Here is a 115,343-nt window from a genome sequence, read left to right as displayed (position 1 = left end):
GACCAGCCGCGACACGAGAAGCGTTGACCGCCGAGCGGAGGAGCAGCTGCCTCCCCGCAGCAGCTGATCCCAGCGGGCGCCCCCGAAGCCCGTCCCCTCGGGATTTCTTTTCGAGCGCTTACCTTCGGAGGCCGACGGATTCTCTTGGAACTTCAGGGGCCGGCGGATCCCCCAGGGGCTCCGGAAAGCCAACCCGGCTGGAAGGGGTTCGTGGGGTCGGTGGGTGAAGGTCGGGGCTGGGGCCAGGAGACGTCGGGACCTTCATCGTCGAGGAGCGGTAGGAGCTCGCTCCTGAGCCGCTGGAAGGAGTCCCACACCACCTGCGGAGTGTCTCGGTTTCTACGCGTGTCCCGGAGCACGGTCTGAACCATCGTGGCCAGCTTCAACCGCGGATGCGGACCCAGGTGCGGTGGCCAGGACCGCAGATCCTCCAGGGCCTGGCGCAGGACGGTGATCACCACCTGGTCCGGTTCGGTACGTGCCAGGAGCCGTGAGTAGCTGCTCAGTCGGTCGGCGGCCAGCTCGGCGGGGAGCTGGTCGACCGCTTCCAGCCTCAGTCGCAGTACCTCGTGGGTCTCCACCCACGACTTCTGGTCGTCGTCCGAGTACCAGGTGCCCAGGTCGTCGGAGACGTACTGCAGGTACGGGGTGAGGAGGAGAGCCAGCCGGGAGGCGGTCCCGTTGGCGCGCATAGAGGTGGACCTGAGCAGGCGGGAGACCACCGTCCCGTAGGGGACCTCCACCTCATAGGGGTTGAGGGTGGCGGGATCGCCGGGGGAGTCCGCGCGCAGTTCGAAGCCCACGCACTCACCGACGTTGACCGGTTCGCCTCGGTCGCGGCTGAGCACGCTGTAGGGCTGTTCGCCCTTCCAGTAGCCGATGTGACGCATCCGCATGAAGTCGATGATCCCGAACCACTGGGTGGCGGACAGCGCCCGCCACAGCGACACCGTCCGCCGCCACCCGTGCCAGGGGTCACCGGTGTCGGGGTACATGCTCTCCAGCGGGACGGGCTCCTCGCTCACCAACACCAAGAGAGTGATCAGGTTCGCGGTGTACCGGGCCTCTCGCGAGGTGACGGGTAGCCGCACCGGCTCGTACTCGGCGAAGGAGCGGTTCGACGCGGGGAAGGGCGCCTCCTGGAAGAGCTCCAACAGGAGCTCCCAGAACTCCTCGCGCAGCCCGGGCTCCTCTGCCAGCCGCCGTTCCAACAGCTCCTCCAGGAAGGCCACCACCTTGTCCCGGCCGGCGTAGGCGGCGAAGGACGCCAGGGCGTACAGCTCACCGTCGTCCAGGTGCAGAGCCCGGCTCCGGCGTCGGGACACCCGGGCTCGGTCGTCGACCAGTTCTTCCAGAGCCGCGACCACCATGCGGGCCACCAGGTACTCGCCGAAGGTGGCGTGCAGGAACTCGAAGGCGCTGTTGGTGCCCTCCGCGGTCTTGGAACGGGCTTCATGTACGAAGAAGAACCGGCCCAGTACCTGGTGCGCCGGAGCGATCTGGCCGTGCAGGTCGGGTTGGTTCGGGGTCTCGGCCGCTTCGGGCATCAGGACGGCCAGATCAAGGTCCAGCTCCTCGGCGCGCACGCTCTGACGCCCCCGGGCGAACATCGCCATGGCGGCCACCTCCAGGCGGCGCAGTTCGTCCTCGATCGCCCGGTCCAGATCCCGTCCACCGAGGTTGGGCCGGTGTTTGTCGACCTCACGACGGGCGAACATCGTCAGCAAGCGCTCGTACAGATCCCCGTGCGACAGGGTGTCGGATGCCTTGAGCAGAGCGTTGGCGTGGGCGTCGTAGATCAGCAGCATGAGGAGGAGCAGCGGCTGTTCGGCGAGATCCCGGTATCGGATCACCGCCTCCGGAGTGAGCGGGCTCAGTCCGGAGGAACTGAACGCGCTGGTGTTGGCCCGGTTCCAGACCCGGAGCATCTGTTCGATCTGGCCATCGTCGAAGGGCTCCAACCGGATGACCGTCGTTCCCAAAGGGAACCGGGTCCGTCCCGCCACCAGGGTTCGGCTGGTGACGATCACCGCCACCGGCTGACCCATGTTCTCCTGCTTCTCCTGGAACTCCTGAACCCGTTCCAGGTAGTCGGAGCGATCCACTCCGGTGGCCTGGAGGAGTTCGTCGAAACCGTCCAGGATGATCACCGGCAGGGCCCCGTCGGATTCGTCGGACAGCTCACGCCAGGACATGGAGGTGTGCAGGTCGGCGGCGAGGCCTTCCTCGATCTGGGCGTGGAGCGGGGCGTTGGGGCTGACCGCCCGCAGTTCCACCCGGATGGGAAGGAAGTCCTCCGCAGGCAACTGGGCAGCGAGCATCTCGGTGAACTTGGACTTGCCCGCGCCCGGATGTCCGAGGACGACCACGGGCCTCTGAGTGGCCACAGGGTGGGTGAGGAGGGACGCGACGAACGGCTGGAGATCGTTCTGGACCTGCCGTGGTTCCCACCAGTCGTCCCTTGAGGGGAGGTCGTGGGAACCGTCGACGTAGGCGATCCGCCCGCGTGGGGGTATGTACGCATCACGCAGGGAAGGCAGGGTGAGCCCGGCCGGGACGTCGTCCGAGCGCAGCACCGGGCGGCTCAGAACCGCCTGATAGGAGGCGGCGAGCTCCTGCCTGCGACGGGTGACCGCGCGGCCCGAGCCGAGCTTCGACAGTTCCTTGTGCAGCCCGGCCAGGCCGGTACCGATCTCCTGCCGCGTCCTCGTGTGTTCCTGTACGTGCATCCACAGCCCGAACTCGGGCATCTCCGAGCCCAGCCGCAGCAGGGCGTCGTCGAGCCCTCGGCGGGCGAGTGAGGGGACGAGGTCGTAGAGCTTGCCCAGGACCGTGTACTTCTGCGGGGTGAGACCGTGCCGCTCCGCGACTGCCAGCCCCAGCACGAACTCGACGAAGGTGTCGGTCAGGACGAAGAAGGGGGTCTCGTCATGCGTTCCCAGGGAATCCGCGGGAACGTTCAACCTGAGGGTGGGCGAGAGCTGGCCGACGGAATCCAGTTCCTTGCCGAAGATCGAGAACTGCTCGTCGGCGGTGATCTCCAGGTCCGCCAGGGTGAAGGGCGCCTCCACCTCCTTCAGTGACTCCTCGACCGCTTCGAAGAAGGTCGTGATCACCAGGATCTTGTAGGCCGCCTCGATCTTCTCCGTCCTCGACAGCCGGCTCTCGCCCCGGAGTTTGCCGCCGAGCCCTTCCAGGGCCTTGCGGCCCTTGTTCACCAAAGCACCCCGGACCCCGAACACGTCGGGTACTCCCACCAGCCCCAATCCGCCGTCGGCCACCTTCTCCGCGAGGTCCAGGACTTCGGAGTCGTTCTTGCCGAGGATCTTCAGGGCGTCGCTGTAGGTGAGCCGTTTCGCCATCGGGTCAGGGCCTCTTCCACGTCGGGGGGCGGAAACGCGATCGGACCCGGCACCGGGGGAGATGCCGAGTCCGCACGTCAGAAGGGGTTGTGGGGGTTGAGATGTCCTACGGCAGCTGCCAGTTCACCGGTTCGGCGCCCTGCTCCCGCAGCATCTCGTTGGTCCTGCTGAACGGCTTCGAGCCGAAGAACCCGTTGCGGGCCGAGAGCGGGCTCGGGTGCGCGGACTCCACGCACGGGATGCCCGGCATCATCGGCCGCAGGTTGCGGGCGTCGCGGCCCCACAGGATGGCGACGAGCGGCTGGTCGCGCTCGGCCAGCGCCCGGATGGCCTGTTCGGTGACGGCCTCCCAGCCCTTGCCCCGGTGCGAACCGGCGTTGCCCGGGGCCACCGTCAGCACCCTGTTGAGCAGCAGCACACCCTGATCCGTCCACGGCGTGAGGTCGCCGTTGGAGGGCATCGGGGCATCGATGTCCTCGCTCATCTCCTTGAAGATGTTGCGCAGGCTCGCGGGCAGCCGAACGCCCGGAGCCACCGAGAAGCTCAGCCCGACGGCGTTGCCGGGGGTCGGGTAGGGGTCCTGGCCCACGATGAGCACACGCACGTCGTCGAAGGGCTGCTGGAAGGCGCGCAGGACGTGGTCCCCCGCGGGCAGGTAGGTGCGTCCTTCGGCGACCTCCTGGCGGAGGAAGTCACCCATAGCGGCGATCTGCGGGGCGACCGGCTCCAACGCCTTCGCCCAGCCGCTGTCCATGATCTCGTTCAGGTCCCTGTTCGACATGGCCAGAACACTAGCGCCAGACAGCGACAACCAAGTCCCCTTCGGGCGTCTGACCGCTCAGGGTTTGAGGCGGGCCTGCCATCGGTGCAGGTGGGAGCGGATGCTGCGGGTTCGATTGGCGTTCTCTCCATGGAGGCGGACGTGGTGGGCCAGCAGCGCCTCGTAGTGGCGGACAGCCGCCTCCGGGCGGCCGGAGTGGCCCAGGTAGGCGGCCTTCCCCTCGGCCTGCACAGGGCGCCGGAGTACAGCCGCTGCGGTTACTGTGTTCCCTGTGCCACAGGCACCCTGAACCCCCCGAGCCCCCGTGTGGAATGAGTGTCAGAGCCGTGAGCCTGAATCTCTACGTTGGTCCGGACTCCCAGCCGGACAAGTACCGCTTGGTCCGATCCGTGGGGCGTGGTGGGGAGGCCACGCTCTACCTGGCTGAGGTGAGCCTGGCGGGACAGACCGAACCCGTCGTGGTGAAGGTCCTCAACTCCGACGTCACCTCCACCGACGAGCAGTTCGCCGAACTCAGCGCGAAGTGGGGTGAGCAGGCCGAACTCCTCCGTTTCATCAACCGGATCGGGGTGGTGGGTGTCCGCGAGCACTTCGAAGGCGCTCCCGAGCACCCTGCCGGGGGCACGGCCGAGGGAGACGACCGGGCCCTGTACCTGGTGATGAACTACGTCGAGGGTCTGGACCTGCGCGACTGGCGGGCCGAGAACGTGGTGGAGGGTCCGCGCGGTCAGCGCGAAGTGCTCCGCTACCTCGAGCAGGTCGCCCAGGTGCTGGACATGCTGCACTCCGGGCGGGCCACCCCGTCCAAGCGGGTGGTGGTGCACGGGGACCTGTCGCCCGGCAACGTGATGATCAGCGACGAGGGTCAGGCCACCCTGGTGGACTTCGGGCTGAGCCGGATCGCCGCCCGGCACATGACCGCGCGCCCCTGGTTCACACCGGGGTACGCGGCCCCGGAGATCTTCAACGGCGAGTACTCGCCCGCCACCGACCGGTACGCCTTCGGTGCCATCGCGTACTTCGCCCTGACCGGTGAGGACCCGCCGCCCGCCCCGGAACAGCTGCGGGAGAGGCTGGGTGCGCTGCCGCTGGTGGCCCAGGCGGGGGAGGCACAGCGCGAACTCGTCATGAGCATGTTCTCCGCGGAGCCCTCGGAACGCCCTGAGTCCTCGGACTGGGTCCGGGCCCTGCGCTCCCTCGCGACCTCGGTGCCCTGGACCGGCCCGAGCTCCGAACCCGTGGGACCGGAACCCTCCGGCCCGGATGACGCCCTGGCGGCCGCCGCCGCGATGAGCCCCGCTCCGCCCCAGGGAGAGCGCTTCTCCGGGCCGCCCCCGGTCGGCGAACCCGCTCCGGAATCCGCTCCGGAGCCCGAGGGCCCGGAACCCGAGATCCCGGAACCCGCCCCGGAACCCGAGAACCCGGTCGAGGAGATGTCCAAGCGTCCCGTCGGCGGGATGCGGGGCGCACCCACCGTGCAGCCTCCGGCCCCGGAGGAACCTCCCCGGCCCGCGCCCCAGCCCTCGAATACCCAGCCTCCGAACACCCCGCCCCGGAACACCCCGCCGCGCGGTGGCCCCGTACCCGGGCGCCCGCCCGCGGGCCCGCCTCCGAACCGCCTCGCGGGTCCGCCCCCGAACGCGTACAGCGGTCCGCCTCCCGGAGGCCCACCGCTCAGCGCCCCCATGCCCGGCGCCCCCATGCCCGGCGCCCCCATGCCCGGCGCCCCCATGCCCGGCGGCCCGGTGCCCGGTGCGCCCATGCACAGCGGTCCCGTCCCTGGCGCGCGCCACGCCACCGGAGCCTTCACCGCGTCCCAGGCCGCCCCGCCGCCCACCACCGTCAGCACGGGCGCGCCCCAGCGCAAGTCGCGCAAGCCCCTGGTGGCGGGGCTGGCGCTCTTCGCGGTCGTGTTCATGATCCTCGGCGCCGCGGGCACCTACGTGGTCATGGACCGGGTCGTCCCCGCCCTCACCGGCTCCGACGACGGTGTGGAGCTCGCCGACGCCGGGGCCTCCCCCGAGCCCTCACCGACCCCTGCCCCCGTCGAAGCCACCGAGGGCGAGGGCCCGACGGAGTCCGATGCCTCGGCCGATCCGTCCGAGAACTCCGAAGACGGCCTCGGGCCGGGGGAGCGCCTGCTCACCGAGATGGAACCGGTCGACACCGGTGACGGTATCTGGGAGCCCGAACGCGCCGAGATCAACGGCGAGGTCTACAACCGGGTGCTGTTGGCAGCCGACGGTGACTGCCGTACGTGTTCGGCGAAGTGGGCCGAGTACGACCTCAGCCGTTCCTGGGACACCTTCACTGCGACCCTGGGGTTGGACGACAACTCCAAGTCCGGTGAGAGTGTCACCTTCACGGTCCGGACCGATGGTGAGTCCGCTTCCACGGAGACACTCACGCTGGGGGAGACGGTTGACATCGAGGTGAACGTCACCGACGTGCTCCGCCTGCGCCTGGAGATCGAGACGGAGGGCGGAGGCGACATCTATCCCGTCTGGGCCGATCCGACCCTGAGCGGGGACTGAGCGGGGACCCGCCGGCCCCGGACACGGCGAACGCCCTCGCGCACCGGCGCGGGGGCGTTCGTGGTTCGTGGGGGTGCTGTGAGGGAGGGTTACTCCGCGCGCCAGCCGCCCTGGCGGTCGGCCAGGTTCAGCGCCGTGGTCACCAGCGGCACGTGGCTGAAGGCCTGGGGGAAGTTCCCGACCTGCCTGCCCGCGTGCGGGTCCCACTCCTCGGCGAGCAGTCCGACGTCGTTGCGCAGTGACAGCAGCCGTTCGAACAGCTCCCTGGCCTCCTCGTGACGGCCGATGGAGAGCAGGGCGTTGGCCATCCAGAAGCTGCACGCCAGGAAGGCGCCCTCGTCGCCGGGCAGCTGGTCGGCGGAGTTCTCCAGGTCGGTGCGGTAGCGCAGCACGAACCCGTCCACCATCAGGTCCTCACGGACCGCCTCGATGGTGCCGACCACCCGCGGGTCGTCGTAGGGGAGGAAGCCGACCTCGGGGATGAGCAGCAGGGCGGCGTCCAGTTCCTTGCTGCCGTAGTACTGGGTGAAGGTGTTGCGCTGGGGGTCGTAGCCGTACTCGCACACCTCGGCGTGGATGGTGTCGCGCAGGGCCCTCCACCGCTCGATGGGACCCTCCTTGCCGAACTCCTCGATGCTGCGCACGGCGCGGTCGGCGGCCACCCACGCCATCACCTTGGAGTGCACGAAGTGCTGCCGGGGGCCGCGCACCTCCCACAGGCCCTCGTCGGGCTCGTCCCAGCACCATTCCAGGTAGTTCACGAGCGACCGCTGGAGCCCCCACAGGTAGTCGCTGCCCCGGATGTCCGAGCGCCGGGCCAGGTGCAGCACGTCCATGACCTCGCCGTACACGTCGAGCTGGTACTGGCCCACCGCGGCGTTGCCGACCCGGACCGGGCTCGATCCCTCGTACCCCGGCAGCCAGTCGGCCTCCCACTCGGTGAGGCGGCGTTCGCCGCGGATGCCGTACATGATCTGCATCAGCTGGGGTTCACCGGCGACGGCGCGGACCAGCCACTCGCGCCAGGCCACGGCCTCGTCCTTGTACCCGGAGCGGATCAGCGCCTCCAGGGTGATGGTGGCGTCGCGCAGCCAGCAGTAGCGGTAGTCCCAGTTGCGGACCCCGCCGATCTCCTCGGGCAGGGAGGTGGTGGGGGCGGCCACGATCCCGCCGGTGGGTCGGTAGGTGAGGCCCTTCAGCGTGATGAGGGAGCGCACGACCGCCTCGCGGTAGGGGCCGTCGTAGGTGCACTGGCCTACCCACTTCTCCCAGAACCGTTCGGTGCGGGAGAGGGCCTTCTCGGCGTCCAGGTGGTCGGACTCCTCCGCCTGGGAGGGGTGCCAGGTCATCACGAACGGCATGCGCTGGCCCGCGGTGACGGTGAAGGTGGCGTCGTGGGTGAAGTTGTGGCCCTTGAGGTGGACGGGGGTGCTCAGCCAGATCGCCTCGGGTCCGGCGATGGCGACCAGTTCGGAGCCGGCGCGGTGCATCCACGGGACGACGTGGCCGTAGTCGAACCGGATGCGCATGGTGGTGCTCATGTTCACCGTGCCGCTGAGCCCTTCCACGATCCGCACGATGTGCGGGGCTCCGCCGCGGGGCGGCATGAAGTCGATGACCCGGACGGACCCGGTCCCGGTGTCCCACTCCTGTTCCAGGATGAGGGTCTCGCCCCGGTAGTGGCGCCGGTCGGCCCGGGGCTCGCCGTCGGCGGGGCGCAGGGTCCAGCTGCCGTTCTGCTCGTCGCCGAGGATCGCGGCGAAGCAGGCCGAGGAGTCGAAGTCGGGAAGACACGCCCAGTCGATGGAACCGTCGCGCCCGACCAGCGCGGCAGTCTGCATGTCGCCGATCATTGCGTAGTCTTCAATCCAGCCGGGCACGCGGCTCACCCCCAACACGTCGTCATGGTCAGTGCGATAGCGCGAGTCACCCCGTCGGCACGGGGTGCGTCGCCTCATCGCGAACCGCCGCGCGCACGCCCGTGTGCGCGCCCCGTCGGGGTCTGCAACCCGACCCGCCTCCAGGTCGGGGCGCTGTTCGGGTCATGCTCTCCCCAAGACCGTCCACCGCTGCCTCCACCCGGTTATGTGCCCAGGTGCGGGCAGGCGAAAAGGACGGTTGTGGAAAGTACCCGAACCCGGCTCTTTACCGTTCACCGCGGTCTCCATCTTCCATGTTCGACGCGGACCTGGCTACCCGCGAGTGCACGTGCATATGGTCGTGCGAGGAGATATGTCAGGGAATGGGTGCCTTTCTCCGGGGAGAAGTTATGACGTGGTGATCAACCGGCGGTGTCGGGGAGCCGACAGGACGCCTAACGGCCCGACAGGGTAGGGCTTTCCGGTGTTTCCTCGGGCATCCGCATCATCGGCAGGAACACCTGGGCCAGGGGCCCGATCGCCACCATGAACACCACGGTCCCCACCCCCACGGTCCCGCCGAGGAGGAACCCGGACAGGGCCACGGTCACCTCGATGAGGGTGCGGGCCAGCCGGATCGACAGCCCGCGCGCGGCCAGCCCGGTCATCAGGCCGTCCCGCGGCCCGGGGCCCAGCCCCACCCCGATGTAACACCCGGTCGCGACCGCGCACACCAGGACACCCGACACCAGCAACAGCACCCTCAGCGGCAGGAAGTCGGTGGCGGGCAGCAGCCACAGGGACAGGTCCACGGACATGCCGACCACGACGACGTTGCTGAGCGTGCCCAGTCCGGCCTTCTGGCGCAGGGGGATCCACAGCAGGATCAGCATCGCGCCGACGAGCACGCTCCACGTGCCGATCGACAGCCCGGTCTGGAGGGACAGACCCTGGTGCAGCACGTCCCAGGGCATCGCCCCGAGGTCGGAGCGGATGAGCAGTGCCCCGCTGAGCCCGTACATGTACAGGCCGGCGTAGAGCTGGGTGAGGCGGCGCAGTCGGGGACGCGGCAGGACCGGAGTGATCAGCAACCGTCGCGCCAGGGCGGCGGCACGGCTCCGGGGTTGTTCGGACAAGGACGACCTCTTCGTTTTTTCGCATGCTGAAGCATCGGATGATCGGGTGGCTCGCGCGAGAAGGTGGCCGTCCGCGGAGGGGGCCACATCGGTATGGTGGCCCATACGGTGCCGGGATTGAAGAGCCAATTCCGGCAACTGGCCTGTTTTGTCCCCCTGATGAGGTGAGTTCCCATGGCGAGGCAGCGGACCGACCGCCCCGGCACCGGCGGCGGCACCCGGAGAATCAACGGTCGACTGCTCGCCCGGCTGATCGGCGAGGCCCCGGTCGAGCGCCCCTACTACCTGGCCATCGCCCGCGCCGTGAGCGGACTGGTCCTGGACGGCCGCGTCCCCACGCACACGCGGCTCCCGGCCGAGCGCGACCTCGCCACCGCCCTGGGGGTGAGCCGCAACACCGTCACCGCCGCCTACGCCTGGCTGCGCGACAACAGCTTCCTCGACAGCCGCCAGGGCGCGGGCAGCTGGACGGTCCTGCCCGACTCCGGTACCCGGGGGCCCGCCCCGTTCGTCCCCGCGGCCGAACAGATCGACCTCGGCGTCGCCGCGCCGCCGGCGGTCGACGGGCTGCGCGAGGCCTCCTTCCACGCCTCGGAACAGCTGGCCGCGCACGTGGGCGGGATGGGCTACTACCCCTACGGCCTGCCCGAACTCCGCCACGCCATCGCCCGGCGCTACGTCGAGCGCGGGCTGCCCACCACCCCCGAGCAGATCTTCGTCACCAGCGGCGCCCAGCAGGGCGTCACCCTGGCCATGGACCTGCTGGTCCAGCAGGGCGACGAGGTCCTGCTGGAGTCGCCCACCTACCCGCACGGTCTGGACGCGGCCCGCCGCAACGGGGCCCGGATCCGCACCACCGGGGTGACCCCGCAGGGCTGGGACATGGAGTACCTGGTGGACGCCTTCCGCCAGCGCAGGCCCTCCGTGGCGTACATGATCCCGGACTTCCAGAACCCGACCGGCGCGCTCATGGACGACGACGAACGCCGGATCCTGGTCCGTGAGGCCCGCCGGGCCGGGACCCACCTGATCATCGACGAGTCCGGCGCCGAGCTGGCCATCGACTCGGGCGACCTGCCCGCGCCGGCGGCCGCGTACGACACGGACGGGCGGGTACTGACCGTGGGCTCGGTGGCCAAGCTGTTCTGGGGCGGCCTGCGGGTGGGCTGGGTGCGCGCCACCCCGCCGATGGTCACCCGGATCATGGCGATCCGCCAGCGCTTCGACCTGGCCGGTTCGGTGCACGACCAGCTCACCGCCACCCACCTGCTCGCCGACGTGCTGCGGATCCGGGCCGAGCGCAGCCGCCAGCTGCGCCGCAACCGCGACGCACTCCTGGCCGCCCTGCGCGAGCGGCTGCCCGACTGGCGCCCCAGCGTGCCCGGCGGCGGTCTGGTGATGTGGGCGGCACTGCCCCATCCGGTCGCCACGTCGCTGGCCGAGGCCGCGGTCCGGCACGGGGTGCATCCGGCGGCCGGGCCGGTGTTCGGCGCGGACGGCACCCTGGAGCGGTATCTGCGCCTGGCCTACACCCGGCCGCCGGACGTGCTGGCCGACGCGGTGGAGCGGTTGGCGGCGGCCTACGCCGAGACCCTGGCCCACCCCTCGCAGCCGCGCGGCCAGCTCTACGTCTGAGGGCCCGGCTCAGGGGGAGCCGGGCCCGCCACAGCTGTGCCTGCTAGAGAGAGAAACGCCGGGCGAAGCGGACGACCTCGGCGAGGACCTCGTCGCGGTTGGTCTCGTTGAACACCTCGTGCCGGGCGCCGGGGAAGATTCGCACGGTGACGTCCTCGCCCGCCACCGCCTCGATGCCGGCCTTCGTGTCCGTGACCGGGACCAGCCGGTCCTCGTGGCCGTGCACCCACAGCAGGGGCAGGGAGCCGAGGCTGCCCGCGGTGTTGCCCCGCTCCAGTTCGGTGAGCAGCGCGTTCACCGTGGGGCGCTTGAAGGGGCCGTGCCAGACCAGTTCGTCGGCCACGTAGGCCTCGCCGACCGCCGGGTCGCGGGAGAGGGTGGAGGGGTCGATGGGGGCGTCCGGGATCTCCTCGGCGGCGGCGATCTCCTCGAGTGCCGTCCACCGGCCCAGGACCGGACCGGACAGCACCAGGGCCTGCGCCGAACCCGGGTACACCTGGGCGTAGCGGGTGGCGATCAGGCCGCCCATGGAGTGGCCGACCAGCACCAGGGGCAGGGAGCGGTAGGCGGTGCGGGCCTGGGTGACGACCCGGTGCACGTCCTCGACGACCCCGGCGTAGTCGTCGATGAGGACACGGTCCCCGGAGGAGCGTCCGTGGCCCCGGTGGTCGGCCCCGTAGACCACCGCTCCGGCGGCGCACAGGTCCTGGGCGACCTGCTCGTAGCGGCCGAGGTGCTCGCCGTAGCCGTGCACCAGCACCGCCAGCCAGGTCGGTTCGCCCTCGGTGGGAGCCCAGGCCCGTGCCGCCAGTTTCCCGGACCCGTCGGGCCCTCCGGCCAGACCCCACTCACGTGTGCTGATCACCGTGTCCTGCCTCCTCGCCACCGCTGCCGTCTGCGACGATCGGACGACCGCCGCCGGAGTGGTCACCCTAGAACATCCGCGGGGAGGCGCCCGCGGGCATCGTCCGTGTAACGATCGGCGGCGCGGGTTTGGGTCAAAGGCCAGACATGACGGTGTTCCCTCGTACGGGACGACGAAATATACCAAAAGGTGTGATTCAGACTACTGGCCGTGAAACTGGATCTTCTACCCTTAAGAGTGGGTATCCCTCGGGTAAGCGCAATTTTGTGTACTGCCTACCCGGCAATTCAGACTGAGAGGAGGATGACGCTCGTGCTGGCCGACTCCTATGGCCGCGTGGCGACAGACCTACGCGTGTCGCTCACCGATCGCTGCAACCTCAGATGTACCTACTGCATGCCACCGGAGGGGTTGGAGTGGCTCCCCAAACCGGAGCTGCTCACCGACGACGAACTCCTTCGCCTGATCCGCATCGGAACCACCCGCCTCGGCATCACCGAGATCCGCTTCACCGGCGGTGAGCCCCTGCTCCGGCGGGGCCTGCCGAACATCGTCGCCGGGAGCACCGCTCTGGCTCCCCGCCCGCACACCGCCCTGACCACGAACGGGATCGGGCTCGCCCGGATGGCGCCCGCCCTGGCCCAGGCCGGGCTGGACCGGGTCAACGTCTCCCTCGACACCCTCGACCCCGTCGTGTTCGAGAAGCTCGCCCGCCGCCGCCGCCTCGACGACGTCCTGGAGGGCATGGCCGCCGCCGCGGACGCCGGCCTCACCCCGGTCAAGGTCAACGCCGTGCTCATGCGCGACATCAACGACCACGAGGCCGCCGACCTCCTCCGCTTCTGCGTGGAACACGGGTACGAGCTCCGCTTCATCGAGCAGATGCCCCTCGACGCCCAGCACGGCTGGCGCCGCGACACCATGATCACCGCCGACGAGATCCTCGGCCGGCTCGAGGCCGAGTTCGACCTCGACCCCGCCGACGCCGACACCCGCGGCAGCGCACCCGCCGAACTCTTCCACCTGCGCGGCCGGACCTTCCCCAACGGTGAGCCCGCGACCGTCGGGGTCATCGGCTCGGTCACCCGCCCGTTCTGCGGGGCCTGCGACCGGGTCCGGCTCACCGCCGACGGCCAGATCCGCAACTGCCTCTTCGCCCGCGAGGAGTCCGACCTGCGCACACCCCTGCGCGAGGGTGCCACCGACGACGAGATCGCCGACCGCTGGCGGGCCGCCGTCATGAGCAAGCTGCCCGGCCACGGCATCAACGACCCGAGCTTCCTCCAGCCCGCCCGCCCGATGTCCGCCATCGGCGGCTGAGCGGAAATCCGGTTGCCGCACCCCCCTGCCCTCTGACTTGATGTTCCGGGGCACAGACACCACAGACACGGTCGTGTGCCCCGGGGCTCGAAAGAAACGGGAGGTGCCCCCATGTCCTACACCGAAGTACCCGGCGAGCGCGTGCCGATCCGGATGTGGGCCGACCCCGCACAGGTCGAGTCCGCAGCCATGGACCAGCTCCGCAACGTCACCCGCATGCCCTGGACGCACGGGCTGGCCGTCATGCCCGACGTCCACTACGGCAAGGGCGCCACGGTCGGCTCCGTGATCGCGATGCGCGACGCCGTCAGCCCGGCGGCGGTCGGCGTCGACATCGGCTGCGGCATGACCGCGGTGCGCACCGGCCTGAGCGCCAACCGGCTGCCCGACGACCTCGGCCGCCTGCGTTCGGCGCTGGAGGCCGCGGTACCGGTCGGTTTCCACGCCCACGACGAACCCGTCGACCCCGCCCGCGTCCCCGGCCTGCGCAGCACCGGCTGGGACGGCTTCTGGGACGCCTTCGGGGAACTCGCCCCCGCCGTGCACCCCCGCAGCGAGCGCGCCCGTCGCCAGATGGGCACCCTGGGCGGCGGCAACCACTTCCTCGAGGTGTGCCTGGACGACGACGGCGCCGTCTGGCTCGTCCTGCACTCGGGGTCCCGCAACATCGGCAAGGAGCTGGCCGACCACCACATCACCCAGGCGCAGGCGCTGCCGCACAACCAGGACCTGCCCGACCGCGACCTCGCGGTGTTCCTCACCGGGACCCCGGAGATGGACGCCTACCGGCGCGACCTGTTCTGGGCCCAGGACTACGCCCGCCGCAACCGGGACATCATGATGGGCCTGGCCTGCCGGGTCCTGGCCGAGCAAGTCCCCGGGACCACGTTCGAGCAGCGGATCTCCTGCCACCACAACTACGTGGCCGAGGAGACCTACGACGGCGTGGACGTGCTGGTCACCCGCAAGGGCGCGATCCGCGCCGGTTCGGGTGAGTTCGGGGTCATCCCCGGCAGCATGGCGACCGGGACCTACATCGTGAAGGGCCTGGGCAACCCCGCCTCCTTCAACTCCGCCTCGCACGGCGCCGGACGCCGGATGAGCCGGAACAAGGCGCGCAAGACCTTCACCGAGGCCGACCTGGTCGAGCAGACCAAGGGCGTGGAGTGCCGCAAGGACCGGGGTGTCGTGGACGAGATCCCCGCCGCCTACAAGGACCTGGAGTCGGTGATCGAGGCCCAGACCGACCTGGTCGAGGTGGTCGCCCACCTGCGCCAGGTGGTGTGCGTCAAGGGCTGACATGCTGGGGGCATGACCTCGAACCTGGACGCGGTGGTGCTGGCCGGGGGATCGGCGACCCGCATGGGCGGCGCCGACAAACCCGGCCTCACCGTCGCCGGACGCACCCTGCTGGAACGTGTGGTGCACGCCGTGCTGGCGCACACCCCCGAAGCGGACGTGACGGTGGTCGGCCCCCGGCGCGACCACCCGCACGCCCGTTACGTCCGTGAGGACCCGCCCGGCGGCGGTCCCGTCCCGGCGCTGCGGGCAGGGCTGCCGCACGTGCGGGCCCCCTGGGTCGCGCTGCTCGCAGCTGACCTGCCCCACCTGGACCCCGAGCACGTCCGCGCGCTGCTGGCGGCTGCCGGCGGTGGCGGCGACGGAGCCGAGTCCGCGGGGGCGGTCCTCGTGGACGCCTCGGGCCGCGAGCAGTGGCTCACCGGGGTCTGGCGCACCGACACCCTGCGCGGCGCCCTCGCAGCCTACGAGGGGCGTTCGCTGTACCGGCTGCTCGGCCCGCTGAACCCCGTCCACGTGCCGCTCACCGGCGTCCCCGGCGACTTCGACGTGGACACCCCCGAGGCCCTGGAGCGCGTCCGCGCCGACCTCGGACGCGCCGCCCCCGGCTCAGGGGACTGACCGGCCTTCGCGCGCCTTCAGGGACGACCGGGTCGTCGGGGCCCGCGCGGTCGGCGCCCACCTGAACCCGTTCCGCCTCGCTCCCGCGCGCACGTGAGGGCCCCAAAACCCCTTGCGGGCGCTCTCCCGCCCCAGCCAGGGTGAGCGGCATGCCCCAGAACACCCCCGAACCCGAAACCGGAGCGGCCCGCCGCCTCCTCGCCGAGATCGCGCCCCTCTCCGGCCCCGAGCGCATGCGGCACCTGGCCCGCTACGCCCGGACCCACCGGGACAGCCCTCTGCTGGCCGAGACCGCGGCCGGACTGGACGCCCTGGGCCGGTCCGCGTTCGGCGCGCACCTGGCGCTGGCCGCGCGCGACACCGGCCTCGTGACCGGTTACCTCACCGGTCCCGACCAGGACCTGCGCCGCTCCGTGCTGCGCCGCTCCCACGTGCTGCCCCTGCCGGACCGGGCCCTCGAGGAGCTCCTGGACGACGCGCCCCACCGGCTGCGCCGCGCCCTCTACGCCTTCCTGTGCCGCGGCCGCCGCGAGGCGCTCGCCGACCGGCTCCTGCCCGTCGTGCTCGAACGCCACGGCGAGGCCGAGGCCTCGATGCTGCTGCCCGCCTGTTCCACACCCGTCGTCGACGAGCACCTGGACGGCCTGGCCCACAGGATCCGGGCCTGGAGCCGTCTCGTGCGCCGCCACCCCGGACCGGTGCTGGTGCGCCTGGAACGCGAACTGGACAGCTCTCCCAGCCGCGCCCTCATCTGGGACGAGCCCTGGCGTGCGGCCGCCGAGGGGGTGTCCAAGCACGCCCCCGAACTCCTGCTGCCGTTCCTGCGCGGGCGCTCCGAACCCGAGAGCCCCTACCCGCCCTACGCCGAGGCCCGGAGGCTCCTGCACCTCCGCGGCGACGAGCTCCACTACCCGGGCCGCTACCCCGCCCTCACACACGGACGCCGCGACATCCGCGGTCTGCTCAAGGCCATGGACGACGCCGCTCCCCGAGCCCTCGCCGTGCTGCGGGCCATGCGCTACGCCGACCGCACCCCGCTCATCGACCGCTTCGTCGCCGAAGGCGGCGGGGAGAAGGCCGCCCTGCTGCCCTACCTGGGTCTGCTGCCGGCCGACCGCGCGGAGTCCGAGGCGCGCCGCGTCCTGGCCTACCTGGAGCGGTTCCGGGCCGCCAATCCCGACCACGCCGACCACCGGGACCTGGAGGCCGGAGCCCACCTGCCCTTCGCCGAGGCCGAACCCCGACTGACCAGGGCCGCCGGGGACCCTGACCCGGAGCGCCGCGAGCACGCCCTCTACTGGCTCGTCACGGCCGCCGGCCGCGACGGGGCCGACACCCTGGCCCGCGTGCTCGGCTCCACGCTGACCCGCTCCGCGGCCGACCGCTGCCACGTGCGGGTCTCCCTGCCCCTGGCCCTGGGCAACCTCTCCCCGCGCCTGCTCGTCCCCGGGACCGTGCCCGACCTGCACCGCCTGCTCGACGACAACATCGCCGCGCCCGACCTCGACGCCGCGACCGCCGCCGTCCTGCGCCACCTGGCACTCCACCTGCTGCACCACCCCGAGGCACAGGAACGCGAGGACCTCGCCGACTGGGCGCTCACCGCCCTCACCCGCCTCGTCGAGCGCTTCGGCGGGCAGGTGCTCGAGCGCTACTGGGTCAGCGTGTACACGCAGTGGCACCGGCGGCCCGCACTCGAACAGAACCGGACCCTGGCCGCGGCGCTCGACCGCGACCGCGCCCGCGCGCTGTACGTCCGGCTCGCCCCGTTCCTGGACCGCGGACGCGCCCGGGGCTCCCACCAGTCCACCGTCTCCCTGGCCGGCGCCCTGGGTCGGCACCTGTACGCCGTGCCCGACCTCCTCGACCGCGCGCTGCGCGAGGTGGTCCTCGCGGACCCGGCCACCTCCAACGCGCACGAGGCGGCCCGGCTGTACCTGCGCGGATCCCGTCCCGACGAACGGGCCGAGGAGCTGTTCCGCGCCGCACCGGCCACCGCCCTGATCACCCCGGTCTGGGAACGCCTGGCCCGCAGGCGGCCCGCCGTGGTTCCCGAGGTACTGGCGGCGGTCGCGCCCCTGGGCGCGGCCGGGGGCCGGCTGCCCCGCCGGTTCGTCCCGTTCCACCGGGGCCTGACCGGGACCTGGCTGGCGGCCGAACACGACAGCGCGGCCGGCTACCTGTGGGACGCGGCCGCCGACCGCGCCAACGGGAATCCCGTGCGCGCCGAGGCGCTGCGGGGCATGAGCGTTCTGTCCGGCGGCCTGGACCTCCTGCTGCCCTGGCTCCACGAAGACGACGCCTGGCTGCGTGAGACCGCGCTGGTCCAGCTCTCCGACACCGACCACCCCGAACGCGCGCTCGGTGTGCTGCTGGAGCACGCCGCCGAGGGCACCTCCTCCCGGGCGGTCGTTGCGGTGCTCGGCTCCTGCGCCCGACGCGTGGCCCCCTCCGTGCTGCTGACGGCTCTGGGCGGGGTCCTGACCGCGCGGGGCAAGGTCACCGTGCACAGGGCCGCCGCCCGGATCCTGGGCCAGGTGCGCCCGCCCGGCGCGGTGGAGCTCCTCCTCGACCTGCTCGACCGGGACGACCAGCACCGCGACCTGCGCGCCGCCGTGCTGGAGGCGCTCATGGCCGCCTGTGACCACCCGGCGGTCCTGCGCGCCCTGGAAGAACGCCGGACCTCCTTCGCCGCCCCCGCGGCCAGGGCCGCCCTGCTGGCCCACCCCCCGCTGGACGTGCGCCCTGACCTGCGCGCCCGGGTGGCCCGGTTCATGCTGTCCCTGCCCGAGAGCGGGGACCCCGCCGTCGACGGGAACCTGGACGTGTGCCGCCGGATCGCGGACTGGGCGCGGTGGGACGGGGAACTGGCCGAAGGCCTCGTCGCGGACCTGCGCGACCTCACCCTGTCCGACGACCGTGTGCTGCACACCTTCGAAGGGCTGCTCCGGGAGCAGCGTTACCGGGACCGGCTCCCCGAGGTGGTGGCCGAGCTGGCGGACCTGTGCCCCGCCGCGGGCCAGGACGTCCCCCTGCGCCGGCCGGAGGAGGACCGCGCGCCCTCCCTGCCGCGGAGGGCGGTGCGTCTCGCGCGGATGCTCGTCCACCAGCTCAGGTTCCGGGACGACGTGGAGGAGCCCGTGCCCGGCCTGGACCGGGCCGTGGAACGGCTGGCCGCGCACCCGGGTCTGCGTGAGGAGGCGCTGGACCTGCGCCGAGCCGACCTGCCCGTCCTCACCCGGAACCGGGACCGGGCCCTGTGCGCGGACAGGTTCGGTGCCCGGGTCTCGGCCTGGGCCGCACTGGCCGCCCGCTACCCCGAGGAGAGGGCGGCCGCACCTGGGACGGTGGTCTCGACCGTCGTCCAGGGCAGGGTCTCCTTCGGGGCGGGCCCCCTCCACCTCTCGGTGCTGCTGCGACACCTCACGGATCTGGCCCTGCGCGACGCCACCCCGGTCGGCCGCCTGGTCGGGCTGGTCGCCGTCGGTCTGGCCGAGCAGGAGGGAGAGCGCCGGGGCTGGACCGGACCCTGGGCGGGGCTGGTCGCGGATCTGGGGCAGTCGCCCCACGAGGAGGTCCGTATCGCCGCCTGGCGCGCCGCGTCCCTGTAGCCGTTCCGCCCGGCGGACCCGCCGGGCGGGCCGGGGCGGACCCCGCTGACCTGCGGGGCTTGCCCCGGCCCTGGGGAGTGGGCCATCATGTCCGCCATGACGATCAGGAAGGGCGGATCCCGCCCGGGCCGTTGAGCCCCACCGCGCCGACGTTCAGGTCGGCCGCCGAACTCCTCGTTTCCCTTCAGGGCCTGAGCCACCCCGCGCGCACGCACGCGCTGACCGCCTACGCCCGCCCGTCGCCCGCCACCACCCTCAACGGACGCACTGACGCGCGCAGTCCCTCTTGCCCGTCGCCCGCCACCACCCTCAGCGGACACGCTGACGCGCGCAGTCCCTCCCACACCGCGCTACCACACCTGGCCGTGATCCTGCGCGGCCTGGCCGACGCCGGCCACCACCGCGACGCCCTGCACGTGGCGATCGTGGCCCGTGACCACGGCACCATCGCCGGATACCTCTCCGGACCCGACCCCGAACTTCGCGGGGCCGCCCTGCGCGCCGTACGCACCCTGCCCCTCCCGGACACGATCGTCACCCCGCTGCTGGACGACGCTCCGGCCGCACTGCGCCGGGCCCTGTACCGAACGCTCTTCCAGGGGCGCCGTTCCGCGCTCGCCGACACCCTGCTCCCGCGGGTCCGCCGGGAGTACGGCGACAGCGAGGCCGCCGCCCTGCTGCCCGCCTGCACATCCGACACCGTCGCACGCCACCTGCCCGCCCTGGACCACGCGTTCCGGTCCTGGCGCCGCCTGGCCCGCCGCCACCCCGACCTCCTGGCCGACCACCTGGCCGAGCGCGTCACCGACCGGTTCACCCGCTCCCCCTGGCGCCGCGCACTGGAGGCGCTCGACCCGCTCCGCCCGGCCCGGGTGGCGGAGATCATCGGTACCGAAGGGCTCAGGGGATACCCGCACGCCCGCAGGGCGGCCGATCCCGACAGTTTCCGCTCCGCCCATCCGGACCTGCCCGCGGGCCGCCGCCTGGACCGGGAACTGCGCCGTGCGATGCGGATCCGCCCCGGGACCGCCCGGTGCGTGCTGCGCTCGATGCCACGGGAGGAGGCCGCCGCCTTCCTGGAGCGGACCGTCGAGCAATGGAACAGCTCCCGCAGCCCCGAGGCCCTGCTGCCCTACCTGGAGCTGCTGCCCCGCGACCGGTCCGCCGAACTGGCCCGTGAGGCCCTGGCCGAGCTCGCGGTCTTCCAGCGCACCAGCGGCCGGTTCGGGGACCCCGACCTGGACCTCGACGCCATCGCCCACCTGCCCTACACCGAGGCGGCCGGGCCGCTCGCCGAGGCCGCTTCCAGCGGTGATCCCGAACGCCGGGCTCGGGGCCTGGCCCGGCTGCTGGCGGTGACCGTCCGCACCGGTGACCCGGAACTGCTGGCCACGGTCCTCACCGAGCGGGTCCAGCGCCACCGGGCCGACCGCGATCCGGTCCGCCGGGCCCTCCTGGCCGCCCTGGCCGCTCTCGACCCCAACCTGCTCGTGCCCTCCCTCCCGCTCCTGCAGCGGCTGACGGAGGACACCGTCCAGGCCCGCGACACCTCCGCGGCCACCCGCGAAGCCCTGCGGCACCTGGCCGCCCGCTTCCTGCGCCACCCGGACACCCGTGTCCACGAACCCTCGGTGCGCTGGGGCGTCGAGGTCTACCGGAGGCTGGTCGAACGGTTCGGCGCCGACGGACTGGGAGACCCGGACCGGGCCCGGCACAACGCGCCCTGGTGGGCGCACCGGCGGCGGGCCAGGCTGCCCTGGTGGGCGGGCGACGAGCACGGCCGGCACCGCCACGGCCCCGAACCCCGCCTGTACCAGGTCCTGCCGCCCGGCGCGGAGGACGTCCTCTTCGGCGGCCTGAGCGGTTTCCTGGCCGGGGCGCGGCGCCGGGGCGTCCACGAGCCCGCGGTCGCGCTGGCCGCCGAACTCGGCCGCCGCGGCCGCCACCTCAGCGCGCTCGACAGCCACCTGCGGGCCGCCGTGCGGGCCGATCCCGACTCCGACACCGCCGCCCGCGCCGCCGCCCTCCACCTGGCCGGTCCCGACCGGGAACGGCGGGCGCTGAGCCTGTTCGAGGAGGATCCGGGCACCGCCCGCGTCCCCCGGGTCTGGGAGCTCCTGACCCGCCGCCACCCGTCGTCGGTGGCGCTGCGCGCCCTGGAGGCCGGGGCAGGGGAGAACGCCCCGGTGTGGGTGCCCCGCGTCAGCCCGGCCCTGGTCCGGGGCTGGCCGGCCGAATCGCGTGACCGCCTCCGCGCGCACCTGCTCTCCCTCGTCGGGCGGTCCTCACTGACGGCCGACGACCGCGAGGCCGCCCTGCGGTCCCTGAGCGCGCTGCCCGGCGCCCACGTCCACCTCGCCGCCCACCTGGACGACGGGGAGATCGTCCTGCGGGAGGCGGCCGTGTCGGCGCTCGGCCGCTGCGACCGCCCCGAACTGGCGCTGGAGCTGATCATCGCGCACTCCGGCGGGCCCCAGTCACGGGCCGCCGGAGCGGCACTGTCCCGCTGCGCCGAGCGGGCCCGCCCCTCCGAGCTCGGTCCGCTCCTGGCCCGCGTACTGGAAGGGGCGGGCAAGGTCACCGTCCGCCGGACCGCGGCCCGCCTCCTGGCCCGGCACCGCCCGCCCGGCGCGGTCGCCGCCCTCGCGCGGATCCTGCGCCGTGCGGACGAGCACCGCGACGTCCTCGCGGCGGTGGCGGGTGCGCTCCTGTGCAGCACGGACGACCCCGTGGCCAGACAGGCACTGGCCGAACGGGTCCCGGACTTCGCCGAGGAGGAGATCCAGTTCGCCCTGCTGGGCGTCGATCCCGAACAGCTGCCGCCCGCCGTGCGCGGGGAGGCGGCCGACATCGTCGCGACCCTGCCGGTGCCCCGCCGGTCCCACTGGCGGATGGACGGCTGGTGGGCCCGCTGGTCCGTGTGGGGTTCGGAGACGGTCGACGACGTCGTCGACGCGGTCTGCGATCTCGATCAGTCCGGTGACCGCGCTCTGGCCACCTTCCGGCAGGTCATCGCGCGCGGGCAGGGCCGTGACCGCATCGCCGAGCTCCTCGAGCGCCTCCTGGTCCGGCTGCCCGGACCCGGGCGGGATCTCCCGGTTCGGGACCGGAGGCCGGGGACGGAGGACAGCGGCCACCGCCGGGCGAAGAACGCCCTCCACCGGATGAGGGAGGTGGTCCTCCTGGTCGAGGCCCTGCCGGACACGTCCACCGGGCGCGAGCTCGCCCGGGAACAGACGGACCGCGCCCTGGCCCTGCTCGCCGCCCGCCCCGAACTCCTGGACAGCGCGCTCAGTCTCCTGGGCGCCGACCTGGACCGGACGGTCAGCGCGACCGAGGCCGATCCCGGGGCCGAGGTACTGGTGGACCGCCTGCTTCTGGCCGCCCGGCTGCTCGCCGCACGGCCCCACAGCGGGGTGGGACGGCCGTCCGAGATCGTCGGCCCGCTGTGGTCGGTCTACGGGAGTTCGAGTGTCGAGACGGAGACCGCGGCGGAGGTGGCCCGCCGCCTGTTCGCGGAGGCCGAGGCCGACCCCGGCCCGGTCGGCCTCCACACGGGGAGGCTCGGGCTGGCCCTGGTCGAGAACGCGCTCCGGGGCAGCAACTGGGCGCATCCCTGGCCGGGTCTCCTCGCCGAGGCCGGACGGAGCCGCCACGAGGAGATCAGGCTGTCCGCCTGGAGCACCGCCATGGAGTGAGGGGAGCGGTGACCGGTGCCTGCGCGCCCGGGCCCGCTCCCGACCGGCCCCGGAGGCCGTCCGCTAGCCCTTGAACTCGGCCATGGGGACGGTCTCGCGGAGGAAGCCGCGCAGGCCCAGGAAGTTGGCGAGGTACTCGCGGTGCTCGTCGCAGGCCACCCAGACCTTCCGCCGGTCGGGGGTGTGCAGCTTGGGGTTGTTCCACACGAGTGCCCAGTCGGCGGCGGCCTTGCAGCCCTTCCGCGAGCAGTGCGTGTCCGGTGCGGTATTACCCAATGCAGATCCCCAGGAGACAAAGCGGATTCGGTGGTCAAGCCCCGGCCACGATCGGGTATTCACACCGACCGGGGGAGGACAAAAGGCGACGCCGGGTGGTTACGGGGGCAAACCACCCGGCGTCGCACGCGATGTTTCGACGGGGGCTCGAAACATCGTCCCGCGCTTCGACGGGGGACCGAAGCGCTAGACCTAATGTACACCGCCGCCCCCCGGGGTACGTCAAGAGTCAGTTACGACGTTGTCTCGGGAGAGTCCCGCCGGGGGAGGGTCCTAAGTCCCAGGTCAGGACTAATCTGACACTTCGGCTTCTCTTCTGTCCCTGCATTCACTGTCGGGACACCCGCATCCACGGTCAAGCGCGTCTCAACCGGGACCAAAGTCCTCAGAAAGAATCGGCAAAGTGCACCGATCGGTTCTCCGGAAAGGTTCATGGGGGAAATCCCGGGACCCGTGTGACTCACGGAGATTGCGGGGAGGCAGGGGAAGGGGGTCGGGTTCGCGCGGCCTCCGCCACCGACTACGCAGGGGGTCCCACCCATGACCGACCACACCTACCGCGTGACGGAGATCGTCGGCACCTCGACGGAGGGTGTCGACCAGGCCATCCGCAACGGCATCCAACGGGCCTCGGCCACGCTGCGCGGGCTCGACTGGTTCGAGGTCACCCAGGTCCGCGGGCACATCGAGGACGGGAACGTCGCCCACTTCCAGGTGGGGCTCAAGGTCGGCTTCCGACTGGACGACTGACCACCGGACGCACCGGCACCGCGACGGGCCCGGACCGCTGTCGGTCCGGGCCCGTCGCGTCAGGAGGGGCGCCCCGGTCTCAGGCGTCGTCGCCGGGGTCCGGTCCGCGCAGTACGTCCACGTGCACGTGGTCCAGGTGGCGCAGGATCTCGTTGTCGGGGTCGGCCTCGTAGTGGCGCCAGCCCATCGACGGGTAGCGGGTGCTCCAGATCTTGTCGTCGAAGATGATCACGTCGATCTGGTAGTCGGGGGCGTGCGCGATCAGCCAGTGCGCCATCAGCCACCCCTCGCGGCGGTTGTCCTCGTCGACCGGCCGGTAGAAGATGTCGAGCGCGCGGCCCTCGTAGTGCGCCGAACCCTCGCCGTGGCCGGTGTCGTAGCCGCCGGGCACGTACCCGCCGATGCTGGTGTCGGCGAAGTGCTCCTCGATGCCCGCCTTCATGGCCTCGGTACGCGGGGTCATGCCCGAGGGCAGCTCCTCCTCGAACTCGACCTCCTCGCCCGAGTAGCGGCAGCTCATGGACGGCCCCGCGTCGTCCTCGGGGCCGTGGACGAGGGCGTCCATGACCTCGTCGGGGATGTCGTCGACGTCGGGTTGTTCGATCGGGGCGTCATCGCCCTGGGCGATCACGGCGGCCGCGGTACTGGCCCGTCTGGCCTGCTCGCGGTCGAGCTTGACCTGCTCGTCCCCGGTCCACACCGCGCACTCCGGCCCCCATGGTGTGGAGACGGGGAAGATCCGCTCCTGGTTCTCCGCCACCCAACGGGCACCCAGTACGCCGACCACGGCCAGGACGGCCAGGATCGCCACGGACAGGATGAGCCCGTGCCATCGGCGGTGCACCCCGGCGGGCCCGGTGGATCTGTGTGTCATGGACTCTGCCCCTCCACGCCGGGGACGGGCGGCCGCGCCGCCGTGGACGTCCCGGACGCCAGTGTCTGTAGGCCCCCTCGCGGGAGGCTCCGTCTATTGGACACAACGGACTTAACTCTCATTCCCGACTGTGGTCGGGATCAAGCCGGCTCGTGACCGCCGAAACGGTCGGCGGATCCGCTCACAGCACCGACCAGAGGACGAAGACACCGCCCAGGACCAGCGTCAGAGCCCAGATCCGGTCCATCGTCACGCCCTTCCAGCGCAGCGCGTGCACTCCGAGGAAGTCGTAGGCGATCAACGCCGCGACCCCGGCGGCCGCGAGCATCGCCAGGGTGTGCACTCCGGTGGCGGCCAACCCGAGCAGGGTGGCGTCCCACAGGCTCCACACCGCTCCGGCCGCTTCCGAGGCCTCCGTCCCCGAGGCCTCCACGGACTCCGCCGCCACGCCCTGGCCCGCCTGCCCCCCGTGCCCCTCGTGGCCGTCGTCGACGTGCGTGTGCTGGAGCCGGCCGGCCAGGACCGGCATCAGCATCAGTCCGGCGCCGTGCGCCGAGGACATCAGGAAGGACCAGGCCGTCAGCTGCCACAGGGGCAGGCGCACCTCGCGCCAGTGGAAGTGCCGCCGCGACAGCAGCATCACCAGTCCCACGAGGACGATCACGCCGCCGCCGAGCACGGGGAAGAGGACCGAGGCGGTGGCCGAACCCGTGACGGTGATCGCCACCGCCGCCACCGCGACGCTCACCGCGTGCCCCGCGGCGATCGCGGGCAGCGCCCGCAGGACCTGGCGGCGGCCGCCCTCCTGCAGGCCCCTGCTGACGGCGAGCAACCACCCCATGCCGGGGTGTAGCCCATGGAAGGCGCCCAAGGCGACGAGACTCCAGAGCTGAGCTGTGGTCACCGCGCCAGCGTCACACGCCCGATCGGGGGCGGCAACGGTCCGCGGGCAGCTGACCGACACCGGTCACCCGGGGGCTCCGGGGTTTCCCGGAACCCCCAGGGGGTGTCGCCGCCGAGAGGGCGGTTACGGGCAGATGGTGCCGAGGTCGGTGGCCTCGGAGCCGACCTGGCGGCCCGGGTCGGCGGGGGAGGGCTCGTCCAGACCGGTGTAGCGCTGCCACTCGGTCCGCTCGTCCTCCTCCATCTCCTCCCACTCCTCCGGGGTCAGGTCCTCGTTCACCTCGGAGTCGTCGCCGGACGGCGAAGAGGACGGGGAGGCGGACGGGTCGTCGGGGCGGGCGCCGTCCTCGTCGCCCTGCTCGGCGCCGGCGCTGATCGCCTCCGCCACCAGTTCCTTGATCTCGGCCCAGTCCGGGTTGCCGGTGGACACCTGCGGCGGGGACAGCTGGAGCGCGCTCATGTCACCGTGGTCGGTGAGCTGGTCGGCCAGTTCGATGAAGGCGGGCACCTTCGACTGCGGGATGTCGGTGGTCAGCGTCCGCTTGGTGGCCCCGGCCAGCTGCCGGTAGCTGGTCAGGACGGTGGTCGGGTCGACCTGCTCCGCGACGTACTTGACCAGGCAGCCCTGGCGGCCCATCCGACCGTAGTCGTCGGAGCCGACCCGGGAGCGGCCGTACCAGAGCGCCTCGTGGCCGTCCAGGCGCTGCAGGCCGGGCTCCAGCACCCCGCCGTGCACCCCGTACGGGATGGGCTCCTCGATGCGCACCTGCACGCCGCCGACGGCGTCGATCAGGTCCCGGAAGCCCCTCATGTCGACCATCGCGTAGTACTCGACGTCCAGGCCGAGGTTGTACCCGATCACCTTCTTGAGGGTGTCGGCCGCCGGATCGGCGGCGATCGGGTTGAGCGCCAGTTCGTCGGGCTCCTCGGCGACGGTCTGGTAGACGTCGTTGAGCAGCAGGTCGAAGCCGTACGGCTCCGGGTAGCGCTCGGCGAGCGTGCTGTCCTCGGGGAAGTGCACGTTCTCCAGGTTGCGCGGAAGCCCCACCAGCACCGCGTCGCCGGTCTCCGTGTCCAGGCTCGCCACCATCATGGAGTCGGTGCGCACCCCGTAGCGGTTGTCCGCCGAGTCCGCGCCGATCAGCAGGACGTTGACCCGCTCCGCGCCGTACCAGGGGTCGGCGGCGTCGTGCGGCGGCAGGTCGTCGCGCTCGGGGGCGTCGAAGACCGAGCCCAGCGTCTCGTAGGCCGTGTAGCCGCCGTGCAGCGCCCAGGCGGCCGGAACGCTCACGGTCAGGCACAGCAGCAGGACGACGAGGCCGCCCAGGAGCCGCTGGCCGAACTTCGCGCCCTCGGGCCGGGTGATCGTCCACGAGTGCACGATGACGGTCAGCCACAGCACCGCGGTCACGAAGACGGCACCCATCACCCCGAGCAGCCACCGGTCCTGCACGGCCATCCCGGCCAGCGCGGTCATCGCGCCCGCGTCGTGCGCGCCGAGCCGGACCGACCACAGGACCAGGGCGGCGATGCCCGCCAGGTAGGCACCGAGGATCACGATCCCGGCGGTCCGACGCCTCATGCGCAGGTGGGCCACACCGGGAAGGGGAAGCGACGCGGCGGTCCACAGCAGCGCCCCTCCCGTGCTCGGGCGCGTGGGCGCCTTCTCCCGCCGCTCGTCCTCCGCTGCCACCAGCGATTCCTCTCAAGCCGCGGGGCGAACACGGCCGCCCCGTCCTGTACTCCTGTTGTCCTCGCCACGGTCGCCGGGTGGCGGTCACATCCTGTTGTCTTACCTTTCCCAGGTACACGCGCGGGAACAGTTTTTCGGTTCCCCCGGCTCCGGGGCCCGGGCAGCCCTCGCGGCCGGCGGGGCGTGGAACCGCCCCTGGCGGTGCGCCGCGGGTGCCCCGGGGGGTGTCACGCGGGCCCGTGAGATCAGTGTGGCGCTTTGTCGGGGTTGTATGCACGGCGGTCACCTCTTAAGAGGTGTTCTATACAAGTCTGTTATGTGGTCGAGAGGGTGCTGATGGGGCATTGGGCAGCGCCGTCGGGCTGGTCAAAGGGGTGAATCAACCGATTTCTTTCTCGATCCGTGGTGAAAGCGGGGCCACAACTGCGATGATCTGGCCGGAGGAGGGGGCGTCGTCCGCAGGGTTGGGCGGCGTCATGGGAACGAAAGGCAACCATCGTGCTCGATGCGGTTGACGCCGCGCTCATGCGGGCGTTGCAGGGGGACGGCAGAGCGACGTTCCAGGCCCTGGCCGACGGGGTGGGTCTGTCCCGGACTGCGGTGCGCGCCAGAGTGCGCCAGCTCGTGCAGTCGGGGGCGATCAGAATCGTCGGAGTGTTGCATGCCGGTGTGGTGGGCATGGAGGTCCTCGGCCACGTGTCGTTCCGGGTCAGCGGACCGGTCGGTCCGTTGCTCGAAGCGCTGGAGGAACGCGAGGCCGTGACCTTCGCCGCGCAGTCGGCCGGGAGGTTCCCGGCCGTCGCGCAGGTCCGGGTGGCCGACGACGCCGCTCTCACCAAGGAGCTGGCCGACCTGCGTTCGTTGCCCGGTGTGGAGGGCGCGGAGGTCTTCCGTGCCAACGCCGTGTACAAGGACGCCCACAGCAGCGTGCGGGAACTGCGCGACATCGAGTTGGACGCCCTCGACTGGCGTCTGGTTCGCAAGCTGCTCAAGGACGGGCGCGCCTCGTACGCCGACCTGGCCCGCCAGGTGGGGCTCTCGCAGGCGGCGGCCCGGTCCCGGGTGGTGCGTCTGCTCAACTCGGGTGTGGTCCACGTGACCGCGCTCGTGGAGCCGTCGGCGGTGGGCGCCAACGAGCAGCTCGGTTTCGGCCTGCGCTGCCGGGGCGACGCCGACGCGCTGGGCACCGCCATGGCCAACTTGGGGAGGATCTCGTTCCTGGCCAGCGGTTTCGGCCGGTACGACGTGATCGGCACCCTGACTGCTCCGGACCGCTGCCAGCTGGTGGAGGCCCTGGAGCGGATCCGGGGCACGGCGGGCGTGGTCCACGTGGAGACCTGGGACCACCTCCAGGTACGCAAGGAGCGCCGGGGCGGTGAGCGCACCGGCGGCTGGGTTCCCGCCTGACCCGCGGCCCGACGCGGCAGTGGGAGGGGCGGGTGATCACCTGCCCCTCCCGTGCCCCAGGATGGGAGGCATGGTGAGGGACGGTTCGGCTGTGCCGGCGGAGACAGGACCACAGGGGCCCGGGGTGCTCCGGCTGCGCGGACAGGAGTTCGCGGGCCGCCGCTACGCGGTGATGGGGGTGATCAACCGGACCCCCGACTCCTTCTACGACCGGGGCGCGACCTACGCCCTGGAGGCCGCGCTGGCCTCCGCGGACCACGCGGTGGCCGCCGGGGTCGACATCATCGACGTGGGCGGGGTGAAGGCCGGGTACGGTGCCCACGTGGACGAGGCGGAGGAGATCCGCCGCACGGTGCCGTTCGTGCGCGAGCTGCGCACCCGCCACCCCGGGGTGGTGATCTCCGTGGACACCTGGCGGGCCGAGGTGGGGCGCGCCTGTGCCGAGGCCGGGGCGGACATGATCAACGACACCTGGGCCGGCGCCGATTCGGATCTGGCCCGCGTGGCCGCCGAGTTCGGCACCGGTCTGGTGTGCAGCCACAGCGGAGGGTTGGCCCCGCGCACCGATCCGCACCGGGTCCGCTACGACGACGTGGTCGCCGACGTGGTGTCCGGGGTGCGCGCCCTGGCCGAACGCGCGGTGTCGGTGGGCGTGCGCCCGGACGGGGTGATGATCGACCCCACGCACGACTTCGGCAAGAACACCTACCACTCACTCGAACTCACGCGGCGCCTCGGCGAGCTGTCGGCCACCGGCTGGCCGGTGCTGGTCGCGGTCTCCAACAAGGACTTCGTGGGGGAGACCCTGCGGGCCGGGGTCGCCGAGCGCGGAGACGGGACGCTGGCGGCCCTGGCGGTGTCCGCCCGTGAGGGCGCCCGGGTCTTCCGGGTGCACGACGTCGCCGCCGCCCGGGCCGCGCTGGACGCGGTCGCCGCGGTCGGCTGAGCCGGTTTCGCGGGTCTGTGTAACCCGCGGTAGCACTTTTTACGTGTTTCGGTCTCATATGCCTTGCGTCACGCTTAAGTTACCCGTGAGTATGGAGGTGGTCGGTCCGAATCGACCGCACCGGGCGCGGGTGTAATGGAGGCTGACGTGGCGCTTGCGAAGACGTTGACGGCTGTGGGAACGGTGGCACTGGCCCGCTGCGGGGGACGCCCGTTCGGGACCGACCTCTTCTCCGTCTGGCCGGGGGCCGCGTTCGCCGCGACCGCCTTCCCGGTCCGCTGCTCGCCGGGGGACAACCTCGCGCTGCACGTCGCGATCGCCCAGGCGCCACCCGGCTCCGCTCTGGTGGTGGACGTCTCCGGTGAGCCCGAGTACGGCTACGTGGACGAGATTCTCGCCGTGGCCGCGCGGACCCGGGGCGTGGCCGGGATCGTCCTGGGCGGCTGCGTGCGCGACATCGCCGCGATCGCCCGCTGTGAGCTCCCGGTCTTCGGCGCCGGGGTGGCGGTGCGCGAGGCCGCACACGAGGCGGGCGGCTCCGTCGGCCGGCAGATCAGCATGGACGCGACCGGCCCCGCACCGCTGTCCGTGCGCCGGGGCGACTGGATCGTGGCCGACGACGACGGTGTGGTCTGCCTGCCCCGCGGGCAGGTGAGCGCGATCGTGGCCGAGACCATGGACAGCATCTCCCGCGAGCAGCGCATCATCGACGCGGTCTGCGCGGGGGAGAGCACCCTCGACCTGCTGGGCCTGGACCCGTCCAGGGTGACCGGCTGGGAGGGCGCCGCGGACCCCGGCGCGCGGCGGGGCCGACCGCGTTCGCTGAGCGCCCTGCGCGACAGCCGTGCGGCGGAGGGCCACTCCCGTCCGCGGTTGGGCCCGCGCTCGGCGGTGGGCGACGCCCACAGCGGCGAGTGAACGGCCGGGGCGCCCCGCGGGAGAGGGGTGCGGGGCGCCCCGGGCTCTCAGTCCTCGGTGAGGGAGAGCAGTTCGTCGATGTAACAGGTGGCCTCACGGGCGGCGCGGGTCGCGTCCGCGTCCCGGATGGCCTCGGTCAGCCCGCTGTGGTCGATCCCGTCGGTGGCCGACGAGGGCTGCTCGGAGGCCTCGGCACTCTGCTCGTACGCCGTGTGCGCGATGCTGGCGTAGACGACCTGGGCGATGTCGTCGTACAGGTCGATCAGCAGGGTGTTGTGGGTGGCGTTGACCACGGAGCGGTGGAACGTGAAGTCGGCCTCCACGAACGCGCCCATGTCCTTGGTCCGCCAGGCCTCCTCGCGCAGGGCCATGGCGCGGTCGATGTCGGCCATGTCCTCCTCGCTGTGGCGTAGCGCGGCCAGACGCGCGGCCTCGACCTCCAGGGCGCGACGGACCTCCAGGTTCTCCCTCAGACGGGAGCGTTCCAGGCGGCGGCGCAGCGCCCCGCCGAGTTCGCTGGAGGCGCGGACGAAGGTGCCAGCGCCCTGACGGATCTCCAGCAGGCCCGCGTGGGCCAGTGCTCGTACTGCCTCACGGACGGTGTTACGGCCGACCTCGAGCTGTTCGGACAGCTCCGACTCGGTGGGGATGCGATCTCCAACGCCCCATTCGCCCGAGTCGATCTGGGCTCGTAACTGACTGATGACCTGGTCGACGAGACCGGTCCGGCGTGTCGAGGCGAGGGGCACGCTATTACCTCCTAGGGGCGGATCGCCGGATGACAGGGCCAGCGTTCAGGTGCGGATCGGTTAAGGCCGGAGCTTAGACCAGTTGCGCACCGGAATAGGCCCTGAACGGTAATGCGTTATCCTCATGAAGTACATAGGGTCATCCTACGAATTTGTGAGCCACGTCCTATGAGCGTCACCCCCACACGGGAGAACCCCACGCAGAAACCCTCTCTGACCGGTCCGGACCGTGCTCCGGCGACCTCGCGTGCGGCCCTTCTGCTGATCGCCGTCGCCATCGCCCTGGCGGCGCTCAACCTGCGCACCGCGATCACCAGTGTGGGCCCGCTTCTCGGCGAGGTCACCCAGGGACTGGGCATGACCGCGGTGGGGGCCGGGCTGCTGACGACGCTGCCCGTCCTGTGCTTCGCGCTCTTCGGGGGGCTCACACCCCTGCTGAGCCGCCGACTGGGCTCACACCACCTGCTCGTCTACGCGCTGACCGCGGTCACCGTCGGCCTCGTCGCCCGGGCCATGGCCCCCGAACCCTGGCTGTTCCTTGCCCTGAGCGTCGTGGCACTCTCCGGTGGCGCGATCGGTAATGTCATCCTCCCGGCCCTCGTGAAACAGCACTTCCCCCACCGCGTGGGCCTGATGACGACCGTCTACACCACCGGCCTGGCCGTGGGGACCGCGATCGCGGCGGCCGCCACGGTACCGCTGGAGCAGGCCACCGGCGAGTGGCGGATCGCCCTGGGCTCCTACGCCCTCTTCGGCCTGGTCGCGGCTCTGCCCTGGTTGCTCGCCCTGCGCCACGAGCCCGCCTCCGGGGACCCCCGCGCGGCGCTCGGCGTCCGCCAGGTGCTGGGCACGGGCATCGGATGGCAGGGCGTCCTGTACTTCGGGACCCAGTCCTCCATCGCCTACATCATGTTCGGCTGGTTCGCGCAGATGCTCCGCGACCAGGGCCTGGACGCCCAGTCCGCCGGAGTGATGCTGGCCTACCTCACCGCCCTGGGCATCCCGATGTCGCTGATCCTGCCCTCGCTCATCGTGCGCGTGCGCGACCAGCGCCCCTTCGTCCTGCTCTTCGTCGCCGCCTACCTGGTGGGCTTCACCGGGCTGTGGGTCTCGCCGCTCGACGGCACCTGGGTGTGGACCACCTTCGTCGGGATCGGCCTGGGCAGCTTCGTCCTGGCGCTGACCGTCTTCGCCGTGCGCACCCGCACGGCCGAGGGCACCGCGGCCATGTCCGCCTCCAGCCAGAGCCTGGGCTACCTGCTGGGCGGGGCCGGGCCCTTCCTGTTCGGGCTCCTGCACGAGCTCAGCGACGGCTGGCACGCCCCGATGGCCATGGTGATGGGCCTGGTCGTCCTCAACCTCGTCGTGGGGCTCCTGCTCGGCCGTCCCCGCTATCTGGAGGACGCCATCGCCGCGAAGGCGGCGAGCAGCGCCTGACCGGGGCCGCCCGCGCGGCCCCCGACGGGCGGCCTCAGACCGGAAGCCAGTCGATCCGGCCGATGAGGTACACGGCGCCGACGAACGCCACGACGTCGATCACCGTGTGCGCCACCACCAGCGGCATCACCCGGCCGTAGCGCAGGTAGAACCAGCCGAACACCAGCCCCATGACCAGGTTGCCGAAGAACATCCCCACCCCCTGGTAGAGGTGGTAGAAGGCGCGCAGCACCGAGCTGGCCAGCACCGCCTTCCACGGCGACCACCCCGCCTGCCCCAGGCGGTGCAGCAGGTAGCCGACCACGATCACCTCCTCCAGGACGCCGTTCTTCAGCGCCTGGAGCACCAGGATCGTGGAGTCCCACCAGTTGCCGTCCAGCGTGCTCGGCACGATGGTGCGGGTCAGTCCCAGCTGCCAGGAGACCACGTACACGACCAGGCCGCCCGCACCGATCAGCGCGGCCAGGGCGGCCCCGCTCCAGGTGTCGAAACCGGGCCTGCGCAGGTCGAAGCCGATCGTGCGCGCGGACTCCCCGCTCCGGTGCAGCAGGTACACCACCAGCGCGACCGGGGCGAACGCGAAGGCCACCGCGTACAGCTGGAAGGACAGGTCGAGCCAGGGGCGGTCCTCGGCGCGGGACCGGATGAGGCTGGCGGTCTGGTCGGCCATCGACTCGGGCGCGGTGAGCACGCCGAGGAAGGAGATGGTCGCCGACACCGCGGCGGCGCCCAGGGAGAGCGCGAGCACGCACAACACCTCCCAGCGCAGCACGGAGCGGCTGGGGAGGAGGTTCGGGACTGCGGTCGCCGCGTGCGTGCCCTCGGCGGGGGAGGGTTCCGATCCGCGCGGGTTCCGGTGGGTTCTGTCGGTCACCCGTCGAATCTACGCGCTGTCGACCGGGTGCGCTGTCGACCGGGGCCGGTGCGGTCCGCGGCGGTGGGGCGGACGGCGGTGGCGGGCGGACGGCCGCCGGGGCGGCGGCGCGTGTCCGCCGCCCCGGGTTCGTGGCCGCCCGGTGCGCGGTTCAGCCGTCGCCCTCTTCCTCCATGCCGTCGTCGACGCCCTCCTCCATGCCCGGGTCCTCAACACCCGGGTCCTCGACGCCCGGGTCGCCGGTGCCCGTGTCCTCACAGGCGGCGACGCCGAACACGGCGACCGCGGCGATCGCGCCTCCGGCCAGGACGCGACGGGTGGTGGAGAGCGCTTCCTTGCTGATGTCCTCGAACTTCACAGTGACTCCATGTGATCGGGGATGTGTGCCGTGGGTCGGCCCGACGGTACGCCTGCGGGCCGTCTCGCGGTGCCGGCCCGGGAAAGGTCGGCGCGAGCCGGGCGTTATTCTTCTGTGACCCATGCATGGAACACCATAAGGGTGTTTTGCCGAAGTGAACAGGGGGTCCTGTGCGCGCGTCCGGCCGAATCCGGCCAGTGGCCCCGGAAGAGTCACTGTGATCTGGGAAGATGTGAATGGGCGGGCGCCGGGAAGACTTTTGTCAACGGCTTGTTCATGGATTGTTCAGTCGTTTGGGCAAACCATTGAACCGCGCCTTGGCGCCTGTATTAATCCATGTATTGCGACGCGAATGGAAAAGCACATGGAGAAGCCGCCGGCCATGCGCGTGTGACACGGACCGCGCATGGCCGACGGCTAGGGGGAGAGGTCGCCCCGCCCCGCCCCAGCCACGAAAGCGGGGAGGGACGACCTCTGTGGGAACGAAGACCAGGGTCAGTGAGCCGCTGAGAACTGGTCTTCTTCGGTGGAGCCGGTGAGGGCGGTGGTGCTGCCCTCGGGGGAGATGGTCGTGCTGATCGCGTCGAAGTAGCCGGTGCCGACCTCGCGCTGGTGGCGGGTGGCGGTGTAGCCGTCGGCCTCGGACGCGAACTCGGCCTCCTGGAGCTCGACGTAGGACGTCATGCCGTTCTGGGCGTAGCCCTTGGCCAGGTTGAACATCGAGTGGTTGAGGGAGTGGAAGCCGGCCAGGGTGATGAACTGGAACTTGTAGCCCATGTGGCCCAGCTCGCGCTGGAACTTCGCGATGGTCGCGTCGTCGAGGTGACGCTTCCAGTTGAAGGACGGCGAGCAGTTGTAGGCCAGCATCTGGTCGGGGTACTCGGCCTTGATGCGCTCGGCGAAGTCGCGGGCGACCTCGAGGTCCGGGGTCGCGGTCTCCATCCAGAGCAGGTCGGAGTGCGGGGCGTAGGCCAGACCGCGGGCGACGCAGGCCTCGACGCCGTTGCGGAAGCGGTAGAAGCCCTCCGCGGTGCGCTCACCGGTGGTGAAGGCCTGGTCGCGCTCGTCGATGTCGCTGGTGATCAGGGTCGCGGCCTGGGCGTCGGTCCGCGCGATGACCAGGGAGGGGACACCGGCGACGTCCGCGGCGAGGCGGGCGGCGTTCAGGGTCTTGACGTGCTGGCTGGTCGGGATGAGGACCTTGCCGCCCAGGTGGCCGCACTTCTTCTCGGAGGCGAGCTGGTCCTCCCAGTGGACACCCGCGGCGCCCGAGGCGATCATGCCCTTCATGAGCTCGTAGGCGTTCAGGACGCCACCGAAGCCGGCCTCGGCGTCGGCCACGATCGGGGCCAGCCACTCGGGGGCGCTGTCGTCACCCTCGGACCAGGTGATCTGGTCGGCGCGCATGAGCGCGTTGTTGATGCGGCGGACGACGGCCGGGACCGAGTTGGCCGGGTAGAGGCTCTGGTCCGGGTAGGTGCTGCCGGAGAGGTTGGCGTCGGCCGCGACCTGCCACCCGGAGAGGTAGATGGCCTTGAGGCCGGCGCGGACCTGCTGGACCGCCTGGTTGCCGGTCAGAGCGCCGAGGCTGTTGACGTAGTCCTCGGTGTGGAGCAGGTCCCACAGGCGCTCGGCGCCGCGGCGGGCCAGAGTGTGCTCCTCGGTGACCGAACCGCGCAGCTTGACGACGTCGTCGGCGGAGTAGGTGCGCTCGATACCGGCCCACCGGGGGTTGGTCTCCCAGTCGCGCTGGAGTGCGGCGCTGGCTTCCTGACGTCGAGCGCTGGTGCTCATGTTCGTTCCCGCCTTACGTGTAGTCCCCAAGGTGTTCTCGCCGGTCGAGGGAGGCCTTCCAGGGTCAGGGGGTGATCCCTGAGCGGTAAGTTCCCCGCCGGTAACTATGATTCTTGGGCAAGATCCAAGACTTTTCCACTCGAAATCGGGTGAAGATCGTCGTTTCTTTCCGTAAGATGAAGCCATGGCGTACTTTGGTGCTGAAGAAATACCGTCTTTGACAGGTGACCTGGATCTCGTCACCTTTGGTCAGCGGCTCCGTCATCTACGCAAGACGCGCGGGATGACCCTGTCTGACCTGGGCGAACGCGTGGGTCGGGCGCCCTCGCAGCTCTCCCTGCTGGAGAACGGAAAACGTGAACCCAAGCTCTCCCTCCTCACATCGCTTGCTTCCGCCCTCGGGGTGTCGATCGAGGAACTTCTGTCGAAACAGCCTCCGAGCCGTCGCGCGCAGCTGGAGATCTCCGTGGAGGAGGCTCAGCGGGACTCCCTGTACCAGGGCCTCAACCTCCCGCACCTGAAGGTGGGCAAGCGGGTCCCCAACGACGTTCTCGAGCACATCGTGGGGCTCTACGACGAACTCAAGCGGCGGCACGCCAAGCCGACCGCCACCCCGGAGGAGGCGCGCCGGGCCAACGCCGACCTGCGCCGTCAGATGCGCGAGCGCGGCAACTACTTCGAGAACATCGAGGGCGCGGCCGCCGAGACCCTGCGGGCGGTCAACTACACCGCCGGCCCCCTCTCCCAGGGGCAGATCCTCGCGATCGCCACCCACCACGGGTTCTCCCTGAAGTACGTGCAGGACCTTCCCCGCTCGGTGCGCTCCCTGACCGACCACGTCAACCGGCGCATCTACCTCAAGCGCGAGACCACGCTGGGCATGCACAGCCCGCGCACGATCCTGCTCCAGACCCTCGGCCACGTCATCCTGGGCCACAACCAGCCCCGCGACTTCGGCGACTTCCTCCGCCAGCGGGTGGAGGCCAACTACTTCGCGGCGGCCGTCCTCATCCCCGAGACCACCGCGGTGACCTACCTCCAGGAGGCCAAGAAGGCCCGCGACCTGTCCGTGGAGGACCTGCGCGACGTCTACTCCGTCTCCTACGAGATGGCCGCGCACCGGTTCACCAACCTGGCCCACCGCCACCTGGACCTGGTCTGCCACTTCATCCGCAACGACGAGACCGGCATCATCTACAAGGCTTACGAGAACGACGGGCTGGTCTTCCCCACGGACGACAGCGGCGCCATCGAGGGCCAGCGCATGTGCCGCCAGTGGTCGGGGCGCCAGGTCTTCCAGTCGCCGGACCGGTACTCGATCTACTACCAGTACACGGACAAGCCCAACGGCACCCACTGGTGCGTGGCCCACGTGGACCCCAGCCGGGAGCGCAACTACGCCATCACCCTGGGCGTGCCCTACAAGGAGTCCCGCTGGTTCCGGGGGCGCGAGACCACCAACCGCACCAAGTCCAACTGCCCCAACGGGGAGTGCTGCGTGCGCCCGCCCGCCGAGCTCGCCACCCGCTGGGAGGGCAACGTGTGGCCCTCGGCCCGCGCCCACTCCCACGTGCTGTCGGCCCTGCCCTCCGGTACCTTCCCCGGTGTGGACGAGCACGACGTGTACACGTTCCTGGACAAGCACAGCCAGGACCGGCACGGCCAGGACTGAGCCCGGTTCCGGTCAGGACCGCAGGACGCCCGAGGGGGCCGACGCAGCAGGCGTCGGCCCCCTTCGCCGTGTCCGGCCGGGGCGGGGCGGACCTCCAGGGAGCGATTGTGCCTGCCTGGCCCTGCTGTTACCGTTGGTAACACGTATAGGTCGTCCCTCCGCCCCCCGGAGGATCCAACAAAGGATGTAGCGCATGAGTGAGGCCACCGCGCCCGCCTTCAGCCTGGAACTGAGCGAGGATGTTCGCGACGTCCGGGACTGGGCCCACGGGTTCGCCGCCGACGTCATCCGCCCCGCCGCCGCCGAGTGGGACGAGCGGGAGGAGACCCCCTGGCCGATCATCCAGGAGGCCGCCAAGATCGGGCTCTACTCGCTCGACTTCTTCGCCAACCAGTGGCTGGAGCCCACCGGCCTCGGCATCCCCGTCGCCTTCGAGGAGCTCTACTGGGGCGACCCGGGCATCGCCCTGTCCATCACCGGTACCGGTCTGGCCGCCGTCTCCGTCGCCTCCAACGGCACCCAGGAACAGCTCTTCGAGTGGGTGCCGCAGATGTTCGGCAGCGCCGACGACATCAAGCTCGGCGCGTTCTGCTCCTCCGAGCCCGACGCCGGCTCCGACGTCTCGGCGATCAAGACCCGCGCCGTCTACGACCAGGCCAAGGACGAGTGGGTCATCAACGGCGTCAAGACCTGGGCCACCAACGGCGGCATCGCCGACGTCCACGTCGTCGTCGCCTCCGTGGAGCCCGAGTTCGGCTCGCGCGGCCAGGCCTCCTTCGTCATCCCGCCCAACACCCCCGGCCTGTCCCAGGGCCAGAAGTTCAAGAAGCACGGCATCCGCGCCTCGCACACCGCCGAGGTCGTCCTGGACGACGTGCGCGTGCCCGGCTCCTGCCTCCTGGGCGGCAAGGACAAGCTCGACGAGCGCCTGGCCCGCGCCCGCGAGGGCAAGCGCTCCAAGGGCCAGGCCGCCATGAAGACCTTCGAGGCCTCCCGCCCGAGCGTCGGCGTCATGGCGGTGGGCTGTGCGCGGGCCGCCTACGAGTACGCCCGCGACTACTCGGTCCAGCGCGAGCAGTTCGGCAAGCCCATCGGGGACAACCAGGGCGTGGCCTTCCTGCTGGCCGACATGGCCACCCGCATCGACGCCGCCCGCCTGCTGGTCTGGCGCGCCGCCTGGATGGCCCGCAACGGCAAGGACTTCACCAACGCCGAGGGCTCCATGAGCAAGCTCTACGCCTCCGAGACCGCCACCTTCGTCACCCAGAACGCCCTGCGCCTCCTGGGCGGCAACGGCTACACCCGCGAGTACCCCGTCGAGCGCTGGCACCGCGACGCCACCATCTTCACCATCTTCGAGGGCGCCAGCGAGATCCAGAAGCTCATCATCGGCCGCCAGATCACGGGCCTGCCGATCCGGTAGCGGACGACACCCGCGGGCGGCCTGCGCCCGGGCGGGCGCGGCGGGGGAGGACGGCCCCCCGACGCGCCCGCCCCGTGTTGTCGGCGGACCGTGCTCGGGGCCCGCGGGGCAGGCGTTCCGGGACGGGCTACGCTTCACCAGTGCCGGTGCCCGCGCTCCTCCGGCACGTCTCTTACCCCCACCCCGAGGAGAGCCCGTTGCGGTCGCCGTCACCCCTACCACCCCTGTCCGGACCAGCCCGCCCCGCTCTTCTCGGTGCGGCGGCGCTGACGCTCCTGCTCAGCGCCTGTACCCCCGTGACGGAGGATCCGGCGGCTGACCCCGCCCCCGAGCAGGGCCCGGTCGAGACGGCGAGCCTCGAGGAGCCCGAGGACATCTACGCGTTCACCGACCCCGAACTCACCGAGCGGCTCCACCTCCCGCTCTACGACTACATCCTCGACGAGTACGAGTACTGGACCGTCGGCCGGGCACAGAACGCGCTGGTCGTGGAATGCCTCGGGGAACTCGGCTTCGAGGCCGAGGCCAGTCCGAGCACGGTCGGCATCGAGGCGGAACTGACCCACCACGGCCCGTTCCACGACTACCGCCTGTACGGAATGGCCAGTGTCGACCTCGCCGAGGAGTACGGCTTCGAGACCCCGAGCGAGGAGGGCCCCTGGCCCCAGTGGACCGTCGCCGACGGCGTCGACGCACAGATGGCCCAGGCGGCAGCCGACGGATACGACTTCAGGGGCGGAGACATCGAGACGCCCTCCGGCGACCCCGTCCCCGAGGGCGGCTGTAATCACCAGGCCAACCTGGGGATCTCCCCCGACTCCCCCGCACCCGAAGAGGGCGGGATGTGGATTGCCGGGGAGGACGGGCTCATCCCGGACACCCCCGGCCGCCACCACCTGGCGGACCTCCTGGCCGAAACCGCCCACTCCACCGCACGGGAGGACACCGAGGTGGCGGCGGCCGCCGAGGCCTGGAAGGAGTGCGTCGGCCTGTCCGAGACCACCGTGGACCCCGAAGGCGCCCCCGAGGTCCTGGACGACGAGGACGCCGTGCTCAGCGCCGAGTGCCTGGACTCCACCGGCTACCCGGACGCCTTCGTGGACGCCCAGACCCGGGCCCAGGAACCCCTGATCGAGGAACACGGCGACGACCTCGCCGAGCGCAAGGAGCAGCTGGACGCGGAGCTGGCCGCCGCCCGGGCCGTGCTCGACTGGTAGGGCCGGACCGCAGGGGCCGGACCGCCGCAACGGAGCAGGCGGGGCAGATGCGAAGGGCGGGTGCGCGGGGAAGAACCCCGCACACCCGCCCTCCTTCTCGTCTGCGCGGGTCTAACCCGGGAAGTGGCAGGCCACCGGGTGCCCCGCCCCGCGGTCGACGAGCTGGGGCGCCTCTTCGGCGCACAGGTCCTGGGCCTTCCAGCAGCGGGTGCGGAACCGGCAGCCGCTGGGCGGGTTCACCGGGCTCGGCACGTCACCGGTGAGGACGATGCGCTCACGCCCCCGCTCCTGGCGGGGGTCCGCCCACGGGGCGGCCGACAGCAGGGCCTGGGTGTAGGGGTGCGACGCCCGGTCGTAGACGTCCTCCCGCGTGCCGATCTCCATCACCCTGCCCAGGTACATCACGGCCACCCGGTCGGAGATGTGGCGCACCACCGACAGGTCGTGGGCGATGAAGACGTAGGACAGTCCCAGCCGCTCCTGCAGTTCCGCCAGCAGGTTCACCACCCCGGCCTGGACCGACACGTCCAGGGCCGAGACCGGCTCGTCCAGCACGAGCATGCTGGGTTCCAGGGCCAGAGCCCGGGCGATACCGACCCGCTGCCGCTGGCCGCCGGAGAACTCGTGCGGGTAACGGTTGCCGTGCTCGGGACTCAGCCCCACCATCCGCAGCAGCTCGGCCACCCTCTCGGGGCCGCCGTCGCGCCACTGGCGGTGCACCTTCAGGGGCTCCGCGATGATGTCGTTGACCGGAAGCTTCGGGTTGAGCGAGGCGTAGGGGTCCTGGAAGACCATCCCCGCCTCCCGCCGCACCTGTTGCATCGCCCCCGAGGACGCCTTCGTCAGCTCCTGGCCACGGAACCGCACCGAGCCGCCGGTGGGCTTGACCAGCTGCAGGATGGCCCGGCCGGTGGTGGACTTGCCGCAGCCCGACTCCCCGACCACGCCCAGGGTCTCCCGCTCGTCGAGGCTCAGGGAGACCCCGCTGACGGCGTGCACGTGTCCTACGACCCGGCGCAGGAAACCCGCGCCGTGCACGGGGAAGCGCACCTCCAGGTCCTCGACCTCCAGCAGGGGTGCCGCGGGGCCGGTCCGCCGGTCCAGTTCTTGTTGTGGCGTCGTCATGGGGTGATCCCTCCGTTCCGGAAGAACGCCGTCGGGTCGTCGGTCTCGGCCAGCCGCTCCCAGTGGTGGCAGGACGCCAGGTGCGCGGCGACCGGCACGCCTCCGGCATCGGGACCGGCGGTGTCCGGCCCTTCCGCGCCATCGGTCGGAGCCAGCGGCGGCTCGGACGAGCGGCAGGTGTCGTCGGCCAACGGGCACCTCGGGGAGAACGGACACCCCGTGGGCATGTTGATCAACGACGGCGGGGTCCCCTGGATGGGGCGCAGCCGCTCACCGTAGGCCGAGGTCATCGACGGGATCGACCCGAGCAGCCCGGCGGTGTAGGGCATCCGGGTCCGGTAGAACACGTCGTCGGTCGTGCCGACCTCCACCGGCCGGCCCGCGTACATGACCAGGACCCGGTGCGCGAGCCCCGCGACCACGCCCAGGTCGTGGGTGATCAGCAGGATCGCGGAGTTGACCGCGTCCTTGACCTCCAGCAGCTTCTCCAGGATCTGCGCCTGCACGGTGACGTCCAGCGCCGTGGTGGGTTCGTCGGCGATGATCACGTCGGGGTTGTTGATGATCGCCATCGCGATCATCACCCGCTGGCGCATCCCGCCGGAGAACTCGTGCGGATAGCTGCGCAGCCGCTGCGCCGCCTGGGGGATGCCGACCAGGTCGAGCATCTCCCGGGCCCGTTCGAGCGCGTGTTTGGGCGGGACCAGCTCATGCGCCAGAACCGCCTCGGCCAGCTGGTCCCCGACGCTGTGCACCGGGTTCAGGGCGGTCATCGGGTCCTGGAAGATCATCGAGATCTTGCGCCCCCGCACGGACCGCAGTTCCTTCTGGCGCATGGCCAGCAGGTCCTGCCCCCGGTAGAGGACCTTGCCGCTCACCCGCGCGCTGCGCGGGAGCAGGCCCAGGAGCGCCATGGACGAGACCGACTTGCCCGACCCCGACTCCCCGACGATGCTGAGCACCTCGCGCTCGCGCAGGGAGTAGGAGACGTTGCGCACGGCCCTGACCACACCGTCGTCGGTGGGGAACTCCACGGACAGGTTCTCCACGCGCAGGATCTCGTTCTCGGTGGGGCCCTGGGTGTCCTCGAGGGTCCTCGCGGTGTGCACCTCGCCGGCGGCTTCGGTGACCGCGGCGGCGCCGTCGAGGACCTTCCCCGGCTCCTCGGCCGGGGGCGGTGGGATGGGTGATTGCGTCATCAGTCACGCACCCTGTTCTGTCGAGGATCGAAGGCGTCGCGCAGGCCGTCGCCGATGAAGTTGACCGACAGTGCGATCAGGATGATGAACAGCCCGGGCCAGTAGAAGAGCCAGGGGCGGGTGCTCATCGCGCTCCGGTAGTCGGTGATGAGCCGTCCCAGCGAGGTGTCGGGCGGTTGCACGCCCATGCCCAGGAAGGACAGCGCGGACTCCAGCAGCACCGCCGCCGCGATGGCCAGGGTGACGCTGACGATGATCACCCCCACCGTGTTCGGCAGGATGTGCTTGAAGATGATGCGGGCCGAGGAGGTGCCGACGGACCTGGCGGCCTCGACGAACTCCTTCTCCCGCAGCGAGAGCACGGAGCTGCGCACCAGGCGGGCCGTCTGGGTCCAGGTCACCAGGCCCAGGACCATGCCGAGGTAGAAGATGCCGGCCTGGCCGGCGATCTTGGCCGCCGCAGCCGCGATGGCCAGCAGGGGGATCGCGATGAGGACGTCGGTGACCCGCATCAGGACGCTCTCGGTCCAGCCGCGGAAGTACCCCGCGCAGGCGCCGAGCACCGTGCCCACGACGGTGGCCACGATCCCCACCACGAACGCGACGATCAGGGACACCTGGGTGCCCTTCATGGTCAGCGCGAAGTAGTCCTTGCCGACGTTGTCCTGGCCGAAGGGGTGTTCGCCCAGGGCCAGTCCGGAACCGCCGAGGAACTGCGGGACCAGGCTGAGGGTGGGATTGCCGCCGTCGCTGAGCGAACCGGTCGCCGTCGGCGACTTGTCCCACCAGCCCGGGAGGGGACCGTAGCCGATCGAGGTGAAGGCCAGCAGGACGACGCTGATCAGCAGGAACATGCCGACCAGGGCCGCGCGGTGCCGGAAGAAGCGGGCCCGGACCAGCTGCCACTGGGTGCGGGCGGCGATGTTCATGCCCTGGGCCTCGTTCGAGGCCCCGGAATCGGGGTCGGGGCCGGTTGCCCCGGACGGAGTGTTCTCGGGTGTGCTCATGGTGATTCTCCCTCCGTCACGACAGCCGGATCCGCGGGTCGAGGTAGGCGTAGGTGATGTCGGCGATCATGTTGAAGATGACGATCGCCCCGCTCGCGACCACGAAGAACGCCATCACCGGGATCGGGTCGGCCTCGTTCAGGCCGGTGATCAGCAGGTGGCCCATGGCCCGCCAGCCGAAGACCGTCTCGGTGACCACGGCGCCGCCGATCACGGTGCCGAAGTCGTAGGCGGCCAGCGTGGTGATGGGGATGAGCCCGTTACGGAAGGCGTGCCGCGTCATGACCGTGCGTTCGGGCAGTCCCTTGGCGCGTGCCGTACGCACGTAGTCCAGGTTCATCACCTCCAGCATGCTGGCGCGGCTGTAGCGGGTGTAGGTGGCCAGGGAGACCAGGATCAGCGCCATGGTCGGCAGGGCCAGATGGCCGGCCGAGTCCAGCGTCAGCTCCCAGAAGGTGCCCTCGTAGTTGGGGGTGCGCGCCCCGACGGTGGAGATGGGGCGGCCCTGGACGGAGCGGCTGTAGGAGACGAAGGACTGGAGCATCCGGTCCACGAAGATCACGCCGCCGGTGAACACGCCCGTCCACACCGCTGTGGCGATCGCGTTGCGCCGGTGCAGTACACCGCCGACGCCGTAGCCGATCGCCACGCACACGGCCACCGTCGTGACCGCCAACCCCGCGATGGTCGCCAGGTTGGGCGCGTCCAGCACCGGTGAGAGCACGAAGTACATGACGGTGCCGACCGCGGCCGCGGTCAGGGCCGCGTACATCGGACGGTTGGGCTTGGGCCCGGAGATCAGTACGGAGAAGCCGAAGGCGGCGCCCAGGGCGCTGATCGCGACCGTGACCGGCCCCAGACCGGGGTCCGCGAACCACCGGGTGAGCGAGGTGAACGCCAGCAGGGCCGCGGTGACGGCCGTGGCGCCGGTGAAGGCGATCAGCCGGGTGCGCCGGTCGCCCACGATCAGCGAGCTCCAGGCCAGCCCGGCGAGCAGCGCGACCACCCCGATGACCAGGGGAGGGATGACGGGCTGTGCCAGCCAGTTGTTGAACTCGATCGCGCCGTACTGCTTGAGGAGCACGCCGACCCAGAAGATGGGCAGGGAGAAGGCGACGAACGCGCCGAAGGTGACGGAGTGGTCGAAGCCGCTGTACTGGCGCAGTGCGGAGATGATGCCGATGGCGATGCCGATGACGATCGCCAGGACCGTGGCCGCCACCACGAGCTGCATGGTGGCCGAGATCGCGTCCGCGAGCAGGACGTTGACGTCCTGCCCCTGGCGGTTCGTCCCCAGGTCGCCGGTGAAGGCCGCGCCCAGCCACAGGAAGTAGCGCGCGTAGACGGGTAGGTCGAGGTGCATGCGTTCGACCCGCTCGGCTATCGCGGACGCCTGGGCGTCGTCCGGGAGTTCCCTGAGGTCGGCCAGGGGGTCGCCGACGTTGGCCGCGAGGACGAACATCACGAAGCTTGCTGCGAAGAGCACGAAGAGGGAGACGACCAGTCTTCGTGCGATGAAGACGAGCACGAGTGCTGACTCCTGAAGTTCAGGGGAACGTCCACGCGCAGACGAAGGGACCGGAGGACGTGTTCGCCTCCGGTCCCTGGTCGGAGCGCGCTGACCGGTGGGTCCCACCGGTCAGCGCGGTCGGTTCTGCGTGGACGGGGTGGTGCGGCCTACTGGGCCGTCCACTCCCACATGTTCCAGACGATGTCGGTCTGAGCGGGGTTGGGGACCACGTTCTCCAGGTTGTCGCTCCAGGCGGCGGTGCCCGGGTGGCTGAAGAGCGGGATCGTCACCAGGTCGTCCCAGAGGATCGTCTCGATCTCGTTGATGATCTCCAGCTGGGCGTCGGGGTCGAACTCCTGCAGGATGTCGCTGAGCAGCTCGTCCATCTCTTCGCTGGAGTAGCAGCCGTTGTTGTTGCCCTTGCCGTCGGCGGTGCACTCCTCAGGGGTGCGGTAGGTGGAGTTCCAACCGCTCACCTCGGCCGAACCGGACCAGGCGTACATGGCGACGTCGTAGGTGTTCTGCGACAGGCCGCCGTCGGTGTCGAAGAAGGTGTCCTCGGCGTTGATCTGCACGTCGAAGCCGGCCTCGTCACAGGAGTCCTTGATCAGCTCGGCGGTCTGCAGACGGCGGGGGTTGCCGCCGATGAAGCCCAGGCGGACCTCCTGGCCGACCGCGTCGGCCTCTTCGAGGAGCTCCTTGGAGCGGTCCAGGTCGACCTCGGCCCACTTGTCGCCGCCGCTGGCCTCGACGGCCTCGGCGTAGCCCGGGTCGAACGGCGAGATGTTGCGCACGTCCATGGTCTCGGCGTCCGGCTGGACCGGCTTGATCAGGTTGTCCACGATCAGCTGACGGGGCACGCAGTTCGCGAAGGCCTCACGCAGGTCGTAGTCCTCGAACGGGCTGGAGTCGAAGTTGAAGTCCAGGTGCTCGTAGATGTACTCGTCGTAGACCTCGTACTCGACACCCTCGAGGGCGTCGAGCTGGTTGATCAGGTCGACCGAGGGCTGCGGCCGCATGATGTTGATCTCGAGGTTCTCCAGCGCCTGGGTCTGCTCGTCGGAGGCGATCCAGCGGACGACGATGTTGTCGGTGGCCGGCTCCGAGCCCCACCAGTTCTCGTTCGGCTCCAGGGTCAGCGACTGGCCGGCCTCGTAGGCGGCGAGCTTGTAGGGGCCGGAGGAGGGGATGAGCTCCTCGTCCGGCAGCGCACCGCTGATGGTCCAGCCCTCGTTGAAGAACTCGGCGGCGTCCGCGAGCGCGTCGTTGTCCTCCTCGCGGATGGCCTCCAGCAGCTCCTCGGTGCTCAGACCGCCCTGCTCCGCCACCACGTGCGCGGGCATCAGGGTGGTGTTGCCGTGGCTGGGACCGTTGCTGGCCCAGTCGGCGAAGGGCACCTCGTACTCGATGGTGAAGTCCTTGTCACCGGGTTCGCAGTCGGGCATGACGCTGTCCTCGATACCACCGGTACCGATGACGGAGAAGTCGTACCTGCCGCTCTGCTGCGCCCACCACAGCATCATGTCGTCGCAGTCGATCGCCTCGCCGTCGGACCAGACGGCGTCCGGGTTGATCGAGTACTCGACGATCTGCGGGTCCTCGGAGACCAGCTCGTAGCTGCCGAACTCGGGGTTGGGGGTGACCGCCCCGCCTTCGCCGAAGTACCAGAAACCGGTGGTCACACCATGGTTGACGATGGCGTTCTTGCTGGAGTTGGCTCCGGCGGTGGTGTTGTTGTAGCTGTCGTACTCCTGGTCCCAGGCCAGGGTGATGGTCGTGCTGCCGCCGGTGCTGTCCGCATCGCCGTCGCTGCCGCCGTCGCTCGAACACGCGGAGAGCGCCAGCGCTCCCGCGGCGACCACGGCGGTGGCCTTGGTGATGCTTCTGGTCTTAGTCACAGAGAGTTTCCTCTACCGATCAGGGGATTTTGTCCGTGGTACGGAATAGAACGGATTCTGGGCATTGTTCAAAGTTTGGGCAATAGGCGATTGCGGTGTGTTGCACACCTGAGACGCACTTGGTGCCTAAATCTAGCCAAAAACAGAACTAAGAGGGCGAAACCGTGACAGATCGACTTCTGGGTCCGAGAGTCCTCGGGGTGGCGTCGACGCTGGAGGAGTGACAGGTGGTGTCACTGGGGCCGGGTCTCCGCAGGTGGACCTCCGAACATCCCATGAATGGATGTTCGGAGGTAATCGACGTTTACTATTTTCCGTTCGGGTGGAAGCCCGGGGAGCCAGCTTTTAACTCCACCGAAAAGATCCGGCAAAGGAGGTGCGAGAATGGGAGGCCTCCCACGAAAAAACGAGGTTCGGTGACGTTCCGTGACGGCTCTCGTGGTCCGGGCCGAGACGCGGATCATCCGCCCGGATGGACCTCCGCCAGCCCCTGAGCGGTCTCGACGAACCGCTCCACCTGCTGGCGGGAGGCGACCACCGTCAACGCGGGCAGGTACGGACGGCGCCGCGCGACGGGTTCGACCACCACCTGCGGCCGCTGCATGACCCCCTTGCGCAGACGCACCGCCGCGATCTCCTCCCACCGCCACACCCACGTCATGTTCGGCGGGGTGGCCAGGGTGTTGAGCACGAGCAGGCGGCGGTCGGTCAGCGCCGCGAGCATCCCCGTCCCCTTGGGGTGGGTGAACATCCCCGCGACGCGCTCCTCCCCGGGACTGAGCTCCTCCTCCAACCAGTCCAGCGAGTGCGCGTGGTGGGGGCCGGCCACCCACCTGGACGGCGGGTTCACCCAGGACACGGACTTGGATTCTCTGGACATGACGCTCCGTCGGGGGATCAGGTGGGGTGGGGGATCGGGGCGGGGCTGTCAGGCGCGGCGACAGGCCTCGAGGAGCTCGGCGAAGCGCTCGGCGTCGCCGCGGCCGCGGGTGAACCGGAGCGTGCGGGACCGGCCGGCCCACGAGGTCTCCCGTGCGGTGACGGTGAGCTCGGCGACCAGCGCGAACCGCTTCCTGCCCACCTCCGCCATCTCGATCTCGGCCAGCTCCCACGAGCGCACCTCGTTCCCGGGGTGCCGGTTCAGGGTGCTGAACAGTCGCTCCCCGGTCAGCAGGTGCAGGTAGGTGTTGCCCTCCTCGGTCTGGTCCTCCTCGTAGGCGGCGGCGACCGGGCGCTCACCCTCGCGGAGCAGCTCCAGAAGCCAGTCCAGCTGCGGACGGCAGACGGCGCGCGCGATCGGACCCGCCGGGCCGATCCACTCGAACTCGGGCTGGGGCATGGAAGCCTTTCGGTGGGGGGCGTCCGCAAGCGGTCACGAGGCTACCGGGCGCCCTCGCCTAGCCTTGACCACGTGACCCCGCCCCGGCCGCCCGCGCGCCTGAGCGCCCTGGAGGCACTGGGCGCTCTCCTGGACCGCTCCGTGGCCCGGATCTCCGGTGGCTCCGGGGGCGTATCTCCGTGGACCGGTCCCGGGGCGGACGCCTAGTCTGTGGGTCCGACCCCGGAGGAGAACCCCCTCGTGTCCCACCCCCTGCTCTTCGTCGACGTCGACGGCCCCCTGAACCCGTTCCGGGCCGCGCCCTCGGACCTGGAGGGCTACACCTCCCACCGCATGCGACCCGAGGGCTGGGAGTACCCGGCCCAACCGCTCGACGTGCGGCTCAACCCCGACCACGGCGAGGAACTGCTCGCCCTGCCCTACGAGCTGGTGTGGGCCACGACCTGGGAGCACGAGGCCAACACGATGATCGGCCCGGTCCTGGGCCTGCCCGAACTCCCCGTGGTGGAACTCCCGGGATGGGCCGACGCCGAGCACGGGCTGTTCTTCAAGACGGCCGTCCTCGCCGAGTACGCGCAGGGCCGCCCCTTCGCCTGGATCGACGACGGGATCACCGAACGCGACCGCGTCTGGCTGGCCCGCAACCACGTCGCCGACGTCCTCGCGCACCGGATCGACCCCGCGGTCGGGCTGTGGGAGAAGGACTTCGACCTGCTCGCCGAATGGCCGCCCGCCCTGGCCGCACTCGACTTCCCCGGCTGACCGGCCCCGAGCGGCCGGGGCCCGCGCGCCGGGGCTGGGTGCCGGGGCCGGGGCTCCTGCCCGGTCGGTGTGAACCGGGCAGGGGGGACGAAACCTCTCAGGCCGCTGCCACTACCCTGTGACCCATGACACCAGGCAACGGCGCCACCACCCTCACCATCCCGGGGGCCTTCAACGGCCCCGACGGCTCCGGCAACGGCGGCTACACCGCGGGACTGCTCGCCGAGCGGCTCACCGCCCCGGGCGGCCCGGCCGTCCAGGTCACCCTGCGCACCCCGCCGCCGCTGGACCGGCCGCTCACGGTGGAGGGCACCCCCGAGGACGGACTCCGGCTGACCGATCCCGCCGCCGAGGGCCGCGCCCGCCTGGTCGCCGAGGCCGTGACCGCAGCGCCCCTCGAAGGCACCCCTCCCGACTCCGGGGTGATCCCCGGCGGTCCGGTCACCGCCGCCGAGGCCGAGGCCGCCCGCAAGCTCTACGCCGGCCTGGACGAGCACCCCTTCCCGCGCTGCTACAGCTGCGGACCCGAACGCGCCGAGGGCGACGGCCTGCGCCTGTTCGCGGGCCCGGTCCGCCCGGGACGGGGACCCGACGGGGCCGGCAACACCGTCGCCTGCACCTGGGACGTCCGACCCGAGACGGACGGCGGCGACGGCACCGCCGCCCTCGCCCAGGTCTGGGCCGCGCTCGACTGCCCCGGCGGATGGTCCAGCGACATCTCCGGCCGCCCCATCGTCCTCGGGCGCATGACCGCCCAGGTCCTGGAGCTTCCCCCGGTCGGCTCCACCCAGGTCGTCATGGGCCACCTGGAAGCCGTCGACGGCCGCAAGGTCCACACCGGCAGCGCCCTCTACGACCGGCACGGCCGCCTGCTCGCCCAGGCCCGCGCGACCTGGATCGCGATCCAGTCCTGAAGCCAGGGCCCACGCGCTGGACCTTCCACTACGGTGGACCCTTGTGGCCTTCGAAAACACACAGCAGACGGCGCCGAACGACAACGGCACCTCCGGCGGACCCGCCGCCCGCGCCTCGGCGCCCCGGCGGGGACGGAGCGGGCGCGGCCGGGACCCCGAACGGCGGCGGACCATCCTGGACGCCGCCGACCGGGTGATCCAGCGGGACGGCCCCGACGCCTCCATGCTGGCGATCGCCACCGAGGCGGGGATCAGCAAACCCATCCTCTACCGGCACTTCGGAGACAAGAGCGGCCTCTACCAGGCCCTGGCCCGGCGCCACGTGGACCCGCTCATCGAGGCGATCCGCTCCGAGCTGTACCAGCACACCGACTTCGAGATCCGCGCCCGCGCCACGGTCGGCGCGTACCTGTCGATGATCTCGCAGAACCTCAACCTCTACCGGTTCCTCATGGACCGGGCCACCTCCGAGGACGTGCGCACCCGCAGCGACCTGGGGCTCATGGTCCGCCGCCTGGGCGAGGAACTCGCCGACCTGCTCATCACCGAACGCCGGATCGAGGGCCGCGTGCGTGCGCAGATCGCCGCGCACGCCATCGTGGGCATGGTGCAGTCGGCGGGGGAGTGGTGGCTCGAGCACCCGGAGGTGGACGAGCCGGAGATCATCGACGACCTCACCTCGGCCGTCGTCGGGGCCATCCACGGCAGCGGCGCCTGACCGGTTCTCCGGCACGTGCCCCGAAGCGTTTCCCGCCACGGGCCCCGGCCGGAGCGGTCCGGCCCTGACCGCGCCCCGAAAGGTGACGCCCCGGGCGCACGGGGTGACACCGGAGGCGGGTTCGGCGCGTCCCCGGCCCGAATCTCCTCCCGGGGCTTGACCTGGAGTGCACTCCAGGTCGCATGCTTGCTGCATGAAGGACTACTACACACCGGGTGAGGTGGCCGAGCGCTTCGGCCTCACCCTGGACACCCTGCGCTACTACGAGAAGGCGGGCCTGCTCCGGCGGGTGGACCGCGCGCCCAGCGGCCACCGCCGCTACCGCACCGACGACGTCGACCTGCTCCACCTGGTCCGCTGCCTGCGCGACACCGACATGCCCATCTCCCGGCTGCGGGGCTTCGCGGAGCTGGTCCGCGACGGGGACCACACCATCCCCGAGCGCCTGGACGTGCTGCAGAGCCACCAGCACCACCTCAACACGCGCATCGCCGAACTGCGCGAACGCCAGGACTCGATCCAGCACAAGATCGAGTACTACCGCGGGGTGCTCGCCGACAACCCCGGCCTCGCCGAACGCCCTGCCCCCTCGGACGCCGTGCCCTCGGACACCGTGCCCGAGAACGAGGTGGCGGCCGCCGGGACCGCCCCGACCGGTTCCGTCAAGGAGAAGATCTGATGCGCTACACCACCGTCAACGGCCGCACCGTGAGCGCTCTGTGCCTGGGCGCGATGAAGTTCGGCAGCACGACCGACGCCGCCACCTCAGCAGCCGTACTCGACCGCTTCGTGGAGGCGGGGGGAACCTTCGTCGACACCGCCGACTGCTACCAGTTCTGGGTGGAGGGCGGGCAGGGCCACGAGAGCGAGACCTTCCTCGGCCGCTGGCGGCGCGAGCGCGGGGTCACCGACGAGGTCGTCATCGCCACCAAGCTCGGCGCCCAGCCCACCGTCCCCGGAACCGGGGTGGAGACCCAGGAGGGGCTCTCCGCGAAGGTCGTGGCCATGGCCGCCGAGCGCAGCCGCGAACGCCTGGGCACGGACACCCTGGACCTGCTCTACGCCCACCGCGAGGACCCCCTGACCCCCATCGAGGAGACGATGGGAGCCTTCAACGAGCTTGTCGCCCAGGGGTCGGTCCGGGAGCTCGGCCTGAGCAACCACCGCACCTGGCGGCTGGAGCGGGCCCGCGCCACCGCCGAGGCCAACGGATGGCAGCGCCCGCGCGTGCTCCAGTACCGCTACAGCTACCTCCAGCCCCGCCACGACGCGCCCCTGGAGTCCGCCGGCCACATGCACGCCACCCCCGAACTCATGGACTTCGTCCGCGCGCAGGAGGCCGAGGGCCGCGAGCACACCCTGGTCGCCTACACGCCCCTGCTGAGCGGCGCCTACACCAAGCCCGACAAGCCCCTGGAGTACTCCTACGACCACCCCGGCACTGTCGCGCGCCTGGCCGTCCTGGACGAGGTGGCCAAGGAGTCCGGCGCCACCCGCAACCAGGTCGTGCTGGCCTGGCTGATGGGTCACGAACCCCGGGTCATCCCGCTGGTGGGGGTCAGCAGCGTCGCCCAGCTGGACGAGGCCCTGGAGGCCACCGACCTCACCCTCACCCCCGAGCAGCACTCCCGGCTCACCGCCGCCCGCTGAGCCCGGCCCGGTGAGTTCGGGGCCTCCTGGGCCCCACCCCTCCCGAATCCCACCCGTCCCGAACCCCCGGGGTCGGGACCCCAGGGTCCCTTCGGCCACCCCCCGCCCCCGGGCACCAGCTTTCTTCGTAAACCTCGCAAACGCCCGCATAACTCCGCTTTCGCGGTTTCCTGTCGCTTCCGGCGGATACCTTCCCTAGGAAGGCGCGCGACCGCAAGGGGTCGCCCGCACCGGAGGTCCGCGAACCCGTGGGAGGGGCCACTTGCCCGAGAGCACACCGTTGGAAGCGGACGCCGGTGCCTACCACCAGATCCACTTCGCCTGGGCCGAACCCACCCTGCTCGGCCGCGTCGGCCCCGGACCGGCGGCCACCTCCCTTCCGGAGCGGGACCAGCCGGTCCTGCGCTCCTGGCGCGACCGGCTGCTCCCCGCCCTCACCGCGGACTACCGCACGGCGCTGCCCGGCACCGACCCGGCCGCCTATCCCGAGACCCTCTGGGCCCACCACTACCCGGACGGTCAGAGCGCCCTGGTCTACCGGTGGCCCGGCGACGTCCGCGCGGCCCACGCCTGGGCGATCGTCGGCCCCACCCGGGGGCTGACCCTCTCCCGCATCCTCGCCCTGCACGAGAACCCCAACACCCGCCCCGCCGCGAGCAGGCCCCCTGCCCCCGGCTGGGTCGGCATGAGCACCCTGCCCGCGCCCCAGCCCTGGGAGCGCACCGCCGCGCCCGGCGCCCTGCGCACCCGGGACCGCAGGGCCGCCGAGACCCAGATCGACGGCGAACCCATCCTCGTCGGGGCTGTGGCCCGTGCCCTCGAACACCCGGACCGACCCGTCCACATCACCCTGGACCCCGACCGCGCCGACCTGTGGCAGGCCGTCCAGCTGCGGTTCCTGTGGGGCGTGCACCGCACCCTGCACGACGTCCTCACCCCGCGCGCGGCCCTGCCCGCCGACGGATGGCACTGGTCCTTCTCCACCTACGACCCCGTCCTGGGCGTGCAGGACGGCCCCCACCTGGCCTTCGGCCCGCCCACCGGGGCCCCGTCCCCGGGTTCCCCCTTCCTCACCCCGGCCCCGCTGGACCACCTCAAGGTCGCCGACGGCCTGGTCACCGTCCTGCGCGAGGAGGGCGGCGACGCGCTCGCCGACCACCTGCGCGACCGCGGCGTCCCGGAGGCCGCCACCTTCACCGAGCGCCGCGAGCTGCTCCGCGACTGGTTCGACCCCAGGCCCAAACCCGCGGTGGCCTCCCGGCCGGAGCCGGAGGAAGAGCCGGAACCGGAGCAGGCGCAAGGGCTGGAGGCTCCGGAGCAGGAGGAAGCGGCGGCCGGGTTCGGGGAAGCCCCCGAACCCGCACCCGCTCCCGAGCGCGGTCCCGAACTCGCGCCCGCCCACGAGTCCGCACCCGAACGAGGCCCCGGCGACGGCGCAGGGTTCAGGGAGAGCTCAGGCCCCAGGGGCGGCGCGGACCCCGAGGGCGAAACGGGTTCCGGAGGCAGCTCGGACTCCGAGGACGGGGACGACCTCGCCGAGGCCCCCGACCCGTTCGAGGAGGAGGGCTCCCAGGACACGGCCGAGCAGGAGGCCTGGTCGGTACGCGGAGAGCGCTCGCGGAGCGGACGCGCACGCACCTTCCTGGGCGTGGCCAGACGCCGGCCGCCGGAGAGCGGTCCCGTGGACCCCGAGGCCCCGGAAGCGGAACCTCCACCGGAGGAACCCGACACCGACCCCGACCTCGCCCGCCCCCTCTCACCTCCGCACTCACCCCCACCACCGCGGTTCTACCGCCCCGCACCGCCCGACCAGCCCCGCGAGACCTGGACCATCTCCGCCTCCGCACCCTCGCAAGCACCACCGGAACCACCCGCCGCGAACCCCCTCGAAGCGCCGGAGGACCCCACCGAACCCCAGCCCTCCACCGAACCCGCACCTCCCACCGGCCGTCCGTCGACCCGCACCACCGCGGACGCCCCGCCCCTCGGACTCCCGGCCGCCGCGGAGGGGGAACCGGAGGATGAGGAGGAGCCGGCCGACTACGCGGCCGAGACCGAACCCGAGGTCGACGAGGAGTACGCCGACGCCGACGACAACTGGCCCACCCAGTACGTCGACCTCCCGCTCTCCCGCCTGGAGCGGTGGCACTCCAAACGCGGGCCCGAGGGCGCCTACACCGACGTGGTCGACGCACGCGCGGCCGTGCGTGCCGAACGCGCCGAACTCCAACGGGTCCGCTCCGAACGCGACCGCTACCACTCCGAGGTCCAGGAACTACGCAGGGAGATCGCTCGCTTGGACCAGTCCTGGATCGACGCCGACCCCGCCTCCGACACCCCCGGGCGAGGGCGCCGCTGGCCCCGCGTCCTCCTGGCCGTGGTCCTGCTCGCGGCGGTCTTCGCCGCGGGCCTGGAGATCGGCGCCCGCACCGACCAGGGCACCCTCGACCTCCTCACCCGCATGGTCAACCCCGTCGTCACCGCCGGCTGGTGGCCACTGTGACCCTCCACCCACAGCGGCGGGGCCCGCCGGAACCAGCACGGGGAGCCCGCTCACCCTTCTAACCTGGTCCTATGACCGACATTTCCCCGGCTCCCACCGCGGTCCCGCAACCGCTGTGGGACGCCGTCCGCGGCCTGGACCTGCCCAAGCAGCACCTGAAGGACCTCGCCTCCTTCCCCGACGAGGCGGGCGAGATCCTCCTCTCCGCGGTGGACGCCCTGCGGGAGCGGGACGCCGGGGCCGCGCGCACGCTCGCCGAGGCCCTGCGCGAGCACGCCCAGCACCTCGGGCACCGCCAGTTCGCCACCAACCAGCTCGTCGGGATGCTGCGGGCCGAAGGCCGGACCGCGGAGGCCGAGGCCCTCCTCGAGGAGCTCATGCGCCCGGGCCTCGAGCGGGGTGTGGCCCTCCTCCTCGCCGAGGACCTGGCCGACCAGGGCGACTTCGAGAAGGCCCTGTACTGCTACAACATCGTCTGCCGGGGCATCCTCGCCGAACCCCCGGAGACCGTCGCCGAGCTCAACCGGCTCGGCCTGATGCCGCTGCTGGGCCGCGCCCGCATGCGCGAACGGCTCGGGATGACCCCGGACGCCCACGACCTGGCGACCCGCTCCACCGACGCCTACCTGCCCCCGCTGGAGAACCTCGACGACCTCCGGAACGGCGCCCCGGGCAGTCCGGACGGCCCGAACGGCCCGGGCGGCAGCGTCGGAGGCGGAGCCCCGCAGCAGCCCTTCCCGGGTGAGGTCCCCGCCCGGACCGGCCCCGGAGAGCGCTCCACCCCGCCGCCGCCCGGACGCAACGAACCCTGCTCCTGCGGCTCGGGCCGCAAGTTCAAGAAGTGCTGCGGTTCCCCGCTGGCCCGCTGACGCCCTCTCGAACCGTCACCGCGGCGGGCGGTTCGGTGTCCGGGCCCGGACGATGGAGCCGGAACACGGCTCAGACCTGAAATCAATGCGAACCGGACAGGCCTCTCGGGAGTCACATCCCGCAGCAGTGCGCGCTCGGCGCACCAGGAGAAGAGGTAGCGGCTCGTGTTCGGAATCCTGCGACCCTGTCGGCACAGTCTGTCCGAGGACCTGGCAGAGGAGTGGATGTCCCATATGTGCGGGCTGTGCCTGGCACTGCGGGACGAACACGGCCAAGCCTCCAGGATCGCCACCAACTACGACGGCCTCGTGGTGTCGGTCCTGACGGCGGCCCAGTCCCGGGCCCAGGCCGGTACGCGCCCGGCCGGCCGCTGCCCCCTGCGCGGCATGCGCGCGGCCGAGGCAGCCGACGGCTCCGGCGCCCAACTGGCCGCGGCGGTGTCCCTGATGCTCGCCTCCGCCAAGATCAGCGACCACATCGAGGACGGCGACGGTGTCTACGGACGCCGCGGGGCGCGCGCGGTCGCCGGGCGGGTGGCCCGGCGCTGGCAGCGCGGCGCCAAGGAGTCAGGGAACAGGCTCGGGTTCGAGGGCGGGGCACTACTCGCCGTGGTCGACCGGCAGCGCGAGGCCGAACTCTCCGCAGGGGAGGGAACGGACGTCCTCACCGTCACCCGGCCCACCGAGGAGGCCACCGGCGAGGCCTTCGCGCACACCGCCGTCCTGGCCGGACTGCCCGCCAACGCCGCACCCCTGCGCGAGGCCGGTCGCCTGTTCGGCCGGGTGGCACACCTGCTGGACGCGGTCGAGGACCGTGAGGAGGATCTGGCCAACCACGCCTGGAACCCGCTCACCGCCACCGCGACCCCGATCGCCCGTGCTCGCGAGCTCTGCGACGACGCCGTCCTCGGCGTCGAACTGGCCCTGCGCGAGACCGAGTTCACCGACGACCGGCTGGTCCGTGTGCTGCTGGTCGGGGAACTGGGCCGGGCCGTCGACCGCACCTTCGCCCACGCAGGACACCCGGCCCCGCACACCCACGGAGGGTCGGGACACGGCAACGGGCACCGGTACGACGCGGGTCACTACGGGAGCCAGGGACACGGCGACGGGCACTGGAACGGCGCGGGCCACCACGGAGGCCCGGGACACGGCGAGGGCCACCACGGGGGCCGGTACGAAAGCGGCCACGGCGGAGGGAACGGTGACGGTCACCGCCCGCACGGCAAGGGCGGTTGTTGCTCCGCCTGCGCGTGTGACACCCCGGCCATGAAGGAACCGCCTCGCACCCGGGGGATCCTGGCCGGGTGCGCGGCGGCGCTGTTCATGTGCTGCAGCTGCCAGTTCTGCTGTCGCGATCCCCACCCGGGGCCCTGGACGGGCAAGCCCCGGACCGCCTGGTGTGATGCGTGCATGTGCGTCTGCGACGGCTCCAACATGTGCTGCCAGGGCTGTAGATGCTGCGAGACGTGCAGCTGCTGCGAATGAGATCGCTGCCCCTGATCAGGGGCAGCGGTGCCTCAGCGGTCGCAGCTGCGGCACCGGCGGGTGGCGGCGCGCTTGGTGTTGCCTCCGGTGGCCTGGAGGGGGGAGTGCTCGCTGATCCGTCGCCACAGCTGCGGGTCCGGGTAGTTGATCCAGCCCCACAGCGGGGCCTTGACGTCCGATTCTGACTGGTGCGAGCAGCCGAGCCGGTGGGCCACTCCTCGCAGGGAGATGATGATCGCGTCACCAGCGGGGTGAAGCTTCACGGTCGAGAACGGGGTACCCGTCCCACAGCTACCGATGTAGTCCCGGGGCAGCGCACAGGCGCAGCCTTCACCGACGGGGAGTTCACAGAAATCACAGCGCTTCATTCTCTTACAGTGCACCCCCGCGGTGACGATTGGGCAACTTTTGGTGTCCAACTCGCCATGAAATAAAAGAACCTTCCCTTGAAGCACTTCTCCCATGCCCCGATCCGACCCCTGTTTTCCACCCCTGTCCCCGTTCCCGGCCCAGGTGAGCAGTCGAACGAAAGCCCGATGGTGTCCTATCCCTCACCCCTCGGACCGCCCCACCCGGAGCCCTACAGGGGGTCGGAGGTGTCCCGCACCGGGGAGCCCTCCACCCGGGAGCCGGGAGCACCGCGTTCGGAATCGGCGGGGCTGTGCGCGCGCTGAGGCGCCGCCCTCTCCTCGTCCGCGCCCGCCCCCGCCGGCGGGATGCGCAGGGCGAGCAGGGCGACGTCGTCCCCTCGGGGGTCGATACGAACGAGGAGCTCGTCGAGGAAGTCCTCCAACTCGAGGTGGACCAGACCCGCGGCGTGGTGGCGCAGCTCCTCCAACCCCGTCTCGAGGTGCTGGTCACGGCTCTCGACGAGACCGTCGGTGTAGAACAGCAGCGTGGACCGCGCGGGAAGCTCCTCACGGGCGTCGGGCCATTCCAGGCCCAGGTGCAGGGCGGAGTTCAAACCGAGCAGGGGGCCGTGGCCGTCCTCCAGATAGCGGGCGTCGCCCTCGGCCGTGACGAGCAGCGGCGGGGGGTGCCCGGCGTTGACCCAGTGCAGGTGCCAGGGGCCGCCGTCCGGGCCTTCGATACGGGCGAAGACGACGGTCGCCATGGGGGCGTCACTGGTGTGGGTCATCACCCCGTCCAACCGCTCCATGATCGCGCTCGGCGGTTCCTGGCGGTCCCAGGCCAGCGCCCGCAGCATGTTGCGGACCTCGGCCATGTGCGCGGCCGCCTGGAGGTCGTGGCCGACCACGTCCCCGATCACCATAGTCGTGACGCCGTCGGCCAGGAGAAAGGCGTCGTACCAGTCCCCGCCGACCTCGGTGGCCTGTTGCGCGGGCTGGTACCGGGCGGCGAACCGGAGGTGGTCGACCTGCGGCAGAGGGGTCAGGAGCTGGCGCTGCAGGGTCTCGGCCATGTCGCGCTGCTGCTCGAAGAGCCGGGTGCTCTCCATCACCAGGCCCGCGCGCCGCGCGATGTCCCCCAGGACGAGAACCTCGGCGTCGGTGTAGACGGCCCGCCGACCGGTGCGGGCCAACGTCAGCGCACCGAACGCCCGCCTGTGCGTGTACAGCGGCACCACCACCGCGGCCCCTCCGCCCAGGTGCTCGAACAGCTGCTGGTGCGCGCGGGCGATCGGTTCGTCCGGCTCGCTGTCCATCGCCTCCGGGTTGAGCAGCACCGGTTGGCGGCTGTACAGAGCGCGTGCCAGCGCCGCACGCGAGGTCTGCGGCAGCGACGGCAGCGAACCCTTCAACGACTCCGCCGCGCCGTCGGTACCGGGGGCGTGCACGGCCACGCGCCGCATCTCCCCTTCCGCGTCCCCTTCCGGGAGCAGGTCGATCACCGCCCAGTCGCCCAGCTCAGGTACCAGCAGCCGGACCAGGCGGTCCAGCGTCTCGCCGATGTGCGAGGAGGAGATGAGCAGCGTGGAGACCTCCGCCACCATGCTCAGCCGAGTGGTCAGCTCCTCCAGCGCCGCCAGGTGCGCGGCGGTCTGCTCGTGGGCGTCCCGGTGCTTCTTGAAGTCGTGGAAGACCACGACGGCGCCCTCCGGGGCGTCCCCGTGCTGCAGCGGGGTGGCCGCCCAGATGATGGGTACGAGCGATCCGTCCCCCCGGAGGTAGAACTCCTCGCTCCCCTCGGCGTGCCGACCGCTGTCGAGCACACCCACGATGGGGCACTCCCCGCGCGGAATCTCGTTCCCGTCCTCGTCACGGTGCAGCAGGTCGTGCACGTCCGCGCCCAGCAGCTGCTCACCGGGGCGGCCGACGATCTGCTGCGCGTAGGGGTTGGCGGCGGTGACGAGGCCCGTGGGGCCGACCACGAGCATCCCCGCGCCCACGCTGTCGAACACCGCGCGCAGCATGCCGGTCTCCAGCGGCCATCCGGTGTCGCTCATCCTCTACCTCCGGTCCTCGCGCCGATGAGACCCGCGGGCCGCGGTGCCGGTGCGGCGGCCGCCCGCCCCGGCACGCAACGGTCGTCCCCGCCGACGCCGACTCCGATCCGGATCGCCTCGTGTCAGCTCGCGATACCCGCTCGCGCGGGCTGCGTACACACGGGCACCCTCCGGAAACGGCCCTGGTCAACGAAGTACAGTCTGGTGCCCGGCACAGCCCGAAGGGGAACATCGCGCCGTCAATGGCATGTCACCGCCGGGACCGCCGTACGCGGCCCCTCTTCCCCTCGATCCGGTCCGCTCCAGGCAGACCAAGCGTCATGAACAAACGCGAAGACGAGGTGCTGCAGGTCCGGGCCCTCGTTCCCCTGAGGCACACGTGCTGGTTGAACGTCCACGAGAGGTCGACCTACGACGAACACAGCCGGACACAGGCCCTGTGCAGGCCGGTCTGTGTCTGCACGCCCTGCCATCCGGTCACTGGCGCTTCCCAAACAGCGGCCCAGCACCATGTCAGTGAGGCGTTCGCGTTGTGGGAGCGCCGTTCGGTTGTGGTGTGGAAGCCGAACCTGAGCGTTCTGACGGGCGCCAGGGCCATCGTTCAGCCTCCGCCCGAGCTGTGGCACCGGGCACAGGACACCCGGCTCACACTTCAACGACAGAGCTCTCCTCGGCGGTCAGAGACACCAGGATGCTTCGCGCTTCGCCCCGGTTGTGGAGCAATTCCGAGCAGCTGTTCGTGTCCGCTGAGCACGTGGCGCGGGGTCGGTGGACGCCGATGACCTCGGACATCCGAGGTCCGTGCTGCTCCTGTGGCCTGGGGGCACCGACACAGGTCCGTAAAGAATGATCCATTTGTATTCGCCGCAAAAGAGAGCAGACTGGTAAATATCAGACATTCGTGCACTGGGGTGTTTCACCCCGTGACGGAGTGGGAGCCGACCAGTGGCCACATCATTGAAGGTTCTTCTCACCGGTGAGGACGCCTCCACCGACCAACTGGACGAGATGGCCCGCCAGCTACGGCGCGAACTGCTCCAACTCGACGTGCACGACGTCGCCCCCTCGCAGGGAGGCCAGGCCCCGCCCGGAGCGCGCGGCTGGGGCATGGCTGAGGTCGGCGCCCTTCTGGTGACGCTCAACCAGTCCGCCACCGCCCTGAGCTCGGTCATCGACATCGTTCGAGGCTGGCGGGCCCGGTGTCGGGAGCGCCCGACGATCCGACTGGTGATCGACGGGGACGTCCTGGAGATCTCCGAGGCCTCTCCCGAACAGGCCGCGAGGTCGTTCGAACTCTTCGTCGGCCGCCACTCCGGTAACGGTGAGCAGCGATGAGCAGCGGTCGGCACGCCCTGATCGTGGCCACGGACACCTACGAGGACGAGGGCCTCGAACACCTGCTCGCGCCCGGTGAGGACGCGGTCGCCCTCGCCGGAGTCCTCGGGAACTCGGAGATCGGAGGCTTCGGGGTCGAGGTGGTGCGCAACGGGTCTGCCTACATGGTGTCCAGACGGGTGGAGGACTTCTTCGCAGACCGGAGCAGGAGCGACTCACTGCTGCTGCACTTCTCCTGCCACGGTCTGAAGAACGCCTCCGGCCAGCTCTTTTTCGCCGCCGCTGACACCCTTCCCCAGAGGTTGTCCTCGAGCGCGGTCTCGGCTGACTTCGTCCGCGGGTGCATGGCCGAGTGCAGGGCCCGCAACATCGTGCTCCTCCTCGACTGCTGCTACGGCGGTGCCTTCATGGAGGGAATGGTTCCACGTGCGGCCGGCGACGTGAACGTGTTGGACGCCTTTTCCGAGGAAGGCTTGGCCAGCGGGCACGGCTACGCGGTGATCACCGCGTCCAACGCCATGGAGTACGCCTTCGAAGGCACCCGTCTGAGCACAGATCGGCAGGTGTGCCCCTCGGTGTTCACCCGGGCGCTCACCTCCGGGTTGGCCTCGGGGGAGGCGGACCTGGACGCGGACGGGCGCGTGTCCGTCAACGAGCTCTACGACTACGTCTACGAACGGGTGCGTCAGGAGAACCCGCACCAGACGCCCAGCCGCAGCATCAATCTGCAGGGGGACGTCTATCTGGCCCGCAGCAGCAGGCGGCGGACCGGTGGGGAGGGCCTGCCGGAGGAACTGAGGCTGGCGGTCTCCAGCCCCGAGGTGTTCAGCCGACGCGGCGCGGTAACCGAGCTGTGCCGACTCCTGCAGAGTCAGGACGGGGAGGTCGCGGACGCCGCCTGCCGGGCACTGCACGGACTTGTCCGCAACGACATCCGGTCGATCGCGGACGAAGCCTCCCAGGCGCTGGCCGAGGTGACGGTTCGGCCATCACCGGAACGGCTGGACTTCGGGCGGGTGAGCCAGTACGAGTCCGAACCCCACCGCCGGATCCAGCTCCTGGGGCCGCTCCTGGCCCGTGACTGCGTGCCGCGTCCCCATGACGACTGGATCCACGTGAGTGTGGAGGCGGACGCGTTCGACGTGTCGGTGGACACCAGGCGGCTCGGCAACCTGGAAGGAACGCTCACACTGGAGGGCAGAACGGGGGACACCGACCTCCCCGTGACGGTGGAGGTGCTTCCCGCGCACGGGCCCGCCCCCGTGGAGACGGACCCACCGCACGCCCCTGAACACCGCCGGGGGCAGCACGGTTTCGGAGTCGGCGCCTCGGCTTCAGGACCACGGTTCGCGCCGGCGCCCCCACTCTCGACTCCACTTCGAAAGCTGCATCCGACCGGACCTGTTCCCGAGCCCGAGTCACAGGTGACCCCACCTGGCCGCGAAGCTTTGCCGCGCTCACCTGATGCTCTCTCGCTCGCAGGCGTGTGGGCGAGGTCGGCCGCCCGGGTCATCGACTACGGGCTGGTGTTCCTCTTCGCGCTGGGAGCGGTCTTCGTCATGCTCGTGGTGGTGTCGGTTCTCGGTGTTTCGGCGAGCGTCGTCGACACCTTCGCCGAGGTCGTCCTGGTTCTGTTCTTCCTCGGTTGGGGAGTTCTGCTGTTCCTCTACGACTGGCTGTTCCTCAGGTACCGGGGCGCGACCTTCGGCAAGATGCTGCTGGGTCTCAGAGTCGTGAGCGCGCGGGACGGCGGGCCTCTCTCACACGGGCAGGCGGCGGGCAGGGCGGCACTGTTCGGACTCCCGCAGACGATTCCGCTTCTGGGACATCTCCTGATCCTGTTCGAGTGCCTCCCGGCGCGGACGGATCCGTGGAAACGAGCCGGGCACGACCGGCGCGCACGGACGCTGGTACTCCGGACGAGAACGTGAACGCCACGTTCTGAGCTCAGGACCTGGCTCGAGGCCGGGGAGCGGGCGAGAATGAGTCCAGTTCGGGGTACGAGCTCGGGGCACGGGTACACAGGGCGGGGTTCGACAGATGAGGCAGCTGGGGAGCGCCCATTCGGAGGTGCTCCGGTCGCGATAGTTTCGGGGCATGGACGGGACCGAGGACAGTCAGGGCCGCTGGGTGGTGCACGGTGAGCGCACCCTCTACGACAACCCGTGGGTGCGGCTGGGCAAGGCCGACATCACCACGCCCTCGGGCAACAGGTTCGAGCACGTGGCCACCTTCGAGCCGATGATCGGCACGGTCCGTAGCCCGCATCACGTGTTCATCGGCCGTGATGCCGAGCTCGTCGCGGACCCCACGGAGTTCGACGAGGGAATCTACGAATGGGTGCCCCTGGCCAAGGCCCGCAGCCTGATCGCCGAGGGACGCGTGCAGAGCTCCGGAACCCTGGTCGCCCTACTCCACCGGCTCGCTTCCTGACGGGGTACGCGGCCTGAGCAAGTGGGCCACTCGGGAGCGCTGGCGGACCGAGCCGGAGCGTTGGGAGAGCTCGGCGGCACGTTCGGCGTGGACTCCGGCCTGCCGGAGATCACCGTGTACGGAGTAGGCCAGCGCCAGATCGGTGCGCAGCCCGGCCTCCGCGCGGCCGAGCCCCAGCGGGGCTATCTCTTCCAAGGCCTGTGTGAGGTCCTCGATCGCCTCGGTGCGGCCCAGGCGTGCCAGACAGTGGCCCCGCCAACGCAACAGGTGCGTCTGATCCAGCATGAGAAACGGCAGCGCGGGGTCGTTCGGCTGATGGGGGAGAACCGAGAAGGCACGTTCGATGGCCCGTTGCGCGGCCGATTCCTGCCCGAGAGCTGAATGGACCTCTCCTTCGACGGCCCACAACCACGAACTCAGGAGTACGGGTAGTGGTCTGCTTCCACGATGCACAGTTCCGAGAACCTCGAGCGCTTCACGTTCTCGATCCCGGGCTTTGACGATCTCCCGTAGTACACACGATCGCCTGGCCGTACATCCGCACCGGCGGGTCGGTTCCACCGGTGAGGCAGTCGAACTCCGAGCCCAGGAAACACGTTTTCCACTCGCTTGCCGAGAAGCCTCCTTCGAAGAACAGCTCTGCGTAAGACTCCAGATCGACCGATGCTCAGCGTGTGGCTGGACGCCCCGGTATCCAGGGAGAAGGCACAGGATCGGCTGTTGCGGTGGCCTACCCGCCCATGTCGACCGCTCAGTAGCGGATGAACCCGCTCCCAGCCCACCTGGGAGAACGACACCGTGGGCCTGTTGGGCGACCAGATCACCGCTGTCGGCACCCACGCCCCCGCCGCGTCCTGTACTGGTTGCTGCCCGAGTACGCGGCTTCCCGCGTCGCTACGGACGGGCCGTAGGACTTCGGGAGCTGGTCTTCACCGGCCGCTTCCCCGACCCCGGCGTTCCAAGCCGAGTCCTGAGCCAGGCACGCCTTCGGCGGCTACCACCAGCTTCGATCGGGGTTTCGCCGCCGTGCGGGCCACACATCAGCTGGCCGGAGTCGGCCAGGCCGGGGTGCCGCTCCCTCCCAGGAACGAGAATCCCGAGTGCAGGTCACAGTGGAGAAGAGGACTGCCCCCTATGCGTAGACACGGTTTCGGCGGACTGCTCAGCGATGAGCAGTGGCGTCAGCTCATATCCATGGCCCCGCGCCACCCGTTCAGCACCGGGCAGGCCCTGCTCAACCAGGGGGACACCGGCCAGGGGATCCACTTGATGATCAGCGGGCGGGTCCGCGTGGTATCGGTGTACGCCGATGGCACCGCTGCCCCGTTGGCCTTCCGCGCCCGCGGTGAGATCCTCGGGGAGTCCGTGCTGGCGGGCGGTGGCCGCACCTGCAGTGCTACGGTCACCGCTCTGAGCGGCGGCAGCACGGTCTACCTGTCCGCCGAACGCTTCCAGAGCAGGCTCAGGGAGCTCGGCCTTGTGGACGTGTTGTGGGACAGCGCCTTCCAACGCCAGGACGAGAGCGACAGGATCCGTGTCCAGCTGGCCAGGCTGCCCGCCGAACGGCGGCTGCCCGCAGCCCTGGTGCACCTTGCGGCGATGCTCGGCGAACCGACCTCGGCTCCGCTCACGGACGGCCCCGACCGCACCGGTGAGGGCCGGCTCCTGCACATCCCGCTGCCCCAGCTGGAGGTCGGCGGTTTCGCCGGGCTCTCCCGGACTTCAGTGCACCACGCCTACACCCAGCTCAAGGAACTCGGACTGATCCGCACCGGAAGACAGTACGTGGTCGTGGTCGACCTGGGCCGCTTGGAAGCCCTGGCCCTCGGCGCCGACCACGCCTGAGTGCCGTGTGTCACTCGCCTTCCCTTGTGTTCAGAAGTGAACAGAACACCGCCAACCATCACGGAATGCTGTCGGCAGGAGGCCGACAGGCGGCCCCGCACCCTCGGAGGAGAACCGGAATGGAACTGGACCTGCCCGAACACGGAAAGAGCTCGCCCCTACCGCCCTACCGCGGTGTCCTGGCCGTGGACATGGAGAACTTCAGCCGTACCAGTGCCCGCAATCAGCAGGTCATCGGTGCGCTCATCCCCGACGTGCTGGAAAAGGCCCTCACCCGGTCAGACCTGGAACAGGTGTGGAAGGAGAAGCGGTTCGCCCGCCACGGCGGTGACGGCTACGTGTTCGGTACGGAGCCCGAGTACCTGCCCTTCCTCATCAGCCCCTTCCTGGAGAACCTGCAGAAGGAGCTGGAGGAGATCCAACCGATCCTGGCCAATCTCGACCGCGAACTGCGTATGCGGCTCCGTGTGAGCGTCGATGTCGGACCGCTGCCCGACCTCGGTGACAGCAACCCCGTCAGCGCCATGGGTGAGGCCATGATCAGCACCCACCGCCTGCTGGACTCCGCACCCGTCCGCGACGAACTCAAGCGTACTGACCCCGACACCACCCTGGTCGCGGTCATCGTCTCCCGACGGGTCTACGAGGATGTGGTCCTCGGCGGCTTCACCCCCGTCCGCCCCGCCCGCTGGCGTCAGGTGAACGCCACAGTGGGAAACAAGGACTTCCGTGCCGAGGGCTACCTGTTCGTTCCCACCCCCTCCTGGAGTTCGAAGGCTCAAGAGATCGCAGAGGTGCAGGACGAGACCGGGAGCGGCAGTGCCACACCAGAAGATGGCTCCGGAGACACCTCATCCGTCCCCATCCGCGCCCGTGCTCACACCGCCAACTCGGTCGGTGCCAACTACCGAGGTCAGGTCGTCCAGGGCGGCACGATCCACGGAGGAGTCAACTTCGGAGTGACCTCCGATGACCGCTGAGGAACCGGCTGAGGGAGAACGGCCGTCGGAGGACCCACAACAGGATGGAGCCTCCGGAGAACAAGCTTCCCCAGGGCTACCGTCCGGAGCCGAAGGGGGAACGGGAAAGAAGGGCGCCAAGGGGCGCCGGAAGTCCCCGTGGGGGAACAACGTCGGCAGGAACCGCGGCCAAGCCGTGGCCGCCGGCAAGATCGACGGTGGGGTCCATTACCACGAACACATCGGTGCGGGCATAACACGGCGTCTCCGTCAGACGGCCACCATCGACGGTGAACGGGTCAAGGAGGTGCGGAATACCTTCTGCGCCGGGAACGCCGAGAAGTACGCGACCTTCCAGGACGAACTCAGGGCGGACGGTGTGGGCGTCATCTCCGGTAAACCCGGAAGCGGGCGCGTCTTCACCGCGGTGCACGCTCTGGCCTCCGTTCGGCTCGGGACTCCGATCGAAGAACTCACCATCGACCCGAAGGAGCGGGATGCCGGGGTCTCGCTGATCAACGTGGATTCCGACCACTCCCGCCTTCTCGACCTCACACTGTTGCCTGCTCCCACTGCCGCGCAGCAGGTAGCGCTTCGCGGGTTGGCGACGGACGCGCGTCGGTCGGGTGCCCTGCTCGTGTTCGTCACTGAGCCGGGACCAACGGGTTTCCTGAGTGAGTGCCGGGCCAGGTTGCGCATCGACGCGCCGGCACGAGCGACGGACGTCTTCCAACGAGCCATGAGTCGCGCGTGCGGGGAGGCTGCGTCCCGTTTCTGGCTGGACGACCCGGGTGTGCGTGACGCGCTGGAAGGCTCCGAACCGGCCCGGGCCATCGCTCTCGCCCGTGAGGCGCACCGGAGGAGAAACTCCTTCACGGAGAAGTCCGCTTGGATCGAACACGTCCTGCGGGATCATGTCGAGAGCACCGACGAGCTGGCCGGATGGTTCAGGAACCATGATCTGGACACCGAGTTCCAGCGCGTGCTGCTTGCTGCCGTCGCTCTGTTGGAGGGTGGACCGCGGGCGGTCATCGCGCGCCACGCAGGCGGGCTGGCTCAGACATGGCACGTCCCACCGCTGTGGCGAACACCCATCTCTGGCAATGGTTTCACGTCCCATCTAGGGGAGATCCGGGCGCACGTTCGCGAGGACGGTGTCTACTTCAATCGCCGCAACGCCGCCGACGAGGCACTCGACTACCTGTGGCGCGAGCACCCCGAAACCCGTGAACTCCTTCGGAAATGGGTGCCCGAAGCCGTCGCCGATCTGGGGGACCGCCACCGGCTCGAAGCCGCGTACCGATGGTTGCGTCTGGCCCGCAGACACCGTGACATCTCTCCTGTCCTCATGCTCATCAGGGAGTGGGGGGACTCCGGCGCCCTCATGTGGGAGGCGATCCCGGTAGTGGCGGAGGCCGCGGTCTCACCGGAGTTCGGCCCGCAAGTGCGGCGGGTTCTGTACGAGGTCGCGCTCTCGCGGCGGGTGCGGCTCGTGGATCGGACTGTTCTCGAGATCTGCAGGGTCTACGGCCGGGTCCAGCCGGCGACCGCGTTGACGCGGATTCGCGCCATCGCGGAGAAGGTTCCGGCTTACTGGGACCGGAGGCTGGTACAGGCGTTGGAGGACATCGCAGGGGAACCCGAGAACACCGGCATCGTCCTGGAGGCCTTGGTCGGCTGGGCGCTCGGAACGAAGAGGGGGCGGGGGGCCGAGGTCGCGGCTCTGGCTCTCTGCCGTCTCCTGGCTATGGAGGGCGACGCCGGGCCACGGGTGTTGGAGGAGCTTCAGGCCGGAGAGAGGGCATCCGCCGAACTGGTCTCCGCCTGGCGCGCGGCTGCCTCCTGCGGAACCGAGGTAGGTAGGGCGCTGTGGGCGTGGTTCGACGCTCTGACGAGCTGTCGGGACGCGAGCGATATCGGTTTCGAGGTGTTGCGGGGTGCTGCTCGCGACCACGAATCCTTCCGGCACAGCCTTGAACGCTGGCTCAACCGTTGGCGGCACACCCATGTGCACAAGTCTCCTGCCATCGAAGACCTGTGGCGGATCATTACCGAAGAGGGGAAGCGATGATCGGATTCGGACGCAGGCGCAAGCGCGACGGGTACGAGACCCCGGTGTGGAGCATCGCTTTCCGGTCACCGGACACGAAGGTGGAGTTCCAGGCCAGGGTTCCGAGTGCCTCCGAGGGTATGGGGTTCGAGGCCTCCTTCGAGGTGACCATCGCTTGGAACGGTGCGGGCACCGCGGCGCAGGCGCGGGCGCGGGCTCTGGTGCAGCGACAGGTGATCCAGCTCGCGAAGAAGGTGAGTTCGGGCTTCTCACTCGGGGACAGGGGCAGCGCCGAGGCCGAGATCGCCTGCGCACTGGCCGAGGAGAAGGGGACCCGTGAGGAGGTGGTACGGGAGGTGGCGGTCCTGGTGACCCTTGCCGTCGATGAGGAGGATCTGGAACTCGAACGTGAGCGTGAACGCGTGGGGCCGCGTAACGAGATCCACAGGGCCGCTCATCGTGCTCGCATGGACCGGGTCAGGGAAATACAGCGTGACGTCCTCAGTGATCCGCAGGTGGCCAGGGTGTGGTGGTTCGAGCAGAACCCCGACCTGCTGCACGACATCGAGAACGCGGGGGCCGCTCTCGACCTTATGAGCACCCCGGGAGCGAAGGCGGAGGGGGCCGCTGAACAGCGCGGTGACACGGGCGACCCCGTGCTCGACGCCTTCTTGGGCGGCCTGGAGGAGTGGGAAGTGCCCCCGGCCCTGGAACGCCTGACCACCATGCTGGAAGGGCTCGAACGCCGCGACCTTGCCGACCAGCTACGGGAGAGGTGGCTGAGCAATTGAACGGGAAGGGTGGTTCGGCGGGCACCCGCCGAACCACCCTTTCCTTTTGAGTGCGGTTCCTAGAAGGTCACCTCGCTGGCCGGGGATCGGAGCGCTCACCCCGCCGAAGGGGGGAGCCTCGCGTGCCGACGCACGCACCTTCACCGCTGGAGGGTTGTTCCTGGCCTGGCGTGAGCGCAGCGGTGTGGATGACGCCCACCCGGTGGTGCGCCGTCTGCTGGCCCGCCTGTACACGGTGGACACCTCGAGAGGGCGGCGGCCGGTGCCCGTGGGACGTCCGCACGGTCAGACGTTGCGCTGACAGCCTCAGCCCTGTCGGAGAACGAAGTTTTCGGGTGGCAGTGATGTTGCGGACAAGGACAGGTGGAAAAGCCGACTGCCTGCTCCGGGAACGGTTGTTCCTCCCGGTCGTTGGTCCGGCTTCCGCTGCGTGCCCCTGCTGGGCCCCACCCCTGCGGGGCGCCCGCCACCGCTCGGGACGGGCACCCCGCCGTCTCTCATAGCAGGGCGTCCAGCGCGCTGATCGCCGCGTCACGGCGCAACCGGTCGTGGAAGTGCTGGTTGCGGTAGTTGCGCAGGCAGCCGTAGCAGGAGGTCTCCGCGCCGCAGTCACAGGAACCGACGCGGGCGCGCGCCGCTTCGAGGACCCGGGGGAACGCCGACGCGATCCGGGTGGCGCCCCCGGCACCTCCGGGAACCGTGTCGAACAGCACCAGCGCCATCGTGCCCGCCGCCCTGCGGAAGGTCGCTCCGTCGATGTCGTCCCTGCTGATGTCCAGTGTGGAGGAGGCGCCTTCGAGCAGCGAGTACAGCAGGGAGTAACGGACCTGTTCTGAAGCCCGCCCGACGTCCAGTCGGCCGCCGAAGGAGATCTCCACGATGTCGGTCTCGTACCGGTGCGCCAGCGACAGGTGGGACAGCGGTCCTGCGCACGGTGTGCCCTTCATCGGGTTGGTGTGCTCGTCCGGCACCTTGCCGGTCGCGGTCCCCCTGCCCCAGCCGCACCAGCCGCAGATCCGGTAACCCTGCCCGGACGGGCCGTCGGAGATGGCCACGAGCTCGCCCCTGCTGCCCGCCCGGCACAGGACCTCACCACCACCGGGCAGCGGCCAGGAGTGGTCCTCGGGATCGGCGGCGAGCCTGAGCACACTGGTGAACCCGTGCCAGGAGCGCTGCGGCGGTGTGGTCCCGGCCGGTTGCACGGAGGTGTCGGCGACGAACCCGAACTCCGGGATGACGTACTTGGTCCGGCCGCCCCGGGCGAGCGCGCCGCAGGAGCCGCACACGCCCTCCAGCGGGTCCTTGGACTCGGCGTAGAAGCCGCATTCGGTGCACACCCGGTAGTGGTGGGGGTGCAGTTCCCTGCCGGGGAGGCGGTAGATGCCCGCGGAGGTCCATTTCTTGCCGCCCGCGATGATGGAACCGCCCGGCGCGTACTCGTAGATGGCCGAACTCCGGTCCCGCGCCAGCTCCAGTTGCCTGCCCACCGGTTCGCCGGAGTGGTGGGTGCGCAGCTCCACGGTGTCCACCGGGAAGCCGTACTTGGGCAGCACGTTGCGGGTGGCGAGGAAGCCGATGAGTGAACGCTCCACCACCGTCCTGATGGTCTTGCCGAAGCGTTCGGCCAACCCGTCCCTGCGGGCCTCGAAGGCCTCCACTCGGCGGCGCTCGAAGTCCGACACGTCCTGGTCCACCTCCAGGCGCAAGGACTCCAGCAGTTCGGTGAGTTCGCCCGCCCAGGCCCCGCCAACCACGTCGATCGCCTCGGCGACCTCGGGCGGGAGGACACGCAGCAGCGCCTCGGTGACGGCTTCCGGCACGGGGGACAGGAATTCCGCCACCCGCTGGACCGGGGCGGGTCCTTCCTCTCCCGGGAGGAAGAACTGCCCGACCCTCGTCCAGGACTCGCCGGTCTCCTGGTACCAGTGCCGGAAGAAGGCGGCCAGCGCCACGGAGTGGGCGTGCCTGCGGTCGATGCGCACGTTGGCGAGCGGCACGTAGGGGGCGCGCACCTGGCCGGCGATCATCTTCTCGGGTTCCTGGTACCGGAACAGGTCGTGGGAGCGGCGCTGCGCGTAGGTCACCACCAGGGCCGCGGAGTCGGAGCGGCGTCCGGCCCGGCCCGCTCGCTGTACGTAGTTGGCGGTGGTGGGCGGCATGTTGCGCATGAACACCGACTGGAGTTCGCCCACGTCCACACCGAGCTCGAAGGTGGTCGAGCACGACAGCGCGTTCACCCGGCCCCTGACGAACTCCTGCTGGATACGGGCGGCCTCACGCGCCGACCACTGCGCGGTGTGCTCCTGGGCGGTGAGCGGGACCGGGTTCAGCGTCCGGTACAGGTGCCGGTAGTGGTCGGTGTCCTTGTCGGGGTCGGGGATCTCGTAGGGGGACAGGGTCCCCGGACAGTTCATGGTCGGGCACACGCCGCGCACCGACACCGGGTGCAGGCGGCGGCAGCTGTCGCACTGGTAGGGGGCGGTCTCCGGGGTGACCAGGGACAGCTCCAGGCTCTCGTGGTCCACCTGGAACACAGTCCCGAGCACCCGGACCTCCGAGGGGACGAGCCATCCGTCGGGTGTTCCGCGCAGCAGGTCCCACACCTTCTCCAGCACCAGGGCCGGGAGCTTGGGGTCCTCTGGCAGTCCCAACCGTTCGAAGAGCCGCCTCAGATAGTTCAACCGACTGTTCTGCCCCGAGGTCGGCAGCCAGCTGATCACCTTGCGCGCGCGGTCGGACCCGGTCTGACGCACGTAGACCGGACCCAGGCGCGGTGCGAACACCTCGTCGTCGGCGGCCACGTCCTCGGGCATGGTCAGCGCGCCCTGCTGCCGCAGGGTGCGCACCAGTTCCCCGAACAGGTCCCAGACCTCGTCCTCGGCCAAGCCGAGCCGGTCGGTGAAGGCGGCGGGGAGGCGGGCTCCCTCGGGCCGCGACAGGCCGACCCGCAGCAGCCCTCGCCCTTCCAGCGACTGCCGGTCGTCGGTGCTGACCAGTTCGCTCATCACCCAGGGGGCGACCGTGGCCGCGCGCTGGCGTTTCGACACCTTCCGGTCGAACTGGCCGGCGTTCCTGGCCGTCCGCGCGGTGGCGTCGACCAAGTCGTCCACCCGCAGTTCGTCGTCGGGGTCGTGGATGTCCCGCATGCCGTCCAGGATGAGGCGGCGGCGCTGGAAGTGCTGGTAGCTGGTCTCCAGGTAGGGGGCGAAGAACGCCGCTGACTGCCGACTGTCGTTGAACATCAGGAGTTTGCGTCCCCCTCCCGGCTGGTCGGCCACCTTTTCGTCGGCGTCCTCGGGCAGCGCCTGGTACAGGGCGGTCGCCACGACCGCGGCGGAGGCCTCGTTGCCGCTCTCGAATCGGCGCAGGGTGTGCCTTCCGAGCGCACCGCAGCTCAGACAGCGTGCGGCCTTGTCGCCCCGCGACCTGATCAGGCGGACCTCACGCGGGGACCGCTGTTCACAGGAGACCGCGCACGCGCCGGTCGGCGAGTCCGACAGGGTGCCGCAGCCCGCGCACAGGTAGCGGGTCTGCGGGTTGACCTTGGGGGCGGTCTCCAGGGTGTCGTCATCGTCGTCGAGCGTGATCGGCGTACTGCCCAGGTGCAGCCAGTCGGGGGCCTTCTGGTGGGGGCTCTGCGGCAGCAGCCGGGTCCCGGTCCCGTCGGACTCGATGCTGCCGACCAGGTACAGGTCGCCGCAGCGTTTGCAGGCTCCGATCTCGAAGGCGGACGCGGCGCAGGTCGCACAGTTCTCGTGCCGTGCCAGCGACACGTGCGGACCCTGCTCGGTGAGGCAGGTGAACGCGCCGTCGGTGGCCCGGGTGAACAGGTGGTAGCGGGCGGACAGGAGCGGGTTCCCGTCGCCGTCGCGGATCGTGCTGGCCAGGGACACCAGGTCGGCCAGGGCCCGCAACCGGTCCTCGGCGGTCAGGCCCTCGGCAGGTCCGGCGGTGTCGGGGACGGCTTCGAACAACTCCCCGGCCAGGGTCTTCAGCGGCTGGGGGCCGCCCCGGGCCAGCAGGACGCGCAGGTGCTGCAGGCGCTTCTCCCCGGCCAGGAGAGCGAACGGGTCGGGGGACTGCGCGCCGTGCCGGGAGGCTGCTGAGAGCAGGGCCCGCCCCGGGTCGTCCGCGCTGCGGACGGCACGGTAGTCCAGGGCGGACAGCGGACCCCAGGTGAGGTCGGGCACGGTGTCCCGGTGTGTGGCGCGGATCAGGTCCTGGCGCTCGGGGTCGCCCTCGTCCCAGGTGAAGGGGGCGTCGAAGAGCCGCTCGGCGAACCCGGTGACCGCGCCGGGGTCGTCGCCGACGGTCGCGCTGGTGGCGATGCACCGCAGGTTCTGGCCGGGGGCGACCCGGTCGCGCAGCCGGCGCAGCAGCATCGCCAGTTCGGCGGCCTTGGCCCCGTCGTACACGTGCGCCTCGTCCAGGGCGATGAACTTCCAGTGCCCGGCGTGCTCGCCCTCGAACAGGTCCAGGTCCGCGGGGCGCAGCAGCAGGTACTCCAGCATCGCGTAGTTGGTGAGCAGCAGGTGCGGGGGCTCCCTGCGCATGCGCTCGCGGCTGAGGTACTCGTTGGGCGGCGGTTCCGCCCCGGGGTGCAGGGCCCGGAAGGAATCGAGCGCCTGCTGTTCGGTCTCCTTGGTCTCCCCGGTGTAGCGGCCGAAGGTGATGTGCGGGCTGTGCGCCAGCAGGCTCTCCCGTAGCCGCTTGAGCTGGTCGTTGGCGAGCGCGTTCATCGGGTAGAGCAGGATGGCCCGCACGCCCGGGCCCAGTTCGCCGCGTTCGTGCTCCTCCTGGAGTTCGTTGAGGACGGGCAGCAGGAAGCTCTCGGTCTTGCCGGACCCGGTTCCGGTGGCCACCACCAGGTTGCGTCCCCGGCGTGCCTTGCGGATCGCCTCCTCCTGGTGGGTGTACAGGGGGCGGTCCAGGTGGACGGCGGGCCCGGTGGGCGAGTCGAACCCGGTGCTGAGTACTCCCTCGGCGATGAGTTCGCGCGGCGTGCGGCCGGTCTCGTAGGCGGGCGTGGCCTCCAGCAGGGGCCCCTTGCTGAGCAGTTCGCTCTCGTTGATCTGCTCCGCGAGCGCCCCGGCCAGTGCCGGGTCGCGCACCGGCAGGAGGGAGCGCAGGTAGCGGCGGTAGCTGTCGCTGATCATCGCGCTCACGTCGATGGGGTCGATCTGGGAGGTCATCGGCTGGGCTCCTTGGTGAAGTGGGCGCGTTCGGCCCCGGCGAGGGCGAGTTCGGCCAGGACGATGTCGATACGGACGAGGTCGGGGGCACAGCGGGCCATGTCCCCCCAGACCTGCTGCTGGCCCCGCGCGAGGGAGGCGCACGAGCGCACGCCGCGAGCGGCCAGCCGTGCCGCCACGGCCAGGGCCAATGAGGCGGCGGGCAGGTTGCGCCACCGGGAGGCCCCCGGGGCGTGGCGGGACTCCAACAGGGCCAGCGCCGGGCGCCGGTAGGTCTCGGGGATCCGTTTGACCAGGTGGAGGGTGGCCGTGATGATGTCCGAGGCGCTGTGGCGCAGCCGGTGCAGCTCGGACCGGTTGCGTTCGGTGAACAGCCCCAGGGCCGCCTGCGTGCGCGAGTCCTCGTCCAACAGGGCGCGCGGCACCACTCGGGCCGCTTGCCAGATCGCGGCGACCTGGTCGTCGGGCATACGGGCCAGGAACTCGGTGGTGGCGTCGAAGCGGCCCGAACCGGCGGCGGGGTCGGCCTCGCCCCGGAGCAGGGCGGCCGCCACGGGGCCGCAGTGCTCTTCCAACTGCTCCAGGAGTTCGGCGTGTTCGGGTTCTTCCGGATCCGAGCCGATCAGGGGCAGGAGGTCGCTGGTGGCCAGTGCCGCCGCGGCGGGCAGCCGGTGCCACAGCTCGGCCGCGCGCCGTGCGGGAACGCGTTGCCCGACGGGGGCGGCCGCGAGCCCTCCGGTGATCAGTGCCCACACACTCTCCTGCGCTGACAGGTCGGCCCCGCCGTGTGCCAGCAGCGCCGGCAGCGGCGCGCGGCCCAGGGCCGAGGCGCAGGCCTCGATCCGTTCTGCGGGAACCCCTGATCGGAGCAGGGGTTCGGAGGTCCCCAGCACCCGCCACAGGCGTACCGCGTTGTCGTGGGACACCGGAAGGGTGTCCAGCCCTTCTCCCTCTGCGAAGGCCGCGCACAGCCGCTCCTCGTCGGCGTCGGCGCCCCTGGGGCGGCCCGGGGTCGCGCAGACCAGGACGTTGGGGTCCCAGGGCTGGGGCCAGCGCGGGTGTTCGCTGATGGACCACGGGTCCTCGACCCCCAGCAGGACACGCAGTTCCCCCGCATCGCGGAGCGCGTCCGGGAGGATCACGCGGCCCTCGGCGCTGACCGGCAGCACCACGGGAGGCCGCCAGGGCGCGCCGCACGCGTACACGGCGGCGGTGACGTCCTCGATACCGGCGAAGCCGTCGAACTCGATGACACCGTCGCGCAGTTCGGCCCGGTCTGCCAGCCGCCGGGGCCGTACAAGGGCCACGGTGACCGGCGCCGTGCCGTACCCGACGACCAGTTTGAGGTGGCGCCGTGCCAGGGCTGTCTCCACGATCTGCCCGAGGGGGTAGCGGTGGGTGCCGGGACCGAGGCTGGTGCCGGAACGCACCCGCTGGACGATCTCGTCCCCTTGCATCACGCACAGCTCACCGGGGCGCGATCCGCCTTCGGGCAGTCGGAGGAGGAGGTCCCCGGTCTCGGCCACGGATTCGGAGTCGATCCGCAGCGGTTCGGCCCGCCACTGCGGTCCCCGCTCGCCGGTGGCCAGGACCCGCAGGTGCGGGGGTTCGACCACCACCGGCAGAACCGAGGTCCCCGACCGCACCACCGCCTGGCGGGCGGTCTCCGCCGGGCCGAAGGACAGCTGAGACGGTTCCGCCTCGGTACCGTCCGCCGGATCGAGTACGGTCTCCGCCCTGACCAGTCCCCGCCCTTCCAGCACGCGTACGGCGGGCGTGTGCCGCGCCGCCAACCCCTCGGCGACGGTGACCTGGCGGGTCAGGCCGCGGCCCAGCGGCCCCCGCACGTGCACGGTGAAGGCTCCCACGACAGGTGAGTCGTATTCGTCGAAGAGCCGTACCCGGGTGCCGGACTCGGCTCGGGTCCGGGACAGCACGCGTCCCTCCTCCACGGAGCGGACTTCCACCCGCCACTGCACCGGGGTGCCCTCCGCCTCGGGCAGGATCACGTGCGGCCGCCTGGCGTGCACCGGGGCCCCGTGCGCCGTGGTCACCCCGATGACCGGGTCGGTGAGTTCCAGCCGGGGCCGTTCACGGCCCTGGACGCGGCGGGTGTCCTCCGGCCTGTCGCCGAGCCGGATCCAGTCGTCGCGGCGCAGACGCAGCCGGAGCAGCGTCCACCCCTCCCAGCCGTAGGGGACGTCGTGCTCTCCGAGATCCTCGGCGGACTCGGAGCGGGCGAGCGGCTGCGCGCTCGGGTGCAGCACCCACACGGGCCCGGGCGGCAGGGCCTGCCCCGCGCCCACCAGAGCGCCCGCGTCGTCGAAGACCAGCAGCGGGTCGTGCGGGTCGATGAGATCCAGCCTTTCCCGCACCTGTGTTCCCCGAGCGGCCACGCTCACGGCACGGGTGGGACGCGGCAGGGCGAACACGGTCCGCTCGGCGGTGCCGACGCCCCAGCGGTGGCGGGCCCGCACCGTGCGGGTGCCGTCGTCGGTGGTGACCTCCCACAGGACGTCGAGGTCGTCCTCGCCCTCCGCGGTGGGCAGGACGACGTGCACGCCGTGCACGAAGGGGTCCAGGTGGAGCCGGGGCCGCGCGGTGCGGGTGCGGTGTGCTCCCGCGGCCGTGTGCTGCGGCAGGGAGCCCCGTGAGGCGGCGCGCTCCAGCGCTTCCAGGGCGGGCCCCTGGAAGCGCTCGGGCAGCCCTGCTTCACGGGCACTGGTGTCGGAGTCCTCGCGGAGCGAGTCGAGCAGGTGCATGCACCGTTCGATGGTCTCCAGGGCGTAGTCGCCGCCGGTGGAGAGGAAGCGCTGGGCCGGGATGTCCAGGTCCTTCATCCGGTTCCGGCCCGCGACCGCCCACTGGTGGAGTCCGTGCGCGTCCGTACCCGGGGCCACGGCCGCCCGGTGCAGCAGCAGGTCGAAGAGGTCGCCGAGACAGTAGGTGGGAATGCCCGAGTGCATCAGGATCGGGCCCACGTACTTCTGGGTCATGTCCGGGAAGGTGTCCGCTCCCAGGATCTCCAGGGACCGGAGGAGGTCGTCGCCCCACTGTCCGCTGTCCTGGCGGGCCGCGGGGACTTCGGTGATCTCCCACAGCGGGGGCCAGAAGGTGCCGCTGGAGTAGCGGCTGGTGGCGATACCCACGGTGACGGCCGCGGTGCAGGCGGGCCACCGGGACAGTCCGGATCGCAGATAGACGTCCATCTGCTCGGAGAACACCGCCCCGAGGGCCCTGGCGGCCTGGTCGAGCTGGCGCTGGTTGAGGGAGGCCTCGGAGATCAGGGAGACCGATTCCAACCGGGGCCGCCACTCGCTCTCCCGGATGTCGAGCAGCTGCCGGGGTGTGACCCTTCGGGGGTCTGACCGGGGCTCTTCCTGCTCGAAGGGCAGGGGAAGGGGCATGGACATGGCCGGCTCCAGGGGGTGTCGTTGGCGCTGGGTAACATCACCGATGCAGTCAACATAGAGAATGCATGAAAACGTTGTCAACCCGCATATTGATGTGGTGTACTGTCCTCAGGATGACGAAAGGAGACCTCGATGGCGGAGTCACCGCAGGTCACCGCGGCCGACATCGCCCGGATCGCACGGGTGAGCCGGACCACGGTCAGTAACTGGCGTCGGCGCCACGAGGACTTCCCGCAGCCGGTCGGTGGGAGCGGGAACAGGGCGCTCTTCGATCGCGCCGGAGTGGAGGAGTGGCTCGCGCGCAGCGACCGCATGCCCGAACGGGCACCCCACGAGCGCGTCTGGGAGCTGATGCGGGTGGTCGACGACGGCAACGCTGACCTGGGGGAAGCCGTCGCCGCTGTCCATGAGCTGCTGTTCTGCCTGAGCCGGGGTGACCCCCCGGTTGCCGGAGCGGCGGAGGAACGGCTGGGCGCGTACCCGGGCGGGCCCGGACTCGTCAGCGCGGTGCGCGGGGCCGCCCGGACCCCGGAGCGGGCACGAGAGCTCTCTGGCCACCTGCACGCCGCCTACCTGGGTTCACTGGGCGGCAAGGCGCACATCACCCCGGAGCCTCTGGCCCGGCTGATGGCCGACCTGGCCGACGTACGGGGCGCCGAGGTGTTCGACCCCGCCTGCGGCACCGGCACCCTGCTGCGGACCGCCTCGCGGGACGGGGCGGTGGGCCTGTACGGGCAGGAGGCCGGGGAGGTCATGGCGCGCCTGGCCCAGGCGCTGGTCGGCCTGGTGCCCAGCGGCGCCCTCGGCAGGATCGCCGCGGGCGACTCCCTCACCGCCGACGCCTTCAGTGACCGCCTCTTCGACGCGGTGCTGTGCAACCCGCCCTTCAACCAACGGGACTGGGGGGCCGACCGGCTCGCCTACGACGAGCGCTGGGCCTACGGGGTGCCGCCCCGGTCCGAGTCCGAATTGGCCTGGGTCCAGCACTGCCTGGCCCACACCCGCCCCGGCGGCCGGGTCGTCGTCCTCATGCCCCCGGCCGCCGCGTCCCGGCCCCCGGGCCGCCGTATCCGCAGGGAACTGCTGCGCCGGGGCGCGCTGTCGGCGGTCATCGGCCTTCCCGCCGGTGCGGCGGCCCCTTTGCACGTGGGACTGCACCTGTGGGTGCTGCGGCAGCCCGCCGCGGACGCCGCGCCGGCACGGGTTTTCTTCGTGGACGCGGGGAGCGGCCAGGAGGGCGAGGAGCGCCTCCCCCTCGACTGGGAGGCGCTGCGCGATGGTGTGGGCGGTGCCTGGCGGGCCTTCCTCGACGCATCGGAGAAGGCGGCGGACGTGCCCGGGTTCTGCGGTGCCGTACCGGTGGTCGAGCTGTTGGACGACGCGGTCGACCTGACCCCGCAGCGCCACCTGCCCGTGACCGCACCCGAGGTGAGCGGGCAGGAGGCGCACAGGTGGGCCGGCAAAGCGCGGCGAAGACTCCTGCGCGCCCTGGAGGACACCAGCACCTCCGCGCCCGGCCAGGGGTGGGCCGCACGGGAGGCCGGGGAGTGGCGCATCACCACCGTCGCCGATCTGGCGCGTTCCGGTGCGCTGGTGCTGCACCGGGCTCCGGCCTCCGGCACGGGTCCTTCGACAGAGGACGACACGGGCACCGGGCCGCGCGTGCTGACCCTGTCCGATGTCCTGGGCGGAGACAGTCCCAGCGGACGCCTCGCCGCCGAACCGGAGCACGGGGAGCAGACACGGGAGCCGGTGGAGATCCGGCTCGGTGACGTGGTCGTGCCCTCGGCCCTGGCCAGGCGCGGCCCGTCCCGCTCCCGGGTGGTCTCCGACACCGACGCCGGAGCCGTACTGGGCGCCAACCTGCACCTGCTCAGACCCGATCCCGCACACATCGACCCCTGGTTCCTGGCAGGTTTCCTGGAGGACGAGGACAACCTGCGCCGTGCCGGACTCGGCTCGACGATCGTCCGGGTGGACCTGCGACGGCTGGGCGTGCCCCTGCTGCCCCTGGAGGAGCAGCGGCGCTACGGTGCCGCGTTCCGCGAACTGCACGAGTTCCACGTCCATCTCGACCGTGCCCGCGAGGCCGCCGGGGAACTGGGGGAGCGACTCACCAGCGGGCTGCGGGCGGGCCTGCTGGCGCCGCCGCCTCTGGCGGCTACACGAGCCACGGAAGAGGTCACTGCAAGCCCGTGAATCAGACAGACTTGAACCGGCCCCGTTGCGAAACCCCTGCGCCGCACACCCCTTTGGAAGGACTTCGGTGAATTCGAGTACCCATCAGGAGCTGGTGAGCTTCATCTGGTCGGTCGCCGACCTGCTCCGCGGTGATTACAAGCAGTCCGAGTACGGCAAGGCGATCCTGCCGTTCGTCGTGCTGCGCCGCCTGGACTGCGTCCTGGAGCCCAAGAAGAAGGAGGTGCTGGCCGCCCACGAGAAGTGGAAGGGCAAGCCGGTCCACCACGAGTTCCTGCTCAAGGCGTCCGGTCGCAGCTTCTACAACACCAGTCCGCTCACCTTCGAGCGCATCGCGGCCGACCCCTCCCAGGCGGCCAACAACCTCGGGCACTTCATCCACGCCTTCTCCAGCAACGCCTACGAGGTGCTGGAGAAGTACGAGTTCCCCCGCCAGATCCAGCGCCTGGACGCCGCCGGGCTGCTCTATCGGGTGGTGGGCAGGTTCGCCGACCTGGACCTGAGTCCGGAGCGGGTCTCCAACGTGCAGATGGGCTACGTGTTCGAGGAGCTCATCCGCAAGTTCTCCGAGATCTCCAACGAGACCGCCGGTGAGCACTTCACCCCCAGAGAGGTCATCAAGCTGATGGCCAATCTGCTGCTGGCCCCCGACGAGGACTCCCTGCGCGGGCCCGGTGTTATCAAGGAGATCCTGGACCCGGCCTGCGGGACCGGCGGCATGCTCACCGAGATGCACGACCACATCAAGGCGCTCAATCCCGACGCCCAACCGGTGGTGTTCGGCCAGGAGCTCAACCCCGAGTCGTGGGCGATCTGCCGGTCCGACCTGATGATCAAGGGCCAGAGCCCCGAGAACATCCGGTTCGGCAACTCCTTCAGCGACGACCGGCACCGCTACGGCAAGTTCGACTACATGCTGGCCAACCCGCCCTTCGGCGTGGAGTGGAAAAAGGTCAAGGACGAGGTCGAGGCCGAGCACGAGCTGGGGTCCTCGGGCCGCTTCGAGGCTGGGCTGCCGCGTATTAACGATGGTTCCTTCCTGTTCCTGCAGCACATGATCTCCAAGATGAAGCCGGTCAAGCTCGACGAGGAGGGGGAGAAGCGGGGCGGTAGTCGTATCGCCATCGTCTTCAACGGCTCCCCGCTGTTCACCGGGGCCGCCGGTTCTGGCGAGTCCGAGATCCGTAGGTGGATTCTGGAGAACGACTGGCTGGAGGCGATCGTCGCCTTGCCCGACCAGCTCTTCTACAACACCGGCATCTCCACCTACTTCTGGGTGCTGACCAACCGCAAGGACCGGGCCCACGAGGGCAAGGTCAAGCTGATCGACGCCCGCGATCACTGGACCAAGATGCGCAAGTCCCTGGGGGAGAAGCGCAAGGAGATCAGCGCCGAACAGATCACCGAGCTGACCCGGCTGTACGCGGACGCACTAGGGGTGGCAGAGGACCCAGAACACCCGCTGCACGGCAAGGTGAAGGTGTTCCGCAACGAGGACTTCGGCTACCAGCGCATCACCGTCGAGCGGCCACTGAAGCTGCGCTTCGAGGTCACCGAGGAGACCCTGGCGGAGTTGGCAGCCGCGCTGGAGAAGGGGAAGACCACCGCCAAGTACGAGCAGAAGGCGGAACTGGTCGACGCGCTGAGGTCGCTGGTGGGCGGCGGCCCGTGTTTCAAGAAGACGGAGTTCGCGGACCGTATGCAGCAGGCGTTCGCTGAGGGGGGCCTCTCCAAGCCGTCGACTCCGGTGATGAAGGCCGTGTGGAACGCGGTGTCGGTGCGCGATGCCGAGGGCGAGGTGCAGAAGAAGAAGGGCGAGCCGGAGCCGGACCCGGACCTGCGCGACTTCGAGAACATCCCGCTGGACGAGGACATCGACGCCTACATGGAGCGCGAGGTCCGGCCACATGTGCCCGACGCTTGGGTGGACCCTGTGAAGACGAAGATCGGCTACGAGATTCCCTTCACCCGGCACTTCTATGTGTATGCGCCACCAAGGCCGCTGGAGGAGATCGACGCCGATCTTAAGGAGCTTGAGGCTGAGATTCAGCGACTGCTTGGTGAGGTGACCCAGTGACGAGCTTTTTTGCGAGTATTCCGGAAGGGTGGCGGGCTTCTCCGCTGAAGCTGGTCACCAACTTCCTGGGGCGAGGCTCGGCTCCAGACTACGTGGACGATGGTCCGGTTCATGTTGTGAACCAAGCGGTCAACCGTGGAAGCCACCTGGACTGGGCTAAAGGAAAGTTTCACGGGACATCGTTGGACCCCGGGAAGATAAAAGGCTTTCTGGAAAATTCGGATGTCATCATTAACTCAACTGGGACGGGAACCCTAGGTAGGGTCGGATTCTTTGAAGGCTCCCAAGATGGCCGTCCGGCGATCGCTGATGGACATGTGACTGTTGTGCGTGCGCGAAAAAGCGAAATGCTGGCACGCTACGCGTACTACGTACTGGGCAGTTCGCATTTCTATGATTTCATGTATTCTTCCATGGTAGTTGGCTCGACGAATCAGATTGAGTTGAGTCGCGAGCGCCTGGCCTCGACTGTCATTCCTCTTCCGCCTCTTGAAGAACAGAGGAGAATTGCTGACTTCCTTGATGCTGAGGTTGGTCGTACCGACACGCTTGTGAAGGCGAGAAGGAAAGGGATTAAGACTCTTCTAGAAAGGCGTGTTGCCAACGTCTTCCATCAAGTGTCTGGTTCGGGGTCGGGTGCCTTGGGGGCGTCCATGCTTCCTTGGCTGGATCGTACTCCGAAGGCTTGGCAAGAAGTGCGCTTGGGTTTGCTTGCGCGGATGGGAAGCGGACATACACCAAGTAGGTCAAATTCGGAGTGGTGGAAGGACTGCTCGATTCCATGGATTACGACGGGTGAGGTATCCCAGATTCGGGATGACCGTCGTGAAGAGATTCATGAAACCAGGGAGTGCATCAGTGAGCTCGGCCTTGAGAATAGTGCCGCTGAAATTCACCCCAAGGGGACCGTGGTTCTATGTCGCACGGCGTCAGCAGGTTATTCTGCGGTTATGGGAACTGATATGGCGACCAGTCAGGATTTTGTTACGTGGACTTGTGGTCCGAGGTTGGATCCTTATTACCTTTTGTGGTGTCTGAGGGCTATGCGGTCGGACTTGCTTGGGCGTCTGGCTATGGGGTCAACGCACAAGACCATCTACGTTCCTGATCTTCAGATGCTTCGAATTCCACTCCCTGGAATCGATGAACAGCGAAAAATCGTTAAGCGCATCCGTGAAGCGAATGAACGTATTGATCGTGCTGCTGATGCTGTGCAGCGCCAAATTGATCTTTTGGAAGAGCGCAAGCGCGCACTGATCACCGCAGCTGTTACCGGGCGGATCGACGTCCCCACCGTGCGAGGAGCTGATGTGTCATGAGCCCCGTCTACGACGAGAAAACCTTCGAGGACCACATCGTCTCCGCCATGCTGGAGCGTGGCTGGTCTCAGGGCGCCAACCACCACTACGACCCCGAACTCGCGCTGGACACCTCTGAGCTGTTCGTCTTCCTCGGCGCGACCCAGCCCGACGCCTTCGAGGAACTCGTCACCCGTTGCGGCGGCTCCAGCGACAAGGCCCAGGCCACCTTCGCCAAGACCCTCGCCAAACGCATCGACACCGAGGGCACCCTGCATGTCCTGCGCCAGGGCGTCACCATCGAGGGCCTGAAGTTCCGCCTCGCTTACTTCAAGCCCTCGCACACCATCGCCGAGAACGCCCTCGCCGAGTACGAGGCCAACCGGCTCACCGTCATCCGGCAGTTGCGCTATGCCGCCAAGGACGGCGACCAGGGGCGCTCCCTGGACCTGGTGCTGTTCGTCAACGGTCTGCCCGTCGCAACGGCCGAACTCAAGAACCCCCTCACCGGGCAGAACGTCAACGACGCCAAGCACCAGTACGCCCGCGACCGTGATCCGCGCGAACTGCTATTCACCAAGCGCACCCTCGTGCACTTCGCCGTCGACCCCGAGCTGGTCTTCCTCACCACCAAGCTCGCAGGAAAGAACACCCGGTTCCTGCCCTTCAACACCGGCTCCGAGGGGCCCGGCCGCACCGGCGGTGCGGGCAACCCGCCCTCCTCACCCGACCAGAGTGGCTACCGCACCGCCTACCTGTGGGAACAGGTCTGGGGCATCGACAACTGGCTCGACCTCCTTGAGCGATTCGTCCACGTCAAGCGCGACAAGGACGACAAGGGCCGCAGGCGCGAAACCGTCATCTTCCCCCGCTACCACCAGTGGCACGCCGTGCGCAGCCTGGTCGGCCATGCCGCCCGCCACGGCGCCGGGCACAACTACCTGGTCATGCACTCGGCCGGTTCCGGCAAGTCCAACACCATCGCCTGGCTCGCCCACCGCCTCTCCTCACTGCACACCCCCGCGGACCCCGCCCTGATAGACCCGGCCGCCGTTGCCAAGGGCCTGGAACCCAACAACCCCGTTTTCGACAAGACCGTCATCATCACCGACCGCTCGGTCCTGGACCGTCAGCTCCAGGAGACCGTTGGCGACTTCTCCCAGGTCGAAGGTCTGGTGGGGCGGATCGGCGGCAAGGGCGGCTCCAAGTCCGCCCAGCTCGCCGAGGCGCTGTCCACCTCCTCCAAGCGCATCATCGTCGTCACCCTCCAGACCTTCCCCGCCCTGCTGGACTACTTGCGGCGCGAGCCCACGGAGATCCGCGGCGGCCGTTTCGCGATCGTCGTGGACGAGGCGCACTCCTCCCAGAGCGGTGAGGCGGCCAAGGACGTCAAGAAGGCCCTGCGCGACCTGGGCCTGGACACCGACGACGACACGGAAGAGACCGCCGTCGAGGCCGCCCCCAAGTCCACCGAGGACGCCCTGCGCGAGTCGGCCGCCTTCCGGGGCCGCAGCGCCAACCTGTCCTACTTCGCCTTCACCGCCACCCCCAAGCACAAGACCCTCAACCTGTTCGGCGTCCGCAACGAGGCCACCGACAAGTACGAGCCCTTCCACACCTACTCCATGCGCCAGGCCATCGAGGAGGGCTTCATCCTCGACCCGCTGCGCAGCTACATCACCTACGGCACCCAGTACCGTCTGCTCAACGGCAACACCGACGACCCCGAGGTGGACGCCGGCAAGGCCAAGTCGGAGCTGGCCCGGTTCGCGCTGCTGCACGACTCCACGCTCGCCCAGCACGCCGAGACCATCGTGGAGAACTTCAACGCCGTCACCCGCAAGCAGATGGGCGGCCGGGCCAAGGCCATGGTGGTCACCCGCTCCCGGGAGGCCGCCCTGCGCCTGTACGAGGCTGTCGGCAGCTACCTCAAGGACAGCGGCGCTCCCGACCCCGGTGCCCTCCTCGCGGTCTCCGGCTCCCTGAAGAACAAAGCGGGTGAGGAGGTCACCGAGCACAGCATCAACGGTTTCTCCGAGAGCGAGCTGCCCAAGCGCTTCGCCGCCACCCGCGCCGATGACCCGGCGGCTGTCGCGCGCAACGGCAAGGAGTACCGGCTGCTCATCGTGGCGGACAAGTACCAGACCGGCTTCGACCAGCCGCTGCTCACCACCATGTTCGTGGAGAAGTCCCTCAAGGGCGTGGCGGCCGTACAGACCCTGTCCCGGCTCAACCGCACCCACCCCCTCAAGTCGCAGAGCGACCTGCGGGTGCTGGACTTCGTCAACGACGGCGAGGAGATCCGGGCCTCCTTCCTGCCCTACTACGAGCAGGCGGTGACAGCCGAAGCCGACCCCGACATCCTGCACACCATCGCCCACCGGGTCATGCACGACGTGAACGTGCTGGTCAAGGAGGAGCTTCAGGGCTTCGCCGACGCCTTCCACCGGCTCGACGCCGACCCCGGGGCCGACGACCTGCGCAACCACCCCGAGCTCACCCGGTTCACCGGCACGGCCGCGGAGCGCTTCGCCATGTTGCAGAACAGCGAAGAGGAGGCGGATCGGGACGACGCCGACCAGTTCCGGGTGGACCTGAACGACTACGTCACCAAGTACGCCTTCCTGTCCCAGGTGATGCGTTACCCCGACGCCGAACTGGAACGCCTCTACCTCTACGGGCGCTTCTTGCTGCGGATGCTGCCCGCCCGCAAGGACGGCGGGGTGGACCTGGGAGACATCGACCTCAGCCACCTGAAGCTGTTCCGCAAGGGGGAGGACGACCTGCGGCTCCAGGCGGAGGGTGACCAGGAGCTGCCCGGATTCTCCGACGGTACGGGCGGCGCCCACGAGGCGAAGAAGGAGCTGCTCTCGGAGATCATCGAGGTCTTCAACGAGCACTTCGGCCACGAACTCAGCGAGGCCGACCGGCTCATGATCGAGGAGCGCTTCCAATCGGTCATGGCCCAGCCCGACGTGGAGATGGCCGCCGTCAACAACGACGAGGGAGCCTTCCGCCACGCCTTCGAGCCGGCGATGAAGGAGGCCGTGATGGAGCGGTACGAGACCGGGGTCGAGTTCACCGAGCGCTACTTCGGCGAGCAGGACTTCCAGAGCTCCATCAACCGGGCCATGAGCCGCGCTGCTTACCGGTTGCTGCGCCAGCGCAACGGCCTCAGCACTGTCTGAGCCTCGCTCGCCTGGTCCACTACGGGTTCGGCCCCGCTCGCTGGCTTGCAGCAGGTGGGGCCGAATCATGTTGGTGCTGTCCCCGGGCTGAGCGGCGACCACTGACAGTGCTCCAGGACCGGGACCGTTGGCGAGCGGGCTGGTGGGGAGGTTCAGGCGTCCTTCTTGGCGGTGCCGATGAAGGCTTGCCGCACGTCAGCGCCGAAGAAGAGCGCGCCCAGCTCCCGGTGTTTGGTGTCCCGGACAGCTGCGCCCGTTGAGTTGCCCGCTACCTCAACACAGTTGTCAGTAGCTGGACTTGAACCAGTGCTGGGTGCGCGGCTGCATCTCTTACTCCTTTTCCAAAGCCTTGGCTGTGTGGTCCAGGAATTCGATGTCTACGCGGCCCTGTTCCTCCACGAACAGATTCCCGGCTGGAACGACCTGCTCAGAGACAGGACTGAGGGCGGCGTTCGCGTGCGTGTGCTCATCGGAGACCCCGACTGCGAGGCCGTGCGTGTACGCGGTGAGGAGGAGAGCTTCGGCCACGGCATCCAGTCCCGGTGCCACCTGGCCGCCATGCACTACCGGCCCCTGACAGCTACTCCGGGAATCGCAGTGAGAGTGCACTCCACGACGTTCTACAACTCGCTCTACCGGGCCGATGACCACATGTACGCCAACACGCACCTGTACGGGGTCAACGCCTACGGCAACCCGTTGCTGCGGCTGAAACGTAGGGCTCCCGGGGGGATATTCGACGCCTATGCCGCCAGTATGGACGCCGTATGGCGCACGGCCCGACCACTTGAGGAGTGAATCAGCACATGGCCAGGAGCGAGTACTACGACGACCCGAACGCCCCCGTGCCCAACAGTCTGGTGGTGGCGGCCAGCGCGGCCGTCGTCGACGACGAGGGGCGTCTGCTGTTGCAGCGGCGGGTGGACAACGGGCTGTGGGCGATGCCGGGTGGGGCGATGGAGATGACCGAGAGCCTCCCCGAGGCGGCCGTGCGGGAGGTGCGCGAGGAGACCGGCTACCAGGTGGAGGTGACGGGGTTGGTGGGCACCTACACCGACGCCAGGCACGTGATCGCCTACAGCGACGGGGAGGTGCGCCGCCAGTTCAACGTGTGCTTCCGAGCCAGAGTGGTCGGAGGAGGGCTCGCGGTCAGCGACGAGTCGCACGAGGCGGGCTGGTTCACCGCCGGAGAGATCGACGGGTTGGACATGCACCACACTCAGCGCCTGAGGGTGGGGCACGCGCTGAGGGAGGACGTCGCCCACCCGGGCTGATCCTGGTGTGCGGAACACCCCGGGTGGCGCGGCCGTACCCACCCCTCACGGCAGAGGAAGCCCTCCACCAGGAGCGGGAGCCACCGCACCGTCCTCGAAACCGGTCGGGAGCTGAAAGGGGTGTTCGGGGGACGGGTCCACGCCTGTATCGTCCAGCGGGCAGGCGTGTACCCTGCACTCCCCGACCGGTTCCGCAGGCCGAGTGTCCGATTGGGGACCATCGGCCGCCAGTGCGGCCCCACGCCCCCGTAGGATCGCCAGCGGAGAACGCGACAGCCGCGCGGCCGTGCCGGGGTGGGCGGGGCCGCGCCCGAGGCGGAATGGGGCCCGGTGCACGCCACACCCGAGCGGATCGCCGACCGCTACGAGATCACCGAGCCGATCAGTACTGGCGGGATGGGGCAGGTCTTCCGCGGTTACGACACCGTCCTCGACCGTCAGGTCGCGATCAAGGTCATCCGGCCAGACCTGGTGGACCAACCCGGCAAGTACGCGGAGATGGCCGCCCGGTTCCGCCGTGAGGCGCGCATCACGGCCCGTATCGAGCACCCCAACGTGCCCGCGGTCTACGACGCGACCGTGGACACCGACAAGGGGCTGCTCTACCTGGTCATGCAGCTCGTGCGCGGGGTCCCCCTGGGCGACGTCATCAACGAGCACCACCCTGAGCCGATGCCCGTCGAAGCGGCGGTCGCCGTGGCGGCGCAGATCTGCGCCGCGCTCTCCCATGCCCACGCCGTCCCCGTCGTGCACCGCGACCTCAAACCGGGGAACGTCATGGTCGCCGACGACGGGACGGTCAAGGTTCTGGACTTCGGCATCGCCGCCGTCCTGCGCACCGACACGACCCGGATCACCATGACCGGCAGCCAGCTGGGGACCTGCGCGTACATGCCCCCGGAACAGGTCCTGGCCGGAGGGGTCAACCCGCGCAGCGACCTGTACTCACTGGGCTGCGTCCTCTACGAGGCCCTCACCGGCCGGAAGGTCTTCTCCACCGGCTACGCCCCCTTCGCCTTGCAACGGGCACACGTGGAGGAGCAGCCGCGGCCGCCGTCCGCGCACCGCCCGGACCTGCCCCAGGACCTGGATCGGCTCGTTCTGGCTCTGCTGGCCAAGGACCCTGAGGACCGGCCCGCCACCGCGCAGGACGTCTACGAACGCCTCGTCCCGCACCTGCCGCAGTCCGACCCCTTCACCCCCGACGACCCCCTGCCCCCAGGGGCACTGCCGGACCCCACCCGCCCCTACCGGCACCCCATGGGGCCCCGGCCCAAGGCGGCTGTCCCCGCTCCGACCCAGGCTCTGCCCCCCACACTGGTCGAGCCGACCGGACAGGCGGTGCCGGGGCTGGCTCCCGGGGAACTGGCCGAGGCCGACGGCCATGCCCAGGCACTCATCGGCGAGGGCCGGTTCGCCCAAGCCGTGGGCGTCCTGGACGACGTCATCCAACCCGCCTCCGCCGTGCTGGGCACCGAGTCGGCGCAGGTCGTCGAACTGCGCCTGCTGCGCGCCACCGCCCTGGTCCTCGGCGACGACGCGGGCCGGGCCCTGCCCGAGTTCGCGACCCTCGCCGACGTCCTCGAACGCCAGGCCGGAAAGGACGACGAACGCGCACTCCTCTGCCGCCAGCAGGCCGCCTACTGCATGGCCCAGCTGGGCGAGACCACCCGGGCCCTGCGGGCCGCCGAGGAAGTTCTCACCAGGATCAGGGCAGCCAACGGGGAGCATTCCGAGGACGCCCTGGACCTGCGCTTGGAGATGGCCATGTGGCGCCTGCGCTCGGGGGACGCCGAACGCGCCGCCGCGGAACTGCGGCCGCTCTATTCCGACCTGCGCGCCGCCTACGGCCCCAACGCCCCCGAAACCCTCCAGGTAGCCGACCTCCTGGGCAGACTGGGACACGACCGCGGCTGAGCCCGGTCCCCAGCCAGAACCGAGCAGACCCAGTCAGAAGGAGACCCTCCTCCATGCCCCAACTCGCCCTGGGAAAGCAGTTCTTCGAGAGCGGTGAGTACGACGAGCTCCCCCCGTCGGCGCGCAGGAACGTGCGGCTCGCCATGGAGAAGTTCAGCCTCCTCACCCACGCCGAGCTCAAGGCTGACAAGGGCCTCAACTTCAAGCCGCCCTCGGGTAGGCGCAGCCGGAGCATCTTCACCTTCAAGGTGGACAACTTCTACCGGGGGGTCGTACTCGCCCCTGAGAGCGGCGACAGCTATCTGCTGCTCAAGGTCATGAACCACGACCCCGCCTACGACTATGCCGTTAAACAGGACGCGGACGTCAACCGGCTCACCGGATCGGTGGAGATCTGGGACGCCGAAGGACTGGAGCGCCTGACCCCCGACCTGGAGGAGCGCGCCGCTCCCACCGACCCCGAGCAGCGCCTGTTCGCCCGCGTCTCCGACGGGGACCTCACCGCCCTGGGCATCGGGGACCGGGTGCTGCGGGCCGCCCGCACCGCCGTGGACGCAGATGAGCTCGCCGACATCGTCCCGTTCCTACCCGAGGACCAGGCTGAGGTGCTCCAGTACCTGGCCGCCGGTTTCACCGTGGAGGAGGTCTGGCGCGACATCGTCGCCCACCGCCCTTCCGGTGCGGTCAGCACGGACCTGGACACCGCCATCCGCAACACCCCCACCCGGGTGCGCCTGGTCTCCGGCCTGGACGAGCTGGAGGACATTCTCTCCCAGCCCTTCGCCGCCTGGCGGACCTTCCTGCACCCGGCCCAGCGCAAGGTCGCCTACAAGGCCAGCTACCCCGGCAGCTACCAGATCACCGGCGGCCCGGGCACCGGCAAGACCGTGGTGGCCATGCACCGGGTCAAACATCTGCTGACCTACCTGCGCCCCGAAGAGCGCATCCTGCTCACCACCTTCACCAACGCCCTCGCCACGGCCCTGGGAACCGGCATCCGCCAGCTCGTGGACGACCAGGCCTCGCTGGAGCGAATCACGATCAGCACCGTCAACGCCCAGGCCAGCCAGGTCCTGACCGAGGCCAACGGCGGACGCGCCTCCCGCTTCGCCAGCGACCTCCAGGAGCTCGACCGCTGGCGCGGGATCGTCAGGGAGCAGGGGCTGGAGTGGACCGCGGAGTTCCTCCAGCAGGAGTACCGGCACGTCGTCCTCGCCCAACGTCTGGACACCCTGGAGCAGTACCAGGCCGCCACCCGCAGCGGTCGCGGCAGCCGGCTGCCGGCCGGCGGCCAGCGCGAGCGGGTGTGGAAGGCCATGGCCGCCTTCACCGAGGGCCTGGACGCCGACAGGGTACAGACCCACCTGCGCGGTTGCGACCTGGCCGCCCGGGCCCTGGAGGAGAGCGGGCCCCGCTTCAGGCACGTGGTCGTGGACGAGGCCCAGGACCTGCACCCCGCCCAGTGGCGGTTCCTGCGCGCGGCCGTCGCACCCGCGCCCGACGACCTCTTCATCGGAGGCGACCCCCACCAGCGCATCTACGACGCCAAGGTCTCCCTGAAAGCGCTCGGAATCAACGTGGTGGGGCGCTCGCAGCGGCTGCGCCGCAACTACCGCAGCACCCAGCAGATTCTCACCTGGGCCCGGCCCCTGCTGGACGGCGAGAAGGTGGAGTCCCTGGCCGACGGCGGTACCGAGTCCCTGGCCGGGTACCGGTCCGCCCTCCAAGGACCCAAGCCCACCACGTACGCGGCCGATGACCTGAACGGCGAACTGGACGCGCTCGTGCAGCACGTGCGCGACTGGACCGAAGCGGGGATCGAGCTTTCCTCGGTGGCGGTCGCCGTCCGCGCCGGCTGGGTCGGGAAGAAGGCCGTTGCCGCCCTGACCGACGCCGGGATCGCCACGTGCGCGCTGCGCGAGGCCGATGACGAAACCCCGGGCGTGCGGGTGGGCACGATGCATTCGCTCAAGGGCCTGGAGTTCCGGTGCATAGCCGCGCTGGGCGTCTCGGACGGGGCCGTACCCAACCCCAAGGCCATCACCCCCGTGGAGGTGGACGAGCTCCAGCACAAGGCGGACATGATGTCCGAACGCTGCCTGCTCTTCGTGGTCTGCACGAGGGCCCGCGACCACCTGCACGTGTCCTGGCACGGTAAGCCGAGCCCGTTCCTGACGGAAGCCGGTATCGCATGAACCCCGTACCGGACCTCACAAGCACACCAGCTGGGAACTGTGTACCCAGTTGGGCGAACAGCGGGTAGTTGCCGTCATCACCCCGATGACGTCGGACTCTTCGTCGGTACTGAGGAAGCCGCCGAAGCCGTCGTCGGAGTCGGAGACGCACCAGGGATAGCGGTGTCGAGCGCCACGGAGGTCAACGGTCTTGAGTTCGACCACGTCGTTGGCGTTGAACCTGCCGCGATCATCAGGAAGGGGAGGTCGGGCCAGGACCTCTGGACGCGGCCCTGACCCGTTGTACCCAGTCTCTATAGGCGGTCCACGCTCAGCCGCTGCCACCCGAACTGATGGGGCCTGGAGCGGAGTAGAGAGCCTGTGCAACCAACGGAGCTCCGAACGAACCCTCTTCTGTAGAGGCAGTTGTGCACAGGGAAATGGAACCTGAGGGGCCTGGACAGGGCGAGCCGCCGGATGAGTCGAGGAAGGGCGAGGCCCTTCGGACAGCTAGCGCGGCCGGACTACGCGCGGTCATCGCGCGAGACGTTGGCCAGGCACGCCTGAGTGAGGCCCATCAAGGTCTGCGGCGCACCTTGATGTTCGAGCTCTACGAACGCGGACTCACCCCTGAGCATGATGACCTGGCTGACGCCCTCTGCATCGGGCTGGATGGAGGACGCCTGTTCAGAGTGCCTGTTCGGAACTTCCTCCGGGGTCTGGGCGGAATCCCGGCCCCGGGGCCACCGTACGACCTGTATGACCCGAGAACCTGATTCCGTCAGCACACAGCTGCTGATCCTCAGCGGGCGGCCGTGGTGGTAGGGGCACGGACCTTTCTGGGTGGTCGCAGCAACCGGTCCGACCCGGGCCCAGGAACCGGCCAAACTGCCCCTTCTCCTGGACCCACGGCCCGAGCCTGTCACCGCCGAGTGCTGATCACCGCGCCCCGGGGCGGAGCAGTCGCTGCCGCTCCACCCTGGGACGGCTCATTCCGCATCCCCGATTTCGGCGAAGATCCATTCCGCGTGCGCCGCCATTGACTTCCCCGCGATGTGCCACTTGGCGGGCCCCTGAACGGCCACCGGGGAGTTCTCCCAACCAGCCAGCTCGTACATGCGCATGACCAGGCCGGTGGGGGAGTAGTGCCTCCCGTCCGCCTCCCACAGCAACGTCTGCTTGCGGTCGGTCGTCCATGTTGCCTGTGCACGGCGCGGGTCCTGCGCCAGCCAGTCCTTCATCGCCTCTTCCTCGGTGGAAGTGGTGGGACGGAACTCCAGCCGGGTGCCGCTGTGCAGCACACCCGCGTTCAGCAGGATTGCCGCACTGTTGGGACGGCGCTGTTTGCGCTTGCGCTGGCCCTTCTTCAGACGGTAGTCATCATCGATGGCTGGCACTGGGGCGTCCGACCGGACATCGCGCAGAACGAGGTCGGTCAGCTTGCGGCACCGTGCGGGGTCGGACAGGGTGCGGGTGAGCGAGGCCTTGGAATCGGGCCCGTACTCCGTGTCGATGTGGTGGAGCAGCCTCGGGAACACGGAGTCCACGATGTTCTCCGCCCTCGCGAGGGTTCCCTCCCAGTCGTACTCTTCCGCGCCCATATCCTTGCGGCCGATGGACTGGAACACCAGGTGGGTGACGAGCAGGTCGCCGCGGTCCGCCACGTCGGAACCGCGTCCTTTGAGATCCTTGCCGATCTGGTGCAGCCAGTCGCCCACAGCTCGCCGGAGACGGACCGAACCCCAGATCTGTGAAGCGCTCGGCTGCCCGCTGAACAGCATCGGGTAGGCGCCCTCGGTCCCCCGCTCCCACAGGGTGTCGACGTTCTGCTTTGCACGGACGGCCAGTTTCACGTTCGGGTGCGCGCAGGCCAGTGCGAGGGAGGCCTCCACCACCGAGCAGCCCTGCTCGGGAACGGGGTCGGGCTCCCCTCGCTTGTAGCTGTAGAACTTGTCGATGGTTCCGAAGTCCTCCCTGATGAGTGCTTGCGTCTCATCGAGGGCGACGAAGTCTCGTTCCTCCACCCGGTTCTGGCGGTTACGGGTGTCGGTGATCTGTGACGGCAGGTCCGAGGAGGGGTCGTCGACACAGATGACGTGCATGCTGATGTCGGCCTCGGAAAGGGCGTCGGGGTGATCCTGCAACGCCCGGTGCAACGTGCTTACGCTCTGGGCGCCGTTGACCACGCTGGCCCCGTTCATGGTGAGTATCACGGGTTCGCTGGGTCGACGCGGGCCGGGGAACGCGGTCTGGAGGGACCGACAGATCACCGTGATGCCATTGTGGAAGAACAGGAAGTGTTCGGGGTCTGAAGCCAGGCTCGCCAGGATGCCCGCGTTGACGTCGGTGGTCCCGAGAGAGGCGCGGATGTTGCGGTGGAACAGGTCGTTCCCGGCCTCTCCGACCCACTTGGCGACCTGCTCCGCGGAGACGATGCCCTGGTACATCTCCACCGGCGTCTTGACGTATATCCACTGTCGCATGGTCGCGGTGATAGGGACGTCCTCGGGAGCTTGCTCGGCTCGGATCTGCTCCCACAGTATGTGCGTCCCCATGACCTGTAGGTCCAGAGTCAACCCGAAGCCGTTGGTCTCGTTGAACACCTCGTCGAAGACCCCCGAGACGTCGGGGTGCAACTCACTGTCCCCTGTCATGGCGACCACGAAGTGCACACGGGTGTGGGGATCGAGTAGGACGGTGTTGATCTTGTCCGCCATCCCCTGGATCCGCTTGTTGAACCGGTCGAACTCCCGGTTCTCGAGCAGGCGCCAGCCGCGAAGGAACTTCAGGGCCTCGCCCTGTTTCAGGCCAGCTCGGCCTTGTTTGTCCCATTTCGACTGGACCAACCAGATCTTGCTGGCTGTCTCCGACACGGCGATCGCGTCGATGCCGTGGTCGTCACGGCCGTCGATGAGGCACTCCGTGGCCTCCTTGTTGTCCAACCCAGTGAGCCCGCGTACGGCTAGGGCGGCGAGGGACCGTGAGTGCAGGGCTTTCTGGCGCTCCTCCGGTTGTTTCTTCTCATAATCACTCATATCGACCAAGTGGGAGAAGTCATGGTCGAGAACGTGCTTGATCTGGCGAATCGCGTGTTCGTTGTGCGGAGCTGCCAGCCGCTGACCGGGCATCGGCGCCTTCTCTGTTCAGAGGGGGTGTGATCGGCTCAATGGTATTGCGTTCCTCCTTCCAGATCCGCTGTTTTGATCGCTGCTTCCCGGGTGGGCAAGCGGCCCGTCGTCCTGGTCGACTGTCCTGGCGGGACGTGCGCCTGGAAGACACCAGCCGGAACGGAATGGGCGTGGGTCGGTCGTCTCCGCGCGTTCGAGCATGCGTACGGCCATGGGTGAGTTCTTTGCCTGCGAACGGGTCGAGGCCACATTTCGGGAGAGGTTCCCAGAGCTGGCCGATGCCCTGGTAGCCATCCGAAAGGACTGGAGAACGCCGGACCTCCGACGGTGGTCCCGGCCCCGGGGACGGAAGCCTGGGCCGAAAAGCCGACCAGATGCCGCCGCCCGGTGCGCCTGTCGGCTCTGACGGACCGCGTGACGTGGTTGCGGCTCAGCTGAACGCTTTCGGCTCTGGTGACGTACGTGCGTCCGAGGGTCGCTCCGAGCTGAATTCAGGGATCTTCCGTGTCGCTGGTGGCGGCGTTCGCGGGCTCTTGGGCTGCCCGAGCGGGAGAAGCTCCATACGGACGCTCTGTCGAGGACAAAAGGCTCACGTTCTTCACCGAACACGGTCTCAGCGGCCCAGCGAAAGAGTTCATCGACCGCTCCCGTGCCTTCGCGTTGCAGCTCAACCGGGGGGAACGCTCGCGCCTTTGGGGGCGACCAACTGGCTCGGGACACGATGTTCACCGAGGAATGATCGCCCGTGTGCCACGGTGCCCGTTCGGCCTCAAGCCATCAGTCGGCGGGATATGAGACTTCCGTTCAGGCTTCTCTCTTCCCAGTTGAAAGCCGATATCGGTAGGATCCCGGCAGGCTCACGGAACTCCGACACGCTACGGACCGTCATCCCGGGCCAGGCCATCTCGAGAACTGCATGTGAATAGAGCTCATCAACGTGGGAATCAGCGACGCCCGGGAACGGAAGGCCGCTGCACTGGCCGCCGAGCGAGAACGCCTGGCCAGGGTCCGCTCGGAGAGGGAGCAGGGGCGTCGGGACAGCATCTGGCAGGAGTTCCGGGTGTCCTCAGAGCTGATAGCCGACCTGAAGGACGCGGTCGAGGCCGCGATCCTGGCTGTGGGGCCCTCGGGCGGGGAGACGGCCGGGAAGCTGTCCGTCCTGCTTGACGGGAAGCTCTGCCCAGAGGCTCCCAGGGTGTTGCTCGAACTGTTGGGGAAGCTGCCACCTGACATCGGTGTTCTGCACTTGGCGAGGTTGCACGAGATCGGTGTCCCGCAGGTCGCGGAGAGTGGTCACGCGGCGGCGCTTATCAGCGGACGGGTTGAGCCGACCGAGCAGGCACTCCGCAAGCTCCAGGACTTCTCCCCCGAGCTGGATCTGTGGCGGGACGCGGAACTGCTCCGGCTGGGCGCGAAACCCAAATCCCCGGAGCGCTTCCTTGCCCATGCGCCCCTCGTGCTGATCGACGATTTTCTTGACGGTGATCCGTCGGTATCCTTGACCGGCGGAGAGAGGACCGACGGGGGAGAGAACCTCTACCTTCTGGCCCGGCGTGATCCGGCGAAACTCACCGACGAGCAGTTGGAAGCGATCGGCTGGCAGGACGAACTCTGGCGACGGCGCGTCGCGACCGACCCCTGCCAGCGGGTTCCGGCCGAGGCCCCCGAGTCCGCACAGATACTTCAGAGGGTGGCGGACGGTGATCCCCTGGCTCTGAAGCTGCTGGTCGGTCTCCTGCAGGGCAAGCCCAAGCAGTTGGTGCAGCACGTGCTCGCTAACCCCGACAGGCCCGCCGGGTGGCCCAGGGCGATGTTTGCCGAACGTGCTCTGTGGCCGGTGTTGGCGGAGCTGTGCAGAGGGACCGACTTGCCCGGCAACGGCCAGGGGCCACTGGCGGACTTCGTGGCCTGGCGGGACCTGCGTGCCGCGCACCGTGACCTGATGAACGTGAGCGCTACAGCCTACGGAATGCTGGCACCGCATCTGGAATCCGCTGCCGTGTGGGCGCGGGAGGAGGCCACGGCCATGGAGGTCTACCTCGACCTGCGCTTCGCCGACCCCGGTGACTCCCAGCCCTTGCATGATGCCCTGCGACGGCTTTCGGCGTTGGACTCGGAGCACCCCGTGATCCGCGGCAACATCGTCTGGGTGCGTCGTCATCTGGAAACGGACCGTAACAACCGAGGTCCGCTCTTCAACCCGTTTCTGGAGCTCGGAGTGCCCCACGGCGCTTCGAGCGAGGAGTGGAAGGAAGCCTGGCGGGGCCTGCGTAGGGAGTTGAGGGGACGGACCGAGGAACTCTCCGACGTCAACCGGGCCCACGACCTGCTCCGTGACATCGAGGCCAGGAGCGACCTGGAGAGCAACCCGCTGTACGTACTCCCGGTGCACGAGGAGGAGCTCTTTCCGTCTCCGCGTGTTCCGTCACTGACAATTCCCCCGGCGTGCCCCCTTGATCGCCGTACGGAACCGTTGAACCCGCAGGAGAGGGCACCGTTGCGTGAGGCCGCCACGGCATCGGTCATGAGGATGGCCGTTCGAGAAAGGACACCATGAGCAGGCATGACCATCGTGAACAGGTCACGGACGACGACCTGACCAGCTTTCTCCTGGAGTTGTCCAACAGTGAGAGAAGGCAGTTGCTCACCCTGGTTGCAACCCGCCTGGAGCCCAAGGCGATCATCGGTCCGCTGACCGAGGGGGTCACCGAGGCCCTTGGGGGAGGCCCCGGCGAGGACCTCACCGGAGCCGAGATCAAGGATGCCGTACGTCGGGCCCTGATCGAGAACATGCAAGCCCGGCGTACCCACCTAGCCCAGCTCGCCCAACTGTCCCAACTGGCGGAGGAGAAGGGGCGTCACGATGTTCTGGCCAGGAAGATCGCCGACTTCCGTCGGGCTACGGGGCTGAAGAAGGTCATGGGGACCGAAGACCTCTCCCTCTTCCGGGTCGTCTCGGGCAGTCCCGAGACGGGGGAGTACGCCGCGGTCCTCAGGCCGGCGTTCGTGGACGAGACTGACGGACGGTTGGTCGTGGCCGGAGAGGTCGAGTTCAGCGACGTGCCGCCCGTCAAGGATCCGGGGCGGGACGAGGAGAAGGCCATCTGCACGACCTGCGGTAACCCGATGAAGGGCAGGGGCAGGGAAGCCAGGGGCAAGGGGAAGGGTAGGCGGTCGTGAGCTTCGGTATCGACTTCGGGACGACCAACTCGGTCCTCGCCCACTGGAACGGAGAGGACGCTGAGGTCCTCGCCTTGGACGCCACTAATCTCGACGATTGGAACTATCCCGGATTCGCCTCGCTCTTTCCGTCCATGGTCGGGGTGAGCTCGGTCCGTGACCGGGTACTTTTCGGGTGGGAGGCCAAGCTCCGTTCTGAACAGGCGGTTCCGGCCGCCAAACGGTTGCTCGCAGGCGACTCCGACATCATGGTGGGAACCCGCTCATGGCCGGCCTCGACCGTGTCGGCCGGGATCTTCCGAACTATTCGTGACCGGGCGAACAGCGAACAGCTTTTGGACGTGGACACGGCTGTCGTGACCGTTCCCGCCAACTCTGCTGGTGCCGCACGCTTTCGTACCCGGGCCGCAGCGAGGGAAGCCGGAATCCGGGCGGACTCCCTCATCAACGAGCCCACAGCCGCCGCCCTTTACTACAAGCAGCAGATCGGCAGTGATGCCCTGGAGAACGTCGTCACCTTCGACTGGGGTGGAGGAACCATCGATGTCACCATCCTGGAGGCTGAAGAAGGTTTGTTCGAGGAGCGGGCGGCCCGGGGGGTCGCGCAGCTCGGGGGTCTGGAGATCGACCAGGCTCTGCGGAATTTGGTCCTGGCCAAGGCCAAACACGGTCCACAGGGTTTTGCTGAAGAGGCGGCTTTCGTCCGCGACGTCGAACTGGCCAAGATCCGTCTGTCCACCGAGAGTGTCGTCGCCGTTCCGAGCCCGGGCGGCAGGAGCAGCGTCGAGATCACGCGGGAGGAATTCGAGGATGCGATCCGTCCCATCGTGACGAAGGCGATCGGTCCCCTCCAGCACTGTCTCGCAGATTTGGACCGGGTGCCCGAGGACATCGATTCGGTACTGATGATCGGCGGCAGCAGCCAGATTCCCCTCGTGCGCCAGATGGTAGGCGAGGTCATGGGGGATCGGCTGGTGTCCGCCGATGTGTGCGATCCCATGACCGCGGTCGCCCAAGGGGCTGCCGTCGCTGCAGCCATCAACAGCGGCGACCTGGAGATTGATCTGGCGGTCGGTACGACTCACGCGCTGGGGACGGCCTCCACCAGGACGGACGGCGATACCGAGATCAGATCCTTCAGCCAGATCATTCCGCGCAACGCCACACTTCCCCGATCGCAGGAGAGGACCTATCGGCCCAACCGGCCGGGTCAGAAACGCCTCGGTGTGGAGATCTGGGAGGGAGACCCCGCAGATCCGGTCAACAAGAAAACCGGAGCCGACAACGGCTCCAACATCTGCTTGACCGAACTCAAGATCGACCTTCCCGCTTTCAGGGATCCGAACGAGGCCTCCTTCACCCTCACATACACCTACGACGTCAACGGCCTTTTGGAGGTTCGGGCGGTCCTAGACCGGACACAGGAGGTGCTCGTCGACAGGGAAATCAACGCCTTCGGCCTATCTACGACCGGTGTCGGAGTCAGCGCCGCCAGTCTGCGCGAGTTCCTGGAGACACAGCCGGGACTGCCTAGTCGTGGCTCCCGTTCGGTGGCGCAGACGACATCGTCTGCTAGGGAGGAGCAAGAACCGAAGCTCCGCCCCTCCCTGCCAGGTGTTTCCCAGGTACTGGAGGGTTCTGCGTCGGAGCCTCGCCCTCTGGTGATTGACGGCTCCAACCTCGCCTGGGGTTCCCAGAACCGGAGCATGGGCGGACAACCCACCCTGGCCCGGCTGCACTCGGCCCTGGAGGAACTGCGAACTCAGCACCCGGGAACAGAGCTCATTGTCTTCGTTGACGCCAACTTTCGACACGTGGTGCCCGACGAGGAGAAGGCACAGGTGGATCGTGAGGTCGCCGGAGGGAAGCTGCACCGTGTGCCTGCGGGGACGGTCGGCGGTGCCGACGTCTACCTCTTGGACATCGCTCGGAAGAAGAACGGGGTCGTGGTCAGCAACGACAGCTTCTCCCAGTACACCGAGTACCACTCCTGGCTCGCCGGTAAGGGGCGGCTGTTCGGGGGCACAGAGGTATCCGGAATATGGGCTTTCAAGGAGCGGCGTCCCATTCGGTGAGCAGCGCAGACTCCTCCGGCACGAGAAATTGAGAGCAAATCCGGTTGCGTGGCAGTGGAGAGTCTGTGCTCCTGAGCTGGTCATGGATGCTGAAGAGAGACGTATGGAGCACATGAGTTAGTTCGCACAGCCGTTTTCCGGAAAACACTTCCTGGGTTCTGTTCAGGGACGCACATCCGGTGCGTCATGCCCAGGAGACGGAATGGGAGCTTGTGTGTCCACGACTATCGCCCTGATGTGTGGGGTCTCCTTCGGTGCTTTCTGTGTCGCCCTGCTGATCGCCCGTGAATCTGACAAGAGTTGGCCCTTGTCTCTCCTCATCGCTGGGGGAGCTCTCCTCGGCGTAATTTCCGCGCTCGGCACTCTCATCTCGGCTATCTGACCTACGGCAGGGGGCGGACTCTCGGGTCCGCCCCAGCGTCGTTTCGGGGATGTCCTGCATGTGATGGAAAATTTTGTCGGGTTCATCAGCTGGGCCGACTACCAGATCGTTTGTCGGCCCTCGGCCGGACCTTATGTCTCCAGCTGGCGGGTGAGCTCTGCACCGGATTCGCTGAGTGCCCCGATACGTTGAGCGGCGACTCTGGCCACGCCCTGTTGGCAGCTGAAACGAGTCCGCCATCCCCACCGTTCCGTCTCGGGGCTGCCCACGACGGGTGTGTAGCGCATCGGCTGACACCTGAGCCTCCATCACACCCGGCACGAAACACGTCCTCGGCCGTGTCGAGGAGGCGTCCTCGAAACGAGACCGGGTGATCGTGTCAAGGGCTCAACGGCTCTGGGCTCAGCCGCCTTCGGAGGCGATGGCGAGACTGCCAAGGGTTACGGCTCTTCCCCCGTTGAGCCGGGCTCGGACCGGTGCGTACGCCGGAGGAGGTAGCGGCGTTCGGCCTCGTTGCCGGTGAGGGCCGCCGCGGCCCGGAACTCGCTGTCGGCCCGCTCGTGCTGACCGAGCTGGTCGAGGAGGTGGGCGCGGACGGCGTGGGTGCGCTGGCTGACCAGGGGGTCCTCGCTCAGCCGGTGGTCGCGGTCGAGCTGTTCGAGCAGGGCCAGGCCGCGGGTCGGGCCGAAGGCGCGGGCGACGGCGACGGTGCGGCTGAGGCGGACCGGCGCGGTGGGCTGCAGGCGTTCGAGCCACAGGTAGAGGGCGGCGATCTGCGGCCAGTCGGTCTCCGCCGAGGTCCCTGCCTGCGCGTGGACGGCGGCGATGGCGGCCTGGAGCTGGTAGGCCCCGACGCTTTCCTGCGCCCACGCCTTCTCGATGAGCCCCTGCCCTTCGGCGATCAGGTCGGGGTCCCATCGGCTGCGGTCCTGTTCCTCCAGGGGGACGAGTTCGTGGTCGGGGCCGGTGCGGGCGGCGCGGCGCGCTTCGGTCAGCAGCATGAGGGCCAGCAGGCCGGAGACCTCGGGGTCCTCGGGGAGGAGGGCGCGGAGCATCCGGGTCAGCCGGATCGCCTCCGCTGTGAGGTCGGTGCGGGTGAGCCGCTCGCCGGAGGTGGCCGTGTACCCCTCGTTGAAGACCAGGTAGAGCACCCGCATCACGGCGGCGACGCGCGCGGAGACATCGTCCTCGCCGCGCAGTTCGAAGCGGGCGCCGGCCTTCTTGAGGGTCTGCTTGGCCCGGCTGATCCGGGTGCCCATCGTGGTCTCGGCCGTGCCGTAGGCGTGGGCGATCTCGCCGGTGCTGAGCCCGCCGACCGCGCGCAGGGTGAGCGCGACCTGTGAGACCTCGCTGAGCGCGGGGTGGCAGCAGAGAAGGAGCAGCTGCAGGCTGTCGTCGCGGCTGATGACGGCCGGTCCGGGCCGGGTCGGGTCGATGAGCACCGGATCGGTGGACGCGATCTCCTCTTCGCGGCGGCGCGCGGCCTGCTCGGAGCGCAGGAGGTCGATCATCCTGCGGTAGCCGACCCGGATCAGCCAGCTGCGCGGTTCGTCCGGCAGCCCTTCCTCGCCCCAACGCCGGCTGGCGACGAGGAGGGCCTCCTGCACCGCGTCCTCGGCCAGTTCGAACCGGCCGAAGCGGCGCACCAGCGCACCGAGCACGTGCGGTGTCTCGTCGCGCAGCACGTGCTCGACCTTCCGGGGCCCGGAGGCCGGGAGGCCGTCGGCCGGTGCTGGGGGAGGCGGTGTGGGCATCAGGCGAAGTCGTCGCCCATGATCGGCCGGATCTCCATCGGCTCGCCGAGGACGTCGACCATCCGGGCGACGATGTCGCGGGCGCGTTCGAGGCTGGAGACCTCGATGATCGCGAAGCTCGCGAGCACCTCCTTCAGTTCGGCGAAGGGCCCGTCGGTGGCGACGACGCCCGCGTCGGTCTTGCGCACGGTGCTGGAGACCGCGGGATGACCCAGGCCCTCGCTCATGACGAACTCCCCGCTCTCGCGGAGCTCCGCCTCGAACTGCTGGTAGACGGCGAACGCGTCGAGAGCCGCCTGGCTGGGCGCGTCCGCGTCCCCGGCCTCCCACGTCTCCGCGGGGGTGTAGCTCAACAGTAGGAACTTCATGGATCCGCCCTGCTTCACGGTGTCGGTGCGGTGTGCGGGTCTTCCGGTGTCCCAGATTAGGCCGGTCCCGTCCCGGAGCGAAGGCGCAGCGCGGACACGGTGACCCAGGAGAACGCGACCAGTCCGGTGACGGCGATCTGGACGCTCGACTCCGTGGGCGACATCGGCAGCAGCAGCACGAGCGCGACCAGGCCGTTGCCGACCGAGGCCCACACGCGCCGGTCCCGGACCGAGCGGACGAGCAGCGCGATGCACGCGCCGGCGAGGGCGACGAACGACACCGCTGCCGCAGCCGTGTGCACGATCGAGTGCCAGGACATCTCCACGGTGCCCGCGGGTGCGCCGACCGGGAACCCGGCCTGGGCGTCCATCGGGAAGCAGCCGGCGATCACGAAGCCCGCGCCGAAGACACCCAGGAAGACCGGGGCGACGCGGGAGCCGACGCCCTGGGTGATGATGCGCCGGTGCGCTGCCGCGAGAGCGATCACGCCGAGCCCGGCCAGCACGAACGTGACCTGCTGGACCCAGCCGGGTCCGCCCGTGGCGAGCTGGCTGAGCGGGTGGACGCGGATGTCGAACCCGGGCCGAACCAGCGCCTGGACCGCGGACGAGGCGTAGAAGAGGGGACCGGCGAGCGCGGCTGAGGTGAGCAGCCAGCGGGTCCGCATGCGAGGGGCCGGGGTGCCCGGGTCCCGGGTCGTCTGCGGGGTGTCGGTGGCGGCCATGGTGTCCTCCGGGTTCGGGCGGCGTCGTCGCCCGGGGTCGGGCGGCGTTCACCGACACCACGGAGCCGGACGTCCCGTCTCGACATCCCCGGCACGGAAAACCCGGGGGATTTTCGCGCCGGTCGTCCGAGGAGGTGTTGAGCGCGGCGAACACGGCAGCGGCCGACGCAGCGGAGAGGGCAGTGGCCCCGGGGCCGAGAGGGGTGTGGTGGAGCACGTTCCCGGGGGCGATCCCGGCTCCGAGGCCATGGCGGTCCCGGGGCCCGGCCTGCCCGAGGACGTGGACGAGGCCGCGCCGACCACCGGTCTCCTGTGGGGTCCGCCCCTGACGACCACTCGGAGTGAGACAGGAGCGGGGAGAGAAGATCCCACTGGATACACTGCCCCCTCACCCCCCACCCCGTCCGGAGGTCCCCCAGTGCTACCTGCCCGAGTACTCGCCGTCGCCCCGCTGGCTCTGGTGAGTCTCACCCTGTCCGGGTGCTCTTTCCTCTGGGTCTGCACCGACACCACGGCGGAGCGCGGTGAGGCCGGTGCCAGTGTGGAGGTCGTGGACTCGTACGGGCAGCTCCTCGGCATCACCGCAGTGGTCGTCGACTGGCGCCTTGAACCCCACCCGCAGGTGCCCGACGAAGGTGACCGGGTCCACTTCTACTTCCGCTTCGACGGCGCCGACGAGTATTCCCGCTCCGTGGTGGACGCCTGCGCGGTCGACGAGGAGCGTGTGGTGTTGGGCTGCCAGGCGATTTACTCGTCCCAGGCGTTCGGGCCGGCCGACCATCCCGACACGGGCGACGACTGGCTCGTCGTCGACCACCCTGAAGAGGTCGCCGAGATGTTGTTGATCCCCAACGACCGCTCCTACCACCGCCCCACCTGTGAAATGGACCCCAAGGACGGTGGCGGGATGCATCCTCCGGCATCACCCGACATGGGGGACCAGCTGTAGGGAGGCCGAGGCGGTCGAACGCGTCGGTGACCCACCGGCCCCGGTTCCCGAACCCTTCGCCGACCTGTTGCCCAGGCCGAGGTTGAGCGGACCGGCACGAACACCGACGACTCGATGACCGGCCTCCGCCGGATGCGCCCCCGTGTCGAGATCCCGGCGGTGGCTCCGAGGTACCGGTGAGAGCGGCCCACCGGGGTCGCACCCATCCGACCGAGGAGCACACCATGACCGACGACACGACCGGCCAGGCCGTCGACGGGAACGACCACGGACAGGGGGAGCCGCCCCGGCCCAGCGACCGGGTCCGCGCGCTCGAACGGCTCATCGGAAACTGGAAGGTGACCGGCGGGGCCGAGGGGACCGTGCGGTACGAGTGGATGCCCGGCGGGCACTTCCTCGTCCAGCACGTCGAGCTCGAACAGTTCGGTCAGGCCGTCACGGGATTCGAGGTCATCGGGCACCTGCACCCGTTCGGTGAGCCGGTCAGCGAGGAGATCGCCTCCCGGTTCTACGACTCGCTGGGCAACACCTTCGACTACGTCTACGAGCTCGACGGCGACACCCTGACGATCTGGGCCGGTGCGCAGGGCAGCCCGGCGTACTTCCGCGGCACGTTCACCGAAGGCGGCCGCACGATGACCGGTGACTGGGTCTACCCGGGCGGCGGCGGATACACGAGCACCATGACGAGGCAGTAGGCGCTCCGGTGAGCGCCTGACAGCGCCCGGGTGACGCGCTGAGGCCCCGGTTCTCCTACGGAACCGGGGCCTCAGCTGTCGGGTTCGGGTCTCGACGGCGGGCGGATCGGCGCGGTCCCGGGTTCAGGGACAGTCGCGGACGGTCACGCAGAAGGAGTCCGCGGCCGCCTCGTGGCGTTGCCTGGTGAGGTCCCACTCCTCGACCGGTCCGGCGGCCAGGACCGCGTAGACCTCGCCGTCTCCGCCGAGGAAGGTGCGGACGTGCACGTCCCGGAGACCGTGTTCGCCGTGCTCGTAGGCGTAGTTGAGCTCCACCGCCTGCGTTCCGCCGCCCAGGCGGGTCTGCCCGAGGTCGGAGTAGTCGGCGTTGTCCCGGACCCCGGCCTGCAGGGAGTCCATGGCCGCCTGCGGGGAGGAGTGCTCACCCGCGAACTCCATGACCTGGATGAGGCGGTACCGCCCGTCCGGGGAGTAGAAGACGCCCTGGGGAGGGCCCTCGTCCTCGCGTCGCCAGCCCTCGGGGACGTGGAGTTCGAAACCGTTGGGGTCCGAGCGGAGTTCGAACCCGTCGGGTGCCGGGTCCTCCTCCGGTTCCTCTTCACCGGCTTCCTCCTCTGTCTGCCCCGGGCCGAAGTCCGGGAAGAAGCTCTGGTCCTCCTCGTCGTCGCAGAGGTCGCCGCCCCAGCTGTCCGCGCACTCGTCCTCGGACGGTTCCCCCTCGGAGGACGCCGAGCTGCCCCCTTCGTTCGCGGAGGTGTCGGTGTGGACGCCGATCGCCACCACGACGAGGAGGAGGAGCAGGACCGCCAGCGCCACCGCCGGCACGTTCGGCTGCCCCGGCCCGCGGCCGCTGGGGCGGGCGGGAGGGCTGTCCCCGGTCCAGCGCTGCTGATCGGCGTCCCAGTGGACCACCGTGGAATCGGGCATCGTCCCTTCCCTCAGCCGGTGAGCTTGCGGACCGCCTCGGCCAGGGCGAGCGCCGAGGACAGGCCTCCCAGCGCGGTGCCCGCCTCCTGCAGCCGCTCCCACAGCCTGGACAGGACACCGGGGGCGACCGCGCCGGTCCGGACGATCTCCTCCTCCGCCCCGACCAGTTCGGCCTCCACCTCGGCGACCCCCTGGGCGCCGGAGAACAGGGGGAGCTGCTGACGCAGCAGGCGGACCTGCTCCAGGAGTTCCTGGTACCGCTCGTCCTGGACGGCGGCGGCCTCGAACCGGGCGGTGCCGTGGGCCCCGGTGGAGATCGCCACGCCGTGCGCGTCGCCGCCGATGGTGACGGAGCCGGGGGCGCCGTTCCCGAACCCCTCGGCCGGGGGAGCGGCGGGGCGGGCGGGGAGGCTCTCCGAAGCGGGGCCGACCGGGGCGGAGGACTCGGCTGTGCCGCCGGTACCGGTGGAGACGGCTCCGCCGCGCATCGAACCGCCGATGGACACCGGGCCCGCCGCCGGCGGGGTGTACTCATGGGTCATCGTCGTTACCTCTTGTCCTTGGTTTCCTTGGCTGTGGGACCGGTGGCGGTGACGGCCGTGCCGCCGTCGCCGGTGGCGATCGAACCGGTCATGGAACCGCCGATGAACACGCCACCGCGGCTGATGTTGACGATCTGCTGCTGGAACTCCTCGGTCTTGTAGCCGGCCTCGGCCAGCGCCTGACGGGTCCCGGAGGTGATGCGGTCCTGGATGGTCCTGACGTACCGGCTGACGTCCATCTCCTGGAACATCGACCGTGAGTCGCGGGAGGCCAGTTCGCGGATGTTGAGCCGGGGTGCCTCCGAGGACTTCTCGCCCGCGGATCCGAACCACTCGACGCACCACGAACTGAGGGCACTCGCCCCGCCGGCCAGGGCGGTGATCGCCACCGACGGCGCGTTCATCAGGGTCGAGGGCCGCAGACGGGTCGACCGTTCGGTGAGGGCGTCCACCTCATGGAAGACGGGGCGCAGCGGCGGCAGGACGTAGGGCAGCACTTCGAGGATGAGGAGGTCTCCCTGGGTGTGCACGCGCACGAACACGGTGGTGACGACCTCCTCCTCCCAGCCGCCCACCCGGATCCGCAGGAAGTGCCGCCGCTGTTCGGCCCCCTCGCCGAGGGACTCCGTGAGGTGCTCGCGGACGCCCCCGTCCCCGTAGGGCAGGCCCACCCGCCGCACGTCCCTGGGGAGGGAGGCCGGGAGGAACACGCACTCCTGCATCTCCAGGTCCTTGAGCCGGTCCCTGCTGGTCCTCGAGGAGACCTCGGCGAGTCCGGCCAGGCGGGGGGCGATGAGTTCGAGGACGCGTCGGCCGTCCAGCGGTCCGGTGCCGTCGGGGGAGGCGGGAGAACCGGCACCCTCGGGGGAGTCCGGGCCGTCGGGAGGGTCGGCCTCGTCGGGGGAGTCGGCACCGTCGGGAGGGCCCGGGTGGTCGGGGCGGCGTTCCAGCTCCAGGGTGAGCGACCAGGGGTGGTAGGAGGAGCCGGCGCCGAGGAAGGGGTTGTCCTCGTTGTAGAGGACCAGGTGGGAGAACTGCTCACGGTCGATCGCGGCCAGAACACCCGAACGCCGTGCGGTGAACGCGGACGCGGGGAGCTCGGGGGCCGTCCCGGTGAAGGTACGGCGGTTCAGCTCCGTCCACAGGGTCCGGGCGAGGGTGACCTGGTGCCACACGCCGATCGTGAGGAGGAGCGCGGGCGGGGTGAGGGCGGCCAGGGCCGCGATGATCTCGCCGTCCGTCACGGTGATGAGCGGGGGGACGACCCACAGCAGTGCCAGGACCAGGTAGGACAGGCCCAACCACAGGGAGAGGTAGCGGCGGAGCGGGCCGCCCGGGCCGGTGGTGTCCCGGCGGTTCGTGCCCGGGAGGGACGCGCTCCGGTTCAGGAGCGCGTGCCGTCCCAGGGACAGCAGCGCGGCGAGGCCGAACAGGCCCAGGGAGCTGAGTACGGCCCGCATCATGACCTCGGCGGACGGGTTCTCCCCGGTCGTGGTCCCGATGAGGAACAGCAGGAGCACGGCGGCCAGGACCGCCAGGACCAGGCCGGCGGTCCGCACGTTCACGCTCCTGGCCCGCAGGCAGTGCCGGAGCACGGTCGCGACGTCGTAGCCCAGGGACGGGGGGGACCGGGCGGTCGGGGTGTTCGAGGAGCTCGGTGATGGTGGTTTCGCGGAACCCGGTGTCGAGGTAGGCCCCCGCGCACAGGAGCCGGGTGGCTTCGCTGCGGGTGTAGGCGGAGGTGTCGACGGGCGGCAGGGAGGACGCGGTTCCCCTGTCGGACGCCGTTCCCTTCTCGGACACGGCTCCCCTGTCGGACGCGGTTCCCCCGCCGGGCGCGGGGGAACCGCTGTCGGTGGGAAGAGGCGGTCGGACCATGCGTCGCTCCAGGTGAGGCCGCTCGAGTGGGCGGCGGAGGGCTTGAGGGGAGGGCAGGGAGAGACCGATAGTAGGCCTCGGAGGTGCGCGGAGTCCGGGGTATGCGTATTTCGAATGGGACCTCGGGACCGGACCAGGGTTGGGGCGCCCCGGGTTTTCCACAGGCCTCTGCGGGGGCGGGGCGATTCTGTGAGCATGGACGGTGAGTCCCCGCATCCGAGTGCCGTGGAGGAACCCCCTTGGGCAGTGCGAACCGGGAACACCGTCGGGCCGAGCAGAAGAGGACGCGCGAACAGCAGCGCCGCAGGGCCGCCGCCGGGGACGGGTCCTTCACCGGGGAGCGCGGCCCCGGGGAGGAGCAGAGCGTCCTCGCCCTGATCGGCCGTGCCGTGCACGAGCTCCACCACGGGGCGGGAGGACCGTCCCCCGAAGCGGTCGCGGCGCTGGCTGACGCTTCGCAGCTCCTTCCTGGCCGCCTTCGCCGCACGGATCGGTGAGCGCCTGAACGAGTCGGCGGAGTCGGCGGAGCGGGAGCTGGTCCACGAGTACGCCGAGGCCGGAACCGATCTGCTGCCGGTGCTGGCCTCGCAGACGAGGAGGGTGGAGGAGGCGGTCTCCGAGGCCTTTCCCGAAATGGACACGGTGGCTCTCAGGCACTCGGGCAACGCCCAGGGGTGGTGGGCCGGCCGGGCGGCGGTGGACAGCGCCGCCCTGCACACCGGTGAGAGGATCGAGTCCTGAGCGGTCGTGGCGGGGCGGACCCGGAGGTCGTGCCCGCGCCGTCGCGGTAGGAGAGTGATACCGGTTGTACGCGGGAACTTTCTCGATCGTCGCCCATGACGCGGCCACCGGGATGTGCGGTGTCGCGATCAGCAGTCGGATGCCCGCGATCGGCTCGCTGTGCGTGTTCGCGCACGCGGAGGCCGGGGCGGTCGCGACGCAGGCGCTGATCAACCCCCTGCTGGGTGTGGACGCCCTGGAAGAGCTGCGGACACACTCCGCCGAGGACGCGTTGCGCCGGGCCCTCGAAGCGGATCCGGACGGGGAGTCGCGCCAGGTGGTGATGGTGGGCCGGGACGGTCGTGCCGCCGCGCACACCGGCGGACAGACGCATCCGTGGAGCGGTCATCGGGTGGGGGAGGGCTACGCGGTGGCCGGGAACATCCTGACCGGCGCGGACACTCTCGACGCGATGGCGGAGAGCTGGGAGGCCGACGCGAGGGGTCCCTTGGGCGAGCGGTTGCTGAGCGCTCTGGAGGCCGGGCAGGCCGCGGGCGGTGACCGGCGGGGCAGACAGAGCGCCGCGCTGTACGTGCACGCCGGCCACCCCTACCCGTACCTGGACCTGAGGGTGGACGAGCACCCCGACCCGGTCGCCGAGCTCCGCAGGGTCCACGGGGTCGCAGGGCGGGAGCTGCTGCCGTTCGTGGCGGCCCTGCCCACGCGTGCGAACCCCGAGGGCTCCTTCGAGCGGTTGCTCGACACCGACGGCCTCTGACCGAATACCGGGCCGAGGGGCCTCACCGTGGCCCCGGGAGGACGGCCGCACCGCCCCGCCGGTCAGAAGGAGTTCGCTCAGGAGTCGCGGCGCGAGGTCCAGGGGTCGGTGGGCTGGAGCACGGCCTCGCTCAGGGCCTGGGAGCGCAGGTGGGTGATCTCCTGGTACCCGGGGTCGGAGACCATGCGGCTGAACGCCTCCCGGCTCGGGTAGCGCACGAGCAGCACCGCGTCCCAGTCCTGTCCCTCCTCGGCGACCAGGGGGCCGGCGCCGTCGCCGGCGTAGAGCAGTTCGCCGCCGTGCTTCTTCAGGAAGTGTCCGGCCCGCCGGGAGTACTCCATGTACGAGGCGCGGCCGTTCGGGGCGAAGCGCAGCAGGTTGAGCATGACGAAGGGACCGTCGGGGCCCTCGTTCAGCATCTTCGCCAGCGCGGGTCCGGTGGGGTCGACGGCCATCGGTGGGCTCCTTGTGACGGGGGCAGGACCCGGCACGGCCGGTTCGGGCCGTGGCAGGGGTGCCGGGAGGTCCCGGCAGGGCCACCAGTATCACAAACCGCCCGGTCGGTATCTAGTCCGGGGCGGTGCCGAACCCGCCTCCGCGCCGACGCCGCGGTGTCCGGGCGGCGGTGCGAGGTGTGCCGGAGGCGGAGTCCGGTCATGCCCCGCTGCTCAGGGCCGGCGGGTCTCCCCGTGCCAGTAGTGGCCCGCGACCCCGTCCGACTCCTCGGTGACCGCGTGGTTGAGGTTGGTGTCCCAGCCCTGGTCCAGCAACCAGAGGTGGACGGCCTGGCGTTCGGCCACGATCCGGCGGTAGGCGTCGCGCGCCCTCGCGTAGCGCTCCTTGCGTGAGGGGCGTTCGCGCCTGAGGTCGCGCCGGGCCTGGGCGACCCGGCGCCCGTAGTACTCCTCGACGATCGCGGCCGCGTCGAGGTGGCTGAGGAAGCCCTCCTCCTGCCAGGCCGCCAGTTCGCGGGCGCGCAACGCCTCCAGCTCCTGGCCGGGGCCGTCGGCCGCGCCGCCGTCGGCCCGCGCCGCGCGTGCCAGGTTCTGGGTGTGCTCCAGCCGACCGGTGAGGAAGTCCTCGATCGCGGCCAGCGCCGTCGCCCGTATGTCCTGTGCGTCCGCAGCCATCATCGCCTCCGGTCCGGCCGTCGCCCTGGATTCCCCGTGCGTGCGGCTGTCGCGCACACGCCCCGTGACCAGGTTCGCACGGCAGGGTGGGCGCGTCGTACACGGTGGCGGGTGTCGCTCCTGCCGTCGGGGCGGCCGAACGGTGACCGCGCCGTGCGGTCGCGGTGGACGCGGCAGTCGCGGTTCTGCCCGATCGCGCGAAGCGGCGGAGCCGAAACCGTCCGCGCGGAGGGGGATCTTCCCACCGAAAGGAGACCGAACCACGGCACCGGTCGGCGGTTCGCTCCCCCGACGGGTGCCCGGAGGCCGGGCGCGGGTAGCCACGCCCCATGACCACGACACAGAGCGCACAGGACACGGCAACCGTCACGACACGGATCGTCGACTACTACGACGGCCGCAAGCGGGCCTGGGTGAAGGAGGCCGTCCGCCTGCTGCACGCCGACGCCACACGCTCGGCGGACACACACGTCTTCCGCTTCCCGCTGCCCGCGGAGTGGGGCATCGACCTCTACGTCAAGGACGAGTCCGTCCATCCCTCCGGCAGCCTGAAGCACCGCATGGCGCGCGCACTCTACCTGCACGCCCTGTGCACCGGCTGGATCGAGCCGGACACGCACGTGTTCGAGGCCTCCAGCGGCTCCACGGCGGTCTCGGAGGCCTACTTCGCCCAGTTGCTGGGGCTGGAGTTCACGGCGGTGGTGCCCAAGACCACCAGCCAGGAGAAGGTGGAGCTCATCAAGGCCTACGGAGGACGGGTCAGGAACCCCGGAGAGGACGGTGACATCGAGGCCGAGGCGGCGCGGTTGGCCAAGGAGGACCCCAAGGGCCACTTCATGGACCAGTTCACCTACGCCGAGCGGGCCTACGACTACCGGGACGACCACAACGTGGCGGCGACCGTGTTCCAACAGCTCGCCGAGGAGCGCCATCCCGACCCCAAGTGGATCGTGGTGGGGGCGGGTACCGGAGGCACCAGCGCGACCATCGGCCGCCACATCCGCTTCAGCCGCCGGGACACCCGGGTGTGCGTCGTCGACCCGCAGAACTCGGCGTTCTTCCCCAACTGGACGGCCAACGGGGGACACCCCAAGAGCCGGTGGCCCGAGGACCCCGCGACCTGGGAGAAGGGGAGCCCCTCCCGCATCGAGGGGATCGGGCGCCCCGCGGTCGAGCCCTCCTTCCTGCCCGCCGTCGTCGACCGGATGATCTCGGTGCCCGACGCGGCCTCGATCGCGGCCATGCGCCTGCTCCTGTCACGACTGCGCCACCGCGCCGGCCCCTCCACCGGGACCAACCTGTGGGGAGCGCTGCGGATCGTCGCCGAGATGCTCTCCGACGGGGAGAAGGGCAGCGTGGTCATGCTCATGTGCGACCAGGGCGAGCGGTACATGCACAGCTACTACGACGACGCGTGGGTCGAGGGGACGCTCGGGCTGGACACGGAGCCGTACACCAGGGCGCTCGAGGGTTTCCTCTCGACCGGCCGCTGGAACGAGCCCGCGTCCGACACCGTGCCGGCGGCGAGGAACGCCTGAGGGTGACGCGGTGGTGAGGGGCCCGTGTCCCTCACGTGCCCGGGCCGCCCGGCGGGGGAGGCGGTCCGGGCACGGCGGCCCGGTGCGAGCGGGGCCCGGCCGGGGTCAGCCGCCGGTGTTGAGCTGCCAGACGGAGAAGTTGAGCGCGGTCGCGAAGACCGTCCAGGCCCAGTAGGGCACCAGCAGGGCCGCGGCCCAGCGGGAGACACGGAAGAACAGGGCGATGGTCACCGACAGTGCCGCCACCAGCAGGACGATGTCGACCAGGGCGGTCCCGCGGAGCCCGGCGGCGAAGAACAGCGGCGTCCAGGCCGCGTTCAGCACCAGTTGGACGGCGAACAGGGACAGTTCGGTCCGGGCGCCCCGCCAGCCGCGTCGGCGCCAGACCAGCCATCCGGAGGCCGCGATCATCGCGTAGAGAACGGTCCACACGGGACCGAAGAGCCAGGAGGGCGGTGACCACGCGGGTTGTCGCAGGGCGGAGTAGTCACCGGCGGTTCCGGGGTTGGAGAGCACGCCGGCGAGCGCGGCCGCGGTGACGGCGGCGGCGAACACCGCGGCGGCCACCAACGAGGGTCCGAGCGAGGAGCGGCCGGGTTCGGTCCTTGCGGTCATGGCTTCTCCTGTGGGCGGTGGGACTTCTCAGGTGGGGCAGGGGTCCGTGGGCGGACACGCCACCCGTCCCACAACTTTACTCTAAAAACGAGCTTCTCGGAAAACGTGCTATTTCCCCGAAGGGGGTACAGAGCGTCACTTTCCGTCGTCGGTCGGGCCGTGCGGCACCCGCTCCCGGACCGGGCCGGACCACTGCGTCCGAGGTGTCGGAGCTCCCTGCCGGAGCGCCGCCTACCTGACCCGCAGCTCGCGCTCCCGGGGGTCGAACGCCAGCTGCCGGGCGCCGGAGCCCAGGGCGTTCACCACCGCCTCCACCAGCTCCTCCACGGGGAACGGTTCCGGCAGCCTCGGCGGCGCCCCCGCCACTGCCCGGTGTGCGAGGCCGGTGTCCATGTGCGGGGCGCGGATGTCCAGGACGGTGACCTTCTTGCGGCGGTACTCCGCTCGGGAGGCCTGCAACCATGCCGACAGGGCGGCCTTGCTGGCCGAATAGGTGGCCATGCCCGCGGTCGGATACTCCGCGGTCACCGCGGTGATCACCGCCACCGATCCGCCCGGCTCCAGCTCCGCGAGCGCCGCACGCAGCATCGCCATCGGCGCCAGCGCGTTGACCTGGAACACGTGCTCCGCGACCGAGTCCTCGGTGTCGGCCTCGGCACCGAAGGCCACGACGCCGAAGGCGATGACCAGGGCGTCGAGCCCGCCGAGTTCCCGGGCCGCGCGGGCGACGACCGCCGCGCAGCTCTCGTTGTCCAGGGCGTCGAACACCAGGGTGGCGGCCGCGCCGGTCTCGGACGCGAGATCCTCCAGCGAGTCCTCGTCGCGCCCGGCGAGGACGAGGCGGGCGCCGCCGGCGCTCAGCGCACGGCTGATGTGTCCTCCGAGTACGCCCGTGGCGCCGGCCACCAGTACACGTGAGCCCTCGATCTCCATGGGGGTCAGTATTTCCGTGCGGAGTGCCGAAGCCGCCCACCGACACGCCCCGCGGCTCCGGTCCGCGCCTGCTTCACGACGCCCTGTCGCGGACACGGAGCCGGTCTCCCGCGCCGCTCGGACCGGTCCGCCGTCGTCCGTTCAACCTGACGCGACGGTGGGGTCGGCCGCATACTGGTGTCATGAGTGATCCCGCCGCCACACGCGCGACCGCGGCACGGTCGCTGCGGGCGCGCGCGGGCGCGTGGCTGTTCGCCCGCGTGGCCGGACCCGAGGGGCCCGCCAACCGCGCCCGCATCCACGGGGAACCGGGACCGCGCTGGTTCGGAGCCGACCGCCCGATCCGGCGCGTGCACGGCGACGCGGCGATGTTCGTCGGCGGTGTGCGCGCACTGCTCCTGCAGTCCCTGCACCCGCTGGCGATGGCCGCGGTCGCCGCCCACTCGGGATACCGGGGCGACCCGTGGGGCCGGTTGCAGCGCACCAGCACCTTCCTCGCCGTGACCACCTACGGCACCGGCGCCGACGCCTCGAACGCGGTGGAGCGGGTCCGCCGCGTCCACGCCACCGTGCGCGGTACCGCTCCGGACGGGCGCCCCTACCGTGCCGACGACCCCCACCTGCTGTGCTGGGTGCACGTCGCCGAGGTGGAGAGTTTCCTGTGGTGCCACCAGCGCTACGGGGCGCGGCCCCTGGACCGGTCCGAGTGCGACGCCTACGTCGCCGACACCGCCCGGATCGCCCGGGCCCTCGGCGTGCCCGAACCGCCGAGGAGCACGGCCGAACTCCGGGAACGCCTGGCCGTCTACCGGCCCGAGCTGAGGGCGACCCGGCAGGCCCGTGAGACCGCCCGGTTCCTGCTGCGCCACCCGCCCCTGCCGCCGCTCGCCCGCCCGGCCTACGCTGCGCTCTCCGCCGGGGCGGTCCAGGGGCTCCCGCCCTGGGCGCGTCGAGAGCTCGGCCTGGCCGACCCCTCCGGCCCGGGCTCCCTCGTCGGTCCGCTCGTCGCCGACGCCGCGGTGCGGGGCATCCGGTGGGCCATGGCGCCCGGCGCCCCGGAGCGCTGACGCCGCTCCGGGCGTGTCGACGGCCGGAAGACGTCAGCGGCCGGATGGGCGACCACCGCGGTTCGTGCGCCTTCGCCCCCCGGGTGCGGGTGCGGGTGGGGTCGCGGGCCTGTCGGAAGGGACCGAAAAGCGATGAGTTCGCAGGTGCCACAATCTCGGGACTCCGTGCTTTCCTTTTCCTTTTAGGGGCACTATGTCCTCGTTTCGAGGGGATCTGCCCCTGCTGGCATGCTTTCTGGCGTCCGGAGTTTCCGATCGACATAGGTGCTGGTCGGACGGTCCTTGTCGCTCCTCTGTTCGGTGAGGGGGCGAGGGTTATGGGTCATTTTTCCGATATGTTTATCGGAGTGTGGGCGGGGTGTGCTTATGGAATCAGGAAATGGTGTTCCCGCTCTTTCGGTGTGCTCGTT

At 70.2% G+C, this 115,343-nt stretch carries 84 protein-coding genes and 2 pseudogenes; 48 read left to right on the top strand and 38 right to left on the bottom strand.

The window, feature by feature from the left end:
• Positions 1–152: 152 nt before the first annotated feature.
• From D458_RS0112205 to D458_RS36730, 3 genes are all read right to left on the bottom strand, one after another.
• Complete coding sequence (locus tag D458_RS0112205) at positions 153–3,362, bottom strand: NACHT domain-containing protein (protein WP_017587034.1); 3,210 nt, start codon at positions 3,360–3,362, stop codon at positions 153–155.
• A gap of 106 nt (positions 3,363–3,468) precedes the next feature.
• On the bottom strand, positions 3,469–4,143 hold the full coding sequence (locus D458_RS0112200; protein ID WP_017587033.1) for a uracil-DNA glycosylase: 675 nt from the start codon (positions 4,141–4,143) through the stop codon (positions 3,469–3,471).
• 57 nt (positions 4,144–4,200) lie between these two features.
• Positions 4,201–4,374 carry a hypothetical protein gene (locus D458_RS36730; protein WP_017587032.1) on the bottom strand — a complete coding sequence of 58 codons (174 nt, stop codon included), beginning with the start codon at positions 4,372–4,374 and terminating at the stop codon, positions 4,201–4,203.
• 95 nt (positions 4,375–4,469) lie between these two features.
• Between D458_RS36730 and D458_RS0112190 the strand changes: the two genes are divergently transcribed.
• The gene (locus D458_RS0112190) at positions 4,470–6,677 is read left to right on the top strand and encodes a protein kinase domain-containing protein (RefSeq protein WP_017587031.1); all 2,208 of its coding nucleotides are present in this window, start codon (positions 4,470–4,472) and stop codon (positions 6,675–6,677) included.
• A gap of 89 nt (positions 6,678–6,766) precedes the next feature.
• Here D458_RS0112190 and D458_RS0112185 read toward each other — a convergent pair whose 3' ends face one another.
• On the bottom strand, positions 6,767–8,572 hold the full coding sequence (locus D458_RS0112185) for a glycoside hydrolase family 15 protein (RefSeq protein ID WP_239647960.1): 1,806 nt from the start codon (positions 8,570–8,572) through the stop codon (positions 6,767–6,769).
• A 419-nt stretch (positions 8,573–8,991) separates the two neighbouring features.
• The gene (yczE, locus tag D458_RS0112180; RefSeq protein ID WP_026119229.1) at positions 8,992–9,672 is read right to left on the bottom strand and encodes a membrane protein YczE; all 681 of its coding nucleotides are present in this window, start codon (positions 9,670–9,672) and stop codon (positions 8,992–8,994) included.
• Between the two features lie 174 nt (positions 9,673–9,846).
• Between yczE and yczR the strand changes: the two genes are divergently transcribed.
• Positions 9,847–11,307 carry a MocR-like transcription factor YczR gene (gene yczR / locus D458_RS0112175; protein ID WP_017587028.1) on the top strand — a complete coding sequence of 487 codons (1,461 nt, stop codon included), beginning with the start codon at positions 9,847–9,849 and terminating at the stop codon, positions 11,305–11,307.
• 43 nt (positions 11,308–11,350) lie between these two features.
• Here yczR and D458_RS0112170 read toward each other — a convergent pair whose 3' ends face one another.
• Complete coding sequence (locus D458_RS0112170) at positions 11,351–12,172, bottom strand: alpha/beta hydrolase (RefSeq protein ID WP_017587027.1); 822 nt, start codon at positions 12,170–12,172, stop codon at positions 11,351–11,353.
• Between the two features lie 312 nt (positions 12,173–12,484).
• Between D458_RS0112170 and moaA the strand changes: the two genes are divergently transcribed.
• From moaA to D458_RS37150, 5 genes are all read left to right on the top strand, one after another.
• Complete coding sequence (gene moaA / locus D458_RS0112165) at positions 12,485–13,492, top strand: GTP 3',8-cyclase MoaA (protein ID WP_026119228.1); 1,008 nt, start codon at positions 12,485–12,487, stop codon at positions 13,490–13,492.
• A gap of 111 nt (positions 13,493–13,603) precedes the next feature.
• On the top strand, positions 13,604–14,791 hold the full coding sequence (locus tag D458_RS0112160; RefSeq protein WP_017587025.1) for an RtcB family protein: 1,188 nt from the start codon (positions 13,604–13,606) through the stop codon (positions 14,789–14,791).
• A 12-nt stretch (positions 14,792–14,803) separates the two neighbouring features.
• On the top strand, positions 14,804–15,412 hold the full coding sequence (gene mobA / locus D458_RS0112155) for a molybdenum cofactor guanylyltransferase (RefSeq protein ID WP_017587024.1): 609 nt from the start codon (positions 14,804–14,806) through the stop codon (positions 15,410–15,412).
• A gap of 149 nt (positions 15,413–15,561) precedes the next feature.
• Positions 15,562–19,023: a HEAT repeat domain-containing protein gene (locus tag D458_RS0112150; protein ID WP_017587023.1), complete on the top strand. Its 3,462-nt coding sequence runs from the start codon at positions 15,562–15,564 to the stop codon at positions 19,021–19,023.
• Between the two features lie 131 nt (positions 19,024–19,154).
• The gene (locus D458_RS37150) at positions 19,155–22,721 is read left to right on the top strand and encodes a hypothetical protein (RefSeq protein ID WP_017587022.1); all 3,567 of its coding nucleotides are present in this window, start codon (positions 19,155–19,157) and stop codon (positions 22,719–22,721) included.
• Between the two features lie 63 nt (positions 22,722–22,784).
• Here the strand turns inward: D458_RS37150 and D458_RS35470 are convergent, their stop codons facing one another.
• Positions 22,785–22,997: a hypothetical protein gene (locus tag D458_RS35470; RefSeq protein WP_083936292.1), complete on the bottom strand. Its 213-nt coding sequence runs from the start codon at positions 22,995–22,997 to the stop codon at positions 22,785–22,787.
• A gap of 540 nt (positions 22,998–23,537) precedes the next feature.
• On the opposite strand from D458_RS35470, the gene D458_RS0112135 reads away from it, so the two are divergent.
• Positions 23,538–23,747, top strand: a complete 210-nt coding sequence (locus D458_RS0112135) for a dodecin (protein ID WP_017587020.1) — start codon at positions 23,538–23,540, stop codon at positions 23,745–23,747.
• Between the two features lie 79 nt (positions 23,748–23,826).
• Here D458_RS0112135 and D458_RS0112130 read toward each other — a convergent pair whose 3' ends face one another.
• The 3 genes from D458_RS0112130 to D458_RS0112120 form a co-directional block, all read right to left on the bottom strand.
• Complete coding sequence (locus D458_RS0112130) at positions 23,827–24,621, bottom strand: hypothetical protein (protein ID WP_017587019.1); 795 nt, start codon at positions 24,619–24,621, stop codon at positions 23,827–23,829.
• Between the two features lie 181 nt (positions 24,622–24,802).
• Positions 24,803–25,525 carry a hypothetical protein gene (locus D458_RS0112125; protein WP_026119227.1) on the bottom strand — a complete coding sequence of 241 codons (723 nt, stop codon included), beginning with the start codon at positions 25,523–25,525 and terminating at the stop codon, positions 24,803–24,805.
• Between the two features lie 123 nt (positions 25,526–25,648).
• Positions 25,649–27,217, bottom strand: a complete 1,569-nt coding sequence (locus tag D458_RS0112120; protein ID WP_017587017.1) for an LCP family protein — start codon at positions 27,215–27,217, stop codon at positions 25,649–25,651.
• A gap of 498 nt (positions 27,218–27,715) precedes the next feature.
• Between D458_RS0112120 and D458_RS0112115 the strand changes: the two genes are divergently transcribed.
• The 3 genes from D458_RS0112115 (at position 27,716) to D458_RS0112105 (ending at position 30,488) form a co-directional block, all read left to right on the top strand.
• Entirely contained in the window at positions 27,716–28,624 is a 909-nt protein-coding gene (locus D458_RS0112115; protein ID WP_026119226.1) for an Lrp/AsnC family transcriptional regulator, read from the top strand.
• Between the two features lie 70 nt (positions 28,625–28,694).
• A complete protein-coding gene (gene folP, locus D458_RS0112110; RefSeq protein WP_193374612.1) occupies positions 28,695–29,570 on the top strand; it encodes a dihydropteroate synthase in 876 nt (291 codons plus the stop codon).
• 174 nt (positions 29,571–29,744) lie between these two features.
• Entirely contained in the window at positions 29,745–30,488 is a 744-nt protein-coding gene (locus tag D458_RS0112105; RefSeq protein ID WP_017587014.1) for an RraA family protein, read from the top strand.
• A gap of 47 nt (positions 30,489–30,535) precedes the next feature.
• On the opposite strand, the gene D458_RS0112100 is transcribed toward D458_RS0112105, so the two are convergent.
• Positions 30,536–31,237 (bottom strand): FadR/GntR family transcriptional regulator, encoded by a 702-nt coding sequence (locus D458_RS0112100; RefSeq protein ID WP_017587013.1) that lies wholly within the window; start codon positions 31,235–31,237, stop codon positions 30,536–30,538.
• Positions 31,238–31,405: 168 nt separating this feature from the next.
• Between D458_RS0112100 and D458_RS0112095 the strand changes: the two genes are divergently transcribed.
• Positions 31,406–32,674 carry a CynX/NimT family MFS transporter gene (locus tag D458_RS0112095; RefSeq protein ID WP_017587012.1) on the top strand — a complete coding sequence of 423 codons (1,269 nt, stop codon included), beginning with the start codon at positions 31,406–31,408 and terminating at the stop codon, positions 32,672–32,674.
• Positions 32,675–32,708: 34 nt separating this feature from the next.
• On the opposite strand, the gene D458_RS0112090 is transcribed toward D458_RS0112095, so the two are convergent.
• The 3 genes from D458_RS0112090 to aceA all read right to left on the bottom strand — a co-directional run bounded on the left by D458_RS0112090 (position 32,709) and on the right by aceA (position 35,700).
• Positions 32,709–33,548 (bottom strand): CPBP family intramembrane glutamic endopeptidase, encoded by an 840-nt coding sequence (locus D458_RS0112090; protein WP_017587011.1) that lies wholly within the window; start codon positions 33,546–33,548, stop codon positions 32,709–32,711.
• A 151-nt stretch (positions 33,549–33,699) separates the two neighbouring features.
• Positions 33,700–33,906 (bottom strand): hypothetical protein, encoded by a 207-nt coding sequence (locus D458_RS0112085; protein ID WP_017587010.1) that lies wholly within the window; start codon positions 33,904–33,906, stop codon positions 33,700–33,702.
• Between the two features lie 495 nt (positions 33,907–34,401).
• Positions 34,402–35,700, bottom strand: a complete 1,299-nt coding sequence (aceA, locus tag D458_RS0112080) for an isocitrate lyase (RefSeq protein ID WP_017587009.1) — start codon at positions 35,698–35,700, stop codon at positions 34,402–34,404.
• A 217-nt stretch (positions 35,701–35,917) separates the two neighbouring features.
• On the opposite strand from aceA, the gene D458_RS0112075 reads away from it, so the two are divergent.
• From D458_RS0112075 to D458_RS0112065, 3 genes are all read left to right on the top strand, one after another.
• Positions 35,918–37,372, top strand: coding sequence for a helix-turn-helix domain-containing protein (locus tag D458_RS0112075; protein WP_040702371.1), 1,455 nt, complete (start codon positions 35,918–35,920; stop codon positions 37,370–37,372).
• Positions 37,373–37,565: 193 nt separating this feature from the next.
• Positions 37,566–38,795, top strand: coding sequence for an acyl-CoA dehydrogenase family protein (locus tag D458_RS0112070; protein ID WP_017587007.1), 1,230 nt, complete (start codon positions 37,566–37,568; stop codon positions 38,793–38,795).
• Between the two features lie 296 nt (positions 38,796–39,091).
• On the top strand, positions 39,092–40,012 hold the full coding sequence (locus D458_RS0112065; protein ID WP_017587006.1) for a hypothetical protein: 921 nt from the start codon (positions 39,092–39,094) through the stop codon (positions 40,010–40,012).
• A 111-nt stretch (positions 40,013–40,123) separates the two neighbouring features.
• Here the strand turns inward: D458_RS0112065 and D458_RS38080 are convergent, their stop codons facing one another.
• The 7 genes from D458_RS38080 to D458_RS0112030 form a co-directional block, all read right to left on the bottom strand.
• Positions 40,124–41,137, bottom strand: a complete 1,014-nt coding sequence (locus D458_RS38080; protein ID WP_017587005.1) for an oligopeptide/dipeptide ABC transporter ATP-binding protein — start codon at positions 41,135–41,137, stop codon at positions 40,124–40,126.
• Positions 41,134–42,336, bottom strand: coding sequence for an oligopeptide/dipeptide ABC transporter ATP-binding protein (locus D458_RS38075; RefSeq protein ID WP_017587004.1), 1,203 nt, complete (start codon positions 42,334–42,336; stop codon positions 41,134–41,136). The genes D458_RS38080 and D458_RS38075 overlap by 4 nt, the downstream gene beginning before the upstream one ends.
• Entirely contained in the window at positions 42,336–43,343 is a 1,008-nt protein-coding gene (locus tag D458_RS0112050; protein ID WP_017587003.1) for an ABC transporter permease, read from the bottom strand. Before D458_RS0112050 ends, D458_RS38075 begins: the two co-directional genes overlap by 1 nt.
• Positions 43,344–43,359: 16 nt before the next feature.
• Positions 43,360–44,871, bottom strand: a complete 1,512-nt coding sequence (locus D458_RS0112045) for an ABC transporter permease (protein WP_017587002.1) — start codon at positions 44,869–44,871, stop codon at positions 43,360–43,362.
• Between the two features lie 149 nt (positions 44,872–45,020).
• Positions 45,021–46,751, bottom strand: coding sequence for an ABC transporter family substrate-binding protein (locus D458_RS0112040; protein WP_017587001.1), 1,731 nt, complete (start codon positions 46,749–46,751; stop codon positions 45,021–45,023).
• A gap of 460 nt (positions 46,752–47,211) precedes the next feature.
• Positions 47,212–47,631 carry a hypothetical protein gene (locus D458_RS0112035; protein WP_017587000.1) on the bottom strand — a complete coding sequence of 140 codons (420 nt, stop codon included), beginning with the start codon at positions 47,629–47,631 and terminating at the stop codon, positions 47,212–47,214.
• Between the two features lie 48 nt (positions 47,632–47,679).
• A complete protein-coding gene (locus D458_RS0112030) occupies positions 47,680–48,090 on the bottom strand; it encodes a hypothetical protein (protein WP_017586999.1) in 411 nt (136 codons plus the stop codon).
• A 72-nt stretch (positions 48,091–48,162) separates the two neighbouring features.
• Here D458_RS0112030 and D458_RS37925 point away from each other — a divergent pair, with 72 nt between their 5' ends.
• The 9 genes and pseudogenes from D458_RS37925 to D458_RS0111990 all read left to right on the top strand — a co-directional run bounded on the left by D458_RS37925 (position 48,163) and on the right by D458_RS0111990 (position 56,994).
• Positions 48,163–48,297: a hypothetical protein gene (locus tag D458_RS37925; RefSeq protein ID WP_275042283.1), complete on the top strand. Its 135-nt coding sequence runs from the start codon at positions 48,163–48,165 to the stop codon at positions 48,295–48,297.
• A gap of 33 nt (positions 48,298–48,330) precedes the next feature.
• On the top strand, positions 48,331–48,852 hold the full coding sequence (locus D458_RS0112025; protein WP_040702415.1) for an HAD domain-containing protein: 522 nt from the start codon (positions 48,331–48,333) through the stop codon (positions 48,850–48,852).
• Positions 48,853–48,977: 125 nt separating this feature from the next.
• Complete coding sequence (locus tag D458_RS0112020) at positions 48,978–49,766, top strand: hypothetical protein (protein ID WP_017586997.1); 789 nt, start codon at positions 48,978–48,980, stop codon at positions 49,764–49,766.
• A 43-nt stretch (positions 49,767–49,809) separates the two neighbouring features.
• A complete protein-coding gene (locus D458_RS0112015; RefSeq protein ID WP_017586996.1) occupies positions 49,810–50,484 on the top strand; it encodes a TetR/AcrR family transcriptional regulator in 675 nt (224 codons plus the stop codon).
• A 193-nt stretch (positions 50,485–50,677) separates the two neighbouring features.
• Positions 50,678–51,043 (top strand): annotated as a pseudogene (locus D458_RS33420) (MerR family transcriptional regulator); the annotation flags it as partial.
• A 119-nt stretch (positions 51,044–51,162) separates the two neighbouring features.
• Entirely contained in the window at positions 51,163–52,134 is a 972-nt protein-coding gene (locus tag D458_RS0112005) for an aldo/keto reductase (protein WP_017586994.1), read from the top strand.
• 262 nt (positions 52,135–52,396) lie between these two features.
• Complete coding sequence (locus tag D458_RS0112000; protein ID WP_239647945.1) at positions 52,397–54,637, top strand: hypothetical protein; 2,241 nt, start codon at positions 52,397–52,399, stop codon at positions 54,635–54,637.
• A 71-nt stretch (positions 54,638–54,708) separates the two neighbouring features.
• Positions 54,709–55,506, top strand: a complete 798-nt coding sequence (locus tag D458_RS0111995) for an SEC-C metal-binding domain-containing protein (RefSeq protein WP_026119223.1) — start codon at positions 54,709–54,711, stop codon at positions 55,504–55,506.
• A gap of 165 nt (positions 55,507–55,671) precedes the next feature.
• Positions 55,672–56,994 (top strand): DUF5685 family protein, encoded by a 1,323-nt coding sequence (locus tag D458_RS0111990; protein ID WP_026119222.1) that lies wholly within the window; start codon positions 55,672–55,674, stop codon positions 56,992–56,994.
• Between the two features lie 32 nt (positions 56,995–57,026).
• On the opposite strand, the gene D458_RS0111985 is transcribed toward D458_RS0111990, so the two are convergent.
• Positions 57,027–57,257 (bottom strand): hypothetical protein, encoded by a 231-nt coding sequence (locus tag D458_RS0111985; protein WP_017586992.1) that lies wholly within the window; start codon positions 57,255–57,257, stop codon positions 57,027–57,029.
• A 317-nt stretch (positions 57,258–57,574) separates the two neighbouring features.
• Positions 57,575–59,401 (bottom strand): SpoIIE family protein phosphatase, encoded by a 1,827-nt coding sequence (locus D458_RS0111980; protein WP_017586991.1) that lies wholly within the window; start codon positions 59,399–59,401, stop codon positions 57,575–57,577.
• A gap of 945 nt (positions 59,402–60,346) precedes the next feature.
• On the opposite strand from D458_RS0111980, the gene D458_RS0111970 reads away from it, so the two are divergent.
• The 3 genes from D458_RS0111970 (at position 60,347) to D458_RS0111960 (ending at position 63,169) form a co-directional block, all read left to right on the top strand.
• Positions 60,347–60,736, top strand: coding sequence for an effector-associated constant component EACC1 (locus tag D458_RS0111970; RefSeq protein WP_152521119.1), 390 nt, complete (start codon positions 60,347–60,349; stop codon positions 60,734–60,736).
• A complete protein-coding gene (locus tag D458_RS34830; RefSeq protein ID WP_051049666.1) occupies positions 60,733–62,667 on the top strand; it encodes a caspase, EACC1-associated type in 1,935 nt (644 codons plus the stop codon). The genes D458_RS0111970 and D458_RS34830 overlap by 4 nt, the downstream gene beginning before the upstream one ends.
• A 166-nt stretch (positions 62,668–62,833) precedes the next feature.
• Complete coding sequence (locus tag D458_RS0111960) at positions 62,834–63,169, top strand: NUDIX hydrolase (RefSeq protein ID WP_017586988.1); 336 nt, start codon at positions 62,834–62,836, stop codon at positions 63,167–63,169.
• On the opposite strand, the gene D458_RS35465 is transcribed toward D458_RS0111960, so the two are convergent.
• Positions 63,146–63,454, bottom strand: a complete 309-nt coding sequence (locus D458_RS35465) for a hypothetical protein (protein ID WP_193374611.1) — start codon at positions 63,452–63,454, stop codon at positions 63,146–63,148. The two genes, D458_RS0111960 and D458_RS35465, sit on opposite strands and share 24 nt — an antisense overlap.
• A gap of 849 nt (positions 63,455–64,303) precedes the next feature.
• On the opposite strand from D458_RS35465, the gene D458_RS0111950 reads away from it, so the two are divergent.
• From D458_RS0111950 to D458_RS0111935, 4 genes are all read left to right on the top strand, one after another.
• The gene (locus D458_RS0111950; protein WP_026119220.1) at positions 64,304–65,014 is read left to right on the top strand and encodes a Crp/Fnr family transcriptional regulator; all 711 of its coding nucleotides are present in this window, start codon (positions 64,304–64,306) and stop codon (positions 65,012–65,014) included.
• A 119-nt stretch (positions 65,015–65,133) separates the two neighbouring features.
• Complete coding sequence (locus D458_RS0111945) at positions 65,134–65,994, top strand: hypothetical protein (RefSeq protein ID WP_017586985.1); 861 nt, start codon at positions 65,134–65,136, stop codon at positions 65,992–65,994.
• Positions 65,995–66,169: 175 nt separating this feature from the next.
• Positions 66,170–68,044: a hypothetical protein gene (locus D458_RS0111940; protein ID WP_017586984.1), complete on the top strand. Its 1,875-nt coding sequence runs from the start codon at positions 66,170–66,172 to the stop codon at positions 68,042–68,044.
• Entirely contained in the window at positions 68,041–68,814 is a 774-nt protein-coding gene (locus tag D458_RS0111935; RefSeq protein WP_017586983.1) for a hypothetical protein, read from the top strand. The genes D458_RS0111940 and D458_RS0111935 overlap by 4 nt, the downstream gene beginning before the upstream one ends.
• A 497-nt stretch (positions 68,815–69,311) precedes the next feature.
• On the opposite strand, the gene D458_RS0111925 is transcribed toward D458_RS0111935, so the two are convergent.
• Together D458_RS0111925 and D458_RS0111920 are read right to left on the bottom strand one after the other, a co-directional pair.
• On the bottom strand, positions 69,312–74,006 hold the full coding sequence (locus D458_RS0111925; protein WP_017586982.1) for a DEAD/DEAH box helicase: 4,695 nt from the start codon (positions 74,004–74,006) through the stop codon (positions 69,312–69,314).
• The gene (locus tag D458_RS0111920; protein ID WP_017586981.1) at positions 74,003–77,419 is read right to left on the bottom strand and encodes a hypothetical protein; all 3,417 of its coding nucleotides are present in this window, start codon (positions 77,417–77,419) and stop codon (positions 74,003–74,005) included. Before D458_RS0111920 ends, D458_RS0111925 begins: the two co-directional genes overlap by 4 nt.
• 132 nt (positions 77,420–77,551) lie before the next feature.
• On the opposite strand from D458_RS0111920, the gene D458_RS0111915 reads away from it, so the two are divergent.
• From D458_RS0111915 to D458_RS0111905, 4 genes are all read left to right on the top strand, one after another.
• Positions 77,552–79,618 (top strand): N-6 DNA methylase, encoded by a 2,067-nt coding sequence (locus D458_RS0111915; RefSeq protein ID WP_017586980.1) that lies wholly within the window; start codon positions 77,552–77,554, stop codon positions 79,616–79,618.
• Between the two features lie 67 nt (positions 79,619–79,685).
• The gene (locus tag D458_RS0111910) at positions 79,686–81,695 is read left to right on the top strand and encodes a type I restriction-modification system subunit M (RefSeq protein WP_026119219.1); all 2,010 of its coding nucleotides are present in this window, start codon (positions 79,686–79,688) and stop codon (positions 81,693–81,695) included.
• Complete coding sequence (locus tag D458_RS35460) at positions 81,692–83,014, top strand: restriction endonuclease subunit S (RefSeq protein ID WP_204366898.1); 1,323 nt, start codon at positions 81,692–81,694, stop codon at positions 83,012–83,014. The genes D458_RS0111910 and D458_RS35460 overlap by 4 nt, the downstream gene beginning before the upstream one ends.
• Positions 83,011–86,181 (top strand): type I restriction endonuclease subunit R, encoded by a 3,171-nt coding sequence (locus tag D458_RS0111905; RefSeq protein WP_017586978.1) that lies wholly within the window; start codon positions 83,011–83,013, stop codon positions 86,179–86,181. Before D458_RS35460 ends, D458_RS0111905 begins: the two co-directional genes overlap by 4 nt.
• A 152-nt stretch (positions 86,182–86,333) precedes the next feature.
• Here the strand turns inward: D458_RS0111905 and D458_RS35455 are convergent.
• Positions 86,334–86,432, bottom strand: a pseudogene (locus tag D458_RS35455) (DUF397 domain-containing protein); the annotation flags it as partial.
• Positions 86,433–86,538: 106 nt separating this feature from the next.
• Here D458_RS35455 and D458_RS33410 point away from each other — a divergent pair.
• The 4 genes from D458_RS33410 to D458_RS0111885 all read left to right on the top strand — a co-directional run bounded on the left by D458_RS33410 (position 86,539) and on the right by D458_RS0111885 (position 91,567).
• Positions 86,539–86,979, top strand: coding sequence for a transcriptional regulator (locus D458_RS33410; protein WP_193374610.1), 441 nt, complete (start codon positions 86,539–86,541; stop codon positions 86,977–86,979).
• An 8-nt stretch (positions 86,980–86,987) separates the two neighbouring features.
• A complete protein-coding gene (locus tag D458_RS0111895) occupies positions 86,988–87,455 on the top strand; it encodes an NUDIX hydrolase (RefSeq protein ID WP_017586976.1) in 468 nt (155 codons plus the stop codon).
• A 330-nt stretch (positions 87,456–87,785) separates the two neighbouring features.
• A complete protein-coding gene (locus tag D458_RS0111890) occupies positions 87,786–89,372 on the top strand; it encodes a serine/threonine-protein kinase (RefSeq protein WP_017586975.1) in 1,587 nt (528 codons plus the stop codon).
• Positions 89,373–89,425: 53 nt separating this feature from the next.
• Positions 89,426–91,567 carry a UvrD-helicase domain-containing protein gene (locus tag D458_RS0111885; RefSeq protein WP_017586974.1) on the top strand — a complete coding sequence of 714 codons (2,142 nt, stop codon included), beginning with the start codon at positions 89,426–89,428 and terminating at the stop codon, positions 91,565–91,567.
• Positions 91,568–92,535: 968 nt separating this feature from the next.
• Here the strand turns inward: D458_RS0111885 and D458_RS0111870 are convergent.
• Complete coding sequence (locus tag D458_RS0111870; protein ID WP_026119218.1) at positions 92,536–94,674, bottom strand: AIPR family protein; 2,139 nt, start codon at positions 94,672–94,674, stop codon at positions 92,536–92,538.
• Positions 94,675–95,611: 937 nt separating this feature from the next.
• On the opposite strand from D458_RS0111870, the gene D458_RS0111865 reads away from it, so the two are divergent.
• From D458_RS0111865 to D458_RS0111855, 3 genes are read left to right on the top strand one after another with little or no spacing between them, the layout of a single operon-like run.
• On the top strand, positions 95,612–97,231 hold the full coding sequence (locus D458_RS0111865; protein WP_017586969.1) for a hypothetical protein: 1,620 nt from the start codon (positions 95,612–95,614) through the stop codon (positions 97,229–97,231).
• On the top strand, positions 97,228–97,854 hold the full coding sequence (locus D458_RS0111860) for a hypothetical protein (RefSeq protein WP_017586968.1): 627 nt from the start codon (positions 97,228–97,230) through the stop codon (positions 97,852–97,854). The genes D458_RS0111865 and D458_RS0111860 overlap by 4 nt, the downstream gene beginning before the upstream one ends.
• Entirely contained in the window at positions 97,851–99,929 is a 2,079-nt protein-coding gene (locus D458_RS0111855) for an Hsp70 family protein (RefSeq protein WP_017586967.1), read from the top strand. The genes D458_RS0111860 and D458_RS0111855 overlap by 4 nt, the downstream gene beginning before the upstream one ends.
• 822 nt (positions 99,930–100,751) lie before the next feature.
• Here the strand turns inward: D458_RS0111855 and D458_RS0111845 are convergent.
• Genes D458_RS0111845 through D458_RS0111835 form a run of 3 tightly spaced genes read right to left on the bottom strand, consistent with a single transcriptional unit; the run spans position 100,752 to position 103,158 of the window.
• Positions 100,752–102,065, bottom strand: a complete 1,314-nt coding sequence (locus tag D458_RS0111845) for an RNA polymerase sigma factor (RefSeq protein WP_017586965.1) — start codon at positions 102,063–102,065, stop codon at positions 100,752–100,754.
• Entirely contained in the window at positions 102,065–102,433 is a 369-nt protein-coding gene (locus tag D458_RS0111840) for a YciI family protein (protein WP_026119217.1), read from the bottom strand. Before D458_RS0111840 ends, D458_RS0111845 begins: the two co-directional genes overlap by 1 nt.
• A gap of 56 nt (positions 102,434–102,489) precedes the next feature.
• Entirely contained in the window at positions 102,490–103,158 is a 669-nt protein-coding gene (locus tag D458_RS0111835) for a DUF998 domain-containing protein (protein ID WP_017586963.1), read from the bottom strand.
• A 418-nt stretch (positions 103,159–103,576) separates the two neighbouring features.
• Here D458_RS0111835 and D458_RS0111830 point away from each other — a divergent pair, with 418 nt between their 5' ends.
• Together D458_RS0111830 and D458_RS0111825 are read left to right on the top strand one after the other, a co-directional pair.
• Positions 103,577–104,107 (top strand): hypothetical protein, encoded by a 531-nt coding sequence (locus D458_RS0111830; protein WP_017586962.1) that lies wholly within the window; start codon positions 103,577–103,579, stop codon positions 104,105–104,107.
• Between the two features lie 224 nt (positions 104,108–104,331).
• A complete protein-coding gene (locus D458_RS0111825) occupies positions 104,332–104,805 on the top strand; it encodes a hypothetical protein (protein ID WP_017586961.1) in 474 nt (157 codons plus the stop codon).
• Positions 104,806–104,928: 123 nt separating this feature from the next.
• Here the strand turns inward: D458_RS0111825 and D458_RS0111820 are convergent, their stop codons facing one another.
• The 3 genes from D458_RS0111820 to D458_RS33405 are packed head-to-tail and all read right to left on the bottom strand — an operon-like array spanning position 104,929 to position 107,839.
• Positions 104,929–105,732: a hypothetical protein gene (locus D458_RS0111820; protein ID WP_017586960.1), complete on the bottom strand. Its 804-nt coding sequence runs from the start codon at positions 105,730–105,732 to the stop codon at positions 104,929–104,931.
• Between the two features lie 11 nt (positions 105,733–105,743).
• Positions 105,744–106,274 (bottom strand): hypothetical protein, encoded by a 531-nt coding sequence (locus D458_RS0111815; RefSeq protein WP_017586959.1) that lies wholly within the window; start codon positions 106,272–106,274, stop codon positions 105,744–105,746.
• 5 nt (positions 106,275–106,279) lie between these two features.
• Positions 106,280–107,839: a hypothetical protein gene (locus tag D458_RS33405; RefSeq protein WP_017586958.1), complete on the bottom strand. Its 1,560-nt coding sequence runs from the start codon at positions 107,837–107,839 to the stop codon at positions 106,280–106,282.
• Between the two features lie 697 nt (positions 107,840–108,536).
• On the opposite strand from D458_RS33405, the gene D458_RS0111805 reads away from it, so the two are divergent.
• Together D458_RS0111805 and D458_RS0111800 are read left to right on the top strand one after the other, a co-directional pair.
• A complete protein-coding gene (locus tag D458_RS0111805; RefSeq protein WP_017586957.1) occupies positions 108,537–108,893 on the top strand; it encodes a hypothetical protein in 357 nt (118 codons plus the stop codon).
• Positions 108,894–108,957: 64 nt separating this feature from the next.
• Entirely contained in the window at positions 108,958–109,650 is a 693-nt protein-coding gene (locus D458_RS0111800; RefSeq protein WP_017586956.1) for a DUF1028 domain-containing protein, read from the top strand.
• A gap of 77 nt (positions 109,651–109,727) precedes the next feature.
• Here the strand turns inward: D458_RS0111800 and D458_RS0111795 are convergent, their stop codons facing one another.
• On the bottom strand, positions 109,728–110,105 hold the full coding sequence (locus D458_RS0111795) for a DUF1330 domain-containing protein (RefSeq protein WP_017586955.1): 378 nt from the start codon (positions 110,103–110,105) through the stop codon (positions 109,728–109,730).
• 213 nt (positions 110,106–110,318) lie between these two features.
• Entirely contained in the window at positions 110,319–110,780 is a 462-nt protein-coding gene (locus D458_RS0111790) for a hypothetical protein (protein WP_040702409.1), read from the bottom strand.
• Between the two features lie 329 nt (positions 110,781–111,109).
• Here D458_RS0111790 and D458_RS0111785 point away from each other — a divergent pair, with 329 nt between their 5' ends.
• On the top strand, positions 111,110–112,318 hold the full coding sequence (locus D458_RS0111785; RefSeq protein WP_017586953.1) for a PLP-dependent cysteine synthase family protein: 1,209 nt from the start codon (positions 111,110–111,112) through the stop codon (positions 112,316–112,318).
• Between the two features lie 105 nt (positions 112,319–112,423).
• On the opposite strand, the gene D458_RS0111780 is transcribed toward D458_RS0111785, so the two are convergent.
• Positions 112,424–112,933: a TspO/MBR family protein gene (locus tag D458_RS0111780; RefSeq protein WP_017586952.1), complete on the bottom strand. Its 510-nt coding sequence runs from the start codon at positions 112,931–112,933 to the stop codon at positions 112,424–112,426.
• Positions 112,934–113,164: 231 nt separating this feature from the next.
• The gene (locus D458_RS0111775; protein WP_017586951.1) at positions 113,165–113,866 is read right to left on the bottom strand and encodes an SDR family NAD(P)-dependent oxidoreductase; all 702 of its coding nucleotides are present in this window, start codon (positions 113,864–113,866) and stop codon (positions 113,165–113,167) included.
• 182 nt (positions 113,867–114,048) lie between these two features.
• Here D458_RS0111775 and D458_RS0111770 point away from each other — a divergent pair, with 182 nt between their 5' ends.
• On the top strand, positions 114,049–114,933 hold the full coding sequence (locus D458_RS0111770) for an oxygenase MpaB family protein (protein WP_017586950.1): 885 nt from the start codon (positions 114,049–114,051) through the stop codon (positions 114,931–114,933).
• The last annotated feature ends 410 nt before the right edge of the window (positions 114,934–115,343 follow it).

The organism is Nocardiopsis ganjiahuensis DSM 45031, assembly GCF_000341085.1.
Taxonomy (GTDB): Bacteria; Actinomycetota; Actinomycetes; order Streptosporangiales; family Streptosporangiaceae; genus Nocardiopsis; species Nocardiopsis ganjiahuensis.
The sequence above is the reverse complement of the archived record's forward strand: the minus strand, read 5'-3'. Positions and strand labels throughout refer to the sequence as shown.

Excerpts from the sequence above, each read along its gene's own strand:
- D458_RS0112205 (WP_017587034.1), bottom strand. The coding sequence starts at position 3,362 with ATGGCGAAACGGCTCACCTACAGCGACGCCCTGAAGATCCTCGGCAAG.
- D458_RS0112200 (WP_017587033.1), bottom strand. The coding sequence starts at position 4,143 with ATGTCGAACAGGGACCTGAACGAGATCATGGACAGCGGCTGGGCGAAG.
- yczR (WP_017587028.1), top strand. The coding sequence starts at position 9,847 with ATGGCGAGGCAGCGGACCGACCGCCCCGGCACCGGCGGCGGCACCCGG.
- D458_RS0112160 (WP_017587025.1), top strand. The coding sequence starts at position 13,604 with ATGTCCTACACCGAAGTACCCGGCGAGCGCGTGCCGATCCGGATGTGG.
- mobA (WP_017587024.1), top strand. The coding sequence starts at position 14,804 with ATGACCTCGAACCTGGACGCGGTGGTGCTGGCCGGGGGATCGGCGACC.
- D458_RS0112150 (WP_017587023.1), top strand. The coding sequence starts at position 15,562 with ATGCCCCAGAACACCCCCGAACCCGAAACCGGAGCGGCCCGCCGCCTC.
- D458_RS0112135 (WP_017587020.1), top strand. The coding sequence starts at position 23,538 with ATGACCGACCACACCTACCGCGTGACGGAGATCGTCGGCACCTCGACG.
- D458_RS0112130 (WP_017587019.1), bottom strand. The coding sequence starts at position 24,621 with ATGACACACAGATCCACCGGGCCCGCCGGGGTGCACCGCCGATGGCAC.
- folP (WP_193374612.1), top strand. The coding sequence starts at position 28,695 with ATGGTGAGGGACGGTTCGGCTGTGCCGGCGGAGACAGGACCACAGGGG.
- D458_RS0112095 (WP_017587012.1), top strand. The coding sequence starts at position 31,406 with ATGAGCGTCACCCCCACACGGGAGAACCCCACGCAGAAACCCTCTCTG.
- aceA (WP_017587009.1), bottom strand. The coding sequence starts at position 35,700 with ATGAGCACCAGCGCTCGACGTCAGGAAGCCAGCGCCGCACTCCAGCGC.
- D458_RS0112070 (WP_017587007.1), top strand. The coding sequence starts at position 37,566 with ATGAGTGAGGCCACCGCGCCCGCCTTCAGCCTGGAACTGAGCGAGGAT.
- D458_RS38080 (WP_017587005.1), bottom strand. The coding sequence starts at position 41,137 with ATGACGACGCCACAACAAGAACTGGACCGGCGGACCGGCCCCGCGGCA.
- D458_RS38075 (WP_017587004.1), bottom strand. The coding sequence starts at position 42,336 with ATGACGCAATCACCCATCCCACCGCCCCCGGCCGAGGAGCCGGGGAAG.
- D458_RS0112050 (WP_017587003.1), bottom strand. The coding sequence starts at position 43,343 with ATGAGCACACCCGAGAACACTCCGTCCGGGGCAACCGGCCCCGACCCC.
- D458_RS0112035 (WP_017587000.1), bottom strand. The coding sequence starts at position 47,631 with ATGTCCAGAGAATCCAAGTCCGTGTCCTGGGTGAACCCGCCGTCCAGG.
- D458_RS0112030 (WP_017586999.1), bottom strand. The coding sequence starts at position 48,090 with ATGCCCCAGCCCGAGTTCGAGTGGATCGGCCCGGCGGGTCCGATCGCG.
- D458_RS0112020 (WP_017586997.1), top strand. The coding sequence starts at position 48,978 with ATGACACCAGGCAACGGCGCCACCACCCTCACCATCCCGGGGGCCTTC.
- D458_RS0112005 (WP_017586994.1), top strand. The coding sequence starts at position 51,163 with ATGCGCTACACCACCGTCAACGGCCGCACCGTGAGCGCTCTGTGCCTG.
- D458_RS0111995 (WP_026119223.1), top strand. The coding sequence starts at position 54,709 with ATGACCGACATTTCCCCGGCTCCCACCGCGGTCCCGCAACCGCTGTGG.
- D458_RS0111980 (WP_017586991.1), bottom strand. The coding sequence starts at position 59,401 with ATGAGCGACACCGGATGGCCGCTGGAGACCGGCATGCTGCGCGCGGTG.
- D458_RS34830 (WP_051049666.1), top strand. The coding sequence starts at position 60,733 with ATGAGCAGCGGTCGGCACGCCCTGATCGTGGCCACGGACACCTACGAG.
- D458_RS0111960 (WP_017586988.1), top strand. The coding sequence starts at position 62,834 with ATGGACGGGACCGAGGACAGTCAGGGCCGCTGGGTGGTGCACGGTGAG.
- D458_RS35465 (WP_193374611.1), bottom strand. The coding sequence starts at position 63,454 with ATGCTGGATCAGACGCACCTGTTGCGTTGGCGGGGCCACTGTCTGGCA.
- D458_RS0111950 (WP_026119220.1), top strand. The coding sequence starts at position 64,304 with ATGCGTAGACACGGTTTCGGCGGACTGCTCAGCGATGAGCAGTGGCGT.
- D458_RS0111945 (WP_017586985.1), top strand. The coding sequence starts at position 65,134 with ATGGAACTGGACCTGCCCGAACACGGAAAGAGCTCGCCCCTACCGCCC.
- D458_RS0111935 (WP_017586983.1), top strand. The coding sequence starts at position 68,041 with ATGATCGGATTCGGACGCAGGCGCAAGCGCGACGGGTACGAGACCCCG.
- D458_RS0111925 (WP_017586982.1), bottom strand. The coding sequence starts at position 74,006 with ATGACCTCCCAGATCGACCCCATCGACGTGAGCGCGATGATCAGCGAC.
- D458_RS0111920 (WP_017586981.1), bottom strand. The coding sequence starts at position 77,419 with ATGTCCATGCCCCTTCCCCTGCCCTTCGAGCAGGAAGAGCCCCGGTCA.
- D458_RS0111915 (WP_017586980.1), top strand. The coding sequence starts at position 77,552 with ATGGCGGAGTCACCGCAGGTCACCGCGGCCGACATCGCCCGGATCGCA.
- D458_RS0111905 (WP_017586978.1), top strand. The coding sequence starts at position 83,011 with ATGAGCCCCGTCTACGACGAGAAAACCTTCGAGGACCACATCGTCTCC.
- D458_RS0111895 (WP_017586976.1), top strand. The coding sequence starts at position 86,988 with ATGGCCAGGAGCGAGTACTACGACGACCCGAACGCCCCCGTGCCCAAC.
- D458_RS0111885 (WP_017586974.1), top strand. The coding sequence starts at position 89,426 with ATGCCCCAACTCGCCCTGGGAAAGCAGTTCTTCGAGAGCGGTGAGTAC.
- D458_RS0111870 (WP_026119218.1), bottom strand. The coding sequence starts at position 94,674 with ATGCCCGGTCAGCGGCTGGCAGCTCCGCACAACGAACACGCGATTCGC.
- D458_RS0111860 (WP_017586968.1), top strand. The coding sequence starts at position 97,228 with ATGAGCAGGCATGACCATCGTGAACAGGTCACGGACGACGACCTGACC.
- D458_RS0111845 (WP_017586965.1), bottom strand. The coding sequence starts at position 102,065 with ATGCCCACACCGCCTCCCCCAGCACCGGCCGACGGCCTCCCGGCCTCC.
- D458_RS0111840 (WP_026119217.1), bottom strand. The coding sequence starts at position 102,433 with ATGAAGTTCCTACTGTTGAGCTACACCCCCGCGGAGACGTGGGAGGCC.
- D458_RS0111835 (WP_017586963.1), bottom strand. The coding sequence starts at position 103,158 with ATGGCCGCCACCGACACCCCGCAGACGACCCGGGACCCGGGCACCCCG.
- D458_RS0111825 (WP_017586961.1), top strand. The coding sequence starts at position 104,332 with ATGACCGACGACACGACCGGCCAGGCCGTCGACGGGAACGACCACGGA.
- D458_RS0111820 (WP_017586960.1), bottom strand. The coding sequence starts at position 105,732 with ATGCCCGATTCCACGGTGGTCCACTGGGACGCCGATCAGCAGCGCTGG.
- D458_RS0111815 (WP_017586959.1), bottom strand. The coding sequence starts at position 106,274 with ATGACCCATGAGTACACCCCGCCGGCGGCGGGCCCGGTGTCCATCGGC.
- D458_RS0111795 (WP_017586955.1), bottom strand. The coding sequence starts at position 110,105 with ATGGCCGTCGACCCCACCGGACCCGCGCTGGCGAAGATGCTGAACGAG.
- D458_RS0111790 (WP_040702409.1), bottom strand. The coding sequence starts at position 110,780 with ATGGCTGCGGACGCACAGGACATACGGGCGACGGCGCTGGCCGCGATC.
- D458_RS0111785 (WP_017586953.1), top strand. The coding sequence starts at position 111,110 with ATGACCACGACACAGAGCGCACAGGACACGGCAACCGTCACGACACGG.
- D458_RS0111780 (WP_017586952.1), bottom strand. The coding sequence starts at position 112,933 with ATGACCGCAAGGACCGAACCCGGCCGCTCCTCGCTCGGACCCTCGTTG.
- D458_RS0111775 (WP_017586951.1), bottom strand. The coding sequence starts at position 113,866 with ATGGAGATCGAGGGCTCACGTGTACTGGTGGCCGGCGCCACGGGCGTA.
- D458_RS0111770 (WP_017586950.1), top strand. The coding sequence starts at position 114,049 with ATGAGTGATCCCGCCGCCACACGCGCGACCGCGGCACGGTCGCTGCGG.